Below are 105,538 nucleotides of genomic sequence, written 5' to 3'. Positions count from 1 at the left end.
CGCCTGTTGCAGACGGTGGTGGCCGTCGCGGCCGAGAAGAACTCCACACTCGTCCTGCCCTTCCCGGTGGAACTGCTGCGCTTCCTGGAACGGGCACAGTCGGGACAGCCGCCGGCCGTGCCCGAGCGTGCCCCCGGTCCCCAGCGGCCCGCCGTTCCCGAGCGGACCCCCGACTCTCAGCCGGAGTAGTCCGCCGGCCGGAGCAACCGGTGCGGGAGCAACCACCGCCCAGGGGGACCTCCATGGATCGACCGCAGGGAGGGTCGATATCAGGACAGGCCCAGACCTCGCGGGCCGCGGCGGCGTGACGCGTGCGTGGTGTTTGCTGTGCGGATCCACGGGGCGTGACCACACACGGTCAGGGCGTAGGACACGTAAGGCTGTTGTCGTAGGCGCGCCCTGAAGCCGACCTCGTGTGTTCCCTGTGCGTCTCGGAAGAGTGGGCGAGGAGCAACTGGCATGGACGCGACGGTACGGACTTTCCGCCGTGCTCGGAGCCCATGTCCGTACGCCTTCCGGTCCGGGAGGTCCCCACAACCTCCCGGACCGCCCCCCCCGCAGGAGGACGTGAGTTGAAGCACCGACGTATAACCAGGAGGCGTGCCCTCGTGACGGGTGCGGGCATCACCGCGCTGGTCGCCGCCGGGGTCACCTTCCAGACTGCGAACGCGAGCGAGGTCCCGAAGAGCTCGGCGCCGCACGCTCTCTCCGTCACGGCGGCCTGAAAGCTCGCCTCGGCCCTCGGCAAGGACCTGGGCGCCGACGCGGCGGGAACGTACTACGACGCGAAGTCCCGCCACCTCGTCGTCAACGTGCTCGACGAGACCGCGGCCGACACCGTCACGGCGGCCGGCGCCAGGGCCGGGATCGTCGAGAACTCCCTCGCCGAGCTGACGGGCGCCCGCACCACGCTCAAGAAGGACGCGGCCATCCCGGGTACGTCCTGGGCGACCGACCCGGAGGCGAACAAGGTCGTCGTCACCGCCGACCGCACGGCCTCCGAGACCGAGTGGGCCGAGCTCACCAAGGTCGTCGGCGGTCTCGGCGACAAGGCGGAACTCCAGCGCACGAAGGGGGAGTTCAAGACCTTCGTCGCCGGTGGTGACGCCATCGGCGGTTCCGGCGGGCGCTGTTCGCTCGGCTTCAACGTGGTCAAGGGCGGGCAGCCGTACTTCATCACCGCCGGGCCCGGACCGATGCTCGCGCGGATGGCGCTGCGGGACGCCGCACCCGGGGTGACCCGGGTGGTGCCCCAAGAGCCGGACGCCGCCACGGAGTTCCTCGCCGACCGGCCCGTCGCCGCGCTGCCCGGTGTCGGCGGCGCCACCGCCCGCACCCTGTGCGAGTACGACCTCGACACCATCGGCAAGGTCGCGGCCGCGCCCCTGTCCGCGCTCCAGCGCCTCACCGGTGTCCGGGCCGGCCGTGAACTGCACGAGAAGTCGTCCGGCCTCGACCGGAGCCGGGTCGTGCCGAACGCCGCCTCCCGGTCCCTCGCCGCGGAACGCCCCTTCCAGCGCGACGAGTTGGACCCCTCCCGGCACCGCCAGGCCCTGTTCTCCGGGACCGAGGAGCTCGGCACCCGGCTGCGCGCGCTGGAGAAGGTCTGCCGCACGCTGCCCCTCGCCGTGCGCTACGCCGACCGCTCCGCGGCCACCCGCAGCCACACCCTCGAGGAACCGGCCGCCCACTCCTCGACGCTGACCAGTACCGCGTACCGCATGTACGAGGCGCTCGGCCTCCAGCGCGCCCGGGTCCGTGTGATCGCCCTGCGCGCCGAGGGCCTGGCCCCCGCGGCTCAGGCCTCCCGCCGGCTCACCTTCGACCCCGTCGACGAGAGGGTCCGCCGCATCGAGGAGGTCGTGGACCGGGCGCGGGCGAAGTCCGGCCCCCATGTGATCGGCCCGGGGACACTGACCGCGTGACGCCCGTACGGGGGCCGGCGGCTCTGCCGGGAAGGCGGTCTCCCGCCCCGCCTTCCCGCCGGACCCGTATCGCCCCTCCGGGCAGCCCTAGTTGGCCCAGGGCGGTGTGAGGACCGAGCCGTCGGCCAGTTCCGCCCGCAGGCCGATGGAGGTGGTGACCCAGGAGAGCGCGGTCTCCTGGGTCGGGTTCTCGATGCCGAGGGTCGCGCCCGGCGTGATGATCACGGTGTCGCCCGCGGTGATCCGCTCGGTGCGACCGTCGAGCGTGACCAGCAGCTCGCCGGACAGGAGAAGAAAGATCTCCTCGCGGTCGACGGTGTGCACGGGGGCCTGATGCCCCGCGGGAATCTCCGCGCGCCAGGCGCACAGCTCCTCGCTGCCGCTGCGCGGAGTGGCGTACGAGACGAAACGGGCGCCGTGGATCTCGTGGACGACGGCTTGGGGTGAGCGGACGACGGGCACGGGTGCCTCCTGGGTCGATGGTATTTGGTCAAGCGGCTTGACCAAAGGGTTCGGTAATATAGTCAAGTAGCTTGACCAAATCGTCAAGGGTGTTTCAATGCGTGCGTGCAGAACTCCGAGGCCATGGCCCTGTCCGCCGCCCTGCTCGCCATCGCCGGCGAGCTGACGCAACGTATCCACGAGGGTGTGATCGCCCGCGGATTCGAGGGGCTGCGGCCCGCGCACGGCTTCGCCTTCACACGGCTCGCACCGGACGGGGCGACGGTCACCGACCTCGCCGCCCACCTCGGGGTCACCAAGCAGGCCGCCAGTCAGCTCGTCGAGGAGCTCGTCCGCAAGGGGTATGTCGAGCGGCGGCCGCACCCCGACGACGCGCGGGCCAGGCTCGTCGTGCTGACCGAGCTGGGGTGGGCGTGCACCCGGGCGGCGGAAGAGGCCGCGGCGGATGCCGTGCGGGTGTGGGCCGAAGTGCTGGGAGAGGGTGAAATGCGCGCGTTGTATACGCGTTTGCTGAGCATCGCGCCCTACGGTCCCATCAGGCCCGCCTGGTAACGGTCGGTCCACCAGGCCGGTCGCTCCGGTTATCACTGGAAGTTTTTACTGACGCGTAACTTCACACTTCTGCTACTCGACCGTAACTTGACGAGTGAACAGCATCCTCGTGATCCGGATCACAGGGCGTACACCCCCACAACTCCCTTGAGCCGCAAGGAGATCACCCGATGCTGCCCTGGAAGCGAGTGCTCAGACCCCTGGCCGCGCTGCTCCTCACCGCCACGGTCGCGGTCATCCCCGCCGCCACAGCACACGCTGATTCCGCCGCCGCCCCCAGCAGCGGCTGGAACGACTACTCCTGCAAGCCGTCCGCCGCGCATCCCCGCCCCGTCGTCCTCGTCCACGGCACCTTCGGGAACTCCGTCGACAACTGGCTGGCCCTCGCGCCCTATCTGACCAGCCGCGGGTACTGCGTCTTCTCCCTCGACTACGGGCAGCTGCCCGGCGTCCCCCTCTTCAACGGCCTCGGCCCCATCGACCAGTCGGCCGCGCAGCTCCAGGTCTTCGTCGACAAGGTGCTCGCCGCGACCGGCGCCGCCAAGGTCGACCTCGTGGGCCACTCGCAGGGCGGCATGATGCCCCGCTACTACCTCAAGTTCCTCGGAGGGGCCGCCAAGGTGAACGCCCTCGTCGGTATCGCCCCCGACAACCACGGCACGAACCTCAACGGACTCACCAACCTGCTCCCGTATTTCCCGGGTGCCGGGGACCTGCTGTCCACGGCGACTCCGGGACTCGCGGACCAGATCGCCGGCTCCGCGTTCCTGACCAAGCTCAACGCGGGCGGTGACACCGTCCCCGGCGTCCACTACACGGTCATCGCCACCAAGTACGACGAGGTGGTCACGCCGTACGAGTCGGAGTTCCTGAGCGGATCCGACGTCCACAACGTCCTGTTGCAGAACCTGTGCGTGCTCGACCTCTCCGAGCACGTGGCCATCGGGATCTTCGACCGGATCGCGTACCACGAGGTGGCGAACGCGCTCGACCCGGCACACGCCTCCGCCACCACCTGCGCGTCCGCGTTCAGCTGACCGGCTCGGCGGACGACCCGTCCGTGGCCGTCCGCCCGAGCGCGTCGGCGTGATCGTCGGTCCGTCCGCGTTCCGAACCCGTACGGAACGCGGACGGCTGAGCACGCCGCCGGGGGCTGTCCGGCCTGAGCCGCCGGTCAGCCCCCGGGAGTCGTCCGGTCCTAGCGCCGGCGCCGGCTGACCGGCGTCGCGCGCCGCCGCACCGAGGCGAACAGCGCCGCGGCCCCGAGCGCGAGGGCGGCGGCACCGCCGATCGCGACGTACGAGGTGGAGGAGTCGCCACCGGTCTCGGCGAGGTTCTGGGAGGAACCGGTGGCCTCCGGCAGGTTCCCCGTGGAGTTCGCGGAGTCCGCGGTGGCCTGCGCGTCCTCGGCCGTCTTGCTGTCCGTCGTCGTCTTGGTGTCCTCGGCGGCCCCGGCGGTGTCCGCGCTCGCCGTCGGCTCCGCCGACGTACCGGCGTCGCTGTCACCGTGGCCGTGGTGCTCCACGGTCGACTTGTCGCTGCCGTCCTCGATCTGTTTGTCGGACGGAGCGGAGGCGCTCGGCGCGGGAGCCGCGCCGCCGCCCGCGCCCTTGCTGCTGCCGCCGCTGCCGCTGCCGCCGAAGGCGACATCGGAGCACGAGTAGAAGGCCTCCGGGCTGTCCGAGCGCTGCCAGACCGCGTACAGGAGCTGCTTGCCGGAGCGCTCCGGAAGGGTGCCGGAGAACGTGTAGAAGCCGCCCGAGGCCGCCGGGTCGGTGACCGTCGCGACCGGGTGAGTCAGGTCCAGATCGCCCCAGGCCAGCGGCTTCGACGGGTCGTAGCCCGTCTTCGTGATGTAGACCTTGAACGTGCCCTTGTGCGGTGCGGTCACCCGGTACTTGAAGGTGTACGAGCCGCTGCTCACACTCGTCGCCGGCCAGTCGGAGCGCGCCAGGTCGAGTCCCTTGAACTCGGCGTCGCCGGCGCTGCACAGCTTGCCGTCCGGGATCAGCTCCTGGTGCCGTCCGTTCGCGTCGCCGATGCGGATGCCGTTCCAGTCGTAGAGCGCCTGGGTGCCGCCCGCCGCGACGGCCGCCCCACAGGCATCCGACCTGGGATTCTCCGGACCCTCCGCGTAGCACTGGGACACCCGGCTCACCGGGTCCCCCATCGAGCCGTGCGCCGAGGCCGGCGCGGCGGCCAGCGCGGACAGGGCGAGCGGGGCGATACCGAGGACGGCGACGCCGGCGGCCTTGCGGCGTGCGGACATGGGGGAACTCCTCGAACGGTCCTGGTGCGTGGGGTGAGCCCCGCACGGTGTTCCGTGGGGGATCCCGTGGGGGGCGATCAGAAAACTAGCCCCAAGGAACCGTGGAATCGCCTGCTGGAGACGGGTGACGGTGATCCTTATGGCGCCGTTAAGGGAGTGCTGAGACTGCGATCAGGTAGGTAGCGTGCGGGACATGAACGAGACGTCCGAGGAGTTCGGGGAGACGCCCGAGGGGTTCGGAGTGAGGGCCGCCGTGGTTGCCGACGTGCCCGTCGTGAAGGCCGTGATCGACGCCGCGTTCCAGCCGTACGTCGAGCGCATCGGGCTCGTTCCGATGCCCATGGAAGCGGACCACGCGGCGAACGTGGCGGCGGAGCGGGTGTTCGTCACGGGGGAGCCGGTGACGGGGCTCGTGGTCGTCGAGGAGCGCGCGGACCATCTGTACCTCGACACCATCGCGGTCCGACCCGATGCCCATGGCCGGGGCATCGGGGGACGGCTGCTGCGTTTCGTGGACGCACACGCGCGTGCGCTCGGGCTGGACGAGATCAGGCTCTGCACGAACGCGATGATGTGGGAGAACCAGAAGATCTACCCGAAGCACGGATACGAGGTGACCGAGCGGCGTTCGGACGGGCCGTACGACCGGATCCACTACCGCAAGCGGCTGGCCTGACGGCGTTCACCGCGAGCCGCGCGGGCCGCGGCTCAGCCGTCCGGCCACCAGGTGCGCGCGATGTCCTTCCGGACCTCCGGGCGCTCGGCGGGGCGCTCGTCGGGCTCCTCCCGTACGCGGCGGGAGTCCGACTTCCTCAGGGGCTTCTGCACGGTCACACGGCGCATGGCTGCCTCCTTGGCGTCTACCGGATTCCGCGGTTGTACGGAGGTAGACCCTTTCGGGGAGAGTTCCTCATCGGTCGCGATCTGTCTGTGGCGGCGGTCACCCTTCGGCTGTCCGTGGTGGGCACCCATCGGCTGCCCAAGGCGGTCACCCGTCGACTGGCAGTGGCGGGTGTCACTCTGGAGCGCATGGTGAGTAACAGTGGCACGAATCCGGGGGCGGGCGTCGACTGGGACGCGGAGTCCGGCACCTTCGACGAGGAACCCGACCACGGCCTGCTCGACCCCGTGGTCCGCGGTGCCTGGGCGGACCGGCTGCGGGACTGGCTGCCCGAGCGGGCCGGCGATGTGCTCGACGCGGGCTGCGGCACCGGCAGCCTGTCACTCATCGCGTCCGAGCGGGGCCACCGGGTCACCGGGGTCGACCTCTCGCCGCGCATGATCGACCTCGCCCGCGCCAAGCTGGCCGGACGCGACGCGGTGTTCCTCGTCGGTGACGCGGTGGCACCACCCGTCGGCGAGCAGCGCTTCGACGTCCTGCTCAGCCGCCATGTGCTGTGGACGCTGCCCGATCCCGAGCGCGTGCTGCGGCACTGGCGCGGACTTCTGCGCCCGGGAGGGCGGCTGGTGCTCGTCGAGGGCGTCTGGGGGACCCTGAGCCCGGTCGGCATACCCGCCGAGCGGATGGCCACCCTGCTCCGGCCTCTGGTGCCCGACCCCGCCGGCCTGCGCGTGGAGCCGCTGTCGGCCGACGCGCGGCTGTGGGGACGGGAGGTCGACGACGAGCGGTACGCCGTGGTGGCCTGCTTCTGATCGGCGCGCCCTCTGACCGGTGCGCCTTCTGAGGGGTGCCCGTCCTCTGAGCGGGCGCTCGGAGGACGAGCTTTGAGCGTGCCCTCCGAGCGGGCGGCACCGCGCGTCGGCGCCGCCCGCACCTGTGCGGCACGCACCTGCGCCGTCCGTGGTGCCGCCGGGGTCGAACGCCGCCCGTGCGGCACCACACGCCTACGTCGCCCGTCGCGCCGGCACCTAAGCCAGCAGTGCTTCGAAGCCGCCCTCGCGGGCCAGGCGTTCGAGGTCGTCCAGGGCTTTCTCGGCGGCGGCCGCGGCAGCCGGGTCGGTGGCCGCGAGGCCGCTGTCCGCGAACTCGTCCTCGTCCAGGCGCCGTACGTCCGTGCCGTCGGCCGAGAGCCACAGGTCCAGGTCGAGATCCTCGACGACCAGCCGGCCTCCGGAGACGGTGGCCGGGCGGGTGATGTCGCAGTACCAGCCCTTGCGTACGCCCGAGGCGTCCCGGACCTCCTTCACCGCGTACCAGCGGTCCCGCCAGTAGTACTCGGTGAAGACATCGCCCTCCTCGAACCGTACGAAGCCGAAGTCGCGGACGGTGTCGCCGGACCACGGTGCGCGCACGACCACCCGGGTGCCGTCGTCGGCGAGCAGTTCGGCCGGGTAACTGATCTTCGTACGGCCTGCCTTGACGAGTACGATCTCCAACGAGCCAGGCCTGTCAGCCGAGGTCACGGACATACTTCACCTCCGTTGCGCAGATTTCGTATCCGAACCATTTGTTGATCGCCAGCATCGGCCCGTTGCCCGCGTCGTTGCCCGTGAACGCGTCCGTGAGCCCGGCCGCGCGGGCCCGGTGCAGGGAGTGGTTCTTGGCGAGTTTGGCGAGACCCCGGCCCCGGAAGGCGCGGTCGGCGCCCGTCATGACGGTGGCGTAGCGGGTGCCGCCGTCGGTGCGGGCCGCGCTGAACGCCGCCGTGCGGCCGTCGACCAGCGCGACGGAGGTGAGCTCATGGCTCAGCAGCGGGTGGCGCCAGGTCTCCGTCAGCCAGGCCTCGTAGTCAGTGAACTCGCGGTCGATGTCACCCGGTTCGTCGAGGAGCGTCTTCGCGTCCAGCGTGAACAGCGGCCGAGGATCGTCCGCGAAGTCCGCTCCGGTGCGCAACTCCACTCCGGAGGGCGGGGGTTGGAGCGGTGGCAGGGTGCCGCTCGCCAGATCGAGGTGCAGGAAGTGCGCGGAGCGGGCCGCGCGATAGCCCCGCTTCTCGGCGAAGGCGCGGTCCGCGGGTGTGTCCTTCACCCAGGCGTGCAGTCTGGTCGCGCCCAGGGCGGCGAACCGCTCCTCGGCGGTGCGGGCCAGCAGCGAACCCGCGCCGCGTCCCGTCCGTTCCGGGTGCACATAGATGTTGACGTCCGCCTGGCCGGGCTCGGGGCTGTCGTACACGAGGCCCACCCGCGCGGTGCCGATCAGCTCGCCGTCCTCCTCGGCCGGCAACGGCCGGTAGTGGGAGTCGGGATGGGCCCGCTCCAGGTCGTAGGCGACGGACTCGGCGGTGAAGAGCATGAACGGGAGAGCCTGGTGACGGATGCGGGCGAAGCCCTCGGCGTGTGCCGGGTCCCCGCGCCGCAGTTCGCGGACGATCACGGTCATGGCATCGCACGCTACGCGGGGGCCGCGTGCGGATGCCTCTCATTTTCCGGCGGGTACGGGAGGACCGCTTTCCGCGGGTACGGGACAATCGCCGCGTGACCCTGAAGATCCGCATCGCAGAGGGGGCCGCGCCGTACGAGCAGGTGCGCGCCCAGATTTCCGAGCAGGCCCGGTCCGGCGCGCTGCCGGTCGGCTACAAGCTGCCCACGGTACGGGGGCTGGCCGAGTCGCTCGGCCTCGCGGCCAACACCGTCGCCAAGGCCTACCGGGCCCTCGAGGCGGACGGGGTGATCGAGACGCGGGGCCGCAACGGTACGTTCGTGGCCGCTGCCGAAGACGCCGCGTCACGCGAGGCCGCGTCGGCCGCACAGGCCTATGCCGAGCGCGTGCGACGGCTCGGCCTGACCGAGAAGGCCGCCCTGGACGCCGTACGAGACGCACTGAGGGCAGCGTACGAGGACGGCGCCTGACCGCCAGCCACAGCCGCGCCCGGCCTGCGGGGCGGTCCTGGCTCCGGCCTCGACCCCAGCCCGAGCCAGGCCGAACTTCCGGCCCTCAGCTCCGGCCCGAGCCCAAGCCACGCCCCTGAGCTCCAGCCCTGGACCCAGCCCCGCCCGAGCTCAGCCCCGCCCGAGCTCAGCCCCGCCCGAGCTCGGGCCCGAGTCCGGCTTCACCGCGAACCCCAGCCCGGGACCGAATCCCAGCCCCAGCCAGGCCCCTACAGGTACAACCCCGCGTCCGCGCCCTCCCGCTGGTCCGGTACCGACGTCGGGGTCGTGCCGCGGCGCAGCGCGTACAGCTCCGCGAGGGTCGCGCCCTCGCGGGAGACGCCTTCCTCGGTGCCCAGCCAGCCCACCGCCTCGCGGCGGGTCAGCGGCCCGACCTCGATCCGGGCGAGGCAGCGGCCGGGACGCACGACGGCCGGGTGGAGGCGCTCCAGGTCCTCGTTCGTCGTGACGCCCACGAGGACGTTGCGGCCCTGGCCGAGCAGTCCGTCGGTGAGGTTGAGCAGCCGTGAGAGCGCCTGGCCCGCGGTGTGCTTCGCCTCGCCGCGGATCAGCTCGTCGCAGTCCTCCAGGAGCAGGAGCCGCCAGCGCCCCTTGCCGGTGCCGTCCTCCTCGCCGATCGCGATGTCCATCAGATAGCCGACGTCGGAGAAGAGCCGCTCGGGGTCCAGCACGCAGTCCACCTGGCACCAGTCGCGCCAGGAACGGGCCAGCGTGCGCAGGGCGGAGGTCTTGCCGGTGCCGGGCGGACCGTGGAGCAGCAGCAGCCGGCCCGCGATGTCCTCCGGGGTGGTCTTCATCAGACGGTCCATGGCGTCGGCCACCGGTGCCGTGTAGTTGGCGCGGACCTCCTCCCACGTCCCCGCCGAGATCTGCCGGGTCGTGCGGTGCGGGCCCCGGCGCGGCGACACGTACCAGAAGCCCATCGTCACGTTCTCCGGCTGCGGTTCCGGCTCGTCCACCGCGCCGTCCGTGGCCTGCTTCAGCACCTTCTCGGCCAGCTCGACGCTGGTCGCGGTCACCGTGACGTCGGCACCCCGGTTCCAGCGGGACACCAGCAGGGTCCAGCCGTCGCCCTCGGCGAGGGTGGCGCTGCGGTCGTCGTCGCGCGCGGAGCGCAGCACCCGGGCGCCCGGTGGGAGCAGCGTGGCCCCGGACCGTACGCGGTCGATGTTCGCCGCGTGCGAGTGCGGCTGCTCGCCCGTCGCGAAGCGACCGAGGAACAGCGCGTCGACGACATCCGACGGCGAGTCGCTGTCGTCGACGTTGAGCCTGATCGGCAGAGCGTCGTGTGGGTTCGCAGACATGTCGCCATGATCTGTCACAAGGGCGCCCCGTGCACCCGGTTTCCGCGGTGCGTCGCGTGTGTCGCGCGCGTCCCGCTCTTCCGGTGTATCCCCTCCGTCCTGTTACAGGGCTGTGGTGTGAAGAGATCTGTCCGCGCCGGATCACCCCCGTTACTGTGGCCCATGATGGGACGTCATGGGTGGAATTCGGGGGCGGGCCGGTGGCGCCTCATCGCGCTGATCGGCGTGGGTGCGGCCGTGCTGGCCCTGGTGGTGACCTTGATCAACACCCTGCCGGGGGACGGCGGGAGCACCGCGGGCACGACCCGCGACGGAGACAAGGTGCACGGCACACCCCTCACTCCGCCCCAGACGCCGCGGCCGGAGGTGGGCTGGGGCTTCACCCACACCCAGTTCAGCGCCGACGAGGGCAGCGCGACCGCCACCGAGCGGGTCGAGGGACTGCTCGGCAAGGACCAGGTGTCGCTGCCGCAGAACCAGCACATCATGGGCTGGGGCGCGGGCAACCCCGAGCCGTCCAAGGGGCGTTACGACTTCACCGAGATGGACAGCCGCATCGACTTCGTCCGCAGGTCCGGCGGCACCCCGACCGTCACGCTGTGCTGCTCACCGGACTGGATGAAGGGCGGCAAGTCCGGCGCCGACAAGACGAACTGGAGCCAGTCGTCCCTGGAGACGGCCCCGGAACCGTCCCACTTCGCGGACTTCGCCGCGCTCGCCGCGACCGTCGCCAGACGCTATCCCGACGTACGGCACTTCATCGTCTGGAACGAGTTCAAGGGCTTCTGGAACGACAGCAAGGGCCGTTGGGACTACGAGGGTTACACCCAGCTCTACAACCTGGTCTACAAGGCGCTGAAGAAGGTGGACAAGGACATCATGGTGGGCGGCCCCTACCTGGTCATGGACAGCTTCGACCCACGTCAGACCCAGGACGCGTCCCCGACCGTGCGGGGCACCTGGGGCGCCATGGACCAGCGGGTCCTGGACGCCTTCGACTACTGGAACGAGCACAAGGCGGGCGCCGACTTCGTGGTCGTGGACGGCTCCAGCTACACCAACGACGACGACACGCTGCCCGATGAGTTCGCGGCCACCGACAAGCTCACGGCCGTCGGCAAGTGGGTGCGCGAGCGGACGCACGGACTGCCGCTGTGGTGGGCCGAGTACTACGTCGAACCGGCCGACGGCAACGACGAGCGCAAGGGCTGGTCCGAGACCCACCGGGTCGCCGTCCAGGCGAGCGGCCTGATCGCGATGGTCAGGGGCGGTGCCTCCTCCGGCTTCTACTGGAACCCGGAGAAGGAGAAGGGCTCCGGCTGCGCCGGCTGCCTGTGGACGCCGACCGACACCGCCGGCGGGGGGAGGGAACTCCCCATGTACGACCTGGTCTCCCGCTTCGGCAGGGCGTTCCCGCCGGGGACGGCGTACGAGAAGGTGTCCGTCGCCGCGGACGACGTGCCCAACGTGCGGGTCCTCGCCTCAGAGAGGACCGTCCTCGTGGTCAACACCCTGGACCGGCCGATCAGCGCGAAGGTCGACGGGAAACGCTTCGAGATGGCCGCGTACGGGGTGAAGTGGCTCAGCCGGTAGTCCCGTTGAGCCGCATCACCCCGTACGCACGGCTCGTTGGCCGCCGTGCGGTCCGTCCGTCACTTCATCGTCAGGAACCGCTGCACCAGTGAGGCCAGCAGGACCGCCAGCAGGGGCAGCGAGAACCAGAAGCTGCTCTGCAGCCACTGCAACTGCCGTATGCCGGGCCGCACCGCGATCCGGACGATCTCCCGTGCCGTCAGCAGCACGATGAGGGCGACGGCCGCGAGGCCGCCGACGACCGACCACGGTGTCCAGGTCACCTGCGGTCCGATCGGACCGGGATCGGCCCGCGGGACCCTGCCCGCGGGCTGCTCGCGCAGCGTGTACATCGTGACGTCTTCGTTGACCAGGACCTTCTTCAGCTCCGGCCGGCCGTCGAGGTTGGTGATCAGCCTCGACTCCCAGGCCGTCGAATAGCCCACGTCCATCTCGAGGTAGACCACCTGGCTGCGGTTGATCATCAGATACGAGTTCGGGCCCGCGTCCTTGAGCGCCTTGACCAGACCGGACACCAGGACCGGGTCGACGGGCGCGAGGGTGGGCACGTACTGCACCTTCTCCATGTCCTTGGCGCCCCACGGCATCGCGGGTGTCACGTTGTCGGCGGTGTCGTTGCTCATCCACAGCAGCCGGACCGTCGGATCGTCGTGCGCGTACACGTAGTTCATGGCCGTGACCTCACCCGGCCTGATCCGCTCGAACGCCTCGTTTCCCCAACGGGCCACCAGGAAGCCGCCCATGAGGAGGAGGCCCGCCATCAGGGCGGCGATCGGGGCGAGGCTCGCCCGGTCCTCGTCGCGCTCCTTCGCGGTGGCTCCGGTACGCGGGAACAGGGCGAGTCCGGCGAGCAGGGCGGCGCCCGGGACGGCGAACATGAAGACGCGCAGGGCCATTTCGCCGCCGTACGACTGCATGCCGAAGCCGAGGAACGGGACGAAGGTCAGCACGAGCAGCGAGCGCTCGCGGTACTTGTGCTCGCGCCGCCGCCACCAGCCCCAGCAGGCGAAGACCATCAGGGAGCCGGCGAGCAGCACCCGGGTGTAGAGCACGAGCTTGTGGGTCGAACTGCCGCCCTGGATACGGCCGGAGACCGACGTCGACACATTGCTGCCGACGCCGCCGACCCCGCCGAACAGCTCGTTGAAGTGGCCCGACCAGTACGGCTCGGCCATGAAGCCGACCCAGGCGGCGACCAGGACGGCGAACAGGATGGGCAGACCGCGCAGTTCGGAGCGGCCGACGAGGACGAGGACAGCGAGGACGCCCAGCATCACGAACGGGGTGAGCTGGTGCGCCGGGACGGTGGCCGCGAACAGCCCGATCAGGATCATGAGCAGCACGGCCCGCTGCCGGCGGTCCGCAGGCTCGACCTCCGCCTCGCCAGGCCGCCGGGCCGCCCACAGCACCCGCGGCGCCCGGAACCACACCAGCAGGATCGCCACGAACATCAGGTACAGCAGATACGTGAAGCCCTGCGGGGAGAAGTAGTCCTGGCCGACCCAGCCGCAGAGAGTGAAGAACCAGATGCCCGTCCACTTGGCGCGCCAGCTCGCCCGCATCGAGCGCACGAGCAGGAACATCGGGGCCAGATAGAGGAGCTGGATGGTGAGCGGCCACCAGCGGATGACCTCGGTGAGGTCGGTGACCCCGCACGCCTTCGCGACGAACGCGGCGGCGGCGAAGAAACCGGGCCAGCTCCAGCGGGCGTCCAGGTCCGGTACGGCGGACCCTGTGCGGTCGATGTAGTCCAGGAACCCGAGGTGCTGCCAGGCGGTCGCGAACCGTGGCTCGGTCTCGATGACGGCCGGCAGCGCGTGCAGGGACACGACCGTGGCGAGCAGGGTGACCAGCAGCAGACCCCGGTGCTCGCTGTTCATCCAGAGCAGCGAGGCGAAGACCGTGACCAGCAGAGCCGCGCCGACGAGGGTGGGCAGCGGGAGCACGGAGATCAGGCCGAGGCCGCCCATGCGGGCCAGGGAACCGTCGTTGAGGCTCAGCGCGGGCACCCAGTAGAGGAGCAGCGCGGAGAACAGGAGACAGCCGAGGACGACGCCGGGCTTCGACGGGTGCAGGACGCGTCGCCGCCAGGACGGCGGCGGGTCGCCCGGCCCCTGCCGGCCGTCCGTCGCCGACGCACGGCCGACACCCGACGGCTGTGCGTCGGCGGCCGACCGGGCTTCCGCGGCCGACCGGGCCTCCGCGGCGGGTCGGGCCTCGGCGGGTGAACCGCTCGGCGTGTTCCGCGTCCCGTGTGCAGCGCTCCCGGGGTCCCGCGTCTCGAACGGGCCGTCGGCCTCCGGTGTCTCCGACGGTCCGAGCGACGCCTCCGAGCCCGGCTCGCGGGCCTCGACCGGCAGGCCCACGGACGGCTGCCGCAGCGCCCACGTCGGACGCCGCGCCGCGGGTGTCCCGCTCGGCGGGGTGCCCGGTCCAGGCCGTACGTCGGGTCTGCGTTCCTGGTGGTCGAAGTCGACGTGGACGCCGAGGGCGAGGGTGTCGGAGTCGAGGGCCCATCCTGGGCCGCGCTTCGGCTCGCGCGGGCCCGCGGTGGCGACCTCGGGCGCTCCCAGGTCCGCGAGGTCCCCGTCCGGCGCCGCGTCCTCGGGCCGCTCGGCGGGCGGGGCGGTGCGGACGATCCTGAACAGCCTGGGCGCGGCGATCGTCACGATCACCGTGAGGCTGGAGATCTCGGCGACACCCGCGCCGGTCAGGCCCATCCGGGGCAGCAGGAACACCGTGAGGCCGAGCACGAGCACGCACAACAGGCCCTGGAGATAGGCGAGTCCGGAGGTCCGGCTCTGGGCGCGCAGAACGGCGAAGTACGTCTCCATGACCACCCGCAGCAGCGCGCCGACGGCGAACAGACGCAGCAGTGGTGTCGCCGCGTGCGCGTAGCCGTCGCCGAACACGTGCAGGATGAACGGGGCGCCGAGGAAGAGCAGTCCGCACACCGGCAGCATGATCCGGGCCATGCGTTTGAGCGCGGCCCGGGTGTTGGCGGCCAGCCGTGCCGGGTCGTGCGAGCCCTCGACGGTCAGCGAGGCGCCCATGTTGATGGCGAGCAGGTTGACCGTGCCGCCTATGGTCGTGGTGATGTAGAAGTACGCGTTGTCGGCGGAGCTCACCTGCGAGGCCACGATCACCGGGACGAGATAGACGACGGCGAGCGAGAACAGGGAGCCGGTGTAGTCACCGGCGAGGAAGCGGCCGATCTCCTTGAGCGACGGCGGTTTCGCGTGCTCCTTCGTCGCTTTCATGTGCCGGGGGACGAGCCGCCGGAACACCAGCAGCCCGAGCGGCACCACCGACAGGGCGATGGCGGCCACCCAGGAGACGAAGACGCCCGACGTGGGGATCGCGGCGGCGAGTCCGACCAGCAGCACCAGCTTCACCGCGGAGAACACGGTGTTGCCCACCGGCACCCACAGCGCGCTGCGCAGCCCTGTCAGCACGCCGTCCTGGAGTGTCAGCAGCGACCAGGCGACGACCGCGATGACGAACCCGAGCCCGTGGAGCGTGCCGTGCAGGAAGCGGTACGAGGGCCCCCAGGCGTTCAGGGTGAGCAGGAAGATCCCGGCGGCCACCGCCACGACCACCGAACTACCCGCGTACGTACGGAAGATGAGCCGTCCGGTGGCCCGCCCCGCGACCGGGATGAAGCGGGCGAGCGCACCCGTCAGCGTCACCGCGGTCACACCGGCGAGGAGCTTCATCGCGGCGATCGCGGCGGAGCCCTGACCGACCGCCGCGTCGGTGTAGTAGCGGGCGGCGAGCAGCCAGTACCCGAGCCCGAGCACCGCGGAGATCCCGGTGTTGAGCATCAGGGCGTAGGCGTTCCGGAACAGCTGGCTTCCCCCGTCGGCCCCCTTGCCGCCCCGGCCGGGCAGCCGGAGGCGGCGGCCCGGCCGCTGCTCGGGTGCCTCGGTCGTGGGCGTGGAAGCCTGGGTCGTGGTGGTCGTGTCAGACACGGGAACGGATGGCCTTCCGGCGGACCTGTCGTGCTCTTCGGACCATGGCGTACCCCTTGGTGAGGGCGCGGTCCCGGGCGAAGGTACGGGTGATCGCGCGGCCCTCGACCAGCCGCTCGAACTCCTCGATACCGGTCGTGCGACGCACGGTGACGCGCTGCAGGGCGTAGGGGCCCTGACGGCGGTGTGCGAGACCGTTGCCGACGGCGAGCGACTGGGCGAACCCGGCCTCGCGCACCGTACGGCGCACCCGTGGGCTGGAGTAGCCGTACGGGTACGCGAACGACACCGGGCGGGCGCCCAGTTGGTCGGCGATGATCTCCTTGCAGCGCAGCAGCTCGAACCAGAGCGCGTCGTCCGCGATCTGGTCGAGCTGCGGATGGGTGTGGCTGTGCCCGCCGATCTCCATCTGCTCGCCCGCGAGTCTGCGCACCTGGTCCCAGCCGAGCATGGCGTCGAGGCCGCCCCCGGTGTCGTACGCGCCCCTGATCCACCCCGTCGAGACGAACAGGGTGGACGCGAAGCCGTACTTGGCGAGGGCGGGCAGTCCGTGCAGGTGCACGCCCGCGTAGCCGTCGTCGAAGGTGATCAGGACGGGGCGCGCGGGCAGCGGGCCGCCCGAGCGCCAACTCGACGCCAGCCGGGCGGTGTCGAGAGGTGTGAACCCGCGGTCGTCGAGCAGTGCCATCTGCTCGGCGAACGCCTCGGGGGAGACGGACAGTGCCCGGGTCGCGTCGCTCGGCGAGCGTGCGATCGAGTGGTACATCAGGATCGGTACCGGTTCGCTCATGCCGCCGCCCCCTCGTCGTCCGCCGCCCCCTCGACCGCCGTGACGGAGACCACGGAGAACGTGGCCCCGCTCCGGCGGGCCCGGATGCTCCCGAGTACGTACCCCCCGGCCGCCGTCAGCACCCCGGCGACGATCGCGCCCGCGCGGCCCGCGCCGCCGGGCCGGGCCAGGGCGGCGTCCCGCAGTCCGCGCAGCACGCCGGCCGGCAGTACCCGGGTCGAGTAGCGCCGCTCCGACTCAAGTCCCTTGTCGGCACCGACACTTCGGGCGACCAGGGCTTTGGACAGGCCTTCGGCGTAGGCGCGGGTACGGAAGTAGCCGAAGTGCTCGCGGGCCTCGGGCACCCGGTGATGGATGACCGCGCGGTCGTCGATCAGCAGGATCGCGTCCGGCCGGGCACGGGTGAGGCGGATGCACAGCTCCGTCTCCTCGCAGCCCAGCGGGCGCTTGTCGCCGTCGCGGCCGATGCCGGTCGCGAAGCCGCCCGCCGCGTCGAACGCCGTCCGCCGGAAGGAGGCGTTGCCGCCGAGGACGTTGCGGACCCGGACGCGGCCCGGTGGCAGCCCCTTGTACGTGCAGCCCACCACCCAGTCGAACTCCTCGGGAAACCAGGCCGGACGGCGGCCCGACGCCCAGATCGGCATCGTACGGCCGCCGACGGCCATGACCCGCGGATCGGCGTAGCCCTCGGCGAAGCGCAGCAGCCAGTCCCGTTCGGCGACGGCGTCGTCGTCGAGGAACGCGATGACGGACCCGTGCGAGGCGGCGATCCCGGTGTTGCGGCCGGCGGACAGACCGCGGGGGCCCGCGTTGGCGAGCACCCGCACCCCGTCGGTCTCCTTGTGCTCCCGGCGCAGCCGCTCCAGGAGGACGGTGTTGTGGTCCACGACCAGCAGCGTCTCCAGGGCGGGCAGGGACTGCGCCCGCACCGAGGAGACCGCCGCGAGGATGTCCTCCCAGCGGTCCTCGGTGTAGACGCAGATCACCACGGAGATGTCCTGCGTGCTCAAGACACCTCTCCCCGGCCGGAGTCGAGCTGGGCGGCGTGCGGCGTGCGGCGCAGCGCGCGCCGGTTGGAGCGTTCCTTGAGGATCACCTTGAGCACCCGCAGCCCGTCGCGTACGGCGCGCAGATTGCTCGTGCCGTGGATGCGGAGGTACTCGTGGCTCGGTATCTCCTGCACTTTGAGCCCTGCCTTGACCACCCGGATGTTCATCAGGGTCTCGACCTCGAAGCCCGTGCAGTCGAGCTCGATCTTGTCGAGGCAGTGCCGCCAGAACGCGTTGTACCCGTAGCAGAGGTCGGTGTAGCGGGCGCCGAACTTGGCGTTGACGGTCGCGCAGAGCACGCGGTTGCCGAGCTTGCGGATCGGTGTCATGTCGGACGTGCCGCCGCCGTTCGCGAACCGCGAGCCCTTGGCGAAGTCGGCCCCGGACACCAGCGCGGAGACGTACGACACGATCTCGTGGCCGTCGGCCGAGCCGTCCGCGTCGACCATCACGATGATGTCGCCGGTGCACGCCTCGAACCCGGTGATCAGGGCGTCGCCCTTGCCTTTTCCGCGTTGCTCGACGACCTTGACGTCGGGCCACAGGTCGCGGGCCACTTCGACGGTGTTGTCGGTGGAGTTGCCGTCGACCAGGACCACTTCGTGGATCCACGAGGGAAGGGTCTTGAAGACGTAGGGGAGATTCTCCGCCTCGTTCATGGCGGGAATCACGACACTCACCGGTGGCGCGATGGCCAGGTGAGATGAGATGGGCCGGTATGTGGCGGCCACTGACGGATCATCGCCCGAGATGGCTGGGCGCAGGACTGAGCTCATGAGTCTGGTCCCTCTCGTCCGGTGGACCGCCCGCCCCTGGGCGGTCCGGCTCTTTGTCCGGTTCGAAAGGGGGGTTCTCACTGACGGCACGCTGAAATGGATCTCCGTGCATGCCGGGTGAGCTGGCAAAGCTGGCCGGCTCCGAAAAGAGGAGCCGGTCGCGCGGCACGACTCGGCACAGGTCTGGCCACCGAGTACGGCACCCCCCAACCGCGCCCCGCTCCGGCAACCATCGCGGTCCTTGAGCCCTCCCCTAGAGCCGCTGATGATGGACCGATGCGGGTGAGATGTACGACGGTATTGACGATTGAGTCTGTATGGCAAGGCCTGGAACGAGGCCTCACGTTTTTGTTGGTTTGACCGTTACTCAACGCCTCGAACGGATTTCTCCCATCCGTTTGAGGGTCCCGCGGGCCGGCTCGAACGGCTCCGGCCGGGTGTCACCACCCACCCCTCGGGCGCGCGGAAGTGCCGCGTCCTCGGGGAATCCTTGGCTTTTCGGCCCTGGTCGTCAGGGCGTTCGTCCGCCTGTCCTGCGGTCGCGCCGCCGGCGCACCGACGCCAGCAGGAGAATCAGCGAACTGAGCGCGGCCACCGTCACGATCCCGCCGGGAACCGACCACTGGTGGACGGCGATCATGCCCTGGGCCACCAGCATGTCCAGGGTGACCGCGCCGGCGAGGGACGCGAGGACGCGTCCGAAGGGTTCCAGCCCGCGCAGCGCGGCCCCGATGGCGGCCGACGGCGCCGCGAGCAGGAAGAACAGGGTGAACGGGCCGCGCAGGGGTGAGTCCACGTCGGCGAGCGCCAGAAGCGCGCCGACGCCCCCGACCACGGTCGCGGCACCCGCGAGCAGCGGCGGGAGGTCCCTCCCCGGACCTTTCCGCGACCGCTCGGCGGTGTCGGATGAAGATGTCTTGATGCGTATGGCCTGCATTGGCGACTTTGCCCCCCGAAGCGCCGGATGCCGGACTTCAATGTGGCGCAGCGGTCCTGTGGACGTCAAGACGCGGACGGCGTTCCCGGGGTTTCTGGCCGCCTTTTGAACGCGCGCTTCCGGAGTTGACGCATTCCTTCGGTAACTGCGGTGCGGAACACCGGAGTTGAGGGCCGTGAACGGTTTCGCCGAGCCGTGTGCGTGAAACCGGGTCGGCCTCCAGGGAGTTGACGGACCGTCGTTCCGTGTCATCCGACTGTCATCTAACTGTCATGGACATGTAGCGAAATAAGTGATGAACGGGGTCGGATCCGGCGGCTGATGCCTAAGAGTCTTGGCATGGACACTTCCTGTCAACACGCGTAGCTGCTACCAAAGTTGTGGCAGAGATCCTGCTAAAGGGAGGTTCCATGAAACGTCCCAGATTTTCGGCATCCGTGACCTCATTCCTCCTCGCCGTCGGCCTCGCCCTCACCGGGGCAGCCGCGGCGCAGGCGCAAACCGCGGCGGCCACCGGCTACGTGGCTCTCGGTGACTCCTACTCCTCCGGTGTCGGCGCAGGGAGCTACATCAGCTCCAGCGGCGACTGCGATCGCAGCACGAAGGCGTACCCCTACCTCTGGAACGCCGCGCATTCACCCTCGTCGTTCGACTTCACCGCTTGCTCAGGCGCTCGTACGGGTGATGTCACGGCGAATCAGCTCGGCCCGCTCAGCTCCTCCACGGGCCTCGTCTCGATCACCATCGGCGGCAACGACGCCGGCTTCTCCGACGTCATGACGACCTGTGTCCTGCAGTCCGAGAGCACCTGCCTCGCCCGCATCGCCACGGCGAAGGCGTACGTCGACTCCACGCTCCCCGGCAACCTCGACTCCGTCTACTCGGCGATCAGCGCGAAGGCCCCGGCCGCCCATGTGGTCGTCATCGGCTATCCCCGCTTCTACAAGATCAACGGCAGCTGCGTGACCGGACTCTCGGACACCGAACGGTCCGCGATCAACGGCGCGGCCGACTATCTGGACAGCGCGATCGCTCAGCGTGCCGCCGCCCACGGCTTCACCTTCGCCGACGTCAGGGGCAACTTCACCGGCCACGAGATCTGCTCCAGTGCCGTCTGGCTGCACAGCCTCAACTGGCTGGACATCGGCGAGTCGTACCACCCGACCGCGACCGGCCACTCCGGTGGCTATCTGCCGGCCTTCTCCGGAGCCGTCTGACCTCCGGGCCCCCACCCCGGAACCCTTCGAGAAACCACCTGTCCCCGCCAGGGAGCACGTCCGTCCTGCCGGGGACATCGTCAGCCCCGCAAGCCCCGTCAGGGGGACGCGGACACGGAAGCGGAGGCCCCGTCCGTCGGGGTCTCCGTCACACAGGTGATGGTGAACGGAACGGAGTCGGAGGTCCCTCGGACCGGGCTGCGCACCTCCACGCTGATCGCGTTGGCGAACTCCCCGCTCGTGTCGTACGTCGTCGCCACCACCGTCCTCTGCTGTGTTCTGCCGCCGCCCGCGGGGAACGAGAGCGTCTTCCAGCTCGGATCGGTCACGTGACCGGTCTGCGTCACCCAGCGGTACTCGACATCCACCGGGACGCGCCCCACCGTGAACGTCACCGTGAACGAGGGAGCCTCCGCGCCGGGCGGCGGACAGCTGCCCCTGTAGTCGGTGTGGTGACCCGAGAGCGTCACCTGTACCGACTGCGCGGGCGGAGCGCTGGTCGAACCACCGCCACCGGAAGCGCTGTTGGAGGGACTCCCGCCCCCGCTCGCACCGGCCGTGGCACTGTCGCTCTTCTTGCCGCCCGAGGTCCCACCGCCGTCGGTGGTGCTGCCGCTGCTGTTCCCCTGCCCGCTGTTCCCGGCGTTTCCGTTGTCCCGGTTCAGCAGGGCGTACGTCAGCCCGCCGAGGGCGAGTGCCAGCGCGACCAGGCCCGCGATCAGGGCGACGGCCGCGCGGCGATTGCGGTCGGGCTCCGCCCTGGAGGTGGCCGCGGGGACGGTCACCGGAGGCGGGCCGAACCCCTGGGGCGGTGTCGGCGAGGCCGGTGACGGCTGGTTGAACGCCCCGATCGTCGGCGCGTCGGAACCGAGGGGTACGGCGCCCATGGGCCGGGTCGGCGGCGTCCCGCCCGCCGCGACCACGCGCAGCTGGTGCTCGGCCGACTCCGCGCCCGTCCGCTCGGCCGGGTCCTTGGCGAGCAGCCCTTCGATGACGGGGGCGAGCTGACCCGCCCGACGGGGCACCGGCAGCGGTTCGTCGACGATGGCCCGCAGGGTGCTCAGCGGAGTGTTCTGCCGGAAGGGCGAGTTGCCCTCGACCGCCGCGTACAGCAGCACCCCGAGCGACCACAGGTCCGACTCGGGCCCGGGGGTGCGTCCCAACGCCCGCTCCGGCGCCAGGAATTCGGGCGATCCGATGACCTCGCCCGTCATGGTCAGGGCCGAACTGCCCTCGACCGTCGCGATCCCGAAGTCGGTCAGGACGACCCGACCGTCGTTCGCCATCAGGACGTTGCCCGGTTTCACGTCCCGGTGCAGCACCCCCGCCTCGTGCGCGGCACGCAGCGCCGCGAGCACCTCGGCGCCGATGTGGGCGGCGCGCTGCGGCGTCAACGGCCCCTCGGCGTCCAGCAGATCGGAGAGCGCGATGCCGCGGATCAGCTCCATCACGATCCAGGGCCGGCCGTCCTGCGTAGCTACGTCGTACACCGTCACGACGTTGCGGTTGGAGATACGGGCTGCCGCCCACGCCTCCCGTTCCAGGCGCGCGTACATCCGCTCGACCTCGGACGTCGGAAGCCCGGCCGGGGCGCGGACCTCCTTCACGGCGACCTCGCGTTGCAGCACTTCGTCGCGGGCGCGCCACACCGTTCCCATGCCGCCTTCGCCCAAGGGCGAGAGCAGCCGGTAGCGCCCCGCGATCACACGTTCACTGCCCGGATCTTCGGACACGTGCGTCCCCCATTCGCATCCGCGCGATTTCTCCCCAAAAGTAGCTCAGCCGAGTACGGATGCCGCCCCCTTGAGTACCAATCCGGCCCCCAGGGCCACGACGATCAACGCCGATCCCAGGGGCGCGGTCCTGCGGATCAGGAGAACGACGCGCCCCTCGGCCCACCGCCGGCGCCCGGCCAGGGCCCGGTTGACCCCGGTGCCGAGCTTGACGACGGCGAACCCGGCCGCCGTCAGCGTGAGGGCGAGCCCGACCCCGTACGCGAGAACGAGAAGCAGGCCGAACCAGGCCTGTCCGAGCGCCGCGGCGCCCACGAGCACGACGACCGCCGACGGACTGGGGACCAGCCCACCGGCGAAGCCGAGCAGGATCGTCCCGCGGAGGGTGGGCGCGATCTCGTGGGTGTGGGTGAAGCCGCCGTGGGTGTGTTCGAGGGCGGAGGAGCGGGAGGTTCTGCCGGAGCGGTGGTCGTGCTCGTGCTCGGGCTCGTGGCTGTGGTCGTGCGGGTTCGGGTGGTCGTGGAGTTGGGCTGCGGTCGCGGTCGAGGTGGGAGCGCTGGTCGTCACGGACGCGGTGGCGTGAGCGAGTACCAGGGGGCGCACGGGGTGGTCGGCGTGCCGGTGCGGAGCGGCCACGTGGTCGTGGTCATGTTCGTGGTCGTGTGTGCGCGGGGCGGGCGCGTGGTCGTGGTCGTGCGAGTGGCCCGGTCCGTGGTCGTGCGAGTGGTCATGGGCCGGGGCCCGGTCCCGGCCGTGCTCGTGCGCGGATTCGTGGGTGTGGCCGTGGTCGTGCGTGTGGCCCGTGCCGTGCGGATGTGCGTGATCGTGTGGGTGCCCGTGGTCCTGCGAGTGCGCGTGGTCGTGCCCGTGTCCGGGGGGCCGGTTGCGCCAGGCCCGCCGCAGGAGCGTCGTGCCCGCCACGGTGACCAGGACGCCGCTGGACACGCCCAGCCAGGCGATCACGGAGGGGGTCGCCGCCGAGCCCGCGGTGACCAGCAGGCCGAGCGCGACGACCCCGAGGGTGTGTGTGACCGTCACCGAGGCGGCCAGCGGCAGCACGTCCTTCAGCCGGGCCCGGCCCCCGCGCGCCGCCGCCGTCGCGGCCATCAGGGTCTTGCCGTGGCCCGGCGCGAGCGCGTGCATCGCGCCCAGGCCGACGGAGATGACCAGGGCCAGCGCGGCGAAGCCGAAGGTGAGGTGATGACGGGCCACCAGGTTGTTCAGGGCCTGGGTCCAGCGGTCGGCGCCGCGTGGGAGTACGGAGGCGGCCGGAGCGTCGCGCCGTTCCTCGACGAGGGCGGGGCCGCCGGGGCGGATCCGCAGCGACGCGGTGGCGGTGTCGGCGGGCGAGGAGAGCAGTGCCTTGGGGTACTTGGTCAGTTCCGCCGACACCGACTTCTTCGCTACGTCCGAGGAGGTGAGCGTCATCCGGTCGCCACGGGCGGTGATCTCGCGCCAGCCGGGCCCCCGGTCGGCGCCCGCGCTGTGGAAGCCCACGGTGACCGTGCCCTTGCTCGGCAGGGGCGCCGTCAGCCGGCACTCCACGCGCAGGGTGTTGAGCCCCGCCTGGCCCGGCCGCAGCTGTGCTCGGCTCGCGCCCGCGGTGAGCGCCACCGCCCGCCCGCCGACGGTGACCTCGCTGCCCCGCGCCGCGGTCTCGCACCGCTGCCGGGCCCAGTCGGCCATACCGAGCCTCTTGATGTCGGGCTTGGCCTGGGTGGCGGGGATCTCGGCCAGGTCCTCGACGTGATCGACGCGCAACTGCCCCGGGGCGGCGACGAGTCCGTCGTACCGGTTGACGGTGAAGTTGCCGAGCGGATGCGCGCTCGCCTGTCCGGAGGGGACCAGCACGAGTGCGCAGGCCGCGGTCAGGATCGTTCCGCAGACGGCGAGGAACCGGGGCGCCCTCACCGCGCGGCCTTCAGCGCCGTACGGGCTTTGGCGGCGCCCAGCGGCGAGAATCCCGGGTTCAGGTCCAGGGCCGCCTTCAGGGCGGTGCGGGCCTTGTCGGTGTGGCCGTTGGCCTGCTCGATGACGCCGAGGTGGTAGAGGAAGGACGCGTTGTGGTACCCCGTCGCCGTGGCCTCACGGGCGTACGGCAGGGCCTTTGCGTCGTGGCCCGACACATGCAGTGCCCAGCCGAGCGCGTCCGCGGTGTGCACGGTGTGCCGGCGGGCCCACTCGGCGCGGGCCGCCTGGAGCGCGGCCTTGTGGTCGCCGTGGTCGGCGGCGGCCAGCGCGGTGTCGAGGTCGGCGTTGACGCCGTAGGCGTGGGCGAGGGAGATCCAGGCGTTCACCAGCGTGTACTGGTCGTGGGCCTTCCGCACGTCGCCGGCCGCGCCACGGGCCTCGTACAACTCGCCCAGTTCGACCAGGGGTTGCGGAAGCGGGTAGCGCTGGACGACCTGCTCCATCCCCTTGATCGCGGTCGCGCGGTCGCCCAGCGCGGCCTGGGTGCGGGCCCGGCCTTCGAGGGCGGGGAGATAGCTGTCGTCGGCGGCGAGCGCCCGCGCGTAGTACGTGAGGGCCGAGTGGTACTCGCCCTGGTTCCAGGCCAGTTGGCCGAGCGCGGACGTCACGTACGAGATGTCACCGCGGCTGGTCGCCGTCGCGAGCGCCTGCCGCAGGACCCGGCGGGCGGTCTTCACATCGCCGCGCAGCTCGTGCACATAGGCGTACCGGGTGAAGACGGGGACGCCGGGCCGCCGGGAGTCCGCCAGGTCGGCCGCCTTCGACGCCTCGTCGTAACGGCCGAGTTCGACGAGCGCGTCGATACGGGAGGACAGCGCGCGTTCGCTGTAGGGGTTCTGCTTCAGCGCGAGGTCCGCGTACTTCAGGGCGCCGGCGAAGTCGTGCCGGGCGGCGGCGAGGGCGGCCTGCCCGGCGAGCGCGGGGTCGTAGTCGGGGCGCAGCTTCAGGGAGCGGTTGAGAGCTTCCTGTGCCTGCGGATAGCGGGAGGGGTCGCCCTTGGTGCGGGCCTGTTCGACGTAGGCGAGGCCCAGTGTCGCCCAGCCGCTGAAGTCCTTCGGCTGGACGCGGAGTTGGGCCTGGAGGGAGAGGATGCTCGCGTCGAGGTCGCCGCTCGCGAGCAGTTGCGGTGACACGCCGTTGGACACGGCCGCGACGGCGGGAGTCGTCGCGCCGTCCCGCAGGGCCCCGAGCACCACCGCGCCCGCCGTCATGGCGACGGCCAACGCGGCGGCGCAGAAGCCGAGTTGAGCGGCCCGCCAGCGACGCTGCGACTGCGACAGCCGTCGCACGGCGGCCACCCGTTCGTCTCGTTCGTCGGCCACGTCCGCGACACCCGCGGTGTCCTCGTCGGCGCCGACCGGTGAGGTGTCCTCGCCGGACGCGGCCGGCGCGGTGTCCTCGGCGGAAGCGGCTTCGCCGGTGTCCTTGCCGGACGCCGCTTCTCCGGTGTCCTCGACGGGCGTTGGCTCCGAGGTGCCCGTGTCGCGCACCGTCACCTCGATGGCCTTGACGTTCTCGATGTCCTTGATGTCTTCGACGTCGGTGTCGGTGTTCTCACGGGGCGCGGTGCCCGTGGTGTCCTCGGCCGGCGTTGCTTCCGCGGTGTTCTCGGCGGGCGTGGCCCCCACGGTGCTCTCGTCGGGCGTGGCCGTCTCGGCCTCCGGCGTCGCGTTGTCGTTCGTACGCGGGGACATGCCCTCTCCTCAAAGTCCTTGGCGGAACGGTCGTTGTGGGGGATGGGGCGGCGCGGCCCGCACCGTGGGGGGTTGAACTGCGTGCGGGCCGCGCCAGTCGGTGAGCCGGGTCAGTAGGCCCGGTTGTACATCCGTCGGCGCCACCACAGCAGACCGGAGCCGATGAGCAGGATGCCGGCGGCGCCCGCCGCGGCGGAGCCCGCGATCAGCACGGTGTCGGTCCCGCCGCCGGAGGTCCCGGCGGGCTGGAGCGCGTCGCCGAGCTGGCTGCGGACGTCGGTCCCGCTGGTCGTGCCCTTGGCGAGCGCGCCGCGCGAACCCGAGGTCGGTTCGGCCACGTACGGGAACGACTTCTCGAAGCTCTTGTCGTTCTTGTCGACCGCGTCGCCCAAGTCGTTCTTGGAACCGACGAGTTCACCCTCGACGACCTGGAGCGAGGCGTCGATCACGTCGTCGGTGAGCCGGCGTCCGTTCGGGAAGCCCGCGTTGTCGCCGTCGAGCACACCGAGCCGCTTGGGGTGCATGGAGGGCTTGATCGAGGTGTTGAGGCGCAGTTCCTCCGCCGGACGCACGTGGGGCGGCTGGTTGAGGCCCTTCACGCCCTTCAGGAACACGTCGACCAGGTCGTTGCGGGGCTCGGCCGGGGCCTTGATCTTGTAGATCGACTCGATGAGCTTCGGCAGCTCGGGGTTGGTCACGTTCTTCAGGAACTGACCGTCGTCCCAGGGCGCGGACGCGTTGAACTTGTCCTTGTCCTTCTGCGGGTTGACGACCTCGTTGACCAGCGGCATGCCGAGCCGGGAGACCTGGCGGTACTGGCCGCGGGCGTCCTTGCGCTGCGTGGTGGACCAGATGCCGACGATCGGCTGGCCGGCCGACTCGCGGATCATGTCGTTCGGGACCTGCAGGGCTATGGAGTTGACGTTGTAGCCCTTGAGGGTGTCCCGTCCGACCTCGGTCAGGTTCCCGCCGTACAGCAGGTCGAAGACGCGCAGGTCCAGGAAGAACGGGTCGTCCGCCTGGCCGGCGAACGTCGTCGCGCCGCCCGCGGCCTTGGACACCGCCTGGTAGCGCAGCTTGGCGTAGTCCGGCATCGACGCCTTGCCCACGTTGGACGGAGCGACCGGAACGTCGTCCGCGATCTTGGTCTTCGACACCAGCCTCTGGTTGTGCAGTCGCAGCACGTCGATGTCGTACGTCTGCGTGATGTTCAGGTCGGGGTCGTCGAGGCTGGTGACCGGACCCGTGTTGTAGAGGAAGGTGTTGCCGTTCTTGCGGTGCGTCTTGAAGGTGTAGCGGTAGATCAACTCGCCCTGTGCGTCACCGTTGTTGTCGATGTGGATGTCGTACTGGGCGTCGTCGGCGAACGTGTAGAAGTTCGGGCCGCCGGCGGGCTCCTCGAAGGGAATCCAGTTCGCCACGATCGTCGTCGTGTTGGGCTTGTCCGGGCTGACGAACGCGTAGACGTCCGTGTTGTCGTACTGCGGAGTGCCCGAGATGAGCGGGGCCTCCCGGTGGCTGGAGGCGGAGGCCGCCCCCGGTACCAGCGCGGTCATGCCGGCGGCTACGAGCCCCCCGGCGGCCAGCGCACCACATACGAGGGTCGCGAGAGTCCTGCGTCCCACGCCGCTCCTGGAGATAGGTGTCATGCCGTCCGTCCTCTGTCCAACTTGCCTGACGCACGCCATTCGGAGCGGTCGCCGGGGTGGATTGGTCGAATCCCAAACGTGTTTACGGCGGTTCTCTCGGCTTGTTTCATCGGCGGTCCCGTTTCTTTGGCGCCGGCCCGCGAACCGGTCGGCGGGGGACTCGCGAACCGGCCACCCGCGAACACGCGAACCGGCCACCCGTGAGCACGCGAACTGATCAGCGGAGGACACGCGTTTTCGGCTCCCCGATCCGTAACCCATCCGTAGACAGGTTCGCTGCGAAGACGTAGGGGAAAGGACGGGCCGTGCACGGCCGGAGAGGGGGACGGGTGGAGGCTGACGAACTACTGGTGCTGGTGGCCGGAGGCGACCAGAAGGCGTTCGAGGAGCTGTACGGACTGGTGTCCGGGCCGGTGTTCGGACTGGTGCGCCGCGTGGTGCGGGACCCCGCGCAGTCGGAGGAGGTGTCGCAGGAGGTCCTGCTCGAACTCTGGCGCTCCGCGGCGCGGTTCGACCCCGGACGCGGCAGCGCCCTGTCCTGGATCCTCACCCTCGCGCACCGCCGCGCCGTCGACCGGGTGCGCAGCGCCCGCGCGGCCAGCGAGCGCGAGCAGCGCGAGGGGCGGCGCAACCACCACCCCGCCTTCGACCAGGTCGCGGAGGAGGTCGAGGCCGGGCTCGAACGCGAGTGGGTCCGCCGCTGCCTCGACCGGCTCACCGCCCTGCAACGCCAGTCCGTCACCCTCGCCTACTACGACGGCTACACCTACCGTGAGGTCGCCGAGCGGCTCTCCCTGCCCCTCGGCACCGTCAAGACCCGTATGCGCGACGGGCTCACCCGCCTGCGTGAATGCCTGGGAGGGGTCGCGTGAACGTCGACGACCGCCCGCCCGGCCACGATCCGCACGGAAGAGAGAGGGGTGCCGTATGAGCGTCCTCGACCGACTGCTGGGCCGCGATCTGCACTCCCTCGCCGCTCCCTACGCCCTCGACGCGCTGGGAAGCGACGAGCGGCGCCGCTTCGAACGCCATCTGAAGGGCTGTGACCGTTGTGCCGAGGAAGTGCGGGCGTTGACCGAGGACGCCGTACGGCTCGCCTGGTCCACGGCGGCGTCCCCGCCGGCCGCGCTGCGCGAGCGCGTGCTGACCGCCGTACGGACGACACCTCAGGAACCGGCCGCCCGGGACCTGCCCCGAGACCTGCCCCGGGTACGGGCCGCTCATCAGCCCACGCGCGCGCGTGCCCCCCGGCTCCGCCCGTTCTTCGCCCCGCTCGCCACCACCACGGCCGCGGCGGCCCTCGTCGTCGCCTCGCTGTTCGCGGTGCAGGCGACCCAGGCGCGGGACGATCTGGACCGGGAGCGCGCCCAGGCGCGTGAGATCGCCCACGTTCTCGCGGCGCCCGACGCGCGCGCGACCGGTGACCGGGACGCGCGAGGGCGCGGAATCGGAGTGGTGGCCTCCGCGTCGGAGCGGAGCGCCGTCGTGACACTGAGCGGACTCGGCACTCCTCCGGGCGGGCGTGTCCATCAGCTGTGGCTCATGCGCCCCAACGAGAAACCGCGTTCTCTCGGCCTCTTCGACGGCGACACGCCCCTCGTCGCCGACGGACTGAATACGAACGCGACGTCACTCGCAGTGACTGTCGAGCCTCACGGGGGCTCAGAACAGCCCACTACCACGCCGGTTGTCCAACTCGCCCTGGAAACGGTTGGATTCGGAGAGTAATCGTCAACCCCCTTATGGGGAAGGTGAATCCTTTGTCCGAGATACACGCGCGCCACGAGGGGGCGATAGGGTTAGTCTGCCCGGGCCGGGTGGACTTGTACGGGTGGGGAGTGACATGGAACAGATAACAGTGCGCAGCAGGGCACGCGTCCCTGCGATCACGTGCGGGAGCAGCGCGACCAGTTCGCGCCTCGACCGTCATCTCGCGGTGCTCGGTGGCCCTGCCATACCGCAGCGCGAGACGCTCGAGGCGACGTCACTGATGCGTGAGCTCACGGCGCGTGACACCGCGCACGACAGCGACTCCCGGGGTGCGCGGATGCGGCGGGTCTCGCTCTTCGCGCCGCTCAGGCGGCTGCGCCGTTCGCTGTTCGGCGACCGCTGAGCGGCTCTCGGCACCGGCCTTTCCCGACCCGCGCTCCGGCGACTCCACCGCCCCGGCGCAGCGCTGCCCTTCCGCGTCCGTCATCCCCACGGCGGGCAGCGGCGCCCGGTGGTCAGCACAGCCGGAGCGCGGGTCACCCCCTTCACTGAGCCCGTGAGGCTCAGCGCACCACTCCGTCCCGCCGCAGCTCGGCGACATCCGCGTCCGTCATGCCCAGCGCCCGCAACACCACCCCTGTGTGCTCGCCGAGCCGCGGGACGGCCCCCATGCGCGCTTCCTCCCCGCCCGGCAGCGTGATCGGAGGCAGCAGCGCCCGCAGCGGCCCGACCGGTGACCCCACCTCGCGCCAGCGGTTCCTGGCCGCCAGCTGCGGATGCTCCGCCACCTCCTGTACGTCCCGCAGCCGGGCGCAGGCGATGCCCGCGGCCTCCAGTCGGGCGACCGCCTCGTCGGCGCCGAGCGCGCCCAGCGCCTTCGCGACCAGCGTGTCCACCCGCTCCCGGTTGGCCACCCGCGCCGGGTTCGTCGCGAACTCCGGACCGTCCGCCAACTCGGGCTTTCCCAGAACCTGTTGGGCGAGCCGCCGCCACTCCCGGTCGTTCTGAACCGACAACAGGACCCGCCCGCCGTCCGCCGTCGAATAGACGTCGTAGGGAACGATGACGGCATGGGCGAGGCCCGTGCGCTCCGGTGGGGTCCCGCCGTGCATCGCGTGGTGCAGCGGATGCCCCATCCACTCCGCGAGCGCGTCCAGCATCGACACCTCCACCGGGCCCCCGCGTCCGGTCGTGCCGCGCCGCACCAGTGCCGCGAGGACCCCCGAGAACGCGTACATGGCCGCCGCGATGTCCGCGGCCGGGATGCCCGCCTTCACCGGCTGCTCGGGCGTCCCCGTCACCGACACGAGCCCCGCCTCGCACTGCACGAGCATGTCGTACGCGCGTTTGCCGGCGTACGGCCCGGACGGCCCGTACCCCGAGATGTCCACGGCGATCAGCCGCGGATGCTCGGCACACAGGGTCACGGCGTCCAGGCCCAGCCGGGCCGCCGCCCCCTGGGCGAGGTTCTGCACGAACACGTCCGCGTCCGCGACGAGCCGGCGTACGACGTCGAGCCCGCGCGGGTCCTTGAGGTCGAGGGCGACGGACTCCTTGCCCCGGTTGCACCACACGAAATGCGAGGCCAGGCCCCCGGCCGCGGTGTCGTAGCCACGGGCGAAGTCCCCGCCGTCGATCCGCTCGATCTTGACCACCCGGGCGCCGAGATCGGCGAGCTGCCGGGTGGCGAAGGGCGCGGCGACGGCTTGTTCGACGGCGACGACGGTGATGCCTTCGAGCGGCAGAGGCTGTGACTGCATGCCGTGGATCATGGCCCCTCGGCAATACTTTTGTCATGCATGTATGTCGGCTGGGTGATCCGGATTCCTTGCTCGCAGCCCCTAGATCAGCGCGAACTGGCCCTCCGGACCTTCTTCGTGGTGGTCGAGCACCGAGGCCGGACGGCGTGCCGTGTCCGGGACCGGCAGCACACCGGCCGTGCGGAGTTCGGCCCGGGTGATCGGTGAACGAAGCTCCAACTCGGCCTGCTGTGGACGCAGTTCCGCGAGCAGGGCGAGCACGGTGATGAGTTCGAGGAGTTCGGACGTCCACGCCTGCGGCCAGCCGACGGGGCCGATCGCCTCCAGAGTCCCCGGCTCGGGCACCCCTGTCCTGGCCGCGAACCACTGTTCGAGCACGCGCACGCCGTTGACCTCGAAGTCCCAGGCCTCGGGCGGCACGGGCGAGATCCTGCCGTCACCGAGATGCAGGGACTCCTCGGCGCGGTCGTAGTACGGGTCGGTGAGGAGGGGCCCCGCGGCCGGGCGCGGCGCGCGGGGGGGAGCGGTCAACGGCGCGCGGACGTAGGGGCGCCGGCCGCCGGGGAGTTTGGGGCGCTCGCCGTCGCGGCGCATCAGTCGCAGCATCCGACGGCCCAACTCGACGCCGTAGGACCACACTTCGGGGTCGGCGGTGAGCGGGACCGCGCAGCCGTCCCGGCCGTGCCGTGCGACCGCCATCGTCCAGGCGAGGACGTCGACAGGGGCCGGGGAGCGACCGAGGCGGGTGCCGAGGAACTCCAACAGGCCCGGCGCCAGGTTCGGTTCACGGCCACCGGGGCGCCGGAAGAGGGGACGCACCCGGCCGCCGCGGCCGGCGGTCAGCGGCAGCACGGACGCGGCCAGCAGAACCGGGCCGGACGCCTCGGGCCCCGAGGCCTGCTCGACCGCGAACACCTGTTCCTCGCCGGCCACCCGCCACAGTTCGGGGCGCGCCGCGTCGATCAGCCGGTGGTCGGGAATCAGCCACTGCTCGTCGAAGGGGGCGCTCAGCACGCGGACCGGGTCAGGGCAGGGGGCCGACGCCCGCGCGAGACGGCCCGTCCCGCTGGACTGACCCGGCAACTGGGCCACCGCGGACTGCGTCGTGCGGGCCCGCGTCGGCCCGAACAGCGTCTCGCGGGCCGCCCCTTCGGCCCGTACGAGGGCGTCCCAGCGTGCCTTCAGGGAGGCGGCGTCGGGGGCCGTCGGCCACCTCCGGCCCAGCCTCGGCGGTGCGACGGACCACGGCATGAGGTCCGCGAGCAGCGGAGCGGCGTCGGGCGTCACGCTCGGCATCGTACGACGCGGGGGTCGCGCGCCGGCCCCGTACGGCATCGTCAGTGGGCGTCGAGGGTGACCGTGAACGAGAAGCGGTCGCCCCGGTAGTGGATGACCGCCACGTCCAGCGCCTGCCCGTCCTTGCCGTAGATGATGCCCGTGTAGCGCAGGATCGGGCTGAGCAGCGGCACTTGGAGCAGGCGCGCCGTCTCCGGGTCGGCGAGCCGGGCCTCCACCGTGTCGGTGATCCGGCTGATGCCGACTCCGAGCACGTCCCGCAGCACCTTGGTCATCGGCCAGCGGATCAGATCCTCCCGGTCGATGCGGTCGGCCAGCTCAGGACGGAGGTAGTTGCGCGCGTGGTTCGTCGGCTCGCCCGTCGTCTCGTCGCTGCGCAGCCGGTGGTACGTCGCCACCTCGTCCACATCCGGGAAGAATTCCGCCAGTTCACCCGAGACCGGCGCCTTCCCCTGGCCCAGCAGCTCGGTCTTCATGCCCGACTGCTGGGCCACGATCGCGTCCACCGAGCCGAGCAGCCGCACGGGCGCGCCCCGCCGCGCGCTCGGCTCGATGAACGTGCCCCGCCGGCGGTGCCGGGTGATGAGCCCCTCGACCTCCAGCTCCTTGAGTGCCTGCCGCATGGTCAGCACGCTCACCCCGTAGTGCCCCGCGAGCTGCTCCTCGGTGGGCAGTCGCAGCGGGTCCTGGGAGGAGCGGCCGAGTATCGAGGCACGCAGGGACTGCGACACCTGATACCAGAGCGGCAGCTTGCGGTTCAGGACGATCGAGTCCGGAGCAAAGGAGGTCACGAGGTATCCGTACAGGTCGCGGGCGTGGAAGGCAACGGCCGGTGAATCCTCAGCCGGCCGCGCGGAAGTGCCGTCCAAGGCCCTGCCACACGTCGTCGTAGCCGCGCTGGAGATGCTCCGCCCGTGCCGCCTGGGCCGTCGCGGTCACCGGCCAGCGCGTCTCGAACATGAAGGCGAGCCCGTCGTCGATCTTCTGCGGCTTCAGCTCGGCGGCGCCGGCGCGGTCGAAGGTCTCCTGGTCCGGTCCGTGCGCCGACATCATGTTGTGCAGCGAGCCACCGCCCGGCACGAAGCCCTCCGCCTTCGCGTCGTACGCGCCCTCGATGAGTCCCATGTACTCGCTCATCACGTTCCGGTGGAAGTACGGCGGCCGGAACGTGTCCTCGCCCACCAGCCAGCGCGGCGCGAACACGACGAAGTCGACACCGGCCAGGCCCGGAGTGTCGGACGGAGACGTCAGCACCGTGAAGATCGAGGGGTCCGGGTGGTCGTAGCTGATGGAGCCGATCACATTGAAACGGTGCAGGTCGTAGACGTACGGCACATGGTTGCCGTGCCAGGCGACCACGTCCAGCGGCGAGTGGTCGTACGTCGCCGTCCAGAGGTTGCCGCAGAACTTGTTCACCACCTCGACCGGGCCCTCGACGTCCTCGTACGCGGCGACCGGGGCGAGGAAGTCGCGGGCGTTGGCGAGGCCGTTGGCGCCGATCGGGCCGAGCTCGGGCAGCTGGAACGGCGCCCCGTAGTTCTCGCACACATAGCCCCGGGCGCCACGGCTCCGCCCGCCCTCCGGTGCCATGTCCAGCAGCTCCACCCGGAAGCGCACCCCGCGGGGGATCAGCGCCACCTGGCCCGGCTCCACATGCAGCAGCCCGAACTCGGTGCGCAGCAGCAGGCCGCCGCGCTCCGGGACGATGAGCAGCTCGCCGTCGGCGTCGCTGAGCACCCGCTCCATCGAGGAATCGGCGTGATAGAGGTGCACCGCGATCCCGGTGCGCTGGGCCGCGTCGCCGTTGCCGCCGAGGGTCCACAGGCCCGCGAGGAAGTCCGTCCCGGCGGGCGGCTCGGGCAGCGGGTTCCAGCGCAGCCGGTTCGGGTCGGGCACCGACTCCGTGAAGGGCGCCGTCCGCAGGGTGCCGTTGTCGGCGCGGGTGAACGCGGGGTGCGCGGCCGACGGCCGGATCCGGTACAGCCACGAACGCCGGTTGGACGCCCTCGGCTCGGTGAAAGCCGAGCCGCTGAGCTGCTCCGCGTACAGGCCGAGCGGTGCGCGCTGCGGCGCGTTGCGACCGTGCGGCAGGGCCCCCGGAACCGCCTCCGAGCTGTGTTCGTTGCCGAATCCGGAGAGGTAGACCAGCCCCTCGGCCGTCTTCCTCGCGTCCCCGCTCATGATCGCTCCCTCGCGCCTGATTCCTATGCATCACCGTAGGATTCAGTCCCGCCCCGCGCAAGGGGCCGTCCGAGCGCACCGAACGGGATCGGCCACGGACCGTGCGCGGATCTCCGCCCGGCCGGGGTCACGGGCCGGTCCGGGGGCGGGATCGAGCCCGGCTCGGGGCGGTGCGGGCGCGGTGCGGGTACGGCTCGGGGATTGGCCGAAATCGCCGCCGGGGTTGCCGTGGGAGGTAGTACTCAGGGGTGTCCGCACGGTCCAAGAACCCGACTCCAGGGGGATCCGGCCGTAAGGGGCCTTGTTCTACGCTCCCGTTCATGCGGTGGACGCGTGGACTGCTCACCGCGTTCGCGGTCTGCGCCCTGCTCGGCGGAGCCGCGGGCTGCGGCGCCGGTGAAGCGCACGAGCGGGGGGTCACGGTCTCGGCCTCGCCCGTGGGCACATTGCTCGACACGATGGACGAGGAAGGGCGGCTCTACCGTGAGGTGGACAAGAAGGGGGCACCGGAGATCGCGATCGAGATCGAGCCGGACTCCGCCGACAGCTGGGACGTGCGGCTGACCGTCCGCAACTTCCGCTTCTCGCCCGCGGGCGCGCGAACCGTGCCGGTCGCCGGGCACGGCATCGCCCACCTCTACGTCGACGGCCGGACCGTCGCGCGGCTGCGCACCGCCGACTACCACCTGGCCGGGCACCTCGTGCCGCGCGGCACCCACCACGTCACCGCGCGGCTGTACGCCGACGACGGCACCGTGTGGGCCGTCCACGGCAAGCCCGTCGAGAGCACCGCCGACATCACGGCGTCGGATTCCGGTTCGGCGCCCGGCCCGGAATCGGCGGCACCCGGGACGCCCGCCCCGGGTCCGGCGACCTCGGCGGCCCCGCCCCCGGAGGCGTCGCCGTCGCCGGCCTCACGGGCCGCGTCGCAGGCCACACGGCGGGCGGTCCCGAAGGAGAAATGAGTGGTCACGGCACGGAGGTGCGTACTGATGGGGGAGGTTCACCGGACCCCGGCGGAAAGGCATCATGAACACCGTGCCCCATGCGACCTCGCTGCGCAGAGCGCCCGTACAGCGGCGCAGCGCAGAACGACTGACCAGAATCCTCGACGCCTGCGCCGACCTCCTCGACGAGGTGGGCTACGACGGTCTGAGCACGCGGGCCGTGGCTCAGCGGGCCGGTGTGCCCATCGGATCCGTCTACCGCTTCTTCGGCAACAAGCGCGCGATGGCCGACGCGCTCGCCCAGCGCAACCTGGAGCTCTACGCCGAACGCGTCACGCGGAGCCTGCGGGAGACGGACGGGGGAGGCTGGCGGGCCGCGATGGACGCGGTGCTCGACGAGTACCTCGCCATGAAGCGCACCGCGCCGGGCTTCTCCCTCGTCGACTTCGGCAACCAGATACCCGTCGGCGCGCGTTATGCCGAGCCCAACACCCGGGTCGCCGACCGTCTCACCGACCTGCTCTCGGGCTATCTCGACCGAGACCCGGACGACGATCTCCGGCGCTCCTTCCTGGTCGCCGTGGAGACCGCCGACACCCTGGTCCACCTGGCCTTCCGGGTCGCCCCCGAGGGGGACGAACGGATCATCGAGGAGACGCGCGAGCTGCTGCGGGCGTATCTGGCCAGAGTCCTCGACCGACCCTGACCGGCTGTCCGCCCGGGACTTCGCGCGCGGAATTCCGACGTGACCTCCTGCGGGCCCTCCCCGTCATGCGTACCGGTCGGTATGCTCGGTCGCGTCCGTGTGCCACCGAAGCCACCGCCCTCCGGGAGGACCCGTGTCCCGTACCTCCGGCACCACCCCCGAATCCCGGACCGCGCTGCGCGTCTGCCCCCTGTGCGAAGCCACCTGCGGGCTGACGCTGACCATCGAGGGCACCCGGGTGACCGGTGCCCGGGGCGACCGCGACGACGTGTTCAGCAAAGGCTTCATCTGCCCCAAGGGCGCCTCCTTCGGGGCCGCCGACGGCGACCCCGACCGACTGCGCACCCCCCTCGTCCGCAAGGACGGCGAACTGCGCGAGGTCACCTGGGAGGAGGCCTTCGACGCGGTGGCCGCCGGACTGCGCCCCGTCGTCGAGCGGTACGGACCGCACGCCCTCGGTGTCGTCCTCGGCAACCCGAACGTGCACACCATGGCCGGCGCCCTCTACCCGCAGGTCCTGCTCGGCGCCCTGCGCACGCACAGCGTCTTCACCGCCTCCACGGTCGACCAGATGCCCAAGCACGTGTCGAGCGGCCTGCTGTTCGGCGACGCCAACGCGATCCCCGTGCCGGACCTGGACCACACCGACCACCTGCTGCTCATCGGCGCCAACCCGCTGGAATCCAACGGGAGTCTGTGCACCGCGCCCGACTTCCCCGGCAGGCTCCGGGCACTGCGGGCCCGCGGCGGCACGCTGACCGTCATCGACCCGCGCCGCACCCGCACGGCCAAACTCGCCGACCGCCATGTGGCCATCCGCCCCGGCACCGACGCGACCCTCCTCGCGGCGATGGCGTACGTCCTCTTCGAGGAGAGGCTCGTCGACCTCGGCGCGCTCGCCCCGCACGTCCAGGGTGTCGACGAACTCCCCGACGCCCTGCGGGACTTCACTCCCGAGGCGGCGAGCGCGGCCTGCGACGTGGACGCCGGGACCATCCGGGAGCTGGCGCGCGAGCTGGCCGCCGCGCCGACCGCCGCCGTCTACGGCCGCATCGGCAGCTGCACCGTCCCGCACGGCACCCTGGCCAGCTGGCTCGTGGACGTCCTCAACATCCTCACCGGCAACCTCGACCGGCCCGGCGGCGCCCTCTTCCCGACGGCCGCGACCGACCGGACGCCCCGCCCGGCCGGCCCCGGTCACGGCTTCGCGCTCGGCCGCTGGCACAGCCGGGTGAGCCGGCACCCGGAGGCCAAGGGCGAACTGCCGCTGGCCGCCCTGGCGGAGGAGATCGACACCGCGACCCCGGACGGCAGCCCGGTCCGCGCCGTCATCGCCGTCGCCGCCAACCCCGTCCTGTCCGCACCCGACGGCCTCCGTCTCGACAAGGCCCTCGACTCACTGGACTTCATGGTCAGCGTCGACCCGTACCTGAACGAGACCTCGCGCCACGCCCACGTCGTGCTGCCGCCGCCCCCGCCCTCCAGGAGCGCGCACCACGACTTCGCGTTCAACACCCTCGCCGTCCGCAACCAGGTCCGCTACAACCGCCCCGCCGTCCCCCTCGAGGAGGGCCGGATGGCGGAGACCGAGATCCTCGCCCGGCTCGTCCTCGCCGCGACCGGCATGCACGGCGCCGACCCGTCCGCCGTCGACACGATGGTCATCGAGAGCACCCTCGGCAAGGCGGCAGGGGACACCGCGTCGCCGGTGCACGGGCGCGACCCGCGCGAACTCGCCGCCGCCCTCACCGGCGAGAACGGCCCCGAACGCCGGCTCGACATGATGCTGCGCCTCGGCCCGTACGGCGAAGGCTTCGGCGCCCGCCCCGACGGCCTGACCCTGGACAAGCTGCTCGCGCACCCGCACGGCATCGACCTCGGGCCGCTCGCCTCCTGCCTGCCGGGGCGGCTGAAGACCCGCAGCGGGAGGATCGAGCTGCTCCCCGAACCGATCGCCGGCGATCTGCCGCGCCTGCGGGACGCGCTGCGCGAACGCCCCGCGGCCATCGTCCTCGTCGGCCGCCGTCATCTGCGCTCCAACAACAGCTGGATGCACAACGTCCCCGCCCTGACCGGCGGTTCCAACCGCTGCACCCTGCACATCCACCCCGACGACGCGGCCCGGCTCGGGCTCGCCGACGGGTCGGCCGTACGCGTCAGGGGCGCCGGCGGAGAGGTGATCGCCCCGGTGGAGGTCACCGACACCGTACGGCGTGGCGTGGTGAGCCTTCCGCACGGCTGGGGGCACGACCGCCCCGGCACCCGGATGAGCCACGCCGCCCTGGACCCCGGCGTCAACGTCAACCAGCTCCTCGACGGCTCGCTGCTCGACCCGCTGTCCGGAACGGCGGTCCTCAACGGGGTGCCGGTGGACCTGGCGGCCTGCCCCTGAGCCGTCACCGCGGCGAGGCCGCCGCGGGTGCGCGATGAGCCGCCGCGGCCAGGGTTTCCTTGCGCCGGAAGAGCGATACCTGACGGGGGACCGGGCGCCGTTACGGATCTTTGCGTGGCTTATGTGAGAAGTAGTCAGATGAAGTGAGATTTGTATGAAAATCATCTGACTCGGAGGAACTCGCATGTCCACCTCGTCCCTCTCGCACCGCTCCGTGCCACGTCGCGGCGCCGGTGCCCTGGCAGCCCTCGCCGTCGCGGGCACCGCCCTCCTCGGTGCCCCGGCCGCCGTCGCCGCCCCCGGTGACAACGGCGACGTCAAGGTCCACGACGCGAACACCGCGGTCGACAACCAGCGGGACGATCCGAAGGTCTGCCACTTCTACCTCGACGGGTTCAACTTCGACCCGGGGCAGCGGATCACCTGGTCCATCGTGACCCAGCCCCTGGTCGCGGGCGGAGCCAACCTCAGAGGCAGCCTCGATCTGCCGACCGGTCACGGCCGCACGACCCTGCCCAACCTCACGCTGCCCGACGGCCAGTACAAGCTGACCTGGCGGTTCGTGGGCGAGAACGGCGCGGGCAAGAGCAAGGTCTTCAAGGTCGACTGCCCCCTAGGCGCTCCGAGCCCGAGCGCCTCGCCGTCCGTGACGCCCACCCGCCCGGGCGGCGGCTCCGGCGGCGGCTCCGGCGGACCCCAGGGCGGCCCGGGCGGTCCCAACGGAGGCCCCCCGGCGGGCGGCGGCGGTCTCGCCCACCCGCAGAACTTCTCGCCGGTGGCCGGTGCGGCGGCCGCGGGTCTCGTCGTGGCCGGTGGAGTCGTGTTCCTGCGGCTGCGCCGACGCCCCGATGGCGCCGCGTAGACGACGGAGGCCCTGGTACCGGACGCGCGCCTACCGCCTGACGCGGACCCTGGTGGTCACCGTCGCGCTGGTGGCGGGTGGCGTCTGGTGGGCGGGGGACGGCGAGCCCGCCGGGACGGTGGCGTCCGGTGCCGTCCGCGACGACGGCGCCGCCTCCCCCGCTCCGGCGGGGGCGGCGGGCGCCGGGCACCGGCCGGACGCCCACCCCGCCGGCGACGCGCGCGGTCCCCGGCGGCACCGCGCACCGGCCGCCCGCCCCGCATCCCCGCCCACACCGCTGCCGCGCTCCCGGGCCGCCTCCCTGCGCATCCCCTCCCTCGGCCTCGACGCACCGGTCGTCGGCCTCGGGCTGGACCGCGAGCGACGGCTCACCACGCCGCCCATGGACAAGCCGGAACTCGTCGGCTGGTACACGGACGGTCCCGCGCCGGGCGAACGCGGCACGGCCCTCGTCGTCGGCCATCGCGACACCCGGACGGGACCCGCCGTCTTCGCCCCGCTCGAACGGATCCGCCCCGGCGCACGCGTCGAAGCCCGCCGCGTGGACGGGCGGACCGCCGTCTATACGGTGGACGCCGTACGCACGTACGCGAAGGCGCACTTCCCCGACCAGGAGGTGTACGGCGACCGGGGACGCCCCGAACTGCGTCTGATCACCTGCGGTGGCGCCTTCGACCGGAAGGCCGGATACGCCGCGAACGTCATCGCCTTCGCCCACCTCACGGCGATCCGGGGGCGGCCCGGCGCCCGCTGAGCCGAGTCGTCGGGCGCCGAACCGGGGTCGCGGCGAGGACCGGTGTCCGGCCCCGGCACGACCGGTATCCGATCGTCCGTTTCCGCCCGTACCGAACCGGCACGTCCGATACCGCCATGTGTCTTCCCCCGGGCGTGTGCGGTCCGTTAGCTTCCGTGACTCAAGGTCCCGTACGACCCGCACGGGACGACCGGCCGCGGAGCACCAGCGCCTTGCACGCCCCCGGGGGCACACGTCATGACACGCGCCATCTCCCTGCACCACGTCAGCAAGTCGTACACCCGCGGGGCCCGTGTGGTGGAACGGCTGTCGCTGGACATCCGGCCCGGCGAATTCCTCGTCCTGCTCGGTCCCTCCGGCTGCGGCAAGTCGACCGTGCTGAGGATGATCGCGGGGCTGGAGGAGGTCACCGAGGGCGAGGTGCGGCTGGACGGGGAGTACGCCAACGACCTGCCGCCGTCCGACCGGAACATGGCGATGGTGTTCCAGAACTTCGCCCTCTACCCGAGCATGACCAGCCGCGACAACATCGGCTTCCCGCTGCGCATCGAGACACCCGGCGAGGACCCCCGCGCGCGGGTGGACGCCACCGCCCGGATGCTCGGCATCCAGGACCTCCTCGACCGCTTCCCGAACCAGCTCTCCGGCGGCGAGCGGCAGCGCGTCGCGATGGGCCGGGCGATAGCGCGCCACCCCTCCGCCTTCCTCATGGACGAACCGCTGTCCAACCTCGACGCCAAACTCCGCAACCACCTGCGGGCCGAAATCTCCAGGCTCACCAGGGAACTGGGCGCCACCACGGTCTACGTCACCCACGACCAGGCCGAGGCCATGTCACTCGGCGACCGGGTCGCCGTGCTGCGCGGCGGAGTCCTCCAGCAACTGGGCACGCCCCGCACGGTCTACGCGCTGCCCGCGAACGTCTTCGTCGCCGCCTTCATCGGCACCCCGCGGATCAACCTGCTGCGCGGGCTCGTCCGGGCCCCGCTCGACGGCGCCATGACGATCAGCCTCGGCAAGCAGTATCTGCGTCTGCCCGAACCTCTTTGTCTGGACCACCAGTTGCTCCGGGTGCAGCAGGGCCGTGAGGTGATCGTCGGGCTGCGCTCCGAGGCCGTACGGCTCGCCAGACCGTCCGAGGCCCGGCCGGGCGAAGTGGCGATCAGCGGTCTGGTCGAGCATGTGGAGTTCCAGGGGCACGAGGTCCTCGTCCACTTCAACACGGGCTCGCGGCCCGCCTTCGTACCGGAGCTGGAGTCGCCCCGCCCGGCCCGCGCGACGCGCCGGCGGCGCCGTGACGGCACCGTCCTGGACCGGCTGCGGGCGCGTACCGGGACACTGCGGGCCGGACCGGTCGTCGTCCTCGACCATCCCTCGGACGCGGAGGCCGATCTTCCCGGGCAGACACCGCCAGAGGGCCGGCTGCCCGGCGATCTCGTCGTGCGCACCACGCCCGACATCGAACTCCGCCACGGCATGCAGATCCCGCTCCTCGTGGACATCGCCCACCTGTTCGTCTTCGACCGGAGCGGCGAACGGATCTGTCCGGCACCGGAGCGGCTGCCGGACCTGGACGAGTGAATCCCGGGTCGTGCGCGGCGCGACCTCCCCCGGGTCCCGGGGCTGCGGCGGACCGGGGTCGGGGCCTCCCGCGCGGCGGGTCCCTCTGGCGCCGCAAAACTATCATCGCTAGTTTAGGGCGCGGACGACGCTGCCCCGCCCCCGGAGGAACACGATGAAGGCACATGACGGCATGTACATCGACGGGGCGTGGCGCCCCGCCGTCGGACGGGACACGATCGAGGTCGTGAACCCGGTCGACGAGCAGGTCATCGGCCACGTCCCGGCGGGCACCGTCGAGGACGTCGACGCAGCCGTACAGGCCGCCCGCGCCGCCTTCCCCGGCTGGGCCGCGACCGCGCCCGCCGAACGGGCCGCCCGCCTCGCGGCCCTGAGGGACGTCCTGGCCGCCCGCAAGGACGAGATCGCCGAGACCGTCACCGCCGAGCTCGGATCGCCGCTCGCGTTCTCCCAGGCGGTGCACGCGGGCGTCCCGGTACTGGTCGCCGGTTCCTACGCCGAGCTGGCGGCGGCGTACGCCTTCGAGGAGAAGGTCGGCAACTCGACCGTCTACCAGGAGCCCGTCGGCGTCGTCGGCGCGATCACGCCCTGGAACTACCCGCTCCACCAGATCGTCGCCAAGGTCGCCCCCGCGCTCGCCGCGGGCTGCACGGTCGTGCTGAAGCCCGCCGAGGACACCCCGCTCACCGCCCAGCTCTTCGCCGAGGCCGTGGCCGAGGCGGGCGTCCCGGCCGGTGTCTTCAACCTGGTCACCGGCCTCGGACCGGTCGCGGGGCAGGCCCTCGCCGAGCACCCGGACGTCGACCTGGTCTCCTTCACCGGATCCACGGCGGTCGGCCGGCGGATCGGCGCGACCGCGGGCGCCGCCGTCAAGCGCGTCGCCCTCGAACTCGGCGGCAAGTCCGCCAACGTCATCCTGCCGAGCGCCGATCTCGCCAAGGCCGTGAACGTCGGCGTCGCCAACGTGATGTCCAACTCCGGCCAGACGTGCAGCGCCTGGACCCGCATGCTGGTCCCTGCCGACCGCTACGACGAGGCGGTCGAGCTGGCCGCGACCGCCGCCGCTAAGTACGGCGACCGCATCGGCCCCGTCGTCAACGCCAAGCAGCGGGACCGGGTGCGGGGTTACATCGAGAAGGGTGTCGCCGAGGGCGCGCGGCTCGTCGCGGGCGGCCCCGAATCCCCGCGCGAGCAGGGCTACTTCATCAGCCCCACCGTCTTCGCCGACGTCACCCAGCGGATGACGATCGCGCAGGAGGAGATCTTCGGCCCGGTCCTGACGATCCTGCGCTACGAGGACGAGGAGGACGCCCTGCGGATCGCCAACGGCACCGTCTACGGGCTCGCGGGCGCGGTGTGGGCCGGCGAGGAGTCCGAGGCGGTCGCCTTCGCCCGGCGGCTCGACACCGGCCAGGTCGACATCAACGGAGGGCGCTTCAATCCGCTGGCCCCCTTCGGCGGTTACAAGCAGTCGGGCGTGGGGCGCGAACTCGGCGCCCATGGCCTCTCCGAGTACCTCCAGACCAAGTCCCTCCAGTTCTAGGAGCGTTCACGTGGTTCGCGCCGCTGTCCTGCCCGCCGTGGGTGCCCCGCTGGAGATCACCGAGATCGAACTCCCCGACCCGGGACCGGGCCAGGTCCGGGTGAGACTGGCCGCCGCCGGGGTCTGCCACTCCGACCTGTCCCTGTCCAACGGCACCATGCGGGTGCCGGTGCCCGCCGTCCTCGGCCACGAGGGCGCCGGAACCGTCGTCGCGGTCGGCGAGGGTGTCACCGAGGTCGCGCCCGGCTCCCGGGTCGTCCTCAACTGGGCTCCCTCCTGCGGGAGTTGTCATGCCTGCTCGCTGGGCGAGGTGTGGCTGTGCGCCGACGCACTGACCGGAGCGGGGAACGTGTACGCCCGCCGCGCCTCCGACGGCAGCGAGCTGTACCCCGGCCTGAACGTCGCCGCCTTCGCCGAGGAGACGGTGGTGCCGGTGTCCTGCCTGCTGCCCGCCCCGGACGGCATCCCGCTCACCGAGGCCGCCCTGCTCGGCTGCGCCGTCCTCACCGGATACGGCGCCGTCCACCACTCCGCCAAGGTCCGGCCCGGTGAGACCGTCGCCGTGTTCGGCGTCGGCGGGGTCGGACTCGCCGCCCTGCAGGCCGCCCGGATCGCGGGCGCCTCGAAGATCGTCGCGATCGACGTCTCGCCCGAGAAGGAGTCGCTCGCCCGCGAGGCCGGGGCCACCGACTACGTCGTCGCCTCCGACACCACCGCCCGCGAGATCCGCGGCCTGACCGGGAGACAGGGCGTCGACGTCGCCGTCGAATGCGTCGGCCGCGCCGTCACCATCCGTACCGCCTGGGAGTCGACCCGGCGCGGCGGCCGCACCACGGTCGTCGGCATCGGCGGCAAGGACCAGCAGGTCACCTTCAACGCCCTGGAGATCTTCCACTGGGGCAGAACCCTCGCGGGCTGCGTGTACGGCAACTCCGACCCGGCCCGCGACCTCCCGGTGCTCGCCGACCACGTCCGCGCGGGCCGCCTGGACCTCGGCGGCCTGGTCACCGACCACATCGCCCTGGACGGCATCCCGGCGGCCTTCGACAACATGCTCGCGGGCAAGGGGGGCCGGGCGCTGGTGGTGTTCTAGACACCCCGGGCCGCCTCGCGGGCGAGACAGCCCCCGAGGCGGCCCGGCGTCAGACCTGTCCGGCCGGGGACCCCGGTTCCGGGGCGGTCGTGGACACCGGAGCCCCGGCACCGGCAGGAGCAGTGGCCGCCGCTGTAGTGGGTGCGGGTGCGGGTGCCGGTGCGGGTGTGGGTACCTGTCCGGGAGCCGGTGCCGCAGCCGGCGCGGAAGTCGGTCCGGCGACGGTATCCGGGACCGGCGTCTCCGCCGATGCCGGTTCCCGACGCGGCCGGGAGCGGGACACCGCCACACCCGCCAGGCACAGCGCCCCGCCCGCCAGCGTCAGCAGCCCCGGGACCTCGTCGAGGAAGAGCCAGGACATCAGCACCACCAGCGCGGGCACCGCGTACGTCGTCGCGCCCATGCGGCTCGCGCTCGTCCGGGCGAGGGCGTACGCCCAGGTCGTGAACGCCAGCGCGGTCGGGAAGACACCCAGATAGACCATGTCGAGCGTCGCCGAGAGGGGAGCGGCGGCCGCGTCGTGGACGAGCTGACCCGCGAACGGCAGACACACCACGGCCCCGACCAGACAGCCGTAGGCCGTCACCTGGAGCACGCTCGCGCGCCCGAGCGCCGGCTTCTGCGCGACGACCCCGCCCGCGTACGCGACGGCGGCGAGCAGGCACAGCGCGACCCCGAGCACCGAGGAACCGCCGCCGCCGGACATCGACAGCCCCACCGCGACCGCTCCCGCGAACGACACCGCCATCCCCGCCAGCAGCCGCGGCGGCATCGCGTCACCCAGCAGCCGGGCGCCGAGCAGGGCGATCAGGATCGGGCCGATGTTCACCACCAGCGCGGCCGTACCGGCGTCCACCTGCTGCTCGCCCCAGTTCAGGACCACCATGTAGAGGCCGAACCACAGCACCCCGGATATCGCGATGCCGCGCCAGGCACCGCGCGGCGGCAGCCCCTCTCCGCGCACGACGCAGAAGGCACCGAGCACCAGGGCTCCCGCCAGCAGGCGTCCGAGCGCCAGCGCGCCGGGCGAGTAGGCGTCGCCCGCGCTGCGGATCGCGACGAACGCGGAGGCCCACAGCCCGACGGTGACGGTCGCCGCACCCGCGGCGAGCAACTGAGGACGCCGGTGGGGCGGCGCGGTGCGGGAGCCGTTCACCATGTTCCTGAGACTAGGCGGGGCACAGAGATCGGTCTCGCGGATTTCGGACGCGGATGTCGGGGACGTACAGGGGGAGGACCGCAGGTCGGCTCGGGTCGGCGGCTCGGGCCGGCTCGGCTCAGGTCGGCTCAGCGCAGCGCCGGCGCCTCGACGCCGAGGAGCTCCGCGAAGGCGCGCTCGCCGTCCGGGGTCACCTTGACCGCCCGGTCCGAGCCGACGCGTACGCACCACCGGGCGTCCAGGGCGTCCAGGGCGTCCAGGGCGTGCCGGCACAGCGCCGCGCCTGCGGTGCCCGCGAGGTGCGGACGCCGTTCGGTCCAGTCGAGACAGGCGCGGGTCAGCGGACGGCGTCCGGTGCGTTCCAGGGGGATGCCCGCGGCCTCGAATCGTCCGCCGGCGGCCCGGCCGACGCCGCGAGCCCTGGCCCGACGGGATCCTTCGGCCTCGTCATGTCGTCCAGCATGCGCCACGGACACTTCGGCGCTCATCGAAGGATCGCGAGCGGCCGGGCCGACCCGCTCGGGCTTCCCCGGTCGGCTCCGCTCACGCTCCCCGGGCCGGCGACGCTCAGGCCTCCCGCACCAGCCCCGCGTACTGCACCGCGAGGCCGTCCAGCAGTGCGCCGAGCCCCGTCTCGAAGGCGCGCTCGTCGATCTTCTCCTGCTGCTCGGCGAGGAGGTGCGCCTGCCCCAGATGCGGATAGTCGGCGGGGTCGTACGCGCTCTCGTCGTCCACGAAGCCCCCGGCGAACGACCCCAGCGCGGACCCCATGATGAAGTACCGCATCAGCGCCCCGATCGAGGTGGCCTGCGAGGGCGGCCAGCCCGCGTCGACCATGGCCCCGAAGACGGCGTCGGCGAGCCGGAGTCCGGCCGGCCTGCGACCGGGGCCGCGCGCGAGGACCGGGACGATGTTCGGGTGGTCGCGCAGGGCGGCGCGGTAGGAGACGGCCCAGTCGTGCAGCGCGGTCCGCCAGTCGCGGCCGCCCTCGAACATCGACAGGTCGACCTGCGCGCTCACCGAGTCCGCGACCGCCTCCAGGATCTGGTCCTTGGTGCGGAAGTGGTTGTAGAGGGAGGGCCCGCTCACCCCGAGTTCGGCGGCGAGCCGGCGCGTCGAGACGGCGGCCAGGCCCTCCGCGTCCACCAGAGCCCGTGCCGTCTCGACGATGCGGTCGGTGCTGAGGAGGGGCTTGCGCGGTCGGGCCATGGCGCACATAGTAGGGCTGCACCAGGAAACTAGCAGTGCTAATTTAAATGTACGGCTTTCCGCGTACGGCCTTCGATGTCAGCTATCTGTGGGGTGACCCGGCATGAACCTTGGGCTCAGCGATGAGCAGACCGCCGTCCGGCAGCTCGCCAAGGACTTCGTGCACCGCGAGATCGCCCCGCACGTCGTCGAGTGGGACCGCGCGGAGGACGTCGACCGGTCCATCGTGAAGAAGCTCGGCGAGGTCGGCTTCCTCGGCCTCACCGTCGACGAGGAGTACGGCGGCAGCGGCGGCGACCACCTCGCGTACTGCCTGGTCACCGAGGAACTGGGGCGCGGCGATTCCTCCGTGCGCGGGATCGTCTCCGTCTCGCTCGGGCTCGTCGCCAAGACGATCGCGTACTGGGGGAGCGAGGAGCAGAAGCGGCGGTGGCTGCCGGGACTGACCTCCGGCGAGTACGTCGGCTGCTTCGGGCTCACCGAACCGGGCACCGGCTCCGACGCGGGCCAGTTGTCGACGCGGGCCGTGCGCGACGGCGACGACTACGTCATCAACGGCTCCAAGATGTTCATCACGAACGGCACCTGGGCCGATGTCGTGCTGCTCTTCGCCCGCTCCACCGACGCCCCGGGCCACAAGGGCGTCTCCGCCTTCCTGGTGCCGACCGACACCCCCGGCCTGACCCGCCGCGCCATCCACGGCAAGCTCGGGCTGCGCGGCCAGGCCACCGCCGAACTGGCCTTCGAGGACGTACGCGTCCCGGCGAGCGCCATGATGGCGCCCGAGGGCAAGGGCTTCGCGGTGGCCATGTCGGCGCTGGCCAAGGGCCGGATGTCGGTGGCCGCGGGCTGCGTCGGCATCGCCCAGGCGGCGCTGGACGCGGCCGTGACGTACGCGACCGAGCGCGAGCAGTTCGGCAAGACGATCGCGCACCACCAGCTCGTCCAGGAACTCCTCAGCGACATAGCCGTCGACGTGGACGCGGCGCGGCTGCTGACCTGGCGGGTCGCCGATCTCGTAGACCGCGGGCTGCCGTTCGCGACCGAGTCCTCGAAGGCCAAGCTCTTCGCGTCCGAGGCCGCCGTGCGCGCCGCGAACAACGCCCTCCAGGTCTTCGGCGGTTACGGCTACATCGACGAGTACCCGGTCGGCAAACTGCTGCGCGACGCCCGCGTGATGACCCTCTACGAAGGCACCAGCCAGATCCAGAAGCTGGTCATCGGGCGCGCGTTGACGGGTGTCTCGGCGTTCTGACCGGCTTCTCGGCGTTCTGACCCTGAGTACGTGTCCGAGTACCTGAGTACGACGGCGGATGTGGCGGCGGCCACATCCGCCGATCCTTGTCCCATGAGTGAGACACCTGTCAAACAGCAGAACACGGCCGCCTTCTACGGCCAGGCCGTGGCGTCCTTCTCCGTGGCGATGGCCGCGACCGCCGTCGGCATCTTCAAACTCCAGGCCGACGCGTGGGTGCGGGCCTTCCTCGCCATCGCCGTCCTCTATCTGGTGACGTCCTCCTTCACGCTGGCCAAGGTGATCCGGGACCGACAGGACGGCAACCGTGTCGGCGGCCGGGTGTACGACCCCTTCGAGAAGCTCTGATCCCCGTACGGCCATGACCTGGCCGAAGACGCTAAGCGCTCGCTCAGGTTCAGGGGTATGGTGTTCACCCTGTCAGTCGAGAAGGGGCGAACAGCGATGAGTACGGCGCAGGAGACGCCCGGCGGCGAGATGCAGCCGTGGGCCGAGGTGACCCCGGACGCGGCACGGCGGCTGCTCGTCGCCGCGGTGGAGGCCTTCGCCGAGCGCGGGTACCACGCGACGACGACCCGGGACATCGCGGGCCGCGCGGGTATGAGCCCGGCCGCGCTGTACATCCACTACAAGACCAAGGAAGAGCTGCTCCACCGGATCAGCCGCATCGGCCACGACAAGGCGCTGGACATCGTGCGCACCGCGGCCGCGGGTGAGGGCACGGCCGCCGAGCGGCTCTCCGACGCCGTACGGTCCTTCGTACGGTGGCACGCGGGCCAGCACACCACCGCCCGCGTCGTGCAGTACGAACTCGACGCCCTCGGGCCCGACGCGCGCGCCGAGATCATCGCGCTGCGCCGCCAGGTGGACGCGGAGGTCCGCAGCATCATCCAGGACGGTGTCGAGGCGGGCGACTTCGACGTCCCGGACGTACCCGGCACCACCCTCGCCGTGCTGTCCCTGTGCATCGACGTGGCCCGCTGGTTCAACGTCGGAGGCCCCCGCACACCGGACGAGGTCGGCACGCTCTACGCCGACCTGGTCCGGCGGATGGTGGGATTCAAGGAGTAGGTCCTGGCCCGGTCCCGCTCCGGTCCGGGCCACCCGCGGTCGTCACCGGTCCTCCCGGAGCGGGTGGCGCCGGGCCCGGGATCGGGCCCGGAATCGGGTCAAAGGTAGTAGCGCGAGACCGACTCCGCGACGCAGACCGGCTTGTCGCCGCCCTCGCGCTCCACGGTGAAGGCCACGGAGACCTGTACGCCACCGGGCACGTCGTCCACCGCGGTGATCGTCGCGGTGGCGCGCAGTCGCGAGCCGACCGGCACGGGGGCGGGGAAGCGGACCTTGTTCGTCCCGTAGTTGACGCCCATCTTCACGCCCTCGACGCTGATCAGCTGCGGGCCGAAGAGCGGCAGCAGCGACAGGGTCAGATAGCCGTGCGCGATCGTGGTGCCGAACGGGCCCGCCGCGGCCTTCTCGGGATCGACGTGGATCCACTGGTGATCGCCGGTCGCCTCCGCGAAGAGGTCGATCCGCTTCTGCTCGATCTCGACCCAGTCCGTGTGCCCCAGCTGTTCGCCCACGGCGCCCCGCAGTTCGTCGACCGTCGCGAACGTCCTCGGCTCTGCCATGTCCCTGGCCTCCCGCATCTCATAGTCTAAGCGACTGCTTAGCATGGTCGGCCGGAAGGCGCATGTCAACGGACCGGACGTGTGACGCGGTGGGTAGGTTGGAGGGGTGCCCCAGATCCCTGAGACGATCCACGAGCTGACCGTCGGACAGTTGTCGGCCCGCAGCGGCGCGGCCGTCTCCGCCCTCCACTTCTACGAGTCCAAGGGCCTGATCGGCAGCCGCCGCACCTCGGGCAACCAACGCCGTTACCACCGTGACGCGCTGCGCCGGGTCGCCTTCGTCCGGGCCGCCCAGCGCGTCGGCATCCCGCTCGCCACCATCCGGGAGGCGCTCGCCGAACTCCCCGAGGAACGCACCCCGACGCGAGAGGACTGGGCCCGGCTCTCCGAGACCTGGCGCTCCGAACTCGACGAGCGGATCAAGCAACTCGCCCGGCTGCGCGACCACCTCACGGACTGCATCGGCTGCGGCTGCCTCTCCCTGGAGAACTGCGTGCTCTCGAACCCCGACGACGTCCTCGGCGAGCGCCTGGCCGGCTCCCGGCTGATGGCGGAACGGACCGGCACACAGCCGGCGCCGGCGCCGCAGGAGCGGAGGCAGGCGACAGCGTGCGAACCCGGGCCGCGCCGGGAACCGGCGGCGGGAGACTGCCGCTGACGCGCCCCGGCCGCCCGCCCTGCCGTCCTACTCGTACTCGGTGCCGCCCTTGCGGGTCAGGTAGGCAGGGCTGACCGCCTTCGCTATGGCGCGTCCGCCCGTCACCGGGCTGTACCGCTCGGTGGCCACGAAGGCCCCCTCCGGCCCGTCGGGTGCGGGCGCCCCGGGGCGGATCACGACGCCCTCGCGCAGATGCAGCGCGCGACCGGACACCGTCTCCCGGCCGGAGGCGATCTCCAGGACGCGCTCGATGTCGTACGGCCCCTCGTACAGCCTTGGTACCAGCGGGAGTTCGCCCGTCAGCAGCTCCTGCGCGTCCAGCCAGCGGATCTCGCCGTCGATCTCCGCGGACACGTCGAACACGGCGTAGCCGATCGTCTCGCGGCGCCCGTCTGCGCCGTACGACAGGTCCTGCACGCCCGCCCCGTACACCTCGCCGAAGATGCCGACACGGCGCGCGCCCAGTCGTCCGGCGATGCGGGCGGCGGCCTCCGCGACGCCGTGCCCGCGCACCGCGCGCCAGTACAGATTGCGCGGATCCTCCTTCAGGGCGAGGGACTTGGCGCCGAAGCCCTTCGAGGAGACGTGGACGCGGCCCTCGTCGGCGAGGTAGGTCAGCAGACAGGCCGAACCGTGCAGCTTCTCCGTCAGGACGACCGGCTCGCCCGCGCTGAAGATGTCCGGGTACCGCTGGATGTTCTCGATGTCGACCCAGGGCAGCAGTTCGGGCGCCGACTCGATGTCACCGTCCATGGTGGGCGGAACCGGCGGCACCCATTTCACGATGCCGAGGAACTCCGCGAAGTCCGTGCCGTCCCCGGCGGCCCGCGCCAGGTCCACGTCCGCCAGCGCCTTCGGGCGGCACACGATGCCCTGCGACAGCTCGCCGCGCAGCCGTACCGCCCTGACCCGGTCCGACGCGCTGCCCGCGAGACGCCCGGTCAGCCCGAGCTCCTCGATCAGCCCGGCCGGCAGCACGGACTGCTCCGGGATGTAGAGGGCCCACTCGCCGGTGCGGTACGCGCCCTTGGCGACCACGGCCCGATACAGGCCCACCTGGGCCAGTTCGAGCGCGTCGGCGTTCGGGTGTTCGTGGACGGTCAGCATTTCGGCGGTGACGCGCAGCGTCGACATGGGGGACTCCTGGGGTTGCTCAGCCGTGTTTCATCGCCCCCAACTGTCCGCGGGGGAAACGGCTGGAACCAGCGGTTTTACGGCTGCTACTGTCACCCGCCGCACCGCGCCGAGCCGCCCCCACAACACACGCGGGCCGCCCCGCGCTGAACGAGCCCCTCCGCCCCCGGCCGTCCGCCGGTCAACGCCCGCTCGCGGTAAGGGAGTTACAAAGGTGTCCTCGAAACCGTCCGGGCGGCGAGGCCCAGCCCGCCCGTCGGTCCGTCAGGCGCAGCGTCTGTGAGTCGCCGCCCCCTCGCAGTGCGGCGGGACGCGGCGGCCGGACGCGGTGCCGGGCGCCTGGAGCAGGGCATCGGTCGCGACCGTGCGGTCGCGGATCGGGGCATCGCGCAGGTGGCATCGGCACGACGGCGCCGTCGTGCCGATCCGTGCTCCGTTCGGACGGACCCGCACCATGCCCCCGATGGTGCGGGGCACCCCTGGCAACCCGGGCACCGGGAACCGCGTGCCCGGCCACGGACGTTCCGCGGCCGACGGCTCACCCGCAGTTCCCCTGCCCGGTGCCGCTCAGCCCGGCGGAGTCCCGGCCGCCCGGCCCGGCTGGGCACTCACGCGGACACGAGCAGCCGGCCGCGCCTGGCGCCGGCCAGCGCTTCCGGGGTCAGGACGGGCCGCGGCACCACGATTCCGCAGCTCGTGCAGACGGGACCCGACGACGGTTCGTGGGCCAGGTCGTACATCCATACAAGGCGCTCACCGGCGCAGGCCGGGCAGACGGCGCCCGGCTCGCGCTCCAGTGCGGCGATCAGCCGGCGCAGCACCTCGGCCAGTGATTGATGGGGGTGGACGCGGGGGTTGTCGCACCAGGCGACACCGAACCCGCCCCAGGTCAGCCGGTGCCAGTCGTCGACACTGCCCGGCCTGCGCAGCCCGTCGTGCTTCTCCTTCTTGCGACGCTGCGCGAACTCGACCTCGTAGGCGAGCCAGACGGAGCGGGCCTCCTCCAGTTCGTCCAGTGCGGCCACGAGCCGCACTGGATCGGGGGAACGGTCCTCGGGACCGAACCCGGCCCGGGAACACAGATGGTCCCAGGTCGCCCGATGCCCGTAAGGGGCGAACCTCTCCAGGCACTTGCGCAGTGAGTACCGCCGCAGTGCCAGATCACACCTCGGATCTCGCACCTGTCTCGCCAGACTCCGGAAACCGGCCATCGCCCTGCACCTCCGTCACACCTGCACCTGTACTCCGGTCACTTCGGCGCCGTCTCGTACGGACGTCGTCGAGTAGACGTATCGACAAGCGATTCGGCTCCATCCAATTTTTCGACGCCCCCACAAGCCCACCCGCCGAGTGCCCTGGACCTACCTCCCGTCGCTGTCGGCCGGCCGTGCGCCGGTCGTCCGGCGCGCCCTCGCTCGCGATGAATCCCAAAAACTGACGCATGTTCATCTTCAAACTCGGGGATACCGGCGGTAACGTCCGGCCCACCCCCCGTCGGTAGGAGCTGACATGCCACCGAGCACCTCACGCACCACCTTGGACAGACTGAGAACTCCCCGCAGATTCCCCAAGTTCCTCAAGGCTGCATCCCTATGCGCGCTCATTGCCGGCCTTTTGTCGCCGCTTTCCCCGGCGGCCGCCGCGGACACCTCGATCGCTGCGAACGACTACTGCGGCGGCCAGTGCTCGGACATCCTGCCGCCCGGTGAGAACGGCAACGCGACCCTCGCCCAGATCCTGCTCAACCAGGCCTTCGGTACCCAGCCCAGCCATGCCGAGGACCAGCTCGCCCCCTACGGCAACCTGGCCTCCGGTTACCCCACGCTCACCGACGCCAAGATCAACGACTTCTTCAACGACGCCTCCTTCGGCGTCGCCTCCAACCAGGTCGAGTCGACCACCAAGCCCGGCGGACGCACCGATGTGACGATCGTCCGCGACAAGAAGACGGGCGTGCCGCACATCACCGGCACCACCCGCTACGGCACCGAGTACGGCGCCGGCTACGCCGCGGCCCAGGACCGGCTGTGGCTGATGGACGTCTTCCGGCACGTCGGACGCGGCCAGCTGACCAGCTTCGCGGGCGGCGCGGCCTCCAACCAGGGCCTTGAGCAGGAGTTCTGGCGCAACGCGCCCTACACCGAGGCCGATCTCCAGGCCCAGATCGACGAGGCGACCAGCAGGGCCGGAGCCCGCGGAACCCAGGCCCTCTCCGACGCCAACGCCTACCTCGACGGCATCAACGCCTACATAGACGCTTCCGACAGCGGCCGCTACTTCCCCGGTGAATACGTTCTGACCGGCCACAAGGACTCCATCACCAACGCCGGCACCATCGACCACTTCAAGCTCACCGACCTGGTCGCGCTGGCCTCCGTCATCGGCTCGCTCTTCGGCTCCGGGGGCGGCGGCGAGGTCAACAACGCCCTCTCGCTGCTCGCGGCCCAGAACCAGTACGGAGTGACCGAGGGCACCAAGGTCTGGGAGTCCTTCCGCGAGCGCAACGACCCGGAAGCGGCGGTCACCGTGCACGACGGGGAGAGCTTCCCGTACGCCGCGAGGCCCGACACCCCGCAGGGCGAGGCGCTGCCCGACGCGGGCTCGGTGACCCAGGAGCCGTTGGTCTACGACCGCACCGGCAGCGCGGCCACCGCGAGCGCCACCAGCGCCTCGGCCACGGCGGCCAGGACGTCGCTCACCTCCGCCAAGCGCGGAATGTCCAACGCCCTCGTGGTCAGCGGCAAGTACACGGCCAGCGGCCACCCGATCGCCGTCTTCGGCCCGCAGACCGGCTATTTCGCGCCACAGCTGCTCATGCTCCAGGAGATCCAGGGTCCGGGGCTCAGCGCGCGCGGCGCCTCCTTCGCGGGTCTGAGCATGTACGTGGAACTCGGCCGCGGTCAGGACTACTCCTGGAGCGCGACGACCTCCGGCCAGGACATCATCGACACGTACGCGGTCGAGCTGTGCCAGGACGACTACCACTACCTCTACCACGGCACCTGCACGGCGATGGACAAGGTCGAGCGGACCAACTCCTGGACGCCGACCACCGCCGACGGCACCGCGGCCGGCTCGTACCGGATGCAGGTCTACCGGACCAAGTACGGGCCCGTGGAGTACCGCGCGACCGTGGGCGGCAAGAAGGTCGCGTACACCACCCTGCGCAGTTCCTACATGCACGAGGCCGACTCGATCATCGGCTTCCAGATGCTCAACGACCCGGACTACGTGAAGAGTCCGGCGACGTTCCAGAGCGCGGCGCAGCACATCAACTACACCTTCAACTGGTTCTACGCCGACTCGGCGCACACCGCCTACTACAACAGCGGCGACAACCCGGTACGGGCGAACGGGGTCGACGCCGAGTTCCCGGTGTGGGCCCAGGCCGCGTACGAATGGCAGGGCTGGGACCCGGCCACCAACACCGCCTCCTACACCCCGGCGTCCGCGCACCCCAACTCGGTGGACCAGGACTACTACATCTCCTGGAACAACAAGCAGGCCAAGGACTACACGACGGCCTCCTGGGGCGACGGTTCGGTGCACCGCGGCGACCTCCTGGAGGACCGCGTCTCCAAGCTGGTCGCGGCGGGCGGAGTGACCAGATCCGCGCTGGTGAAGGCCATGGCCGACGCGTCACTGGCCGATCTGCGGGCCGAGGACGTACTCCCGAACCTCCTCAAGGTCGTCAACAGCTCTCCGGTCACGGACTCCACGGCCGCCGCGGCGGTGAGCAAGCTGTCCGCGTGGGTGACGGCGGGCGCCAAGCGCACGGAGACCTCGTCCGGATCGCACACCTACGCCGACGCCGACGCGATCCGCATCCTGGACGCCTGGTGGCCGCTGCTGGTGAAGGCGGAGTTCCAGCCGGGGCTCGGCAGCGATCTCTACACCGCGTTCGGCAACAACCTCCCCGTCGACGAGGCGCCGTCCGCCGGACACGGACCGACCGGCTCGCACGCCGGAAGTTCGTTCCAGTACGGCTGGTGGAGCTATGTCGACAAGGACATCCGGGCGGTGCTCGGGGACTCCGTACAGGGCGGGCTGTCGCAGAAGTACTGCGGCGCAGGCAGCCTCACCGCCTGCCGGGACGCCCTGATCAGCTCCCTGAAGGAGGCGGCCGGCAAGACCGCGTCGACCGTCTACCCCGGCGACGACCAGTGCTCGGCGGGCGACCAGTGGTGCGCCGACTCGATCGTCCAGCGGACGCTCGGCGGCATCAAGCACGGCAAGATCACCTGGCAGAACCGGCCGACCTTCCAGCAGGTCGTCGAGTACACCTCGCACCGGTGAGCACGGACCGGCGCCGAAGGAACGGCTCCTAGGAGCGATCGGCGCCGGAGCGGCGGCGGGTCAGCGGACGCGGCCCGCCGCCAGCACCACCTGGGCCAGTTCGCGATGACAGATGTCGCTGTGCGCACCCGCCGGGGCGCCGCCCCGGCACACCACCGAGGCGGTGTCGATGTTCACGCACCCCGAGACCGGCAGCCGGGTGCGCAACGCCTCGGCGAGCGTGAACGATCTGGTCCCCGGTACCGCCTGTACCCCGTCGTGGCCCATCGCGCCCCACTGCTCGCCCAGGGCATCGCCGATTCCGAAGTCCGCCGTGACGGACCGGTCGTCCCCCGACATCCGGGAGGCCAGCGGGTAGATCGTGCCGAGCGCCGAGTCGAAGTGGGAGTAGCAGCACACCAGGGGCCCGTCGATCCGGTTGTACTGCCCGTCCAGCACACCGCTCGACCGCGCGTCGTGCGGCAGCCTGGCCGCGAACGCGTAGTGCGAGAAGGCGCCTTGGAGCAGTGTCACCGACTTCACCGTGCGCACTCCGGGGGGCAGCCCGCGCAGTGCGAAGGAGACCAGCCGGCCGCCGAAACTGTGCCCGACCAGATGTACGCGCACGTCCGGTGCCGCCGCCGCGAGCCGGCCGATCGCCCGCCCGAGCCCGCGCTCACCGACCGTGCCCGCGCGCCGCTTCATGGCGTAGTACGTGGCCTGGCGCAGCAGTTCGAGGGCGCCGTCCCACAGCCGGGGCAGCGCGAACTCGGCGGCACCGGGAGTCCCTGCCCCGGCGAGCGCCCGCGCGAACTCGGCGCACACCGTCGCGGTGTCCCCGAAGAGCATCTCGGGATCGCTCTCCGGTACGCCCTCCGCCAGGGTGTCCGCCGCGAAGGACGTCTGCGGCCCTTGCGGCCGGACCTCGACGAGCAGTCGTACGAGACGGCCGAACTCCTCCAACGAGGCTCCCTCGTCGGACTGTTGGTCGAGCAGTCGGGCGATCTGCTCGACCACGGTGGCGCGGCCGGGGAACACCTCCAGAAGGGCGTGCCGGGTGTTCTTGCCGAGCAGCGAACGGTCGTCCGGGGTGACATCGGCGGCCACCGACGGGGAGAAGCCGGGGATCGGTTCGTCCGAGAACCGCATCGACGGCCAGATCACCCCCACGTATCCGAGGCGCGCTGTCGGAGCGAGCTCCGGGACGGGTTCGAGGAACTGGCTGAAGAGGCGGGTGGCCGCCGAACGGTCGTTGTTCCAGCCGTGCGTGAAGACGATCAGGTCGCGGACCCCGCGTCGCGGCACCTCGTCGATCCATCGGTCCCGTTCGCTGCCGTCCGCGTCTCCGTCCGCGTCGAACGTCAGCTCCCAGTAGGGAGAAACACTTACTGCCGGTTCCGTCATGTCAGGCCCCCTGACCTCGCGAGCGGCGCGATATGGGCGCATCGTCCACCCGGCGGGGAAAGTTGGCCATACATCAGGACTTACTCGTCACGCATCCGTCACTCGTCCGGGGAAAAGGGCGCCGGCTCACTTGTAGATGAGGTAGTGCTTCCGGACCGTGCGGAAGGCCTCCAGCTCGTCCTGCCAGGCCGCGACGACCTCGTCGGTGCCCGCGCCCGCGTCGATCATCGTGCGCACCAGCGTCGAGCCCGTCAGCTTGTCGATCCAGTCGTCGGAGCGCCAGGCGAAGCCGCTCCAGACCTTCTTCGCGGTCACCAGCAGGGCGATTCCGGTGCGGACAGGGTCGTACGCGGCCCGGTCGTGCACATGGACCTGGACGCCCCCGATGGTCCTGCCCTGGAACTTGGAGAAGGTGGGAGCGAAGTACGCCTCTCTGAAGTGCACGCCGGGCAGCCCCAGTTCACCGGCCGCGGCGGCCCACCGCCCGTCGACGCCCTCCGCGCCGAGCAGTTCGAACGGCCGCGTCGTGCCCCGCCCCTCCGACAGGTTCGTCCCCTCGAAGAGACAGGTCCCGGAGTACACGAGTGCGGTGTCCGCCGTCGGCATGTTCGGGCTCGGCGGTACCCAGGGCAGCTCCGAGGCGTCGTAGAACTCCCCGCGCCGCCAGCCCGACATCAGCACGGTGTCCAGGTCCACGGGCGCCGCCAGGAACTCCCCGTTGAACAGCCGGGCCAGCTCCGCCACCGTCATACCGTGCGCCTGCGCGATCGGCTGCCGTCCGACGAACGTCGCGAACTCCTTGTGCAGGACCGGCCCTTGGGCCGACCGGCCGGTGACCGGGTTCGGCCGGTCGAGCACCACGAACCGCTTGCCGGCGAGCTGGGCCGCCTCCATGCAGTCGTACAGCGTCCAGATGTACGTGTAGAAGCGCGCTCCCACGTCCTGGATGTCGAAGACGACGGTGTCCACGCCGGAAGCGGTGAAGATGTCGGCGAGGGCCTGGCCGCTCTTCACGTACGTGTCGTAGACGGGGAGTCCGGTCGCCGGGTCGTCGTAGCGGCCCTCGGAGCCGCCCGCCTGCGCGGTGCCCCGGAAGCCGTGCTCGGGCCCGAAGACGGCGACCAGGTCCACCCGGTCGTCGGCGTGCATGACGTCGACGATGTGCCGGACGTCGCGGGTGACGCCCGTGGGGTTGGTGACCATGCCGACGCGTCCGCCGCCGAGTCGGGAGTATCCGGCCCCGGCGAGACGCTCGAAGCCGGTGCGGAGCCGGGGCCCGCGGTTCCCGGCCGGCACCGCCGCCCCTGCGGGCAGCGGGGTCAGGGCCGCCGCGGCGGTGCCGGCCGCGAGCAGTGACCGTCGGGACATGCGCATGGTGTGACCTCCGTGATCGCGGAAGGCTGGCACAGGCACGCTAAGGGCTCCCGGGGGAAGTTCGTAGGGCCCGGACCCCACCGGCCTGTCGTGGCTCGTCACGCGGTCGCCCGCGGTGCGGAGGGGAACCCTTCCCTTGTTACATACCGACTGGTTAGTCTGGTGTCGCAGCAGAGCCGTGTCACGTCGCGTCGAAGGAGACCCGTGGTGGAAGCCATGCAAGGTGCGGGAGTCGTCGTCACCGGAGCGGGGGGTGGCATCGGGGCCGCGCTGGCCCGCCGTTTCGCAGCCGAGGGAGCGCGGGTCGTGGTCAACGACCTCGACGCGGGCAAGGTGAAGGCCGTGGCCGACGAGATAGGCGGCATCGCGGTCGTGGGCGACGCCTCCCTGGTCGTGGCCGAGGCCCGCGACGCCCTCGGCGGCACGGTCGACGTCTACTGCGCGAACGCGGGAGTGGCCTCGGGCGGCTCCGAAGCGGCGGGCGAGGACGTCTGGGCCCTGGCCTGGGACGTCAACGTGATGGCGCACGTACGCGCCGCCCACGCGCTGCTGCCGGACTGGCTGGAGCGCGGCGGCGGCCGTTTCGTCTCGACCGTATCGGCCGCCGGACTGCTCACCATGATCGGCGCCGCGCCGTACAGCGTCACCAAGCACGGCGCGTACGCGTTCGCGGAGTGGCTGTCGCTGACGTACCGCCACCGCGGTCTGAAGGTGCACGCGATCTGCCCGCAGGGCGTGCGCACCGACATGCTCGACGCCACCGGCAGCGCGGGCGACCTGGTGCTCCAGCCGACCGCCATCGAGCCCGAGGCCGTCGCCGACGCGCTCATGAAGGGGATCGAGGAGGACCGCTTCCTGATCCTGCCGCACCCCGAGGTCGCCGGGTACTACCAGGCGCGGGCCGCCGACCCCGACCGCTGGATGACGAACATGAACCACCTCCAGCAGAAGTGGGAGACCACGGAGTGACCCGCTACGCCGACCGGCCCTGGGTGGCGCTCCTGAACGAGGCGCAGCGCGGCCCGGTGAGCCCCGCCGACACCCTGGTCCACGCCCTCCGGGACGTGGTCGCGCGGACCCCGGACCGCACCGCGCTCGCCTACTTCGACGGGCGGCTGAGCTACCGCGAGACCGACGACCTGAGCGACTCCGTAGCGGGTCACCTCGCCGCCCGAGGGGTGGAGCGGGGCGACCGCGTGGCGATCATGCTCCAGAACTCGCCGCATTTCGTGCTCGCCCTGCTCGGCGCCTGGAAGGCCGGCGCGACGGTCGTGCCGGTCAACCCGATGTACAAGTCGGGCGAGGTCCGGCACGTCCTGCACGACGCCGAGGTCAGCGCCCTCGTCTGCTCCGACCGCGCCTGGGACACGTATCTGCGCGAGACCGCCGCCGACTCGCCCGTGAAGGTCGTCCTGACGGCCTGTGAACGGGATCTCCAGACCCGCGACGACCCGCGCGTGCTGGCCTTCGAGCGGCTGCCCCGGGACGCGGCGGCCGACGATCTCCTCGCCGTCGCCCGGCAGGGGCACAAGGCGCCCGGCGACCGCACCCTCGGTCCGTCCGACATCGCGCTGATCAGCTACACCTCGGGCACCAGTGGCACCCCCAAGGGAGCCACCAACACGCACGGCAACATCATGTACAACGCCGAGCGGCAGCGGACCGGCCTCGCGCTGCCCGAGGCGCCGGTGTACTTCGCGATGGCGCCGCTGTTCCACATCACCGGGATGGTCTGCCAGCTCGCCGCCTGCCTGAACAGCGCGGGCACGCTGGTCCTCGCGTACCGCTTCGAGGCCGGGGTCGTCCTCGACGCCTTCGCCGAGCACCGGCCGCTCTACACGGTCGGCCCCTCGACCGCCTTCATGGCGCTGGCCGCCCACCCGGCGGTCACCCCGGACCACTTCTCGTCCTTCGTGAACATCTCCTCCGGCGGCGCCCCGCTGCCGCCCGCCCTCGTCGAGCGGTTCCGGGCCGGCTTCGGGCCGTACATCCGCAACGGCTACGGGCTCACCGAGTGCACCGCGCCGTGCGCCTCCGTGCCGCCCGGCCTGGAGGCGCCGGTGGACCCGGCCTCCGGGACCCTGGCCGTGGGCGTGCCGGGCCCGGACTCGGTCGTACGCATCGTCGACGACCTGGGCGAGGAGGTCCCCTTCGGAGAACAGGGCGAGATCCTCGTCAGCGGTCCGCAGGTGGTACCCGGCTACTGGCGCCGTCCCGAAGCCACCGCCGAGACCTTCCCGGACGGCGAACTGCGCACCGGCGACATCGGGTTCATGGACGAGAACGGCTGGCTCTACGTGGTCGACCGGAAGAAGGACATGATCAACGCGTCCGGCTTCAAGGTGTGGCCGCGCGAGGTCGAGGACGTCCTGCACACCCACCCCGCGGTCCGCGAGGCGGCCGTCGTCGGGATCCCGGACGGCTACCGCGGGGAGACCGTCATGGCGTACATCAGCCTGCGGCCGGGCGCTACCGAGGACCCCGCCGCGCTGGCCGCGTACTGCAAGGAGAGACTGGCCGCCTACAAGTATCCGCGGCGGGTGGAGATCCTGCCCGAACTGCCGAAGACGGCGAGTGGGAAGATCCTCCGTCGGGAACTGCGTTCCCGGTCCCAGGACTCCCAGTAGTCCCCAGGACTCCTCACGGACGACGGCTATCGATGTGAACGCACGGAAGGCAGGTGGCGGCAGTGCCCAGGACGACGGACGGTGACGGTACGCCCGTCCCGCAGCGGCTCCTTGCCGCCGCCACCCGGCTCTTCGCCGAGCAGGGTTACGACCGCACCTCGGTGCAGGAGATCGTCGAGGCGGCGGGCGTCACCAAAGGGGCGCTGTACCACTACTTCGGCTCCAAGGACGACCTCCTGCACGAGGTCTACGCGCGCGTGCTGCGCCTCCAGCAGGAGCGGCTCGACGCGTTCGCCGACGCGGACGCGCCGGTGGAGGAACGGCTGAGGGGAGCGGCGGCCGACGTGGTCGTCACGACCATCGACAACCTCGACGACGCCTCGATCTTCTTCCGGTCGATGCACCACCTCGGCCCCGAGAAGCTCAAGCAGGTGCGGTCCGAGCGGCGCCGCTACCACGAACGCTTCCGCGCCCTGATCGAGGAGGGCCAGAAGAAGGGCGTCTTCTCCACGGCCACCCCCGCCGACCTGGTCGTCGACTACCACTTCGGCTCGGTCCACCACCTGTCGACGTGGTACCGCCCCGACGGCCCCCTCGCCCCCCAGGAGGTCGCCGACCAGCTGGCGGACCTGCTGCTGCGCGCGCTGCGCCCGTAGCGGCAACGGCGGGCAGAAGAACGGACCGAGGCCCCACCGGACGGTGGGGCCTCGGTGCTGTGATCACACGTTCCTGATCACCTGCGCTTACAGATCACCTGGGCTTCCGGATCACCTGTACGCGCTGATCACGCGTACTTCTTGATCTCCTGGCGCGCCAGCGAGCGCTGGTGGACCTCGTCGGGTCCGTCGGCGAGCTTCAGCGTCCGTGCGGCTGCCCACAGCTCGGCCAGCGGGAAGTCCTGGCTGACCCCGCCCGCACCGTGCAGCTGGACGGCCTTGTCGAGGATGTCGACGACCGCGCGCGGAGTGGCGATCTTGATGGCCTGGATCTCCGTGTGCGCCCCCTTGTTGCCGACCGTGTCCATCATCCAGGCGGTCTTCAGGACCAGCAGACGCAGCTGCTCGACGGCGACCCGCGCGTCGGCGATCCAGTTCTGCACGACGCCCTGCTGGGCCAGCGGCTTGCCGAACGCCGTACGGGACACAGCGCGGCGGCACATCAGCTCGATGGCCCGCTCGGCCATGCCGATCAGCCGCATGCAGTGGTGGATCCGGCCAGGACCGAGCCGCGCCTGCGCGATGGCGAAACCGCCGCCCTCCTCGCCGATCAGGTTGCCCACCGGGACCCGGACGTGGTCGAAGACGACCTCGGCGTGCCCGCCGTGGGAGTGGTCCTCGTAGCCGTACACCTGCATGGCGCGCCGGACGACGAGGCCCGGTGTGTCGCGCGGGACCAGGACCATCGACTGCTGGCGGCGGATGTCGGCGCCGTCCGGGTCCGTCTTGCCCATCACGATGAAGATCTTGCAGTCGGGGTTCATCGCCCCGGAGATGTACCACTTGCGGCCGGTGACGACGTACTCGTCGCCCTCGCGCTCGATGAGGGTCGTGATGTTCGTGGCGTCGGAGGAGGCGACCTCGGGCTCCGTCATCGCGAACGCGGAGCGGATCTCACCGGCGAGCAGCGGCTCCAGCCACTGCTTCCGCTGTTGCTCGTCGCCGAACTGGGCGAGTACCTCCATGTTGCCGGTGTCGGGTGCGGCGCAGTTCAGCGCGGTGGGCGCCAAGTGCGGGCTGCGGCCGGTGATTTCGGCGAGCGGCGCGTACTGGAGATTGGTCAGTCCCGCACCGTACGAGGAGTCCGGCAGGAAGAGGTTCCACAGCCCCTGCCTGCGGGCCTCGGCCTTCAACTCGCCGACCACGGCGGGCGTGTCCCACGGCGAGGCCAGCAGGGCGCGCTGCTCCTCCGCGACGGCCTCCGCCGGATAGACGTACTCGTCCATGAAGGCGAGCAGCTTCTGGCGCAGCTCCTCGGTGCGTGCGTCGAATCCGAAGTCCATGGCGGATCAGCCTTCCTGAAGGGTGGTCAGGCCGTGCTCGATGAAGACGGGGGTCAGTTCGCCGATGCGGTCGAAGCCCGCGCCGACCGTCTGGCCCTTGGTGTAGCGGTAGTGGATGCCCTCCAGGATCACGGCGAGCTTGAACCAGGCGAACGCCGTGTACCAGGAGACCGCGGAGACGTCGCGCCCCGAGCGCGCGGCGTACCGCTCGACGATCTCGGCCGCCTCGGGGTGCCCGGCGGCCGAAGCGGTCGTACTGATGGGGGAGTTGGGCAGGTCCAGCCGCGTGCTGTACATCACGAGCAGCCCCAGGTCGGTGAGCGGATCACCGAGCGTGGACATCTCCCAGTCCAGGATCGCCCTGATCCGGTCGTCGGGCCCGATCAGCACGTTGTCGAGCCGGTAGTCGCCGTGGACGACGGTGGGCGCGGGGGAGTCGGGCAGTTCGCGTCCCAGGGCCGCGTGCAGCTCGTCGATCCCGGCGAGCTCGCGGTTGCGGGACGCGTCCAACTGCTTTCCCCAGCGCCGCAGTTGCCGGTCGAGGAAACCCTCGGGGCGGCCGAAGTCGGCGAGGCCCACCTCGGCCGGGTCCACCGCGTGCAGTTCGACCAGGGTGTCCACGAGGCCGAGCACCGCGTCGCGGGTGCGCTGCGGGCCGAGCGGGGCGAGCTGGCCGGCGGTGCGGAACGGGGTGCCCTCCACGAACTCCATGACGTAGAACGGGGCGCCGAGCACCGACTCGTCCTCGCACAGCAGCACGGGGTCCGGGACCGGGACGGCCGTCGGGTGCAGCGCGCTGATCACGCGGTGCTCGCGCTTCATGTCGTGCGCCGTGGCCAGCACGTGGCCCAGCGGAGGACGCCGTACGACCCACCGGGCGGTGCCGTCGGAGACCGCGTAGGTGAGGTTCGACCGACCGCCCTCGATCAGCCGGCCGGTCAGCGGGCCGTTCACCAGTCCGGGCCGCTCGCGGTCGAGCAGGCCGCGCAACCGGTCGAGATCGAGACCTGGTGGGTGGTCCGGGCTCATTTTTGCTCCTCAGCACACGGGAACGGGACGTGACTATGATGCCGACCAGTCGGTATGTCGTCCAGCGGCTGCGTGAAACGTGATCGGCGTCTCCCCGGGGCGCGCGAGCCGGAGGAGACGCCGGCGGTGCCGAGGGCCGGTGCCGAGAGGGAAAGGGGTGCCCGCGTGACGCGCCGCCCGCGCCGCACGAGGCCGGGGCGGCAATCCGGATTGTCGCCGCAAACCATACCGATTCGGGTGATCTCTGGGCGTGCGCCGCCACCCCCGCCCGAACGACGGTCACGGAAGAGCGGCCGACACCGCTAGAACACGAACGCCACCGCGCACACGGCCAGCGCCACCGCGCACAGGGCCGTCGCCGTCGCGTGCCGGGGGGCGAGCGCGGCCGGACCCGCCGGACCCGCGGTGGCCAGCGTCCGGATGCGAAGGTGGGCGAGGCCGAGGAACGCCAGCCAGAGAACGCAGCAGAAGGCGCACGCCACGATCCCGGCGGCCGAGTCCCTGTCGTGCAGGGCGGCCTTCGCGGCGAGCACGGCGACGACGGTGCTGGAGAGCGTCGTACGGCGCCAGGCGAGGCGCGTACGTTCAGGCTGGAGGCCGGGGTCCCGTTCCTCCCGTTCTTCCCGGGCGGGCGTGGTCATCCCGCCCAGCCGACGAGCACGACGACGACCATGGCGACCGCGACGACCGCGACGACGATGCTCAGCACCGCCGGGAAGGGCGACACCGGCAGGTCCTCACCGCGCCGCATCGCCCGTTCGCAGCGCACCCAGTGATTGACGGCCCGCAGTGCGCAGAGCACGCCCGCCGCCAGCAGCGCCAGGGCGAGGCCCGCCCGCCAGGCCCAGCGCAGGTCGGGCAGGAACTGGTCCACGGCGAAGCCCCCGCCGATGAGTGCGAGGGCGGTGCGCAGCCAGGCCAGAAAGGTCCGCTCATTGGCCAGCGAGAACCGGTAGTCCGGGGTCTTGCCCTCGCTCCGGATCTCCTGCGGCGCGAACCACAACCGGACATTGCGCACGAGTTCGATCACGCCCAGGACCCTACCGGGGAGTCCGGAGCGGAACGCCGTCAGTGCCGCCCGTTCGTCTGGGTGCTCAGTCCATGGCCCGGTAGTCCCTGAGCCGCTCGTAGGCCGCCAGGCCGTCCGGCACCCAGGTCCACTCGGGCAGCCGGCGCTCCACCTCTTCCTCGGTGAGGAAGGCGTGCCAGGCGACCTCCTCCACCTGCGGGTTCACCGGAAGCTCGCAGCGGACCTCGTACACGGCCGACCACCAGGTCGCGCCGGCCCCGTCGTCGTACAGGAACGTGAACAGGGGAGTCGGCCGGGGGAGCCCGGAGACGCCGAGTTCCTCCTCGGCCTCGCGGAGCGCCGCGTCGTCGTAGGACTCGCCCGCGCCGACGACTCCGCCGACGAACATGTCGTAGAACGAGGGGAACACCAGTTTGGTGGAGGTGCGCCGATGGACGAAGAGCCGGCCCTCGGCGTCCCGGGCCTCGATGAACACGCACCGGTGGCGCAGCCCGCGCGCGTACGCCTCCCCGCGCGGGGACTGCCCGATGACCCGGTCGTTCTCGTCCACGATGTCGAGGATCTCGTCAGCGGCACTCATGGATCCATCCAAGCAGCTCAGGATCCGGAGAGGTGGTACCTGAGGATGTGGACCTTTCTCAGTGCGGCTGGAGGTCCCGCGAGCGTTCCGGTTCCGCCGTGCCCGAGGGCATCGCCGGGTGCATGCCCAGCAGGACGATCCCCGCCACGACGCCCGTGAGCCCCGCGGCCTGCCAGGCGAGGGCGCCGGCGTCGGTGCGGAGCTGGTCCCCGAGGAAGCCCACCCCGCAGGCGATGCCGGCCAGCGGCTGGGCGGCGGTGAGCGCGGGCAGCGACATCCGCAGCGGCGCGGTCTCGAAGGCGCTCTGGACCAGGATCAGACCGGTCACGCCGAGGACGAGCACCGCGTACGGCTGCCAGCCGGTGACCAGTTCGGTCCAGCCGCCGGCGCTGAACCGCTGGCCGCTGACCCGGGTGAGCGCGTCCTGCAGGCCGTACAGCAGCCCGGCGGCGGTGGCCAGCAGCACGGGTCCGGCGCTCAGCCGGGACCGTTTCGCGTAGGTGGTGAGCAGCAGGGCGAGTCCGACCACGATCCCGATGATCAGCCAGTGCCGCAGCGGGTCGCTGACGGCGTCGCCGCCCTGCGGCTGCCCGGCCACGATGAACGCCGAGACACCGCCCGCGAGCAGCAGCAGCCCGGCCCAGCCCTGTTTGCCGAGCGGCTGTCTGGTCTGGTGACGGGAGAGCGCGAGCGCGAAGAGCAGGTTGGTCGCCAGGAGGGGTTCCACCAGCGAGACCTCGCCGTTGCCGAGCGCGATCGCGCCGAGGATCATGCCGCACACCATGAGCCCGATGCCGCCCAGCCAGCGCGGGACCCGGATGAGGTCGAGCAGCAGGCGGATGGAGAGGAAGTCGCTGAGCGGGGCGTGCGAGGCGGCGTTCTGCTGGAGCACGAAGCCGAAGCCCAGACAGCAGGCCGCGCTCACCGAGAGGACCAGAACCAGTACCGACACGCTGGGTACCTCGATACATCGGGAGTCGGGGCGGGCCAGTGGTGCGTTTCCCGCCGACTGTAGTGCCATGGGCCGGGGGCCTGCCCCGGGAGTACCCGGAACCAGGCAGTTGACTCGGTCACCTTTCTTGCCGAGGATCTGACCGATCAGTAACAAGTGCTGGCCGGCCGTACGGCCGACCATCACCAATGTCTCACCAACCAGCGACAATTCCGATCGGTTCGTGACAAACGTCATCAAGTCGTCCCCGCGACACCGACCCGATCCGACGAGTCGGAATGCCGAGAGGACGGGCCCATGGCCTACGACGCAGATGTGATCGTCATCGGAGCGGGCCTCGCGGGGCTCGCGGCGACCGCGGAGCTCGTCGACGCGGGCCGCAAGGTGATCCTCCTCGACCAGGAGCCCGAGCAGTCGATCGGCGGCCAGGCCCACTGGTCCTTCGGCGGGCTCTTCTTCGTCGACTCGCCCGAGCAGCGCCGCATGCGGATCAAGGACACCCACGCGCTCGCCCTGCAGGACTGGATGGGCACGGCCGCCTTCGACCGGCCCGAGGACCACTGGCCGCGCCAGTGGGCCGAGGCGTACGTCGACTTCGCGGCCGGCGAGAAGCGGCCCTGGCTGCACCAGCAGGGTGTGCGCTTCTTCCCGGTGGTGGGCTGGGCCGAGCGCGGCGGCTACGACGCCAACGGGCACGGCAACTCGGTGCCGCGCTTCCACATCACCTGGGGGACCGGGCCCGGCCTCGTGGCCCCGTTCGAGCGGCGGGTCCGGGAGGGGGTCGCCCGCGGCCTGGTCGAGCTGAGGTTCCGCCACCGGGTCACCGGTCTGTCCCGCAGCGCGGGCTCCGTCGACACCGTCACCGGGGAGATCCTGGAGCCGTCGGGCATCGAGCGCGGCCAGGCCAGCAGCCGTACGGTCACCGGCGCCTTCGAGCTCAGGGCCCAGGCCGTGATCGTCACCTCCGGCGGCATCGGCGGCAACCACGACCTCGTGCGCGCCAACTGGCCCGAGCGCCTCGGCACTCCGCCCGAGCGGATGATCTCCGGCGTCCCCGCCCACGTCGACGGTGCCATGCTCGGGATCGCCGAGGAGGCCGGCGCCCGCCTCATCAACCGCGACCGCATGTGGCACTACACCGAGGGCATCCAGAACTGGAACCCCATCTGGGAGAAGCACGGCATCCGCATCCTGCCGGGCCCCTCCTCCCTCTGGCTGGACGCGCGCGGCAACCGGCTGCCGGTACCGCTCTTCCCCGGCTTCGACACCCTCGGCACCCTCGAACACATCATGCGCACCGGGTACGACTACACCTGGTTCGTGCTCGACCAGAAGATCATCGGCAAGGAGTTCGCGCTCTCCGGTTCGGAGCAGAACCCGGATCTCACCGGCAAGTCGATCAGAGGCGTCATCGGGCGGGCCCGCGCCGATGTGCCCGCTCCGGTCAAGGCGTTCATGGACAACGGCGCCGACTTCGTCGTGGAGAACGACCTCGGCGCCCTGGTGCGCGGGATGAACGCGCTCACCGAGAAGCCGCTCATCGACGAGGCGGCGCTGCGCCACGAGATCGTCGCGCGGGACCGGGAGATCGCCAACCCCTTCACCAAGGACCTCCAGGTCATGTCGATCCGCGGGGCCCGCAACTACCTCGGCGACAAGCTGATCCGCACCGCGACCCCGCACCGCATCCTGGACCCCAAGGCCGGCCCGCTGATCGCGGTGCGCCTCAACATCCTGACCCGCAAGACCCTCGGCGGCCTGGAGACGGACCTCTCCTCGCGGGTGCTGACCGAGGGCGGCGACCCGCTGGAGGGTGTGTACGCCGCCGGTGAGGCCGCCGGTTTCGGCGGCGGCGGAGTCCACGGCTACCGCTCCCTGGAAGGCACCTTCCTCGGCGGCTGCCTCTTCTCCGGCCGTACGGCGGGCCGGGCGGCGGCCAAGGCGCTGGGCTGATCACGTCCGAGGGAGCCGTTCAAGCCGCCCGTCCGGGGCGGCCGTTCGGCGCGTGAGGCGGGTGCGGTCGCCCAGGACTTCGGTCCGGGGCGGCCGTTCGGCGCCTGATGCCGGGGCCGCTGTTCAAGCCATCGGTCCTGGGGGACGGTTCAACACGTCGGCACGAGCAGGTCGTTCACGTTGTCGAGACAAGATGGCTGTTCAAGTCGTATGGAAAGGGCGGTCGTTCAGGACGTCGAGGACGTCGCACGGCCAACTGTGGTGCAAACGAAGGCAGTTGACACGTGTAGTGATTTGGCCGGAGCTTGACTTGAACCCTTGGCTGCGGGTTTGCTGTGCGTGATCACACTTTGACGAACCGCGCCTGTGAGGTTGAGCAGCGGTGTCACCACCCCCACCTCCGCTGGGCCGCGGCCGCAAGCGGGCGTCCCACGCCTTCGACGCCGCCCTCGACGACGCCGGACTCGTCGCCGCACGCACCTCGTTGAACCAGGGGCGGTGGACCGACGTCCGCGCGCTGCTCGCCGCCACCGGCGACGACTGGGACCGCCGAGGGCACCGCGTCACCGTGCTCGCGCAGGAGTCCGCGACGCTCGCCTGGGCCCGTGACTGGCAGCTCGCCGAACCGGAGTCCCCCGACGCCGCCGTACTCCTCGGCTGCGCCACCGTGGAACGCGCCCTGCACGGCAAGGAACGCCCGGAGGGCGCCCGCGAGGCCTGCCACCGGGCCGCGGCCCTCGCCCCCGGCGACCCCACCCCCTGGCTCGGTCTGCTCCTCCTGGAGCGCGCCCTCGGTCCCGAGGGCGAGGTGGTCCGGCTCTTCGACGAGGTGCGCCACCGGCACGCCGTCCATCACCACGCGCACCACCTGATGGTCGCCCGGCTCGCCGAGCGCCGCGCCGAGTCGGGCCAGGATCCCCTGCACGAGGTGTACGACTTCGCCAACTGGTCGGCCGAGCAGGCGCCCGCCGACTCGCCGCTCGCGATCCTTCCGGTCGTGGCGCACGCCGAGCGCTTCCGGGTGCTCGCCGCCGCCGGGAGCGAGCCCGCCGACCCGGTCGCCTCCGGACACTGGGCAGGGCGCCGGGCCCGCCAGGTGATGAAGGCCGCCTTCGACTGGTGGCTGGAGTGGGAGCGCGGCGACCATCCGCGCCGGCTCGTCGACCTCAACTTCCTTGCCCACGCCAAGATCTGCGAGGGCCGGGACGGCGAGGCCGCCGCACTGTTCCACCGCATCGGGGGGCACGCGACCCCGGCTCCGTGGTCGTACCCGGACCGCGATGGGTACCAAGCCTTCCGTGCCGCGCGCGACAGTGTGCTCGGCACGGTGTGAACGCCCCCGAAGAACCTGACATCCGAAAGGACGACCCCGCGATGACGACGGGCAGTTCGAGCACATCGAGTACGTCGAGCACGGGAAGACCGGACGCCGAGGGTGCCGGCATCAGCACCTTCAAGGGGCAGGACCGGGCCCTGCGCGCCGGCCGGCTGGGCACGGGAGGGCTGCTGCTGTCCGTCCTCGCGGCGACCGCCCCGCTCATGGTGGTCGCGGGTGTCATGCCCACTACATTCGATGTGATGGGGATCGTCGGGCAGCCGCTGCTCTTCGTCATCCTCGGTATCGTCCTCGTGCTCTTCAGCGTCGGGTACGCCGAGATGAGCCGGCACGTCCACAACGCGGGCGCCTTCTACGCGTACATCTCGCGCGGGCTCGGCGGCACCCCGGGCGCGGGCGCGGCCGCGGTCGCCCTCGTCGCCTACAGCGCACTCCAGGTCGGTATCTACGGCCTCTTCGGCTTCGAGGTCTCCGGACTGTTCTCCACCTACCTCGACACCGAAGTCGTCTGGTGGATACCGGCGTTGGCCGCCGTGCTCGTCGTGGGCGCGCTGGCCTGGCTGAAGATCGACGTCAACGCGTGGGTGCTCGGCGTGCTGCTGATCGTCGAGGTGGCGCTCGTCATCGTCTTCGATGTCGCGGCCATCGGCGATCCCGCCAAGGAGGGCCTGTCGCTGCACGCCTTCAACCCGGACACCCTCACCGGAGCGGGCGTCGGCACCGCGCTGTGCTTCTGCATCGCGGCCTTCACCGGCTTCGAACAGGCCCCGGTGTACGCCGAGGAGACCAGCCGCCCGCACATCCTCGTGCCGCGCGTCATGTTCCTGGCCATCGGCTTCGTCGCCGTCTTCTTCGCGATCAGCTCCTGGGCGCTCACCGTCGCCACCGGCCCCTCCGCCATCGTCGGGACGGCCCACAAGCAGAGCGCCGGGCTGCTGTTCTTCCTCACCGAGTCACGGCTCGGCTCCACCTTCACGGACGTCCTGCACGTGCTGTTCGTGACCGGCATGTTCGCGGCGCTGCTCAGCTTCCACAACGTCGTCGCGCGGTACGCCTTCGCCATGGGCCGCGAGGGTCTGCTGCCCACCGCCTTCGGCCGCACCTCCGGGGCCAGCGGCGCCCCCGGCACCGGCTCGCTGCTGCACACCGTCGTCTCGCTGATCGTGGTCGGCGGCTTCGCCCTGGCCGACGACAAGCCGACCGGTGACCCGACCGCGCCCGTGCTCCAGCTCTTCACCTGGGGCGGCAACGTCGGAGCGCTCGGCGTCACCCTCCTGATGGCGGCGGCCTCGCTCTCGGTCATCGTGTTCTTCGTCCGCCGCGGCGCGGCCCGCGCCCAGTCCTGGCGTCTGGTCACCTCCGCGATCGCCGGCATCGCCCTGCTCGTCATCGCGGTCTTCACGGTCAAGGACTTCGACGTGCTCGTCGGCGCGGGTCCGGACTCCGTCCTGAACGTGCTGCTGCCCGCCGTCATCGGGGTCGCGCTGGTCGTCGGACTGGTCCAGGGTCTGGTGCTGCGCTCCCGCAAGCCCGAGGCGCACGCCCGGATCGGCCTCGGCAACGAGGCGTTCCAGTTGGACAAGGCGGCCGAGACCGCCTCCTGATGAGGCCCTGACGTCCTCTCCGCGGCCGATGTTCTCGGACCGTACGTAAGAAGAGATGACGGAATGCTGACGAGCACCCGCCACCGCTGGCTTTTTGGGGGTCGCGGGTGCTCGAATCAAGAGGTGAACACTGAAAGGCCCGGGGAACCGGACCCGGAGCGACCGACGTCGCGGGAACCGGAACGGCCGGAGCGGCCCGAGTCTCGCGAGCCGGAACGGCCCGAGCCGCGGACTCCCGAAGGGCACGACGAACAAGACGAACAAGAAGTGCGCGACGAACAAGAAGTGCGCGACGAACAAGAAGAGCGTGAGGAAAGCGAAGAGCGCGAGGAACCCGGGGAGCGCGGCCGGCCCATCGGCCGGCGGGTGCTGCTCGGCACGCTCGGACTGGGCGCCCTCGGTGTCCTGACCGCGCCCACACTCCAGCGCGGCATGGACGCCTTCCTCGCCGGCGCCTCCCAGCGGGACCCCACCGGTCTGACGGGCCTCCTGCCCAACGGCGGCGGCTTCCGCTACTACTCGGTGGCCGCCTCCGTCCCCCACAGGAACGAGACGAACTACCGGCTCACCGTCGACGGCCTGGTCGACCACCCCACCAGCTACACCCTCGCCGACCTGCGCGCCCTGCCGCAGACCCGCCTGGTGCACGACGTCCAGTGCGTCACCGGCTGGCGGGTGCCCAGCACCCCCTTCGAAGGCGTACAGCTGTCCCACCTCCTCGACGCCGCCGGGGTGCACCACACCGCCGGGGCGATCCGCTTCACCTGCTTCGACGGCACGTACACGGAGAGCCTCAGCATGCGCCAGGCCCGCCGCCCGGACGTCCTGGTGGCCCTGCGCATGCAGGACAAGCCCGTCGGCCACAACCACGGCGGCCCCGTCCGCCTCTACGTGGCCCCGATGTACTTCTACAAATCCGCCAAGTGGCTCTCCGGCATCACCGTCACCCAGGACGTCCGTCCCGGGTACTGGGAGGATCGGGGGTACGACGTCGACGCCTGGGTCGGCCGTTCGAACGGACGCGACGATGAACCCACGAGTTGACGGCACCCCGGCCGTGTCCGCGCACTCCTCCCACGTACGGCGCTTCACCCGGGCCGAGCACTGGGTGCACCGGGTCACCGCACTCCTGATGGGTGTGTGCGTGGCCACCGCGGCCTGCCTCTACATCCCCCAGTTCGCCGAACTCGTCGGCCGTCGCGAACTCGTCGTCCGCGTCCACGAGTTGGCCGGTGTCATGCTGCCGCTGCCGATCCTGGCGGGCCTGGCCTCCCGCGCGTTCCGCCGCGACCTGGGCTTCCTGAACCGCTTCGGCCCGCACGACCGGGTGTGGCTGCGGGCCGCGCTGCGCCGCGACAAGGACCACCGGTCCCGCCCGGCGGGCAAGTTCAACGCCGGACAGAAGATCTACGCGGCCTGGATCGCCGGAGCCACGCTGGTGATGCTGGGCACGGGCCTGCTGATGTGGTTCACCCACCTCACCCCGCTGATGTGGCGCACCTCGGCGACCTTCGTCCACGACTGGCTGTCCCTCACCGTCGGCATCGTCCTCGCGGGCCACATCGGTATGGCGCTGGGCGACCCGGAGGCCAGGCGGGGCCTGCGCACGGGATCGGTGAGCCGGCAGTGGGCCGAGCGCGAACACCCGCTGTGGCGACCGTGAGCGGGCGCTGACGACAGACGACGATCGGGCCGCGGGGAGAACCGCGTTCGGTTCGCCCGCGGCCCGATCGCGGCCGGACAGGCTCCGGACGCCTTCGGGCAGGTTCTAGAGCTGTCGTCCGGGTGGTGCGAGGGCGCCGAGCGCGGTCACGGCCCGCTCGGTGATCTCGGCCGGGTCGCCGGACACCTCCACCCGGACGCCCGCCTCGTCCGCCGCCAGCGGCTGGAGCGTGGCGAACTGCGAGTCCAGGAGCGCCGTCGGCATGAAGTGCCCCGTGCGGTGCGCCATCCGGTCCTCGATGAGCGCGCGGTCACCGGTGAGGTGGACGAAGACCACCTCGGGCGCCGCCGCCCGCAGCCGGTCCCGGTAACCGCGCTTCAGCGCCGAGCTGCTGACCACACCGCCGAGCCCGGCCCGGTCGTGCGCCCAGTGCCCGATGGCGTCCAGCCAGGGCCACCGGTCCTCGTCGGTCAGCGGCGTCCCGGCCGTCATCTTGTCGATGTTGGCCCGCGGGTGGAAGTCGTCGCCCTCGGCGTACGGAACGCCGAGCCGGGCCGCGAGCAGCGGGCCGATGGTGGTCTTCCCGGTGCCTGCGACGCCCATGACCACGACGACATGGGGGGTGGGATTGTGCTGCATCGCGCTCTCGCTGTCTTCGTCGACATCTGATGTCGACGCCACTGAAACGTATTACGTACGATGAATTCAAGAGTATGTGACATATAAGTCTGACTTTTTGTTCGTGGCGTCGCCCTCGTACGCTGGCTTCATGACCACACGGGGCCGGGGACTGCACGGACACGTACTGGAATCCCTCGGGCCGGCGATCACGGCGGGCGAGTACCCGCCGGGGAGCGTGCTGCGCACCGACGAGCTCGCGCAGCGCTTCGAGGTGTCGCGTTCCGTGATGCGCGAGGCGGTCCGGGTACTCGAGTCCATGCACCTGGTCGAGTCCCGCCGCCGCGTCGGCGTGACGGTCCGCCCCAAGCCCGAGTGGAACGTCTACGACCCCCAGGTCATCCGCTGGCGGCTGGCCGGCGCCGACCGTCCCCACCAGCTGCGTTCACTCACCGTGCTGCGCTCGGCGATCGAACCGGTCGCCGCGGGACTGGCCGCCCGGCAGGCCACGGCCGAGCAGTGCGCGGAGCTCACCGAGTGCGCGCTCGGCATGGTCTCCACCTCGCGCGGGCAGCGGCTGGAGGCGTACCTCGTCCACGACGTCGCCTTCCACCGGGTGATTCTCAAGGCGTCCGGCAACGAGATGTTCGCCCGCCTCGGTGACGTCGTCGCGGAGGTCCTGTCCGGCCGGACCCATCACGACGTCATGTTCGAGGACCCCGACCCCGCCGCCGTCACCCTGCACGTCCAGGTCGCCGCGGCCGTACGCGAGGGCGACGCGCCCCGCGCCGAGCGGCTCACCCGCGAGATCACGGTCGGCGCACTCCAGGAACTGGACGTCCTGGCACCCTGACGTTCAGCGCACCCCGGACGGCGTCAGCGCAACCCCGGCGGTCAGTCGAGGAACTCCCCGTCCACATACACCCAGGCCCCGTCCACCCGCTCGAACCGGCTCAGCTCGTGCAGTGAGCCGCCCCGGTAGGAGGCCCGGAAGGTCACGGTCCCCGTCGTGTGGAACGCCGAGCCCTGACCCGTGCCGAGGATCTCCAGGCCGGTCCAGCGCATCCCGGGGTCGAACTCCACCCGGGCCGGCCGCGTGCGCGGGTGCCAGGTCCGCAGCAGGTACCCCTCGTCCTCCTTCACGAAGGCGCAGTACCGCGACCGCATGAGCGCCTCGGCACTCGGCGCCGCGGCCTCGCCGCGATGGAAGCGCCCGCAGCAGCGCGCGTACGGCTCGGCGAGCCCGCAAGGACAGGAACGGCCGGTCATCGCGTCACTCTCCCCGGACTCGCGCCGAGTCCGCGTTCGTCGGCGGATAGGTGGGCCGGGCCGGCATCTGCGGGGCCGGCGACGGCGCGGCCTGCGCCGGCAACGGCGGCAGGGCCGTCTCGTACAGCCACGCCGTGAAGAGGTCGTCCAGGGGCTCGGCCGCGTAGCGCGAGACGTGCGAGGTGAAGACGGACGTGGTGACCGCGCCGCCCCGGTGCAGGGTCGCCCAGCCGCGCAGCATGCGGAAGAAGGCGTCGTCGCCCATCGCGCAGCGGATCGCGTGCACCGTGAGTCCGCCGCGCTCGTAGAGCCGGTCGTCGAACATCTGCTTGCGGCCCGGGTCGGACAGCAGCAGGTCCTGAGGCAGCGCGGACAGCTTCCGGTGCGCGGCGGCGGCGAGCTGACGCGCCGGGCGCCCGCCCGAGCGCTCCGACCACAGCCACTCGGCGTACTTCGCGAGCCCCTCGTTCAGCCAGATGTGCCGCCAGTCCGCGATCGTCACGCTGTTGCCGAACCACTGGTGCGCCAGCTCGTGCGCGATCAGCCGTTCCGAACCCCGCGACCCGTCCAGATGGTTGGCGCCGAACAGCGAGAGACCCTGCGCCTCGACCGGGACGTCGAGCTCCTCCTCGGTCACCACCACCGCGTACTCGCCGAACGGATACGGCCCGAAGACGCTCTCGAACAGCTCCATCATCGCGGGCTGCCGCGCGAAGTCCCGGGAGAACTCAGGGAGCAGCTGCGCCGGCAGATGCCCCGACTGCGGTACGCCCCCGAGGCCCGGGTCGCCGAGCAGCACCGTCTGGTACTTGCCGATCGACAGGCCCACCAGATAGCTGGAGGTCGGCGCCGACTGCTCGTACACCCAGGTGGTCGTCGACGCCTTCGTCGTCCGCGTCAGCAGACGCCCGCCCGCCACCACCGCGTACGCGGAAGGGGTGGTGACCGAGATCTGGTACGCGGCCTTGTCGGCCGGCCGGTCGTTGCACGGGTACCAGGACGGCGAACCGACCGGCTGGCTCGCCACCAGCGCCCCGTCCTCCAGCTCCTCCCAGCCGATCCCGCCCCAGGGGCTGCTGACCGGCTTGGGGTTTCCCGACCAGTGCACCTCGACGGTGAACGCGGCCCCGGACCGTATCGGCTTCGGCGGACGGACCCGCAGTCTGCCGCCCCGGTGCGTGTAGTGCGGCGCCTTGCCGTCGACCCGGACCCGGCCGATCCGGAAGTCCGCCAGGTTCAGCTGGAACTCCGTCAGCGGGGAGCGGCCCGCTATGGCGTTGATCCGCGCGGTGCCGGAGAGCCGGTTCGGGCCGGGGCGGTAGTCCAGCGCCAGCTCGTACCGGTGCACCCGGTAACGGGAATCTCCGTTGGCCGGGAAATAGGGGTCCGGTCCCGCTGTCTGCTGAACGCTCACTGCTGCGACTGCTCCCTGCCCTGTGCTCGACGTACCGCTGTACCGCCCTTCGTATCCGATATCAGGTCACGTCTGCTACGAACGCCAGGCCTCGATCGGATTGCCCAGCCAGCGGGTGTCGTCGGGAACGGACTCCGCCGCCATCACGAGCGACGCGGGACCCAGGGTGGAACGGGCCCCGACGGTGCTGCCGGGCAGGACGATTCCGCCCGGACCCAGGGTGGCGCCCTCACGGAGGACCACAGTATCCGTCCGCAAGATCCGGTCGTGGAAGAGGTGGGTCTGGAGCACACAGCCCCGGTTGACCGTGGTCGCGTCCCCCAGCGTCACGAGGTCGGTCTCGGGCAGCCAGTAGCTCTCGATCCACGCGCCCCTGCCGATCCTGGCGCCGAGCCCCCGCAGCCACGCGGTCATCAGCGGCGTACCGGGCACGGATCCCGCCAGCCACGGCACCGCGACGACCTCCACGAAGGTGTCGGCCAGCTCGTTGCGCCACACGAAACCGCTCCACAGCGGGTGCTCACCGGCGTGGTGCCGGCCGACCAGCAGCCACTTCGCCACGATGGACACCAGGCACCCGAGCACACCCACCGCGAGCAGCACGGCCCCCGAGAACGCCCACGCCCACGGCCCCAGCGCACACAGCGCGCCGACCGTCAGCACGGCCAGCGCCGCCGAGCAGAACACCGGCACCAGCCGGCACAGCTCCACCAGACCGCGGGCCCACAGCAGCCGGGCCGGCGGGTCGTAGGTACGGCTCTGATCGCCGCCCTGCGCCGCACGCGGCAGCTTCATCGGCGGCAGCCCCAGATACGAGCTGCCCTTCTTCGCCTTCTTCGGCGTCGCCGACAGCACACCGACCAGACCGCCGTCCGGCACGCTGCGCCCCGGAGCGGTCATCCCCGAGTTGCCGAGGAACGCCCGGCGGCCGATCTCGGCCCGCCCGATGCGCATCCAGCCGCCACCGAGCTCGTACGGCGCGGTCAGCGTGTCGTCGGCGAGGAACGCGCCCTCGCCGACCGTCGTCAGACTCGGCAGCGCGAGCACGGTCGACACCTCCGCGCCCCGGCCGATCCGCATCCCGAGGAGCCGCAGCCACACCGGCGTGATCAGCCCGGCGTACAGCGGGAACAGCGTCTCGCGGGAGCGGTCCATCAGCTGCGTGACCGTCCAGGCCTGCCAGCCGATCCGGCTGTGCGTCGGATGCGTGCCCTCGTGCAGCCCGAGGCTCAGCAGCCGTACGGAGACCAGGAGCAGCAGCGCGTACGCCAGACCGAACGCGAGCGTCGCCGGCACCAGGGCGATCCCGGCACCGCGCAGCGCCGCACCGAGCCCGGCGTCCGCGCTCACGAAGACCCGGGCCACGAGCAGCGCGGCGACGGCGGCCAGCACCGGCAGCGCGCTCAGCGCGAACCCGGCCGCGCCGTACATGATCCGCCAGTACGTGCCGCGCCGCGGCCGGTCCTTGGGCCACGCGCGCTTCGCCTTGCCGAGCTTGCCCGCGGGCGCGCCGGCCCAGCGCTGCCCGGTCGGGATCTGCCCGACCACGGCGGAACCCGGGGCCACCTCGGCGCGCTTGCCGACCCGGGCGCCCGGGAAGAGGATGCTGCGCGTTCCGACCACGGCACCGGCGCCCACCTTCACCGGGCCGATCTCCAGCCGGTCACCGTCCAGCCAGTACCCCGACAGGTCCACCTCGGACTCGACGGCGGCACCCCGGCCCAGCTTGAGCATGCCGGTCACCGGCGGCAGCGAGTGCAGATCCACGTCCGGGCCGATCCTGGCGCCCAGGGCGCGGCCGTACCGCTCCAGCCAGGACCCGGTCAGCGAGGTCGCGCCACTGAACCCGGCGAGCCGCTCGGCCGTCCAGAGCCGCAGGTGGACACTGCCACCGCGCGGGTACCGGCCGGGCTTCACCCCGCGCAGCAGCAGCCGCGCACCGCCCGCGGCGACGGCGAGCCGTCCCGGCGGGCTGAAGAGGACGAGCGCGCCCGCGCCCACCAGCCACCACGAGGTGCTCGGCGCCCACGGATAGGGACCGAACCAGTGCAGTACGTTGCCGAGCGCGGCCAGCGCCACGGTCCAGCGCAGCCCGAGCAGGCCGAACAGCGGGATCAGCACGAGGAGCTGGATCAGCTTGGCGCGCGGCGGGACCGGCGCGATGATCCGCTCGCCACCGTCGTCCTGGCCCGACTTCTCCAGATGCCGGGCCAGCTTGCGCAGCACGGGCTGCTGATAGACGTCGAGCACGGCGGCGTTCGGGTAGCGGGCGCGCAGCCGTGTGGTGAGCTGGGCCGCCGCGAGACTGCTGCCGCCGATCGCGAAGAAGTCGTCGGCGGCGGCGCCGACGGGGATGCCGAGCACCTCGCTCCACTGCTCGGCGAGCCAGGCCTCGGTGCCGTACAGCCGCTCCTTGGCACCGCCGGTCTCCAGACCCTCCAGCGGCCAGGGCAGCGCGTTCCGGTCGACCTTGCCGGACGTCCGCGTCGGCAGGTCCTCGACCGGCGCGATCAGCGGCACCAGCGCGGCGGGCAGCGCGGCGCGCAGCTTCTCGACGGCGGCCGCCTGGTCCCAGCCGTCCTGGGTGACGACATAGCCGACGAGGAGCTGGTTGCCGCCGCGCGCGGTCCGCACGGCCGCCGCGGCGCCCGCGACACCGGGCAGCGCCTGGAGCGCCGCGTCCACCTCGCCGAGCTCGATCCGGCGCCCGCCGAGCTTGATCTGCTCGTCGGCCCGCCCGAGGAAGATCAGCCCCTCGGGTTCGGCCTTGACCAGGTCACCGCTGCGGTACGCCCGCTCCCAGCCCAGCGACGCGAGCGGCGCGTACTTCTCGGCGTCCTTCTCGGCGTCGAGGTAGCGGGCGAGCCCGACCCCGCCGATCACGAGCTGGCCGCTGGCGCCCATCGGCACCGGCTCGCCCGCCTCGTCCACGACGGCCAGCTCCCAGCCGTTCAGCGGCAGCCCGATCCGGATGGGCTCGTCGCCGGTCAGCAGCGAGGCACACGCCACGACGGTCGCCTCGGTCGGCCCGTACGTGTTCCAGACCTCCCGGCCCTCGGTCACCAGCCGCTGCGTGAGCTCGGGCGGGCAGGCCTCACCGCCGAAGATCAGCAGCCGGACGTCGTTGAGGGTCTCCGGCTCCCACAGGGCGGCGAGCGTGGGCACGGTGGAGACGACGGAGATGTCCTGCTCGACCAGCCAGGGGCCGAGGTCGGCGCCGCTGCGCACCTGGGAGCGCGGTACCGGCACCAGGCAGGCCCCGTACCGCCAGGCCAGCCACATCTCCTCGCAGGAGGCGTCGAAGGCGACGGAGAGGCCCGCCATGACCCGGTCGCCGGGGGCGATCGGCTCCTCGGTCAGGAAGAGGTCGGCCTCCGCGTCCACGAAGGCGGCGGCGCCGCGGTGGCTCACGGCCACGCCCTTGGGCTTGCCGGTGGAACCCGAGGTGAAGATGATCCACGCGTCGTGCTCGACGCCGGGGCGCCCGGCGGGAACCTCGGAGCGGCCGTTGACGGTCAGCTCGTGCCCGGCGCCGATGACCGCGCGCACCTCGGCCTCGCCGAAGACCAGCTCGGCCCGCTCGTCGGGGTCCTCGGCGTCCACCGGAACATAGGCGGCACCGGCCGCTAGGACGCCCAGGATCGCCACGTACAGCTCGTTCGTGCCGGACGGGACCCGTACGCCGACCCGGTCGCCGAGCCCGACCCCGGCCTCCGCGAGCCGCCACCGCACGGCCTCGACCTCGGCGGCCAGGGCACGGTAGGTGAGGGCGCGCCGGCCGTCGTCGAGAGCGGGCTCGTCGGGGTACGCCCGTACGGAGGCGTCGAGGATGTCGACGAGCGTGCGCGGCGAGGCGGCAGAGGCGGCGGAGAAGCGCGCCTGGTCACCGAGCTCCGCACGTACCTCGTCGTCGGACAACGCGAGTGCGGGGCCGTGCTGGAGGGCTGCCATCGGGTCCTCACGTGTTGTTCCCGGAGACTCCGGGGAGCCGGTGGGCCCGCAGGTACGCCTGGGGATATTCCGGTCCAGCTCCGAACAAGCCTGCAACTTTAGTACGACGCTAGTCTCGGACCTGGTGATCAGCGATGCGAGGCCCCATCAGGGGTCGTCCGAAACCCTGGCTCCAGCGCTGTGACGTGGGAATATGTCAGCGTGACGAGATCTGCCCCACATCTTTCCGTAACAACGCGAACACGGCGAGCGAGGGCCCCGATCCGATGACCGGGGCCCTCGCTCGCAGGTGCCTCTGTGTGTTCTCGTGCGTGTTCTCGGCGGGTCAGCCCGTGCTGCAGGAGACCGTCGGCCAGGTCCAGGTGCCGTTGGTCTGGACGGTGACGCCGAAGGTGTTGCCGCTGCCGTTGGGCTTGGCGGTGAGGACCTGGGCGCTGGGATAACCGGCGGTGATGTTCCAGGTCGCGATGATCTTCTCGGGAGCGGGCACGTTCATCGTCACGGTCCAGTTGCTGGAGCCGGTGACCGCGACGTTGAGGTTGTACCGGTCGCTCCACTGCTGGCCGGCGGAGAGCGTCGCGGTGCACCCGCCGGTGCCGCCACCGCCGCCACCCGTGCCGCTCCCGTCGGGGGCCACTGCGCGGCCCGTCTGCGGAGAGATCATCCCGGCGCACAGACCGCGGGAGGCCAGCCCCTGCGCGATGCGCGGGATCGCCGCGATCGTGTTGGCCGGCCAGTCGTGCATGAGGATGATCTGGCCGTTGGTGAGCCGGCCGGCCGCCTGCACGATCGCGTCGGTGCTCGCGCCGTTCCAGTCCTGCGAGTCGACGTCCCAGATGATCTCGGTCAGGCCGTACTTGGCCTCGACCGCCTTCAACGTCGCGTTGGTCTCCCCGTACGGCGGGCGGAACAGTTTCGGCGTGCCGCCGCCGGCGCCGGCGATGGCCGTCTGGGTCCGGGAGATCTCCGAGTCGATCTGCGCCTGGCTCTCCTGGGTCAGGTGCGGGTGGGTGTAGCTGTGATTGCCCACCCACATGCCGGCGTCGACCTGGGCCCGTACCTGGGCGGGGTTGGACGCGGCGTACTGGCCCTCGTTGAACATCGTGGCCCGCAGCCCGTTCTGCTTGAGCGCGTCGAGCAGGTTCGGCGTGGTGCTGGACGGCCCGTCGTCGAAGGTGAGCCCGACGTACCCGCCGCAGGTGGCGGCCCGTGCCGGTCCGGCGCCGAAGGCGACCGGGCTCGCGGCGGCCGTCGCGACGACGGCCAGTCCGGTGATCAGCGAGCGTAACGAGTGACGTGGTCCGGATCTCATGCGAAGTGATCTCATGTGAAGTGGTCCTCTGGTCTCGGGAGTTCGGGGGTCAGCTCGTGCTGCACGAGACCGTGGGCCAGGTCCAGTTGCCGTTGGACTGGATGGTGACGCCGAAGTTGTTCCCGCTGCCGTTGGGTTTGGCCGTGAGGACTTGGGCGCTGGGGTAACTGGCGCTGATGTTCCAGGTGGAGAGGACCTTCGCGGGGGACGGCACGTTCATCGTCACGGTCCAGTTGCCGGCGCCGGTGACCGCGACGTTGAGGTTGTACCGGTCGCTCCACTGCTGGCCCGCGGACAGGGCCGCGGCGCACCCGCCGGTACCGCCACCGCCGGAGCCACCCCCCGAACCGCTGTCGCCCAGCGTGATGTCGGAGTTCCCGCTGCTCTGATAACCCTCGGTGGCGAGGATCATGTAGTAGTTGAAGCTGCCCAGGTTCATCCCGGCGCGGGCCCAGGCGTCGAAGTGGTTGCCGGTGGTGATGGTTCCACCCGTCCTCTTCGACTGCCGGACACTCCAGTACTGGTCGAAGGTGCGCGTGCCCTCGACGGAGGGGGCGTTCGTCCGCGTCGTCTTGTAGATGTCGTACGTGCCGCCGTCACTGGTGACGGTGCCCATGAACGTGCCCGTGGGCCGGTAGGTGCCCCAGTTGTCGACGATGTAGTACTCCACGAGCGGGTTCGACGTCCATCCGTAGAGGGACAGGTAGCCGTTGCCGGACGGGTTGAAGGTGCCCGAGTAGGTCACACTCCTGCGTCCGCCGTTGGCCCAGCCCTTGCCGGCGACGAAGTTCCCGGTGTTGCTCCATGACGTGCTGTAGTTGCCGCCGGAGCCCAGGTTCATGGACACCGTTCCGCCGCTGTCGGTCCAGAACGAGTAGTAGTACCCGTTGTTGGTGCCGGTCTGGTTCGAGCTGACGACCGTGTCGGCCTGGGCGGTGCCGGGCAGGGTCATCGCGGCCACGGCGACCAGCAGCATGGTGCAGACACCGCTGATGAGCAGCCTGAAGTGCCGGAACGCCGCTGAACGACCGCTGCTGCGGCTCGACGGGTGTGCGGGTGCGTCGATCATGTGCGTGTTTCCTCCTCGTCCTCGTGAGGCCTGTGGGGGCCGGGCGACGTGACACGACTGCGCGAGGGGCTGTGCGAGGGACTTCGCGAGGGTCGCGGAACAGGAGTGACGGCGACCGCGCGTCGGCGTCACGCAACACGGCCGGGCTGTGCTCTGTGAATCGCGAACAGTGTTGATCCGGCCCTGTCAACTGTCAATACTTTCGGCACTGATGCCGAAACATTCGTCCCGCGTTGACTGTCCGAGTGATGGCATTACCCCTGTTCAGGTGCCATGCCTGGCCTTCTCGGGCATCCTGTGTCGCCATGGCCGGATCACGCAAGATCAAGTGTGCGAGTGGATTCTTCGAAAGTTTCGAAAGATTTCCAGATCGTGTCGTCGGAGCCGTGAAGGGTGTCGGAAACGGCTCGCACCTCCGGCCGGCCATCGCGGCGCCGCAGGAAGACGGGTGACCCGACCCGCTCCCCGGGAGTCCTCCCACGTGGCTCCGGCAGTCATATGGTTCGAGGTGATTTATGGTGACTCAAGGAGTATGCCCCTACCGGAGGTGCAATGATGCGCGCCGCGGCAGTGATCGCCTCTCTGGCTGTCAGCGTGGCGCTCATCGTCGCGACATCGGCTTGTGACCAGGGAGGGTCAACGTCGTCGAAGGCCCACTACGGCGACTGCCCGCTCTCGGGGCATTACGGGGAGTTTCACCTGTCACCCGAGACGGCGGGCGCCCTCACGGTCAAAACGACCCTGCCGGAGCCCGGCTGGTGGAACGGCGGCGACACGCCGGACTCCATCACGAGCGGCTACGAGTACTGCATGGCCGCCAACATCGCCTACCGGTCAGGACTCGACCGGGTGAAGGTGGAGAACGCTCCCTTCCCGGAGGTCGTGTCCGGCCGGACCAAGGACTTCGACCTGGCCCTGGCGCAGATCACGATCACCCCGGAACGGAGCAAGGTCGCCGAGTTCTCCCCGCCCTACCTCTCCTCGACCCTGGGAGTGCTGATCAGGGACGGTGAGAAGATCAACGGAGACAACATCCGTGACGTCCGCATCGGAGTGGCCGAGGGCACCACGGGCGAGGAGTTCGTCAAGAAGCGCCTCAAGCCGACCAAGCCCGTCACTGCCTTCCCCAACGACCCGGACATGGTCACGGCGCTGGAGAAGGGACGGATCGACGCGGTCGTCCACGACACGACGATCCTGCTGGGGTACCCCCAGAAGCGGGAGGGCAGGGTGCGCCTCGTGGGCCAGTACAGAACCGACCAGGGTTACGGCGCCCTGTACCCGAAGGGGTCACCGAACAAGGACGAGCTGGACCGGATCATCAGGCAGCTGATCGACGACGGAACGCTCACCAAACTGTCGGCCGTCTATCTCGGGGCCGCTTTCGGCCAGGACCCGGCCAAGATCCCGTACTTCACGGTCGACGAGGGCTCCTGAACGCTCCGGGCGTGCGCACACCCAGGGGCGGCGGTCTGGTCTCCCGCTTCACAGGTCCGCCATCAGGAGACCGCTCAGGTCCCCGGCGGCTCCGGCGTCGAGCGCCTGCTCAGCCCAGATGATCTTGCCTCGGTCGGTGTAACGGGTCCCCCAGCGGCGGGACATCTGCGCGACGAGGAACAGACCACGGCCCCCCTCGTCGGTGAGGGTCGCGCGGCGCAGGTGCGGGGAGGTGCTGGTGCCGTCGGCGACCTCGCAGATCAGGCTGTCGCGGTCGCGCAGCAGCCGCACACTGATGGGGCTCCCTCCGTACCGGATGGCGTTGGTCACCAGTTCGCTGAGGATCAGCTCGGTCGTGAAGGCGGCCTCGCCGACCCCCCAGGATTCCAGCCTGCGGGTGGCCTCGGCGCGGATCCGGGGGACGGCCGCGGGATCGTCGGGCACCTCCCACTCCCCGACCTGCTCCGGGTCGAGCAGCCGGGTGCGTGCGACGAGCAGGGCGACATCGTCACTCGACCTGGTGCGCAGCATCGCGTCGAGCACCGCCCGGCAGGTGTCGTCCGGGGTGGCGCCGTCCGTATCGGCGAGCGCCTTCCTCAGCATGCCGAGCCCGACGTCGATGTCACGGCCGCGGGCCTCGACCAGGCCGTCGGTGTAGAGGACCAGCCGGCTGTCGGCGGCCAGCCGGAGTACGGCCGTCTCGACCGGCAGACCTCCTCCCACGCCGAGTGGCGGGGCGACGGGGATGTCGGGGAAGGTCACGGAGCCGTCGGGCGAGACCAGCGCCGGACCGGGATGACCGGCCCGGGCGAGAACACACCGCCCGGAGACCGGATCGTAGACCGCGTACAGGCAGGTGGCGCCGGTGATGCCCTCGGTGTTGCCTTCGGCCGCCGCGTCCTGGTCGATCCGGGTGATCAGGTCGTCCAGGTGCGCGAGAAGCTCGTCCGGAGGCAGGTCCAGGGCGGCGAAGTTGTGCACCGCGGTCCTCAGGCGACCCATCGTCGCGGCGGCGTGCAGACCGTGTCCGACGACGTCGCCGACCACCAGGGCCACCCGGGCCCCCGGCAGCGGGATGACGTCGTACCAGTCGCCGCCCACCCCCGCCTGGGCGGGCAGGTACCGGTGCCCGACCTCCAGGGCGGACAGCTCGGGGAGCGCGCCGGGCAGCAGGCTGCGCTGGAGGGTGACGGCCGTGGTGTGCTCGCGGGTGTAGCGGCGCGCGTTGTCGATGCACACGGCCGCCCGGGCGGCGAGTTCCTCGGCGGGGGACAGGTCGTCCGGCTCGAAGGGGTCCTGCTCCGAACGCCAGAACTCCACGACCCCCAGCAACTGGCCTCGGGCCCGGAGCGGCACCGAGATCATGGAGTGGATACCGGATTCGATGACCTTCTGGGCCCGCTCCGGGTCCTGGGCCCGCCATCCGTCGGCGTCGGCGAGCCGCGCCACCAGGACCGGCCGGCCGGTGGCTATACCGATGGCCACGGGGTTGCCGGGCACATAGCGCTTGAGCGTCCCGACAGGGTGAAGGGGCGCGTCCTCCCGGACACCCGCGGCTGCGATACGGCGCATTTCCATACTCGCCCCCGTCGGTTCACCACCTTGCAGCACGGGCTCCAACAGCTCGACGGTGGCGAAGTCGGCGAAGCGCGGGACCGCCACCTCGGTCAGCTCCTCGGCGGTGCGCTTCATGTCGAGGGTGGTACCGATCCGTGTGCTGGCCTCGTAGATCAGTTGCAGGCGCCCGCCCGCCACGTCCGCCCGGCCCGCGAGAGCGCGCAGCTCCGTGGTGTCCCGCAGGGTGGCCACGCTGCTCCCCTGGAGGCCCACCGGCCGCACGCTGACCGCGAGCAGGATGTCCCCGGCCAGGAAGACCTTGTCCGTGGCCGCCCGGCCCGATCCCAGCAGTCCGGCCAGGGCCGGGCTCAGTCCGAGTCCGGTGACCGGCGTGCCCTCGGCCTCCGGCGGCAGTGCGAGCAGCCGGCGCGCCTCGTCGTTGACCAGCAGCAGCCTTCCGTCACCGTCCAGAATGATCACGCCTTCACGTACCGCGTGCAGCACCGCGTCGTGGTGCTCGTACATGCGGGTCATCTCCACCGGCCCCAGGCCCCGGGTCTGGCGCCGCAGACGCCCACTGACCAGTGCCGACCCACCCGCGGCCAGCAGCAGCGCGACACCGCCGGAGGCGAAGATCACCGGCAGTTGGCGCTGCACCACACTGGTCACCTTGTCCACCGTGACCCCCACGGTGACGAGGCCGACCGCGGTCCCCTTCTCGTCGAAGACGGCCACCGTCGAGTCGACCGCCTTCCCCAGACTGCTGTCGAACGTGGTCTGGTGGGGCTCGCCTTCGAGCGCCTGGCCGTAGGAGGTGGAGACGTGCTTCCCGATCTGGTCCGGGTCCGGGTGGGTCCACCGGAAGCCGTAGGGGCTCAGGGCTACGACGTAGTCGACGCCGGTCTTCTTGCGCACCGCCTCGGCATGGGGCTGGAGTGCCGCTGTCGGGTCATCGCTCTTCATCGCCTCCGCGGTGCCCGGGGCGTTCGCGAACGACTCGGCCGCCACCAGCGACCGGTCGCCGGCTTCCTGGATCGCGCGGTTGCGGTCCTGGATCACGAGCACCACCACGGCCGTGGCGATGAGCAGCAGGACGACCACCAGTTGCAGCAGGAAGACCTGACCGGCGACGCTGCGCGGCTTCCGCAGCCACAGCACACGTCGGCCGGCCGAGTGGTGACGGGCCTTCGGGCCGGTTTCCGGCGCCCCGGCCTTCGGTGGCACGCGGTCGCCCCGCCGGCTCGCTGGGACGAATCGCCCGAGTTTGCCCATTTCCCCAGTATCAGTGACCGACCCGGCGGGCGCGGCTCAGGGCGGGCCCGGGCTGGTCGGGCCGGGTCGACCGGGACACACTCCCGGTCGACCCGGAATCGGCACGCCGCGTACCGCGAAGGCCCAGAAACGACGAAAAACCGGTGAGTCGTACGACTCGACCGGTAATTCGTGAACGCGCCGGGGACGATCTCGTGAACGTCCCAGCTGGTGTCCGAGGGGGGACTTGAACCCCCACGCCCGATAAAGGGCACTAGCACCTCAAGCTAGCGCGTCTGCCATTCCGCCACCCGGACAAGGTGTCTGTCGCGCGGGTTTCCCTCGCGGCGACAGAGGAAACATTACCAGGCTTTCGAGGGCCCTCGATCACCCCCCGTCGTCGCGTGAACGGCGCGTGACGAGCCGGGACCGGCCTTGGGACGGGAAGGGGATCGGGGGGAGGATGAGGGAGACCACCAGCGGCGACAGCGGGAGGAAGCAGCGTGAGCGAGAGCGGCACGACCAGGAACGTCACGGGCGAGGACGAGGTCGTGGACCTCTGTCGTGAGCTGATCCGGATCGACACCAGCAACTACGGGGACCACTCGGGCCCGGGTGAGCGCAAGGCCGCGGAATACGTCGCCGAGAAGCTCGCCGAGGTCGGCCTTGAGCCGCGCGTCTTCGAGTCGCACAAGGGGCGTGCCTCCACGGTGGCCCGCATCGAGGGCGAGGACCCCTCACGGCCCGCTCTGCTCATCCACGGCCACACCGATGTCGTACCGGCCAACGCGATGGACTGGACCCATCACCCCTTCTCCGGCGAGATCGCCGACGGGATGGTGTGGGGCCGCGGCGCGGTCGACATGAAGGACATGGACGCCATGACGCTCGCGGTCGTACGGGAGCGGATGCGCACCGGCCGCAAGCCTCCGCGTGACATCGTCCTCGCCTTCCTCGCCGACGAGGAGGCGGGCGGAACGTTCGGCGCCCGGCATCTGGTCGACAGGCATCCGGACCTCTTCGAGGGCGTCACGGAGGCGATCGGCGAGGTCGGCGGGTTCTCCTTCACGGTCAACGAGAAGCTGCGGCTGTATCTCGTCGAGACCGCGCAGAAGGGCATGCACTGGATGAAGCTGACCGTGGACGGCACCGCCGGGCACGGTTCGATGATCCACAAGGACAACGCGATCACCGAGCTGTCCGAGGCCGTCGGGCGGCTCGGCCGGCACAAGTTCCCGGTGCGCGTGACGAAGACCCTGCGGCACTTCCTCGACGAACTCGGCGACGCGCTGGGCACCGAACTCGACCCGGAGAACATGGACGAGACGCTCGCCCGGCTCGGCGGCATCGCCAAGCTCATCGGCGCCTCCCTCCAGAACACCGCCAACCCGACCCAGCTGGGCGCCGGTTACAAGGTCAACGTGATTCCGGGGCAGGCCACCGCGCATGTCGACGGCCGCTATCTGCCGGGCTACGAGGAGGAGTTCCTCGCCGACCTCGACCGGATTCTCGGTCCCCGGGTGAAGCGCGAGGACGTCCACGCGGACAAGGCGCTGGAGACCGGCTTCGACGGCGCCCTCGTCGACGCCATGCAGATCGCGCTCTCGGCCGAGGACCCGATCGCGCGGGCCGTGCCGTACATGCTCTCGGCCGGCACCGACGCCAAGTCCTTCGCCGACCTCGGAATCCGCTGCTTCGGTTTCGCCCCGCTGAAGCTGCCGCCGGAGCTGGACTTCGCGGGCATGTTCCACGGTGTCGACGAGCGGGTGCCGGTGGACGCTCTGAAGTTCGGCGTGCGCGTACTGGACCGTTTCATCGACGCGTCGTGACGCGCGGTGGACGGGCTGTCGTGACACGACGCGGGTGGGTTGTCCCGACGCGTCGCGGATGGCTTGCGGGGTGTTGACGCCGACATTCGCCCGTGCGTGCGGAGGCCGCCCGGGACGGGTGAATGCGACCATAAGCCCATAGCCGTACTACTTCCTCCTCGTTACAGGTGTTGCGATCCGCTGCTTGGGATCGCATTTGCCTACAAGGAGGAATAATGATCAAGAAGATCGTCGCCGCCGCGGCTGCCACTGGTGGTCTGGTTCTCGCGGGTGCGGGCCTGGCCGTCGCCGACTCGGGTGCTCAGGGTACCGCTGTGCAGTCCCCGGGCGTCGTCTCCGGCAACGTCATTCAGGTGCCTGTTCACGTCCCGGTGAACGTCTGCGGCAACACGATCTCCGTGATCGGGCTGCTGAACCCCGCCTTCGGCAACGCCTGCGTCAACCACTGACGTCGTGCCTCATCCCATGAGGGGGGCACCCCATGGGTCACCTCATGAGGGGCATTTCGTGAAGGTCTGAGCTCGTCGGCCCCGGAGTGCGCGCCATGCGCTCCGGGGCCGACCGGCTTTCCGCGCACACGTCCCGTGGGCGTGCGCGCGTTCCGGATGGTCCACGTCCCAAGGACTGATGGTCCACGTCCCAAGGACTAGAAGGCAGGGATTCAGCTATGCGACAGGTCACCCGCAAAGGCCTGATGACCATGGCGGCGGCCGGCGGTGTGCTCGCGGTCACCGGCGTCTCCGCGCACGCCGACTCGGGTGCGATCGGCTCCGCGTCGAACTCTCCCGGCGTGCTCTCGGGCAACATGGTGCAGGCGCCGGTGCACGCGCCGGTCAACGTCTGCGGAAACACGGTGAACGTGGTCGGGTTGCTCAACCCGGCGATGGGCAACACCTGCGTCAACCACGGCGGCCGAGGCGGTACGTCCAACGGTCACGCGGGAACCGGCGGAAGCGGCGGCGCCGGCCGGGGGACCCACCCGGGCGGCGGCTCATGGGCCGGTGGCCACGCCGGCCACTCGCCGGGGGTGGGCTCCGGGAACCAGGTACAGGTGCCGGTCGATGCCCCGGTCAACGTCTGCGGCAACAGCGTGAACGTCGTCGGGGTCGGCAACGCGGCGGCGGGTGACGACTGCGCGAACGGCGCGTCCACCGGTCACCACCCCACGCCGCGGCCCGGCGGCCACCAGACACCCCCGCCCGGAAAGCCGGCGCACCCGGGCCACCCCGGACATCCGGGTACGCCTGGTCACCCCGGAACCCCCGGTCACCATTGCCCGCCTGGTCACTCCGGGCACCCTGAGCACCCGGGTCAGCCCGGGCATCCGGGTCAGCCCGGAACCCCCGGTCACCCGGGAACTCCCGGCCGGCCCGGAACCCCGGGAACCCCCGGCCAGCCGGGTCACCCCGGAACCCCGGGTCAGCCGGGTACGTCCGGATCGGGCGGCGACACGCACCGCGGCGGGGTCTCGCAGGTCGGGCGCCTGGGCTCGGCGTCGGTCGCGCGGGACGGCGCGGCCCAGCTCGCCCACACCGGCAGTGAGCTGCCGCTCGGCGCGGTCGTACCGGCGGGAGCCGCCGCGCTGCTGGCCGGCGCCGTGCTCTACCGGCGGGCGCGCTCGGCGGCGTAGCGCAGTGATGGTGTGTTGATCACACCGATGGGTGAAGGCGTAGGCGGACCCGGTACGACGCGGCGCAGGCGTGATCACTGCGCGGCACGGATGCGACCGAGGCGCCACGGCCTTCACGTGACGTGAGTGACGGTGCGGGCTCCGTGATGGCGGGGCCCGCTCCGGTTCAGCGGCCTTCCGTCACCACGTGGCGCGTACCTGGCGGATGATCCGTCGGCGCAACCGCACTCTGCGGCTGCCGTCATGCAGCAGGCTCAGACGGTCCAACTCCCAGTGTCCGTACTCCGCATGGTCCGTCAGCAGACGTGTCGTCTCCTTGCGGGAGACCCCGCGAGGTACGTACACGTTGACAAATTCGTATTCCGGCATCGCATCTATTGTGCGGGCAGAGGCCCTGTACGGATAGCGTCTGCACTATGTCTGATGCTGTGCAGCCCACCGCTGCCGAGGTACGCGCCGCCGCCGAGGCGGTCAAGACCGCACTCGACCGCCACCTGGCCGCGGTCGAGCGCAGGACGGGCGATGACGACCCGGCCGTCTACGAGGCTTTCAACGAGCTCGCCGCGGCGGCCGAGGAGTACGACGAGCTCCTCTACGACCGCTATGACGAGGTCACGCCCTTCGAGATCCCCGGCAGCGACGACACGCTGCCTCCGTACACCGGCCCCGAGGAGCCGAACGCGCTGAGCGTGGTGATCCGCCGGGACTACGCGGTGGTGGAACCGCAGCGACTGCTGGCGCAGGCCCAGCGGGTCGAGGCGGTGGAGGAGGACGGCGCCACCGCCACCGAGGGCTTCGACGCGGCGGCCGGCACCGTTCACGGTGCGCTCGGGATCCTGTTCGGAGAGTTCGAGCCGGACGAGATCGCCACCCGGCACAAGGAATTCGGGCTGGAGGAGGGCGACTCCACGCTCTGGGTGACCGCCGCGGACGAACCCGCCGAGCCGGGTGAATGGCTGGAGGCACCCTTCGAGTCGATCGATCCGCAGCGCGTCGTCTGCCGCTTCGACGTCAGCGCGGTGTTCGACGACGAGTCGGACGACGACGACCTGGACGACGACCTCGGCTCCGACGGGGAGATCGACCCCCTGGACCCGCAGGACGCGGATCGCTGAGGCCGGCCCGGCACCGAGGGCGCACACGGGGTGGCGGTCGCCAAAACACGGTGACCGCCACCCCCACGTTCACACCCAGCAGCCGCACAGTCCGGCGACCGCACGGGCCCGCATCGCTCGGACGTGGCGGCCGTACGGGCCCGGCAGCCGCACCGCCCGGCAGTCGTAGGGGCGCGGCGACCGTACGGCCCAGCAGTCGGACGGCCGGGTAGCCGCACGGCCCGGAGACTGCACGGCCCGGCAGTCTCCGGGCCGGTTGCGCACGGCCCACGGCCGCGCGGCCCGGTAGCCGCACGGCCCGTGCTGATCAGCCCGCCGTCGGCGTCTGTGCCTTCAGGAGTGCCTGGAGCCGCGTCGTGCGTGGCTTCTGGGGGACTTCCGCCACCGCGTGCGGCAGCGCCTGTTCGACGCCGTGCACGACGGAGAGGTGACGCTCGGCCCGCCCGAAGGCCGTGTAGACCCACGGCCGGGTCAGGGCCGCCGCTGCGTCGCCCGGGAGCACCACGACCACGGCGGGCCAGCGCAGCCCCACCGCCTGGTGCGCGGTGAGCGCCCAGCCGTGCCGCACGGCCTGCTCCACCCGCTCCTTCGGTACGACGACAGGGGCGCCCGAGCACTCCAGGTGCAGCCCCTCGGCGTCGGCCTTCACCACCTGGCCCGGCAGGGTACGACCCGGTGCGGGGGAGTAGGCGATCCGGTCGCCCGGGTCGAAGCCGCCGAAACGGCCGGGACCGGGGTTCAGCCGCTCCTTGAGCGCGGTGTTCAGCGCACGGGTGCCGACCGCCCCGCCGTGCCCCGGGGTGATCACCTGCGTCTGCTCGGCCGGGATGCCGATCGCGCGCGGCACCGAGTCCGCGACCAGCTGAACCGTCCGGTGGACCGCCTCGCCGGCATCGCGCACCGGGACGATCACGACCTCCTTGCCGGGCGCCTCGACCTGGTTGAGCTCCCCGATGCCGACCCCGGAGACCAGCTCGCCGATGGGCCCGGGGTCAGGGGTCCGCGACGCCACCTGCGGGCAGGCGCGGGCGGCGAGCAGGTCCGCGAAGACCCGGCCGGGACCCGCCGACCAGAGCACCGCCGGATCACCGCTCAGCACGAGGCGCGCCCCGTCCGGAAGCGACTCGGCGAGCATCGCCCCCGTCTCGACGTCGAGCTGCGGCGCGTCGAGGACCACCAGGACGTCCAGGTCCAGGGCGCCGTCCGTGTCCCGGCCCGGCCCCTCGGTGCCGGAGAGCAGCCCGGAGACGGTGGCGACGCCGGTCGCCGCGCCGTTCGTCGGGCTGTCGGACGTTTCGGCCGGCCGGGCAGCGAACCCGTCGCGGCCGCCGGAGGTGTGCGTGGCGGCCCAGCCGCGCAGGCCGAGCGCGCGTGCCGCGTGCAGCAGTGCCGCCGCCTCGGACCGGGAGGCGTCACCGCCGGTGTGCAGCACCAGACCGTGAGCGGCGACCGCGCGGATCAGCTCCCCGGCCGAGCGGGGGGCCGAGGCCGCGGCCCGCTCCCAGTCGGCGGCCGAACCGTCCTCCTTCGGCACGGAGTTCATCACCCGGGCGAGTCCGTCGGCGAGGCTCTCCTCGGCCAGCGCGTACCGCTCCAGGCCGATCAGGATCCGCACCGGGCGCTCCTGCGGCTCCTCCGTGTCGTCCTCGGCCGCCGGGCCTGTGGGAGCCGTGTCCAGCGCGTCCTGGAAGACCAGGGCCTCGCCCTCCGCGAGAGCGCTCTGCACGGCCGCGTCCGGGTCCGGCACCGAGCGCTGGGAGAGGGCCGCCGTGAGCGCCGGGGCGTCCAGCGCGGTGTGCCCGGCGACGGCCGCCTGCTCCAGCAGCCACACGGTCAGCGCCATGCCCCGGCGCTCGTCGTCCGGGCCGCACTCCGCGCCGAGCAGCACCCGGGCGAACCCGTCGGCCTGTTCGGGCCGCACCCCGGGGACCCGCAGCAACTGCCAGGGGTCCTCGCGCAGTTGGCCGTCCGCGCCCTCGCCCAGCACCGCGACGACCTGTGCCGCGAGCGCTTCGGGGGCGCCGGCCCCGGCCAGCACGGCACGGACCGCCTCGACGGCCTCCGGCGCGGCGGCCGGCGCCGGTGCGGTCGGTGCGGCCACCGGTTGCGGTCGCCGCGCGGGCTCCGGCGCGGCCCTGCGCGGCGCGGGAGACGGCTCGCGGAAGGCGGTGGCCACGGGCTTCTCGCCGCTCTCCACGGCGCGCACCGCCGCGAGCAGGTCCGCGGCCGTGCCGCTGAGCTTGCTCCCGGCCGCGATCGGCGCCTGCTTCTCCGCCTTCCGCCGCTCGATCCGCTCCCGTTCCACGCGCTGGGCCGCCAACTCGGCAGCCGCCTCGGACAACTGGGCGGCGCCTTCGGCGGTTTCGGTCCCCGCGGCGGCCTCCGCACCGTCGGCGGCCTCCGTACCCGTGCCTTCGCCCGCGTCCGTGCCCGCGTCCCCGGAGACGTCCCCGTCCCCGGAGCGCGCGTCCGCGTGGTCCACGTCCTCGCCCGTGGTCTGCGGGGTGTCGGCGGCCGTGTCCGCGCCCGGCGTCCCCGGCTCCGTGTCCTCCGTGGTCTCGGGCTCCGTGCTCACAGCGTGCTCCAGTCGTGATCGGGATAGTGGTGCACCGGGGCCGACACGTCGTCGAGCGCCCGGCAGATCTCGTCAGGAAGCCTAAGGGTCTCCACTGACAACGCGGCCGTGAGCTGCTGCGCGTTGCGCGCGCCGACGATGGGGGCGACGACCCCGGGCCGGTCGCGGACCCAGGCCAGCGCGACCTGGAGCGCGGTCACGGCGAGACCGTCCGCCGCGGTCGTCACCGCCTCCACGATGCTGCTGGCCGTGTCGTCGAGATACGGCGCGACGAAGGGCGCGAGGTGTTCCGAGCCTCCCCGGGAGTCGGTCGGCGTGCCGTTGCGGTACTTGCCGGTGAGCACGCCGCGCCCGAGCGGCGAGGAGGGCAGCAGGCCGATGCCCAGGTCGAGGGCGGCGGGCAGCACCTCCCGCTCGATGCCGCGCTGGAGCAGGGAGTACTCCATCTGCGTACTGGCCAGCCGGGTGCGTATACCGGGCGCCGCGAGCTGCCAGGTGGCGGCCTTGGCGAGCTGCCACCCGCAGAAGTTGGACACGCCCGCGTAGCGCGCCCGGCCGCTGCTGACGGCCAGGTCGAGGGCCTGGAGGGTCTCTTCGAGCGGCGTGTAGGGGTCGTAGGCGTGGACGTGCCACAGGTCCACGTAGTCCGTGCCCAGGCGGGCGAGCGAGGCGTCCAGGGCCGACAGCAGATGGCTGCGCGAGCCGTCGAAGCGGCGGTCCGGGTCGCGCACGCTCCCCGCCTTCGTCGAGATGACCAGGTCCCGGCGCGGAACGAGCCCTTCCATGAGCTGTCCGAGGAGGTACTCGGCCTCGCCGTCGCCGTACACGTCCGCGGTGTCGACGAGGGTCCCGCCCGCTTCCCAGAACGTCTTCAAGAGGTCCGCGGCGTCATGCTCGTCGGTGTCCCGGCCCCATGTGAGGGTGCCGAGCCCGATCCGGGAAACACGCAGGCCGGTACGGCCGAGATGCCTCTGCTCCATGGACGCCGAGATTACTGTCCGGCACCGGCCGCGTGGGGGCCTGTGGACAACGGAAATCCCACCGATTGCCGCACGTGACGACCGGTGACGCGGGCCGGCGTCCGGCACCCGCGTCCACGGGAGGGCACGACGGGCGGCACCGGCCGGACGCAAGGGGCGGCGAGGGCCCGCGCGGCAGCGCCCCCGGGACCGTACCGAGAAGGCGAACGTGCCGCTCCCCGCCCGGGGCGCCCGCACGCTAGGGTCTCGGGCACAAGGGACGTTACTGATCGGTAAGGGGAATCGGCCATGCAGCTCGGCATCAATCTCGGCTACTGGGGCGCCGGAATGGACGCGGACAACCTCGCCGTCGCCCAGGAGGCCGACCGGCTCGGATACGCCGTCTGCTGGGCCGCCGAGGCCTACGGTTCGGACGCGGCCACCGTGCTCAGCTGGGTCGCCGCCCAGACCGAGCGCATCGACGTCGGCTCGGCCATCTTCCAGATCCCGGCCCGCCAGCCCGCGATGACCGCGATGACCGCCGCGACGCTGGACTCGCTCTCGGGGGGCCGGTTCCGCCTCGGACTCGGCGTCTCCGGGCCACAGGTCTCCGAGGGCTGGTACGGCGTCAAGTTCGACAAGCCGCTGGCCCGCACCCGCGAGTACGTGGAGATCGTACGCAAGGCCATGACGCGGGAGCGGCTGTCGTTCGAGGGCGAGCACTGGACCCTGCCGCTGCCGGGCGGTCCGGGTAAGCCGCTCAAGCTGACCGTGCACCCGGAGCGCGAGCACATCCCGCTGTACATCGCCGCGATCGGCCCCAAGAACCTGGAGCAGACCGGCGAGATCGCGGACGGCGCGCTGCTGATCTTCCCCTCGGCCGAGCACCTCGAGGACACCGCGATCAAGCACCTGCGCGCGGGGCGCGAGAAGGCCGGCAAGACGATGGAGGGCTTCGACGTCTGCCCGACCCTTCCGCTCGCCCTCGGCGCCGACAAGGACGTCCCCGCGCTCGCCGACATGTTCCGCCCGTACACCGCGCTGTACGTCGGCGGCATGGGAAGCCGCAAGCAGAACTTCTACAACCAGCTCGCCCAGCGCATGGGCTACGAGAAGGAAGCCGCCGAGATCCAGGACAAGTACCTGTCCGGCGACAAGGAAGGCGCCGCCGCCGCGATCCCGCACGCGCTGATCGACCAGACGACGCTGCTCGGCTCGGTGGACCGCATCGCCGACCGCATGAAGGCGTACGCCGCCGCCGGGGTCGACACGCTCACGCTGGCGCCCGCGGGCTTCACCCTGGAGGACCGGATCGCCTCGCTGCGGGCCGGCTCCGACGCCCTGGAGCGGGCCGGACTCGCGTAGCCGGGCCGGAACGGCTCCGGGAGAGTTCTGCGGCCGTGGTGGGGGCTCGGGGGTCTTCCCCGCCACGGCCGTCACGGGGAACAACGCGCCGACGGCCCCTTGGTTACGCGCCTGGACCCCTCTCGTCGTCCATCGTTCGGCGGATTTGTCCGACACATCGGTTGCCGGGTCGCGGACATCCCATTTGACTCGTTTTCTGCACAACTCTGCAGAGAGGGTGTCAACGATGTTGTCCGCCAAGAGCCTGTTCCAGGAGATCCTCGACAACGACGAGTCGTACCGGCTCTTCTGCTCCGTCGCCGCCAGCGGGGAGTCACAGGGCGGCTGGGAGAACGCCCGGATCGCCGCACTGGTCCCGGCGGGCGAACGCGGGCTCGCCCCCAAGATCGCCCGGCACGGCGCCGACGAGGACAAACACGGGCGTATCTTCAACGCCCTCATCAAGAAGCGCGGCCTCGAACCGGTCGAGGTCCCGCCCGACACCGACTACACGATGCTCCTGGAGCGGCACGGCATCGGACTGGCGCACGACCGGCTCAAGAGCGACCAGCAGCTCACCGTGCGGGACATCGTCACCTATCTGGCCCACAGCCGGGTCACCGAACAGCGCGCCTCCGAGCAGATGGACCTGCTGCGCAGGCACTTCGCCGACCACCCCGACATCGGCCGCGCGGTGAAGATGATCTCTGCCGACGAGGACAACCACCTCGCCTACTGCCACGAGGAACTGCTCCGCTTCGCGTACGCCGGCCACGGCCGCGCCATCCAGCGCGCCCTGCGCGAGTGCGCGCTCGCCGAGATCCGCGTCTACCGGGACGTCAGCCTCGCCGTGATGGCCCGCATGGGGCGCCTCCTCGGCTGGTCCAGGGCGAGGGCGGCCGTCCTCGCGGCGGGCATCCACGCCGTGTACGCCTACGAGCGGGCGGCCGGCTGGCGCCGGATGGTCGCCCTGGAGATGCCCGAGCGGCGCGGCGCCCTGAACGGACCCGCCACCACGGCGCCGGAATTCGCCTGAACCGCCCGCGGACCTACAGCCAGCCCCGCCGCTTGAAGAGCCGGAACAGCAGGATCTCCAGCAGGACCATGCACACGATCACCGCCGGGTACGACCACAGCCAGTGCAGCTCGGGCATGTGGTCGAAGTTCATCCCGTAGATCCCCGCGATCATCGTGGGGACCGCCGCCATGGCCGCCCACGCGGAGATCTTCCGCATGTCGTCGTTCTGCCGCACGCTCATCTGCGCGAGATGCGCCGAGAGGATGTCGGACACCAGCCGGTCCAGGCCCTCCACGGACTCGTTGACCCGCAGCAGATGGTCGTTGACGTCGCGGAAGAAGGGCTGCGCCTTCTCGTTCACGAACGGCACGTCCGCCGCCTTGACGCCCGGGCCCGAGAGCCGGGTCAGCGGCCCCGCCAGCGGGACCGTCGCCCTGCGGAACTCCTGTACCTGCCGCTTGAACGCGTAGATCCGCGACGCGGTGTTCCGCGAGCCGCCCAGCTGCGGCGAGAAGACCTCCGCCTCCAGCTCCTCCAGGTCGGTGCCGAGCTCGGTCGCCACCTCCAGGTAGTGGTCCACCGCGGCGTCCGCGATCGAGTAGAGCACCGCCGTCGGCCCGTGCCGCAGCATCTCGGGATCCGACTCCAGACGCTGCCGCACCGCCACGAGGGGCGACTCCTCGCCGTGCCGCACGGTCACCACGAACGAGTCGCCGACGAAGACCATGACCTCGCCCGAGGTGACGGTATCGCTCTCCGGTTCGTACGACACCGGCTTGAGGACCACGAAGAGCGAGTCCTCGTACACCTCCAGCTTGGGGCGCTGATGGGCCTTGAGGGCGTCCTCGACCGCCAGCGGATGGAGCCCGAACTCCTCCGTGACCAGGTCGAACTCCTTCTCCGTGGGCTCGTGCAGGCCGATCCACACGAAGGCGTCGCCCTCGGCACGGCACTGCGCCAGGGCGTCGGAGAGGTCGTCGGGCCCCTCCGTCCGCCGGCCGTCACGGTAGATGGCACAGTCGACGATCACGGAGCGCACTCTCCTTTCGTTGTGGCCCCGTCGCACATCGGGGACCGCTTTCCACAGGGCCCGCCGGCTTCGCGGGCCGTCCGTTTACGCTGGGCCGCATGCCCACCCTGATCCTCGTCCGGCACGGACGTTCCACCGCCAACACCGCGGGACTGCTCGCCGGCTGGACGCCCGGCGTCGCCCTCGACGAGCGCGGCACCCAGCAGGCCGCGGCCCTGCCCGGCAGGCTCGCCGGGCTGCCGATCGCCGAGGTCGTCACGAGCCCTCTCCAGCGCTGCCAGGAGACCGTCCAGCCGCTGCTGGAGGCCCGCCCCGAGGTCCGCGCGCACACCGAGGAGCGTATCGGGGAGGCCCACTACGGCGACTGGTCGGGCCGCAAGCTCGCCGAGCTCAAGGACGAGCCGCTCATGGAGGTCGTGCAGGCGCATCCGTCCGCAGCCGCGTTCCCGGGCGGCGAGTCGATGCGGGCCATGCAGACCCGGGCCGCCGAGGCCGTACGCGAGTGGAACGCGCGCGTGGAGCGCGACCACGGCGCCGACGCCGTCTACCTCATGTGCTCGCACGGCGACATCATCAAGTCGCTCGTCGCCGACGCACTCGGACTTCATCTCGACCTCTTTCAGCGGATCTCCGTAGAACCGTGTTCCATCACAGCGATCCGTTACACCCGGCTGAGGCCCTTTCTCGTGCGTCTCGGGGACACCGGTGATCTCGCGTCCCTGGCGCCGCACGAGGAACCCCCGAGCGGCGACGCTCCGGTCGGGGGCGGTGCGGGCGCACCGTGATCGTCGGCCGCAGTAGGGTGAAGCGGTCGAACCAGCACAGTAGTTGTCAACCCGTTCTCAGCCGATGCGGGCCGACGCGGTCAGCCGGCCCGCATGCCGATTCAATGGAGACAGGACGTGTCCCGTCAGGTGTTCCTCTACGACCCCCCGGACCGCTTCGTGGCCGGTACGGTCGGGTTGCCCGGACGCCGTACCTTCTTCCTGCAGGCATCCTCAGGCCCCCGGGTGACGAGCGTGGCCCTGGAGAAGACCCAGGTCGCCGCCCTCGCCGAGCGGATGGACGAGCTCCTCGACGAGGTCGTCCGGCGCACCGGAGGCAGCGCCCCCGTCCCGGCGATGGCCCCCACCGAGGTGTCCGACACCGCGCCCCTCGACAGCCCCGTCGAGGAGGAGTTCCGGGTCGGCACCATGGCGCTGGCCTGGGACGGTGACGAGCAGCGCATGATCGTCGAGGCGCAGGCCCTCGTGGAAGTCGAGGCGGACTCCGACGAAGACCTCGCGGAGGCCGAGGAGCGGCTGCTCCAGGACGAGGAGAACGGCCCGCCGATGCTGCGGGTCAGGCTCACCGGCGCGCAGGCCAGGGCCTTCGCCAAGCGCGCACTCGACGTCGTCAACGCCGGCCGGCCCCCCTGCCCGCTGTGCAGTCTCCCGCTCGACCCGGAAGGACACGTATGTCCGCGCCAGAACGGATACCGCCGCGGAGCGTGACGACCGCCGAGCTGCTCGCCAGGGGCGAGCTGAAGGTACGCGGACAGATCCGTGAGGCCTCGAACGCGGTGCTCCACTGCTCCGTGTCGTACGAGGGCCGCGAGGCGTTCTGCGTCTACAAACCCGTGGCCGGTGAACGACCTCTGTGGGACTTCCCCGACGGCACGCTCGCCCAGCGCGAGGTCGCCGCGTACGAGGTCTCCGAGGCGACCGGCTGGGGGCTCGTGCCCACCACCGTGCTGCGCGACGGGCCGTACGGCGAGGGCATGTGCCAGTTGTGGATCGAGGCGTCGGCGGAGAACGACGGGGAGGGGCTGCTCGCGCTCGTGCAGGGCGAGGAGCCGGCCGAGGGCTGGAAGGCGATCGGCTTCGCCGAGGTCGGCGAGGGCGAGACGGCCCTGCTCGTGCACGCCGACGACGCACGGCTGCGGCGGCTCGCCGTCCTCGACGCCGTGATCAACAACGCCGACCGCAAGGGCGGCCATCTGCTGCCCGCGGAGGAGGGCCGCCTCTACGGCATCGACCACGGGGTCACCTTCAACGCCGAGAACAAGCTGCGCACCCTGCTGTGGGGATGGGCGGGGGAGCCGCTGACGGCCGAGGCGCTGGAGGTCCTCGGCTCCCTGCGTGACGCCCTGGCGCCGGGCGCGCCGCTCGCCACCCGCCTGGCCGAACTCGTCACCGCCGTCGAGACCGACGCCACGCGCGCGCGGGTCGAGGCGATGCTCGCCTCCGGGAAACACCCGGAGCCGAGCGGGGACTGGCCCGCCATTCCCTGGCCCCCGGTGTAGCCCTGTGCCGGCCTCCGGTGTGGCCGGGCGTCGCCCCCCGGTGTGGCCCGGCGCCGGGTGAGCACCGGGCCGGGAGCCGCGAACGAGGGTCTTCCCTGGCATCAGGTGCTGCCCGGTTCGTATGCGGAAGTCCCGTCCGGTTAGTCTCATGACATGTATGCCTGGCCCGCTTCTGAGGTCCCCGCCCTGCCTGGTGAGGGCCGCGACCTCCGGATCCACGACACCGCGACCGGGGGGCTCGTCACCCTCGCCCCCGGTCCCGTCGCCCGTATCTACGTGTGCGGCATCACGCCGTACGACGCGACCCACATGGGACACGCGGCGACCTACAACGCGTTCGACCTCGTGCAGCGCGTGTGGCTCGACACCAAGCGGCAGGTTCACTACGTCCAGAACGTGACGGACGTCGACGACCCGCTGCTGGAGCGGGCCGAGCGCGACGGCATCGACTGGGTGGGACTCGCCGAGAAGGAGACCGCCCTCTTCCGCGAGGACATGACCGCCCTGCGGATGCTGCCGCCCCGCCACTACATAGGCGCGGTCGAGGCGATACCCGGCATCGTGCCGCTCGTCGAGCGGCTGCGGGACGCCGGAGCGGCGTACGAACTCGAAGGCGATGTCTACTTCTCCATCGAGGCCGACCCCGACTTCGGCAAGGTGTCCAACCTGGACGCCGCGACGATGCGCCTGCTCTCCGCGGAGCGCGGCGGCGACCCGGACCGGGCTGGCAAGAAGAACCCCCTCGACCCGATGCTGTGGATGGCCGCCCGTGAGGGTGAGCCGAGCTGGGACGGCGGCTCACTGGGCCGCGGCCGGCCCGGCTGGCACATCGAGTGCGTCGCCATCGCCCTCGACCACCTGGGCATGGGCTTCGACGTCCAGGGCGGCGGCTCCGACCTCGCCTTCCCGCACCACGAGATGGGCGCCTCGCACGCCCAGGTGCTGACCGGCGAGTTCCCGATGGCCAAGGCGTACGTCCACGCCGGCATGGTCGCGCTGCACGGCGAGAAGATGTCGAAGTCCAAGGGCAACCTCGTCTTCGTGTCCCGGCTGCGGCAGGACGGCGTCGACCCGGCCGCGATCCGGCTCGCGCTGCTCGCGCACCACTACCGGTCCGACTGGGAGTGGACGGACACCGTCCTCGAGGAGGCCGTCGCGCGCCTGGAGAACTGGCGGGCAGCGGTGTCCCGGCCCGACGGGCCCTCCGCCGACGCGCTCGTCGAGGAGATCCGTGCCGCGCTCGCCGAGGACCTCGACGCACCGGCCGCGCTCGCCGCGGTCGACCGCTGGGCCGCGCTCCAGCACGAGACGGGTGGCACGGACGAGGGCGCCCCGGGCATCGTCTCGCGCGCCGTCGACGCGCTCCTCGGGGTCGCCCTGTAGTACCTCGTCCCGCGTGCTCCACCGGCAGCGGCGGGACACCTGAGCGGCGGGAACACGAGTGCCGGGCGGAGAATCTCCGCCCGGCACTCTCTACTTCGCTGGAACTCCCGTCCCTACCTGGTCACGATGACGGACTGGACGGCACCGGTGCCGGTGTCGTAGATCCCGTAGACCTGCTGCCCGTAGGCGAAGGCCTTCTGGACCACGTCGTGGGTCACCTGGTTGGGGTTGACCAGCCGGCGCCAGCTGTTGTCGATGAACAGGTAGAGGGCCTGCGGCTGGCCGGGGAGCGCGGTCACGACGTCCTGGAAGTGCTCGGCCATGCCGATGGCCAGGGCCCGGGTCTCGACGGAGCTCTGCAGGATCAGCGGCTCACCCTGCTGGATCTGCTGCTGACCGCCGCCCTGCTGGTGCTGCTGCCCGCCGCCCTGCTGGATCTGCTGCTGGCCGCCGAGCTGCTGGAGCAGTTGCTGGAACGGCTGCTGCTGACCGAGCTGCTGGATCTGCTGCTGCAGGTGCTGCGGAACCTGCCGGCCGATCTCGTGCCGGCCGAAGGGCTGCTGCGTCTGCTGTCCGAACGGCATCTCCTGTCCGACGGGCATCTGCTGCCCGAACGGCTGCTGTTGGCCGATGCCCTGCTGCTGGTACGGCGACGTGCTCGGGAACTGCTGCTGTCCCTGCTGTCCCTGCTGGCTCATCTGCGGGATGGTGCTCATGCGCGGTGCCACCTTCCATCAATGGTTGGTTGCGTTCCGTTTCGGTCTGTCGCTTCCCGTTGTGGTCCATCGCGGTCTGTCGTGGTCCATCGCGGTCCGGGAGGACCGGATCCTCAGCCCGTGACGACCAGGCCGACGATCTCGTCGTCCGAGAACCAGACCCGTACGTCGGGCCGTCCTCCCGCGAAGGCGGAGTGCACCGCCTGACGGATCTCGGGGGACGGGTTGTTCAGGTCACGCCAGGCACCGGACACGTACAGCCGGAGCCTCGGCGGGAGTTCGCGCGGATACGGCAGCAGCTCGTCCCAGTACCGTTCGGCCTGGCCCGAGCCGACCGCCTCCGGCAGCAGACGGGTGACCGCCGCCTTGATGTCCGGCCGGCTGCCGATCCGCTGGGACGCGGGCCGGCCCGGTGCGTCCTGCTGCGGGGAACCCGTGGCCCGCAGCACCGCGCGCGCACGCTCCGAGGACATCGGTGCCTGGCCCGCCGCCTTGAGCATGCCCTGTAGCGCGGCCAGGGCGCCGACCACCGCCGGGGAGGCGGCGGAGGTCCCGGAGAACGTGTCCGTGTACCAGGCGATCTCCTCGGCGCCGCCCTGCAGATCGCCGGGCCGGTCCCAGAAGCCGCCGGTGGTCGTGACCTCGCGTCCCCAGCCCTGCGCGTCCACGCGCGCCCCGTAGTTGGAGAACGCGAGCCGTGAACGGTCCGGGCCGTGGTCGCGGCCGTGCGTGCCGGGGGGCGGTGCGCCCGCGCCGACCAGGATCGCCCCGGAGGACCGGTTGGAGGGGTTGAAGGGGTTGCGCCACCACTCGGGGAACTCCGCGGGGCGGCGTTCGTACAGCGCGTCGTCGAGCGACTCGGCGCCGTTGCCGGCGGCCGCCACCACGAGGATGCCCCGGGCGGTCGCGTACTGGATGGCCGCGAAGTTGTCGGGCCACCATTCGAGCGCTATGTAGCCCGCCTGGCTGTCGCGTTCCGCGAAGTCGAACCGGGGCCCCGGGGCCTGTAGTTCGACCAGGATGATGTCGCCGGGGCTCAGCCGTTCCGCCGCCGCGTGGATCGCCGCGGCCGTTCCGATGCCCTGGAAGGACGCGGCCGCGGTCACGGCGTCCGGCACGATCCCGGTGATCCCGTGCTCGTTGCGGTCGCCGCCGATCACACCGATGACGGCGGTACCGTGGTTGCGCCAGGCGAGGTCCGTGTGCGGGGTGCCGACGACGACGCCGGCGAGTTTCGACGCCAGGTCCTCGTGCCCGAGCTGCCAGGCACCCTCCACGTCGATCACGGTGACGCTCTGGCCCGAACCGCCCGGCCGCTGCCAGGCCCAGTACGCGTCGACGCCCTCCGGCGCCGGGCGCAGATAGCCCTGCCGGCTGGTGAAGTCGGGGGTGACGGGCGCCCCCTCCTTCAGCCGCTGGCTGTCGTCGGCGCTCTGGCCGGTCCAATGTGCCGATCCCCGCGAGGCCGGAACGGCGCCGGGCTTCACGTACGCCGTGTCGATCTCCGGCAGCGCGGCGATCCGTGCGCGCAGTTCCTGGGCGCGGCTCTCCACACCGCGCACCCGGTAGAAGAGCGCGAGGTCGGATCCGTTCTCGGTACCCGTCGCCGCGGACTGCTGAAGACGTTCCTCGCTGCCGAACAGCGGCTCCAGAGCGAGCTGTTCGTCACTGAGGAACATGTCGAGGGCCGAGACGTCGGCGCCCGCCGCCGACCGGACGCCCTCGGTCCGTGCGCGCAGCCGGGCCTCCGGCCGTGCGACGACGATCAGCTCCTGCTCGGCTCCTCGGTAGGTGAATCCCGCTCCGTCGGGCCCCGGCCCGGACGTTCCCGGGCCCTGCGCCGGCTGTACCTGGTCGGTCATCGCGTACCGCTCCCTTCGATCCCTGGGGTGCCGGTCCCTGCGTGTGCCGTTCGTTGGGTGTGTCGTACGCCGTGCCGGGCGCTGTCCTCCGGGCGGCGCCTTGCGCCATGTCCCGTTGCCGGGCGGCGCCTTCAGGGCACAACCTGGCACGCCCACGGCGTCCCGTCCACCCCGTCTTCGTCAACTTGGTTTGAAAACAAGTTGAATTGGGAAACCTGTGCAATCCGTCCTGAAACAGATGTCACGCCGAATTCAGGCCAAAGGCCATGGAGGTGGATGTCATGTGGTGGGGCGACAGCGGCCGTTGACCGCTGGGGCCGCGGCCGGACGGCACCGCCGTGGGCGTGATGGGTGCGATGGGCGCTATGGACCGGGTCCCGTGTCGGCCCCGACGGCCGGAAGGGGGGGGGGGGGGGGGGGGGGGGGGGGGCGCCCTTGGGGTAGGGGGGGGGGGGGGGGTGGGGAGGGGGGGGCAGGGCGTTTCTCTGCCGCAGCGGGCACCCCCATCCGCCTGGGGGCGACACCCCACAGAAGGGA

The 105,538-nt window shown here is 71.4% G+C and carries 89 protein-coding genes, 1 tRNA gene and 2 pseudogenes; 45 read left to right on the top strand and 47 right to left on the bottom strand.

Features of this window, described 5'->3' with window-relative positions:
• Positions 1-189, top strand: a pseudogene (locus ACZ6KY_RS25540) (slipin family protein); the annotation flags it as partial.
• A gap of 623 nt (positions 190-812) precedes the next feature.
• Entirely contained in the window at positions 813-1,925 is a 1,113-nt protein-coding gene (locus ACZ6KY_RS25535) for an alpha-lytic protease prodomain-containing protein (protein WP_469312607.1), read from the top strand.
• Positions 1,926-2,012: 87 nt separating this feature from the next.
• Here ACZ6KY_RS25535 and ACZ6KY_RS25530 read toward each other — a convergent pair whose 3' ends face one another.
• Entirely contained in the window at positions 2,013-2,387 is a 375-nt protein-coding gene (locus tag ACZ6KY_RS25530) for a cupin domain-containing protein (RefSeq protein WP_469312606.1), read from the bottom strand.
• A 105-nt stretch (positions 2,388-2,492) separates the two neighbouring features.
• Here ACZ6KY_RS25530 and ACZ6KY_RS25525 point away from each other — a divergent pair, with 105 nt between their 5' ends.
• Both ACZ6KY_RS25525 and ACZ6KY_RS25520 read left to right on the top strand, forming a co-directional pair.
• Positions 2,493-2,939 (top strand): MarR family winged helix-turn-helix transcriptional regulator, encoded by a 447-nt coding sequence (locus ACZ6KY_RS25525; protein WP_469312605.1) that lies wholly within the window; start codon positions 2,493-2,495, stop codon positions 2,937-2,939.
• Positions 2,940-3,109: 170 nt separating this feature from the next.
• Positions 3,110-3,976 carry an esterase/lipase family protein gene (locus ACZ6KY_RS25520; protein ID WP_469312604.1) on the top strand — a complete coding sequence of 289 codons (867 nt, stop codon included), beginning with the start codon at positions 3,110-3,112 and terminating at the stop codon, positions 3,974-3,976.
• Positions 3,977-4,137: 161 nt separating this feature from the next.
• On the opposite strand, the gene ACZ6KY_RS25515 is transcribed toward ACZ6KY_RS25520, so the two are convergent.
• A complete protein-coding gene (locus ACZ6KY_RS25515) occupies positions 4,138-5,208 on the bottom strand; it encodes a lytic polysaccharide monooxygenase auxiliary activity family 9 protein (RefSeq protein WP_469312603.1) in 1,071 nt (356 codons plus the stop codon).
• A 193-nt stretch (positions 5,209-5,401) separates the two neighbouring features.
• On the opposite strand from ACZ6KY_RS25515, the gene ACZ6KY_RS25510 reads away from it, so the two are divergent.
• Positions 5,402-5,884, top strand: a complete 483-nt coding sequence (locus ACZ6KY_RS25510) for a GNAT family N-acetyltransferase (RefSeq protein ID WP_469312602.1) — start codon at positions 5,402-5,404, stop codon at positions 5,882-5,884.
• A gap of 32 nt (positions 5,885-5,916) precedes the next feature.
• On the opposite strand, the gene ACZ6KY_RS25505 is transcribed toward ACZ6KY_RS25510, so the two are convergent.
• Positions 5,917-6,051: a hypothetical protein gene (locus tag ACZ6KY_RS25505; RefSeq protein ID WP_103553260.1), complete on the bottom strand. Its 135-nt coding sequence runs from the start codon at positions 6,049-6,051 to the stop codon at positions 5,917-5,919.
• 186 nt (positions 6,052-6,237) lie between these two features.
• Here ACZ6KY_RS25505 and ACZ6KY_RS25500 point away from each other — a divergent pair, with 186 nt between their 5' ends.
• Positions 6,238-6,861: a class I SAM-dependent methyltransferase gene (locus ACZ6KY_RS25500; RefSeq protein ID WP_469312601.1), complete on the top strand. Its 624-nt coding sequence runs from the start codon at positions 6,238-6,240 to the stop codon at positions 6,859-6,861.
• Between the two features lie 216 nt (positions 6,862-7,077).
• Here the strand turns inward: ACZ6KY_RS25500 and ACZ6KY_RS25495 are convergent, their stop codons facing one another.
• Both ACZ6KY_RS25495 and ACZ6KY_RS25490 read right to left on the bottom strand, forming a co-directional pair.
• Positions 7,078-7,578 carry a ribonuclease FAU-1 family protein gene (locus tag ACZ6KY_RS25495; RefSeq protein WP_469312600.1) on the bottom strand — a complete coding sequence of 167 codons (501 nt, stop codon included), beginning with the start codon at positions 7,576-7,578 and terminating at the stop codon, positions 7,078-7,080.
• On the bottom strand, positions 7,559-8,488 hold the full coding sequence (locus ACZ6KY_RS25490; protein ID WP_469312599.1) for a GNAT family N-acetyltransferase: 930 nt from the start codon (positions 8,486-8,488) through the stop codon (positions 7,559-7,561). Before ACZ6KY_RS25490 ends, ACZ6KY_RS25495 begins: the two co-directional genes overlap by 20 nt.
• Positions 8,489-8,583: 95 nt before the next feature.
• Between ACZ6KY_RS25490 and ACZ6KY_RS25485 the strand changes: the two genes are divergently transcribed.
• On the top strand, positions 8,584-8,958 hold the full coding sequence (locus ACZ6KY_RS25485; RefSeq protein ID WP_469312598.1) for a GntR family transcriptional regulator: 375 nt from the start codon (positions 8,584-8,586) through the stop codon (positions 8,956-8,958).
• Between the two features lie 248 nt (positions 8,959-9,206).
• Here ACZ6KY_RS25485 and ACZ6KY_RS25480 read toward each other — a convergent pair whose 3' ends face one another.
• Positions 9,207-10,301, bottom strand: coding sequence for a DUF5925 domain-containing protein (locus tag ACZ6KY_RS25480; RefSeq protein WP_469312597.1), 1,095 nt, complete (start codon positions 10,299-10,301; stop codon positions 9,207-9,209).
• 165 nt (positions 10,302-10,466) lie between these two features.
• Here ACZ6KY_RS25480 and ACZ6KY_RS25475 point away from each other — a divergent pair, with 165 nt between their 5' ends.
• On the top strand, positions 10,467-11,894 hold the full coding sequence (locus ACZ6KY_RS25475; protein WP_469312596.1) for a GH39 family glycosyl hydrolase: 1,428 nt from the start codon (positions 10,467-10,469) through the stop codon (positions 11,892-11,894).
• Between the two features lie 59 nt (positions 11,895-11,953).
• Here ACZ6KY_RS25475 and ACZ6KY_RS25470 read toward each other — a convergent pair whose 3' ends face one another.
• The 5 genes from ACZ6KY_RS25470 to ACZ6KY_RS25450 form a co-directional block, all read right to left on the bottom strand.
• Positions 11,954-15,865, bottom strand: coding sequence for a lipopolysaccharide biosynthesis protein (locus tag ACZ6KY_RS25470; protein ID WP_469312595.1), 3,912 nt, complete (start codon positions 15,863-15,865; stop codon positions 11,954-11,956).
• Complete coding sequence (locus ACZ6KY_RS25465) at positions 15,858-16,655, bottom strand: polysaccharide deacetylase family protein (RefSeq protein ID WP_469312594.1); 798 nt, start codon at positions 16,653-16,655, stop codon at positions 15,858-15,860. The genes ACZ6KY_RS25470 and ACZ6KY_RS25465 overlap by 8 nt, the downstream gene beginning before the upstream one ends.
• Entirely contained in the window at positions 16,652-17,665 is a 1,014-nt protein-coding gene (locus ACZ6KY_RS25460) for a glycosyltransferase family 2 protein (protein ID WP_469312593.1), read from the bottom strand. The genes ACZ6KY_RS25465 and ACZ6KY_RS25460 overlap by 4 nt, the downstream gene beginning before the upstream one ends.
• Entirely contained in the window at positions 17,662-18,480 is an 819-nt protein-coding gene (locus ACZ6KY_RS25455) for a glycosyltransferase family 2 protein (protein ID WP_469312592.1), read from the bottom strand. Before ACZ6KY_RS25455 ends, ACZ6KY_RS25460 begins: the two co-directional genes overlap by 4 nt.
• 511 nt (positions 18,481-18,991) lie before the next feature.
• A complete protein-coding gene (locus ACZ6KY_RS25450; RefSeq protein WP_469312591.1) occupies positions 18,992-19,417 on the bottom strand; it encodes a hypothetical protein in 426 nt (141 codons plus the stop codon).
• 410 nt (positions 19,418-19,827) lie between these two features.
• Here ACZ6KY_RS25450 and ACZ6KY_RS25445 point away from each other — a divergent pair, with 410 nt between their 5' ends.
• Positions 19,828-20,634 carry an SGNH/GDSL hydrolase family protein gene (locus ACZ6KY_RS25445; protein WP_469312590.1) on the top strand — a complete coding sequence of 269 codons (807 nt, stop codon included), beginning with the start codon at positions 19,828-19,830 and terminating at the stop codon, positions 20,632-20,634.
• A 98-nt stretch (positions 20,635-20,732) separates the two neighbouring features.
• Here ACZ6KY_RS25445 and ACZ6KY_RS25440 read toward each other — a convergent pair whose 3' ends face one another.
• From ACZ6KY_RS25440 to ACZ6KY_RS25425, 4 genes are all read right to left on the bottom strand, one after another.
• On the bottom strand, positions 20,733-22,367 hold the full coding sequence (locus tag ACZ6KY_RS25440; RefSeq protein ID WP_469312589.1) for a serine/threonine-protein kinase: 1,635 nt from the start codon (positions 22,365-22,367) through the stop codon (positions 20,733-20,735).
• 45 nt (positions 22,368-22,412) lie between these two features.
• Positions 22,413-24,278 (bottom strand): urease accessory protein UreH domain-containing protein, encoded by a 1,866-nt coding sequence (locus tag ACZ6KY_RS25435; protein WP_469312588.1) that lies wholly within the window; start codon positions 24,276-24,278, stop codon positions 22,413-22,415.
• Positions 24,275-26,032: a tetratricopeptide repeat protein gene (locus tag ACZ6KY_RS25430; protein ID WP_469312587.1), complete on the bottom strand. Its 1,758-nt coding sequence runs from the start codon at positions 26,030-26,032 to the stop codon at positions 24,275-24,277. The genes ACZ6KY_RS25435 and ACZ6KY_RS25430 overlap by 4 nt, the downstream gene beginning before the upstream one ends.
• A 110-nt stretch (positions 26,033-26,142) precedes the next feature.
• Positions 26,143-27,681, bottom strand: a complete 1,539-nt coding sequence (locus ACZ6KY_RS25425) for a DUF4331 domain-containing protein (protein WP_469312586.1) — start codon at positions 27,679-27,681, stop codon at positions 26,143-26,145.
• A gap of 329 nt (positions 27,682-28,010) precedes the next feature.
• On the opposite strand from ACZ6KY_RS25425, the gene ACZ6KY_RS25420 reads away from it, so the two are divergent.
• The 3 genes from ACZ6KY_RS25420 to ACZ6KY_RS25410 all read left to right on the top strand — a co-directional run bounded on the left by ACZ6KY_RS25420 (position 28,011) and on the right by ACZ6KY_RS25410 (position 29,794).
• Positions 28,011-28,553, top strand: coding sequence for a sigma-70 family RNA polymerase sigma factor (locus ACZ6KY_RS25420; RefSeq protein ID WP_469312585.1), 543 nt, complete (start codon positions 28,011-28,013; stop codon positions 28,551-28,553).
• 55 nt (positions 28,554-28,608) lie between these two features.
• The gene (locus ACZ6KY_RS25415; RefSeq protein WP_469312584.1) at positions 28,609-29,409 is read left to right on the top strand and encodes an anti-sigma factor; all 801 of its coding nucleotides are present in this window, start codon (positions 28,609-28,611) and stop codon (positions 29,407-29,409) included.
• Between the two features lie 115 nt (positions 29,410-29,524).
• Positions 29,525-29,794 (top strand): hypothetical protein, encoded by a 270-nt coding sequence (locus ACZ6KY_RS25410; protein ID WP_355857185.1) that lies wholly within the window; start codon positions 29,525-29,527, stop codon positions 29,792-29,794.
• 160 nt (positions 29,795-29,954) lie between these two features.
• On the opposite strand, the gene ACZ6KY_RS25405 is transcribed toward ACZ6KY_RS25410, so the two are convergent.
• The 4 genes from ACZ6KY_RS25405 to hmgA form a co-directional block, all read right to left on the bottom strand.
• Positions 29,955-31,163, bottom strand: a complete 1,209-nt coding sequence (locus ACZ6KY_RS25405) for a CaiB/BaiF CoA transferase family protein (RefSeq protein WP_469312583.1) — start codon at positions 31,161-31,163, stop codon at positions 29,955-29,957.
• Between the two features lie 69 nt (positions 31,164-31,232).
• On the bottom strand, positions 31,233-32,447 hold the full coding sequence (locus ACZ6KY_RS25400; protein ID WP_469312582.1) for a type ISP restriction/modification enzyme: 1,215 nt from the start codon (positions 32,445-32,447) through the stop codon (positions 31,233-31,235).
• A 41-nt stretch (positions 32,448-32,488) separates the two neighbouring features.
• Positions 32,489-33,238 carry a GntR family transcriptional regulator gene (locus ACZ6KY_RS25395; protein WP_469312581.1) on the bottom strand — a complete coding sequence of 250 codons (750 nt, stop codon included), beginning with the start codon at positions 33,236-33,238 and terminating at the stop codon, positions 32,489-32,491.
• A gap of 49 nt (positions 33,239-33,287) precedes the next feature.
• On the bottom strand, positions 33,288-34,628 hold the full coding sequence (gene hmgA / locus ACZ6KY_RS25390; protein WP_469312580.1) for a homogentisate 1,2-dioxygenase: 1,341 nt from the start codon (positions 34,626-34,628) through the stop codon (positions 33,288-33,290).
• Between the two features lie 320 nt (positions 34,629-34,948).
• Here hmgA and ACZ6KY_RS25385 point away from each other — a divergent pair, with 320 nt between their 5' ends.
• From ACZ6KY_RS25385 to ACZ6KY_RS25350, 8 genes are all read left to right on the top strand, one after another.
• Positions 34,949-35,593 carry a nuclear transport factor 2 family protein gene (locus ACZ6KY_RS25385; protein WP_469312579.1) on the top strand — a complete coding sequence of 215 codons (645 nt, stop codon included), beginning with the start codon at positions 34,949-34,951 and terminating at the stop codon, positions 35,591-35,593.
• A 64-nt stretch (positions 35,594-35,657) separates the two neighbouring features.
• Positions 35,658-36,281, top strand: a complete 624-nt coding sequence (locus ACZ6KY_RS25380; RefSeq protein WP_469312578.1) for a TetR/AcrR family transcriptional regulator — start codon at positions 35,658-35,660, stop codon at positions 36,279-36,281.
• Between the two features lie 133 nt (positions 36,282-36,414).
• Positions 36,415-38,673 (top strand): molybdopterin oxidoreductase family protein, encoded by a 2,259-nt coding sequence (locus ACZ6KY_RS25375; protein ID WP_469312577.1) that lies wholly within the window; start codon positions 36,415-36,417, stop codon positions 38,671-38,673.
• 184 nt (positions 38,674-38,857) lie between these two features.
• Positions 38,858-39,535, top strand: coding sequence for a hypothetical protein (locus ACZ6KY_RS25370; protein WP_469312576.1), 678 nt, complete (start codon positions 38,858-38,860; stop codon positions 39,533-39,535).
• On the top strand, positions 39,522-40,289 hold the full coding sequence (locus ACZ6KY_RS25365; RefSeq protein ID WP_469312575.1) for a class F sortase: 768 nt from the start codon (positions 39,522-39,524) through the stop codon (positions 40,287-40,289). The genes ACZ6KY_RS25370 and ACZ6KY_RS25365 overlap by 14 nt, the downstream gene beginning before the upstream one ends.
• Positions 40,290-40,526: 237 nt before the next feature.
• Complete coding sequence (locus tag ACZ6KY_RS25360) at positions 40,527-41,870, top strand: ABC transporter ATP-binding protein (protein WP_469312574.1); 1,344 nt, start codon at positions 40,527-40,529, stop codon at positions 41,868-41,870.
• 154 nt (positions 41,871-42,024) lie between these two features.
• Positions 42,025-43,413 carry an aldehyde dehydrogenase family protein gene (locus ACZ6KY_RS25355; RefSeq protein WP_469312573.1) on the top strand — a complete coding sequence of 463 codons (1,389 nt, stop codon included), beginning with the start codon at positions 42,025-42,027 and terminating at the stop codon, positions 43,411-43,413.
• A complete protein-coding gene (locus ACZ6KY_RS25350) occupies positions 43,370-44,506 on the top strand; it encodes a Zn-dependent alcohol dehydrogenase (RefSeq protein ID WP_469312572.1) in 1,137 nt (378 codons plus the stop codon). Before ACZ6KY_RS25355 ends, ACZ6KY_RS25350 begins: the two co-directional genes overlap by 44 nt.
• Positions 44,507-44,555: 49 nt before the next feature.
• Here the strand turns inward: ACZ6KY_RS25350 and ACZ6KY_RS25345 are convergent, their stop codons facing one another.
• From ACZ6KY_RS25345 to ACZ6KY_RS25335, 3 genes and pseudogenes are all read right to left on the bottom strand, one after another.
• Positions 44,556-45,665 carry a DMT family transporter gene (locus ACZ6KY_RS25345; protein WP_469312571.1) on the bottom strand — a complete coding sequence of 370 codons (1,110 nt, stop codon included), beginning with the start codon at positions 45,663-45,665 and terminating at the stop codon, positions 44,556-44,558.
• Between the two features lie 128 nt (positions 45,666-45,793).
• A pseudogene (locus ACZ6KY_RS25340) lies at positions 45,794-46,051 on the bottom strand (transcriptional regulator); the annotation flags it as partial.
• 181 nt (positions 46,052-46,232) lie between these two features.
• The gene (locus tag ACZ6KY_RS25335) at positions 46,233-46,874 is read right to left on the bottom strand and encodes a TetR/AcrR family transcriptional regulator (RefSeq protein WP_469312570.1); all 642 of its coding nucleotides are present in this window, start codon (positions 46,872-46,874) and stop codon (positions 46,233-46,235) included.
• Between the two features lie 103 nt (positions 46,875-46,977).
• On the opposite strand from ACZ6KY_RS25335, the gene ACZ6KY_RS25330 reads away from it, so the two are divergent.
• The 3 genes from ACZ6KY_RS25330 to ACZ6KY_RS25320 all read left to right on the top strand — a co-directional run bounded on the left by ACZ6KY_RS25330 (position 46,978) and on the right by ACZ6KY_RS25320 (position 49,200).
• Entirely contained in the window at positions 46,978-48,129 is a 1,152-nt protein-coding gene (locus tag ACZ6KY_RS25330) for an acyl-CoA dehydrogenase family protein (protein ID WP_469312569.1), read from the top strand.
• Positions 48,130-48,222: 93 nt separating this feature from the next.
• Positions 48,223-48,477, top strand: a complete 255-nt coding sequence (locus ACZ6KY_RS25325) for a YiaA/YiaB family inner membrane protein (protein WP_469312568.1) — start codon at positions 48,223-48,225, stop codon at positions 48,475-48,477.
• A 96-nt stretch (positions 48,478-48,573) separates the two neighbouring features.
• Positions 48,574-49,200 carry a TetR/AcrR family transcriptional regulator gene (locus ACZ6KY_RS25320; protein ID WP_469312567.1) on the top strand — a complete coding sequence of 209 codons (627 nt, stop codon included), beginning with the start codon at positions 48,574-48,576 and terminating at the stop codon, positions 49,198-49,200.
• 98 nt (positions 49,201-49,298) lie between these two features.
• Here the strand turns inward: ACZ6KY_RS25320 and ACZ6KY_RS25315 are convergent, their stop codons facing one another.
• A complete protein-coding gene (locus ACZ6KY_RS25315; protein WP_469312566.1) occupies positions 49,299-49,760 on the bottom strand; it encodes a MaoC family dehydratase in 462 nt (153 codons plus the stop codon).
• A gap of 106 nt (positions 49,761-49,866) precedes the next feature.
• Between ACZ6KY_RS25315 and soxR the strand changes: the two genes are divergently transcribed.
• Complete coding sequence (gene soxR, locus ACZ6KY_RS25310; protein WP_469312565.1) at positions 49,867-50,418, top strand: redox-sensitive transcriptional activator SoxR; 552 nt, start codon at positions 49,867-49,869, stop codon at positions 50,416-50,418.
• Positions 50,419-50,445: 27 nt separating this feature from the next.
• Here soxR and ACZ6KY_RS25305 read toward each other — a convergent pair whose 3' ends face one another.
• Positions 50,446-51,552 carry an RNA ligase (ATP) gene (locus ACZ6KY_RS25305; protein WP_469312564.1) on the bottom strand — a complete coding sequence of 369 codons (1,107 nt, stop codon included), beginning with the start codon at positions 51,550-51,552 and terminating at the stop codon, positions 50,446-50,448.
• Between the two features lie 608 nt (positions 51,553-52,160).
• On the bottom strand, positions 52,161-52,763 hold the full coding sequence (locus ACZ6KY_RS25300) for a hypothetical protein (protein ID WP_469312563.1): 603 nt from the start codon (positions 52,761-52,763) through the stop codon (positions 52,161-52,163).
• Between the two features lie 298 nt (positions 52,764-53,061).
• Here ACZ6KY_RS25300 and ACZ6KY_RS25295 point away from each other — a divergent pair, with 298 nt between their 5' ends.
• On the top strand, positions 53,062-55,848 hold the full coding sequence (locus ACZ6KY_RS25295) for a penicillin acylase family protein (protein WP_469312562.1): 2,787 nt from the start codon (positions 53,062-53,064) through the stop codon (positions 55,846-55,848).
• A 60-nt stretch (positions 55,849-55,908) separates the two neighbouring features.
• On the opposite strand, the gene ACZ6KY_RS25290 is transcribed toward ACZ6KY_RS25295, so the two are convergent.
• Positions 55,909-57,231: a lipase family protein gene (locus tag ACZ6KY_RS25290; RefSeq protein ID WP_469312561.1), complete on the bottom strand. Its 1,323-nt coding sequence runs from the start codon at positions 57,229-57,231 to the stop codon at positions 55,909-55,911.
• Positions 57,232-57,357: 126 nt separating this feature from the next.
• Complete coding sequence (locus tag ACZ6KY_RS25285) at positions 57,358-58,605, bottom strand: exo-beta-N-acetylmuramidase NamZ family protein (protein ID WP_469312560.1); 1,248 nt, start codon at positions 58,603-58,605, stop codon at positions 57,358-57,360.
• 204 nt (positions 58,606-58,809) lie between these two features.
• On the opposite strand from ACZ6KY_RS25285, the gene ACZ6KY_RS25280 reads away from it, so the two are divergent.
• The 3 genes from ACZ6KY_RS25280 (at position 58,810) to ACZ6KY_RS25270 (ending at position 61,888) form a co-directional block, all read left to right on the top strand.
• Positions 58,810-59,574, top strand: a complete 765-nt coding sequence (locus ACZ6KY_RS25280) for an SDR family oxidoreductase (RefSeq protein ID WP_469312559.1) — start codon at positions 58,810-58,812, stop codon at positions 59,572-59,574.
• Positions 59,571-61,232, top strand: a complete 1,662-nt coding sequence (locus ACZ6KY_RS25275) for a class I adenylate-forming enzyme family protein (RefSeq protein WP_469312558.1) — start codon at positions 59,571-59,573, stop codon at positions 61,230-61,232. The genes ACZ6KY_RS25280 and ACZ6KY_RS25275 overlap by 4 nt, the downstream gene beginning before the upstream one ends.
• A 62-nt stretch (positions 61,233-61,294) precedes the next feature.
• Positions 61,295-61,888 (top strand): TetR/AcrR family transcriptional regulator, encoded by a 594-nt coding sequence (locus ACZ6KY_RS25270; protein ID WP_469312557.1) that lies wholly within the window; start codon positions 61,295-61,297, stop codon positions 61,886-61,888.
• A gap of 128 nt (positions 61,889-62,016) precedes the next feature.
• Here ACZ6KY_RS25270 and ACZ6KY_RS25265 read toward each other — a convergent pair whose 3' ends face one another.
• The 6 genes from ACZ6KY_RS25265 to ACZ6KY_RS25240 all read right to left on the bottom strand — a co-directional run bounded on the left by ACZ6KY_RS25265 (position 62,017) and on the right by ACZ6KY_RS25240 (position 66,822).
• Positions 62,017-63,231, bottom strand: a complete 1,215-nt coding sequence (locus ACZ6KY_RS25265) for an acyl-CoA dehydrogenase family protein (protein WP_469312556.1) — start codon at positions 63,229-63,231, stop codon at positions 62,017-62,019.
• A 6-nt stretch (positions 63,232-63,237) separates the two neighbouring features.
• Positions 63,238-64,260, bottom strand: a complete 1,023-nt coding sequence (locus ACZ6KY_RS25260; RefSeq protein ID WP_469312555.1) for a phosphotransferase family protein — start codon at positions 64,258-64,260, stop codon at positions 63,238-63,240.
• A gap of 302 nt (positions 64,261-64,562) precedes the next feature.
• Positions 64,563-64,901, bottom strand: a complete 339-nt coding sequence (locus ACZ6KY_RS25255) for a DUF202 domain-containing protein (protein WP_469312554.1) — start codon at positions 64,899-64,901, stop codon at positions 64,563-64,565.
• Complete coding sequence (locus ACZ6KY_RS25250; protein ID WP_469312553.1) at positions 64,898-65,290, bottom strand: YidH family protein; 393 nt, start codon at positions 65,288-65,290, stop codon at positions 64,898-64,900. Before ACZ6KY_RS25250 ends, ACZ6KY_RS25255 begins: the two co-directional genes overlap by 4 nt.
• A gap of 64 nt (positions 65,291-65,354) precedes the next feature.
• Positions 65,355-65,870, bottom strand: a complete 516-nt coding sequence (locus tag ACZ6KY_RS25245) for an NUDIX hydrolase (protein ID WP_469312552.1) — start codon at positions 65,868-65,870, stop codon at positions 65,355-65,357.
• Positions 65,871-65,928: 58 nt separating this feature from the next.
• Positions 65,929-66,822 carry a DMT family transporter gene (locus ACZ6KY_RS25240; RefSeq protein WP_469312551.1) on the bottom strand — a complete coding sequence of 298 codons (894 nt, stop codon included), beginning with the start codon at positions 66,820-66,822 and terminating at the stop codon, positions 65,929-65,931.
• A 297-nt stretch (positions 66,823-67,119) separates the two neighbouring features.
• Between ACZ6KY_RS25240 and ACZ6KY_RS25235 the strand changes: the two genes are divergently transcribed.
• The 5 genes from ACZ6KY_RS25235 (at position 67,120) to ACZ6KY_RS25215 (ending at position 73,378) form a co-directional block, all read left to right on the top strand.
• Entirely contained in the window at positions 67,120-68,775 is a 1,656-nt protein-coding gene (locus tag ACZ6KY_RS25235; protein ID WP_469312550.1) for an FAD-binding dehydrogenase, read from the top strand.
• Positions 68,776-69,157: 382 nt separating this feature from the next.
• Positions 69,158-70,108: a hypothetical protein gene (locus ACZ6KY_RS25230; protein WP_469312549.1), complete on the top strand. Its 951-nt coding sequence runs from the start codon at positions 69,158-69,160 to the stop codon at positions 70,106-70,108.
• A 41-nt stretch (positions 70,109-70,149) separates the two neighbouring features.
• Positions 70,150-71,715, top strand: a complete 1,566-nt coding sequence (locus ACZ6KY_RS25225; RefSeq protein WP_469312548.1) for an APC family permease — start codon at positions 70,150-70,152, stop codon at positions 71,713-71,715.
• Positions 71,716-72,000: 285 nt separating this feature from the next.
• Positions 72,001-72,759 (top strand): molybdopterin-dependent oxidoreductase, encoded by a 759-nt coding sequence (locus ACZ6KY_RS25220; RefSeq protein WP_469312611.1) that lies wholly within the window; start codon positions 72,001-72,003, stop codon positions 72,757-72,759.
• A complete protein-coding gene (locus tag ACZ6KY_RS25215) occupies positions 72,743-73,378 on the top strand; it encodes a cytochrome b/b6 domain-containing protein (protein WP_469312547.1) in 636 nt (211 codons plus the stop codon). The genes ACZ6KY_RS25220 and ACZ6KY_RS25215 overlap by 17 nt, the downstream gene beginning before the upstream one ends.
• Positions 73,379-73,483: 105 nt before the next feature.
• Here ACZ6KY_RS25215 and ACZ6KY_RS25210 read toward each other — a convergent pair whose 3' ends face one another.
• The gene (locus ACZ6KY_RS25210; protein WP_469312546.1) at positions 73,484-74,017 is read right to left on the bottom strand and encodes a gluconokinase; all 534 of its coding nucleotides are present in this window, start codon (positions 74,015-74,017) and stop codon (positions 73,484-73,486) included.
• Positions 74,018-74,147: 130 nt separating this feature from the next.
• Here ACZ6KY_RS25210 and ACZ6KY_RS25205 point away from each other — a divergent pair, with 130 nt between their 5' ends.
• Entirely contained in the window at positions 74,148-74,849 is a 702-nt protein-coding gene (locus ACZ6KY_RS25205; RefSeq protein ID WP_469312545.1) for a FadR/GntR family transcriptional regulator, read from the top strand.
• A gap of 41 nt (positions 74,850-74,890) precedes the next feature.
• On the opposite strand, the gene ACZ6KY_RS25200 is transcribed toward ACZ6KY_RS25205, so the two are convergent.
• From ACZ6KY_RS25200 to ACZ6KY_RS25180, 5 genes are all read right to left on the bottom strand, one after another.
• Positions 74,891-75,265, bottom strand: a complete 375-nt coding sequence (locus tag ACZ6KY_RS25200; protein ID WP_469312544.1) for a YchJ family protein — start codon at positions 75,263-75,265, stop codon at positions 74,891-74,893.
• 4 nt (positions 75,266-75,269) lie between these two features.
• Positions 75,270-76,679 (bottom strand): M1 family metallopeptidase, encoded by a 1,410-nt coding sequence (locus ACZ6KY_RS25195; RefSeq protein WP_469312543.1) that lies wholly within the window; start codon positions 76,677-76,679, stop codon positions 75,270-75,272.
• A gap of 75 nt (positions 76,680-76,754) precedes the next feature.
• Positions 76,755-80,630: a Pls/PosA family non-ribosomal peptide synthetase gene (locus tag ACZ6KY_RS25190; protein WP_469312542.1), complete on the bottom strand. Its 3,876-nt coding sequence runs from the start codon at positions 80,628-80,630 to the stop codon at positions 76,755-76,757.
• Between the two features lie 325 nt (positions 80,631-80,955).
• On the bottom strand, positions 80,956-81,942 hold the full coding sequence (locus tag ACZ6KY_RS25185; RefSeq protein ID WP_469312541.1) for a polysaccharide deacetylase family protein: 987 nt from the start codon (positions 81,940-81,942) through the stop codon (positions 80,956-80,958).
• Positions 81,943-81,991: 49 nt separating this feature from the next.
• The gene (locus ACZ6KY_RS25180; RefSeq protein WP_469312610.1) at positions 81,992-82,918 is read right to left on the bottom strand and encodes a glycoside hydrolase family 11 protein; all 927 of its coding nucleotides are present in this window, start codon (positions 82,916-82,918) and stop codon (positions 81,992-81,994) included.
• A gap of 648 nt (positions 82,919-83,566) precedes the next feature.
• On the opposite strand from ACZ6KY_RS25180, the gene ACZ6KY_RS25175 reads away from it, so the two are divergent.
• Entirely contained in the window at positions 83,567-84,448 is an 882-nt protein-coding gene (locus ACZ6KY_RS25175; protein WP_469312540.1) for an ABC transporter substrate-binding protein, read from the top strand.
• A 48-nt stretch (positions 84,449-84,496) separates the two neighbouring features.
• Here ACZ6KY_RS25175 and ACZ6KY_RS25170 read toward each other — a convergent pair whose 3' ends face one another.
• Both ACZ6KY_RS25170 and ACZ6KY_RS25165 read right to left on the bottom strand, forming a co-directional pair.
• Entirely contained in the window at positions 84,497-87,229 is a 2,733-nt protein-coding gene (locus tag ACZ6KY_RS25170) for a SpoIIE family protein phosphatase (RefSeq protein WP_469312539.1), read from the bottom strand.
• Positions 87,230-87,485: 256 nt separating this feature from the next.
• Positions 87,486-87,573, bottom strand: a tRNA-Leu gene (locus ACZ6KY_RS25165).
• A 186-nt stretch (positions 87,574-87,759) separates the two neighbouring features.
• Between ACZ6KY_RS25165 and ACZ6KY_RS25160 the strand changes: the two genes are divergently transcribed.
• The 3 genes from ACZ6KY_RS25160 to ACZ6KY_RS25150 all read left to right on the top strand — a co-directional run bounded on the left by ACZ6KY_RS25160 (position 87,760) and on the right by ACZ6KY_RS25150 (position 90,715).
• Positions 87,760-89,085 (top strand): M20/M25/M40 family metallo-hydrolase, encoded by a 1,326-nt coding sequence (locus tag ACZ6KY_RS25160; RefSeq protein WP_469312538.1) that lies wholly within the window; start codon positions 87,760-87,762, stop codon positions 89,083-89,085.
• Positions 89,086-89,300: 215 nt separating this feature from the next.
• Entirely contained in the window at positions 89,301-89,534 is a 234-nt protein-coding gene (gene chpH / locus ACZ6KY_RS25155; protein ID WP_469312537.1) for a chaplin ChpH, read from the top strand.
• Positions 89,535-89,752: 218 nt separating this feature from the next.
• A complete protein-coding gene (locus ACZ6KY_RS25150; RefSeq protein WP_469312536.1) occupies positions 89,753-90,715 on the top strand; it encodes a chaplin in 963 nt (320 codons plus the stop codon).
• 180 nt (positions 90,716-90,895) lie between these two features.
• On the opposite strand, the gene ACZ6KY_RS25145 is transcribed toward ACZ6KY_RS25150, so the two are convergent.
• Complete coding sequence (locus ACZ6KY_RS25145; protein WP_469312535.1) at positions 90,896-91,084, bottom strand: DUF5703 family protein; 189 nt, start codon at positions 91,082-91,084, stop codon at positions 90,896-90,898.
• A 47-nt stretch (positions 91,085-91,131) separates the two neighbouring features.
• On the opposite strand from ACZ6KY_RS25145, the gene ACZ6KY_RS25140 reads away from it, so the two are divergent.
• On the top strand, positions 91,132-91,830 hold the full coding sequence (locus tag ACZ6KY_RS25140) for a hypothetical protein (protein ID WP_469312534.1): 699 nt from the start codon (positions 91,132-91,134) through the stop codon (positions 91,828-91,830).
• Positions 91,831-92,137: 307 nt separating this feature from the next.
• Here ACZ6KY_RS25140 and ACZ6KY_RS25135 read toward each other — a convergent pair whose 3' ends face one another.
• Positions 92,138-94,405 carry a helix-hairpin-helix domain-containing protein gene (locus ACZ6KY_RS25135; RefSeq protein WP_469312533.1) on the bottom strand — a complete coding sequence of 756 codons (2,268 nt, stop codon included), beginning with the start codon at positions 94,403-94,405 and terminating at the stop codon, positions 92,138-92,140.
• Positions 94,402-95,385: an aldo/keto reductase gene (locus ACZ6KY_RS25130; RefSeq protein ID WP_469312532.1), complete on the bottom strand. Its 984-nt coding sequence runs from the start codon at positions 95,383-95,385 to the stop codon at positions 94,402-94,404. The genes ACZ6KY_RS25135 and ACZ6KY_RS25130 overlap by 4 nt, the downstream gene beginning before the upstream one ends.
• A 288-nt stretch (positions 95,386-95,673) precedes the next feature.
• Between ACZ6KY_RS25130 and ACZ6KY_RS25125 the strand changes: the two genes are divergently transcribed.
• Together ACZ6KY_RS25125 and ACZ6KY_RS25120 are read left to right on the top strand one after the other, a co-directional pair.
• Positions 95,674-96,729 carry an LLM class F420-dependent oxidoreductase gene (locus ACZ6KY_RS25125; protein WP_469312531.1) on the top strand — a complete coding sequence of 352 codons (1,056 nt, stop codon included), beginning with the start codon at positions 95,674-95,676 and terminating at the stop codon, positions 96,727-96,729.
• Positions 96,730-96,955: 226 nt separating this feature from the next.
• A complete protein-coding gene (locus ACZ6KY_RS25120; protein WP_469312530.1) occupies positions 96,956-97,744 on the top strand; it encodes a ferritin-like domain-containing protein in 789 nt (262 codons plus the stop codon).
• Between the two features lie 13 nt (positions 97,745-97,757).
• Here ACZ6KY_RS25120 and corA read toward each other — a convergent pair whose 3' ends face one another.
• Positions 97,758-98,756: a magnesium/cobalt transporter CorA gene (gene corA / locus ACZ6KY_RS25115; RefSeq protein WP_469312529.1), complete on the bottom strand. Its 999-nt coding sequence runs from the start codon at positions 98,754-98,756 to the stop codon at positions 97,758-97,760.
• Between the two features lie 98 nt (positions 98,757-98,854).
• Between corA and ACZ6KY_RS25110 the strand changes: the two genes are divergently transcribed.
• From ACZ6KY_RS25110 to mshC, 4 genes are all read left to right on the top strand, one after another.
• On the top strand, positions 98,855-99,541 hold the full coding sequence (locus ACZ6KY_RS25110) for a histidine phosphatase family protein (RefSeq protein WP_469312528.1): 687 nt from the start codon (positions 98,855-98,857) through the stop codon (positions 99,539-99,541).
• A 117-nt stretch (positions 99,542-99,658) separates the two neighbouring features.
• Positions 99,659-100,249, top strand: a complete 591-nt coding sequence (locus tag ACZ6KY_RS25105) for a DUF3090 domain-containing protein (protein ID WP_469312527.1) — start codon at positions 99,659-99,661, stop codon at positions 100,247-100,249.
• Positions 100,213-101,040: an SCO1664 family protein gene (locus ACZ6KY_RS25100; protein WP_469312526.1), complete on the top strand. Its 828-nt coding sequence runs from the start codon at positions 100,213-100,215 to the stop codon at positions 101,038-101,040. Before ACZ6KY_RS25105 ends, ACZ6KY_RS25100 begins: the two co-directional genes overlap by 37 nt.
• A gap of 153 nt (positions 101,041-101,193) precedes the next feature.
• Entirely contained in the window at positions 101,194-102,423 is a 1,230-nt protein-coding gene (gene mshC, locus ACZ6KY_RS25095; protein WP_469312525.1) for a cysteine--1-D-myo-inosityl 2-amino-2-deoxy-alpha-D-glucopyranoside ligase, read from the top strand.
• A 113-nt stretch (positions 102,424-102,536) separates the two neighbouring features.
• On the opposite strand, the gene ACZ6KY_RS25090 is transcribed toward mshC, so the two are convergent.
• A complete protein-coding gene (locus ACZ6KY_RS25090) occupies positions 102,537-103,139 on the bottom strand; it encodes a hypothetical protein (protein WP_469312524.1) in 603 nt (200 codons plus the stop codon).
• 113 nt (positions 103,140-103,252) lie between these two features.
• Complete coding sequence (locus ACZ6KY_RS25085; RefSeq protein WP_469312523.1) at positions 103,253-105,001, bottom strand: S8 family peptidase; 1,749 nt, start codon at positions 104,999-105,001, stop codon at positions 103,253-103,255.
• Positions 105,002-105,538: the final 537 nt, after the last annotated feature.

This window comes from Streptomyces sp. NPDC042002, assembly GCF_055588305.1.
The sequence above is the reverse complement of the archived record's forward strand: the minus strand, read 5'-3'. Positions and strand labels throughout refer to the sequence as shown.

What these genes read in the sequence shown, in the direction of transcription:
- ACZ6KY_RS25265 (WP_469312556.1), bottom strand. Translation starts at nt 63,231, where the DNA reads ATGGACTTCGGATTCGACGCACGCACCGAGGAGCTGCGCCAGAAGCTG.
- ACZ6KY_RS25125 (WP_469312531.1), top strand. Translation starts at nt 95,674, where the DNA reads ATGCAGCTCGGCATCAATCTCGGCTACTGGGGCGCCGGAATGGACGCG.
- ACZ6KY_RS25305 (WP_469312564.1), bottom strand. Translation starts at nt 51,552, where the DNA reads ATGTCGACGCTGCGCGTCACCGCCGAAATGCTGACCGTCCACGAACAC.
- ACZ6KY_RS25515 (WP_469312603.1), bottom strand. Translation starts at nt 5,208, where the DNA reads ATGTCCGCACGCCGCAAGGCCGCCGGCGTCGCCGTCCTCGGTATCGCC.
- ACZ6KY_RS25400 (WP_469312582.1), bottom strand. Translation starts at nt 32,447, where the DNA reads ATGCCGAGCGTGACGCCCGACGCCGCTCCGCTGCTCGCGGACCTCATG.
- ACZ6KY_RS25510 (WP_469312602.1), top strand. Translation starts at nt 5,402, where the DNA reads ATGAACGAGACGTCCGAGGAGTTCGGGGAGACGCCCGAGGGGTTCGGA.
- ACZ6KY_RS25315 (WP_469312566.1), bottom strand. Translation starts at nt 49,760, where the DNA reads ATGGCAGAGCCGAGGACGTTCGCGACGGTCGACGAACTGCGGGGCGCC.
- ACZ6KY_RS25285 (WP_469312560.1), bottom strand. Translation starts at nt 58,605, where the DNA reads ATGCGCATGTCCCGACGGTCACTGCTCGCGGCCGGCACCGCCGCGGCG.
- ACZ6KY_RS25430 (WP_469312587.1), bottom strand. Translation starts at nt 26,032, where the DNA reads ATGTCCCCGCGTACGAACGACAACGCGACGCCGGAGGCCGAGACGGCC.
- ACZ6KY_RS25120 (WP_469312530.1), top strand. Translation starts at nt 96,956, where the DNA reads ATGTTGTCCGCCAAGAGCCTGTTCCAGGAGATCCTCGACAACGACGAG.
- ACZ6KY_RS25210 (WP_469312546.1), bottom strand. Translation starts at nt 74,017, where the DNA reads ATGCAGCACAATCCCACCCCCCATGTCGTCGTGGTCATGGGCGTCGCA.
- mshC (WP_469312525.1), top strand. Translation starts at nt 101,194, where the DNA reads ATGTATGCCTGGCCCGCTTCTGAGGTCCCCGCCCTGCCTGGTGAGGGC.
- ACZ6KY_RS25490 (WP_469312599.1), bottom strand. Translation starts at nt 8,488, where the DNA reads ATGACCGTGATCGTCCGCGAACTGCGGCGCGGGGACCCGGCACACGCC.
- ACZ6KY_RS25190 (WP_469312542.1), bottom strand. Translation starts at nt 80,630, where the DNA reads ATGGCAGCCCTCCAGCACGGCCCCGCACTCGCGTTGTCCGACGACGAG.
- ACZ6KY_RS25295 (WP_469312562.1), top strand. Translation starts at nt 53,062, where the DNA reads ATGCCACCGAGCACCTCACGCACCACCTTGGACAGACTGAGAACTCCC.
- ACZ6KY_RS25360 (WP_469312574.1), top strand. Translation starts at nt 40,527, where the DNA reads ATGACACGCGCCATCTCCCTGCACCACGTCAGCAAGTCGTACACCCGC.
- ACZ6KY_RS25090 (WP_469312524.1), bottom strand. Translation starts at nt 103,139, where the DNA reads ATGAGCACCATCCCGCAGATGAGCCAGCAGGGACAGCAGGGACAGCAG.
- ACZ6KY_RS25085 (WP_469312523.1), bottom strand. Translation starts at nt 105,001, where the DNA reads ATGACCGACCAGGTACAGCCGGCGCAGGGCCCGGGAACGTCCGGGCCG.
- ACZ6KY_RS25425 (WP_469312586.1), bottom strand. Translation starts at nt 27,681, where the DNA reads ATGACACCTATCTCCAGGAGCGGCGTGGGACGCAGGACTCTCGCGACC.
- ACZ6KY_RS25355 (WP_469312573.1), top strand. Translation starts at nt 42,025, where the DNA reads ATGAAGGCACATGACGGCATGTACATCGACGGGGCGTGGCGCCCCGCC.
- ACZ6KY_RS25235 (WP_469312550.1), top strand. Translation starts at nt 67,120, where the DNA reads ATGGCCTACGACGCAGATGTGATCGTCATCGGAGCGGGCCTCGCGGGG.
- ACZ6KY_RS25255 (WP_469312554.1), bottom strand. Translation starts at nt 64,901, where the DNA reads ATGACCACGCCCGCCCGGGAAGAACGGGAGGAACGGGACCCCGGCCTC.
- ACZ6KY_RS25215 (WP_469312547.1), top strand. Translation starts at nt 72,743, where the DNA reads ATGAACCCACGAGTTGACGGCACCCCGGCCGTGTCCGCGCACTCCTCC.
- ACZ6KY_RS25500 (WP_469312601.1), top strand. Translation starts at nt 6,238, where the DNA reads ATGGTGAGTAACAGTGGCACGAATCCGGGGGCGGGCGTCGACTGGGAC.
- ACZ6KY_RS25410 (WP_355857185.1), top strand. Translation starts at nt 29,525, where the DNA reads ATGGAACAGATAACAGTGCGCAGCAGGGCACGCGTCCCTGCGATCACG.
- ACZ6KY_RS25505 (WP_103553260.1), bottom strand. Translation starts at nt 6,051, where the DNA reads ATGCGCCGTGTGACCGTGCAGAAGCCCCTGAGGAAGTCGGACTCCCGC.
- ACZ6KY_RS25300 (WP_469312563.1), bottom strand. Translation starts at nt 52,763, where the DNA reads ATGGCCGGTTTCCGGAGTCTGGCGAGACAGGTGCGAGATCCGAGGTGT.
- hmgA (WP_469312580.1), bottom strand. Translation starts at nt 34,628, where the DNA reads ATGAGCGGGGACGCGAGGAAGACGGCCGAGGGGCTGGTCTACCTCTCC.
- ACZ6KY_RS25330 (WP_469312569.1), top strand. Translation starts at nt 46,978, where the DNA reads ATGAACCTTGGGCTCAGCGATGAGCAGACCGCCGTCCGGCAGCTCGCC.
- ACZ6KY_RS25140 (WP_469312534.1), top strand. Translation starts at nt 91,132, where the DNA reads ATGTCTGATGCTGTGCAGCCCACCGCTGCCGAGGTACGCGCCGCCGCC.
- ACZ6KY_RS25200 (WP_469312544.1), bottom strand. Translation starts at nt 75,265, where the DNA reads ATGACCGGCCGTTCCTGTCCTTGCGGGCTCGCCGAGCCGTACGCGCGC.
- ACZ6KY_RS25180 (WP_469312610.1), bottom strand. Translation starts at nt 82,918, where the DNA reads ATGCTGCTGGTCGCCGTGGCCGCGATGACCCTGCCCGGCACCGCCCAG.
- ACZ6KY_RS25175 (WP_469312540.1), top strand. Translation starts at nt 83,567, where the DNA reads ATGCGCGCCGCGGCAGTGATCGCCTCTCTGGCTGTCAGCGTGGCGCTC.
- ACZ6KY_RS25475 (WP_469312596.1), top strand. Translation starts at nt 10,467, where the DNA reads ATGGGACGTCATGGGTGGAATTCGGGGGCGGGCCGGTGGCGCCTCATC.
- ACZ6KY_RS25325 (WP_469312568.1), top strand. Translation starts at nt 48,223, where the DNA reads ATGAGTGAGACACCTGTCAAACAGCAGAACACGGCCGCCTTCTACGGC.
- ACZ6KY_RS25520 (WP_469312604.1), top strand. Translation starts at nt 3,110, where the DNA reads ATGCTGCCCTGGAAGCGAGTGCTCAGACCCCTGGCCGCGCTGCTCCTC.
- ACZ6KY_RS25415 (WP_469312584.1), top strand. Translation starts at nt 28,609, where the DNA reads ATGAGCGTCCTCGACCGACTGCTGGGCCGCGATCTGCACTCCCTCGCC.
- ACZ6KY_RS25290 (WP_469312561.1), bottom strand. Translation starts at nt 57,231, where the DNA reads ATGACGGAACCGGCAGTAAGTGTTTCTCCCTACTGGGAGCTGACGTTC.
- ACZ6KY_RS25380 (WP_469312578.1), top strand. Translation starts at nt 35,658, where the DNA reads ATGAACACCGTGCCCCATGCGACCTCGCTGCGCAGAGCGCCCGTACAG.
- ACZ6KY_RS25100 (WP_469312526.1), top strand. Translation starts at nt 100,213, where the DNA reads ATGTCCGCGCCAGAACGGATACCGCCGCGGAGCGTGACGACCGCCGAG.
- ACZ6KY_RS25185 (WP_469312541.1), bottom strand. Translation starts at nt 81,942, where the DNA reads ATGAGATCCGGACCACGTCACTCGTTACGCTCGCTGATCACCGGACTG.
- ACZ6KY_RS25150 (WP_469312536.1), top strand. Translation starts at nt 89,753, where the DNA reads ATGCGACAGGTCACCCGCAAAGGCCTGATGACCATGGCGGCGGCCGGC.
- ACZ6KY_RS25335 (WP_469312570.1), bottom strand. Translation starts at nt 46,874, where the DNA reads ATGGCCCGACCGCGCAAGCCCCTCCTCAGCACCGACCGCATCGTCGAG.
- ACZ6KY_RS25350 (WP_469312572.1), top strand. Translation starts at nt 43,370, where the DNA reads ATGGCCTCTCCGAGTACCTCCAGACCAAGTCCCTCCAGTTCTAGGAGC.
- ACZ6KY_RS25450 (WP_469312591.1), bottom strand. Translation starts at nt 19,417, where the DNA reads ATGCAGGCCATACGCATCAAGACATCTTCATCCGACACCGCCGAGCGG.
- ACZ6KY_RS25480 (WP_469312597.1), bottom strand. Translation starts at nt 10,301, where the DNA reads ATGTCTGCGAACCCACACGACGCTCTGCCGATCAGGCTCAACGTCGAC.
- ACZ6KY_RS25205 (WP_469312545.1), top strand. Translation starts at nt 74,148, where the DNA reads ATGACCACACGGGGCCGGGGACTGCACGGACACGTACTGGAATCCCTC.
- ACZ6KY_RS25225 (WP_469312548.1), top strand. Translation starts at nt 70,150, where the DNA reads ATGACGACGGGCAGTTCGAGCACATCGAGTACGTCGAGCACGGGAAGA.
- ACZ6KY_RS25465 (WP_469312594.1), bottom strand. Translation starts at nt 16,655, where the DNA reads ATGAGCGAACCGGTACCGATCCTGATGTACCACTCGATCGCACGCTCG.
- ACZ6KY_RS25365 (WP_469312575.1), top strand. Translation starts at nt 39,522, where the DNA reads ATGGCGCCGCGTAGACGACGGAGGCCCTGGTACCGGACGCGCGCCTAC.
- chpH (WP_469312537.1), top strand. Translation starts at nt 89,301, where the DNA reads ATGATCAAGAAGATCGTCGCCGCCGCGGCTGCCACTGGTGGTCTGGTT.
- ACZ6KY_RS25130 (WP_469312532.1), bottom strand. Translation starts at nt 95,385, where the DNA reads ATGGAGCAGAGGCATCTCGGCCGTACCGGCCTGCGTGTTTCCCGGATC.
- ACZ6KY_RS25145 (WP_469312535.1), bottom strand. Translation starts at nt 91,084, where the DNA reads ATGCCGGAATACGAATTTGTCAACGTGTACGTACCTCGCGGGGTCTCC.
- ACZ6KY_RS25320 (WP_469312567.1), top strand. Translation starts at nt 48,574, where the DNA reads ATGAGTACGGCGCAGGAGACGCCCGGCGGCGAGATGCAGCCGTGGGCC.
- ACZ6KY_RS25385 (WP_469312579.1), top strand. Translation starts at nt 34,949, where the DNA reads ATGCGGTGGACGCGTGGACTGCTCACCGCGTTCGCGGTCTGCGCCCTG.
- ACZ6KY_RS25110 (WP_469312528.1), top strand. Translation starts at nt 98,855, where the DNA reads ATGCCCACCCTGATCCTCGTCCGGCACGGACGTTCCACCGCCAACACC.
- ACZ6KY_RS25495 (WP_469312600.1), bottom strand. Translation starts at nt 7,578, where the DNA reads ATGTCCGTGACCTCGGCTGACAGGCCTGGCTCGTTGGAGATCGTACTC.
- ACZ6KY_RS25260 (WP_469312555.1), bottom strand. Translation starts at nt 64,260, where the DNA reads ATGAGCCCGGACCACCCACCAGGTCTCGATCTCGACCGGTTGCGCGGC.
- ACZ6KY_RS25445 (WP_469312590.1), top strand. Translation starts at nt 19,828, where the DNA reads ATGAAACGTCCCAGATTTTCGGCATCCGTGACCTCATTCCTCCTCGCC.
- ACZ6KY_RS25345 (WP_469312571.1), bottom strand. Translation starts at nt 45,665, where the DNA reads ATGGTGAACGGCTCCCGCACCGCGCCGCCCCACCGGCGTCCTCAGTTG.
- ACZ6KY_RS25245 (WP_469312552.1), bottom strand. Translation starts at nt 65,870, where the DNA reads ATGAGTGCCGCTGACGAGATCCTCGACATCGTGGACGAGAACGACCGG.
- ACZ6KY_RS25455 (WP_469312592.1), bottom strand. Translation starts at nt 18,480, where the DNA reads ATGAGCTCAGTCCTGCGCCCAGCCATCTCGGGCGATGATCCGTCAGTG.
- ACZ6KY_RS25370 (WP_469312576.1), top strand. Translation starts at nt 38,858, where the DNA reads ATGTCCACCTCGTCCCTCTCGCACCGCTCCGTGCCACGTCGCGGCGCC.
- ACZ6KY_RS25405 (WP_469312583.1), bottom strand. Translation starts at nt 31,163, where the DNA reads ATGATCCACGGCATGCAGTCACAGCCTCTGCCGCTCGAAGGCATCACC.